Origin of the sequence: Burkholderia pyrrocinia, from assembly GCF_003330765.1 — a bacterium.
GTDB lineage: Bacteria > Pseudomonadota > Gammaproteobacteria > Burkholderiales > Burkholderiaceae > Burkholderia > Burkholderia pyrrocinia_B.
Genome location: NZ_CP024903.1, coordinates 746,434 through 860,941, shown reverse-complemented (window position 1 = coordinate 860,941; position 114,508 = coordinate 746,434). Strand labels below are relative to the sequence as shown.

102 protein-coding genes and 1 pseudogene (1 of these 103 cut by a window edge) are annotated in these 114,508 nt (G+C 68.1%); 44 read left to right on the top strand and 59 right to left on the bottom strand.

The features are described 5' to 3' along the window. The 4 genes from creD to CUJ89_RS21315 all read right to left on the bottom strand — a co-directional run. Window positions 1-1,151 carry the 5' portion of a cell envelope integrity protein CreD gene (gene creD, locus CUJ89_RS21330; RefSeq protein ID WP_114179439.1) on the bottom strand. Its footprint begins 244 nt before the window's first position, so only the first 1,151 of its 1,395 coding nucleotides appear in the window; its start codon is at window positions 1,149-1,151; its stop codon lies beyond the left edge, outside the window. Window positions 1,152-1,254: 103 nt separating this feature from the next. Continuing rightward, window positions 1,255-2,709, bottom strand: coding sequence for a two-component system sensor histidine kinase CreC (creC, locus tag CUJ89_RS21325; protein ID WP_114179438.1), 1,455 nt, complete (start codon window positions 2,707-2,709; stop codon window positions 1,255-1,257). A 15-nt stretch (window positions 2,710-2,724) separates the two neighbouring features. Beyond that, the gene (gene creB, locus CUJ89_RS21320; protein WP_114179437.1) at window positions 2,725-3,432 is read right to left on the bottom strand and encodes a two-component system response regulator CreB; all 708 of its coding nucleotides are present in this window, start codon (window positions 3,430-3,432) and stop codon (window positions 2,725-2,727) included. A gap of 93 nt (window positions 3,433-3,525) precedes the next feature. After that, complete coding sequence (locus tag CUJ89_RS21315; protein WP_114179436.1) at window positions 3,526-4,239, bottom strand: SDR family NAD(P)-dependent oxidoreductase; 714 nt, start codon at window positions 4,237-4,239, stop codon at window positions 3,526-3,528. Window positions 4,240-4,542: 303 nt separating this feature from the next. On the opposite strand from CUJ89_RS21315, the gene CUJ89_RS21310 reads away from it, so the two are divergent. Next, on the top strand, window positions 4,543-5,250 hold the full coding sequence (locus tag CUJ89_RS21310) for a dihydrodipicolinate reductase C-terminal domain-containing protein (protein WP_114179435.1): 708 nt from the start codon (window positions 4,543-4,545) through the stop codon (window positions 5,248-5,250). Window positions 5,251-5,344: 94 nt separating this feature from the next. On the opposite strand, the gene CUJ89_RS21305 is transcribed toward CUJ89_RS21310, so the two are convergent. Next, window positions 5,345-6,154 (bottom strand): SDR family oxidoreductase, encoded by an 810-nt coding sequence (locus CUJ89_RS21305; RefSeq protein ID WP_114179434.1) that lies wholly within the window; start codon window positions 6,152-6,154, stop codon window positions 5,345-5,347. Further along, complete coding sequence (locus CUJ89_RS21300; protein WP_114181484.1) at window positions 6,151-6,984, bottom strand: molybdenum cofactor biosynthesis F family protein; 834 nt, start codon at window positions 6,982-6,984, stop codon at window positions 6,151-6,153. The genes CUJ89_RS21305 and CUJ89_RS21300 overlap by 4 nt, the downstream gene beginning before the upstream one ends. Before the next feature lie 170 nt (window positions 6,985-7,154). On the opposite strand from CUJ89_RS21300, the gene CUJ89_RS21295 reads away from it, so the two are divergent. The 3 genes from CUJ89_RS21295 to CUJ89_RS21285 all read left to right on the top strand — a co-directional run bounded on the left by CUJ89_RS21295 (window position 7,155) and on the right by CUJ89_RS21285 (window position 9,873). Further along, on the top strand, window positions 7,155-7,949 hold the full coding sequence (locus tag CUJ89_RS21295; RefSeq protein WP_114179433.1) for an AraC family transcriptional regulator: 795 nt from the start codon (window positions 7,155-7,157) through the stop codon (window positions 7,947-7,949). 170 nt (window positions 7,950-8,119) lie between these two features. Then, window positions 8,120-9,088, top strand: coding sequence for a DMT family transporter (locus CUJ89_RS21290; protein ID WP_114181483.1), 969 nt, complete (start codon window positions 8,120-8,122; stop codon window positions 9,086-9,088). Window positions 9,089-9,300: 212 nt separating this feature from the next. Beyond that, the gene (locus CUJ89_RS21285) at window positions 9,301-9,873 is read left to right on the top strand and encodes a permease (protein ID WP_114179432.1); all 573 of its coding nucleotides are present in this window, start codon (window positions 9,301-9,303) and stop codon (window positions 9,871-9,873) included. Window positions 9,874-9,968: 95 nt separating this feature from the next. Here the strand turns inward: CUJ89_RS21285 and CUJ89_RS21280 are convergent, their stop codons facing one another. Next, window positions 9,969-10,103, bottom strand: coding sequence for an entericidin A/B family lipoprotein (locus CUJ89_RS21280; protein ID WP_027781077.1), 135 nt, complete (start codon window positions 10,101-10,103; stop codon window positions 9,969-9,971). Window positions 10,104-10,337: 234 nt separating this feature from the next. Between CUJ89_RS21280 and CUJ89_RS21275 the strand changes: the two genes are divergently transcribed. Then, a complete protein-coding gene (locus CUJ89_RS21275; protein WP_114179431.1) occupies window positions 10,338-11,633 on the top strand; it encodes an aspartate carbamoyltransferase in 1,296 nt (431 codons plus the stop codon). Window positions 11,634-11,725: 92 nt separating this feature from the next. Here CUJ89_RS21275 and CUJ89_RS21270 read toward each other — a convergent pair whose 3' ends face one another. Together CUJ89_RS21270 and CUJ89_RS21265 are read right to left on the bottom strand one after the other, a co-directional pair. Further along, window positions 11,726-12,145 carry a type II toxin-antitoxin system VapC family toxin gene (locus CUJ89_RS21270; protein WP_114179430.1) on the bottom strand — a complete coding sequence of 140 codons (420 nt, stop codon included), beginning with the start codon at window positions 12,143-12,145 and terminating at the stop codon, window positions 11,726-11,728. Then, window positions 12,142-12,381 (bottom strand): FitA-like ribbon-helix-helix domain-containing protein, encoded by a 240-nt coding sequence (locus tag CUJ89_RS21265; RefSeq protein ID WP_114181482.1) that lies wholly within the window; start codon window positions 12,379-12,381, stop codon window positions 12,142-12,144. The genes CUJ89_RS21270 and CUJ89_RS21265 overlap by 4 nt, the downstream gene beginning before the upstream one ends. Before the next feature lie 320 nt (window positions 12,382-12,701). On the opposite strand from CUJ89_RS21265, the gene CUJ89_RS21260 reads away from it, so the two are divergent. From CUJ89_RS21260 to CUJ89_RS21250, 3 genes are read left to right on the top strand one after another with little or no spacing between them, the layout of a single operon-like run. Further along, the gene (locus CUJ89_RS21260) at window positions 12,702-14,945 is read left to right on the top strand and encodes a TonB-dependent receptor (RefSeq protein ID WP_114179429.1); all 2,244 of its coding nucleotides are present in this window, start codon (window positions 12,702-12,704) and stop codon (window positions 14,943-14,945) included. Window positions 14,946-14,948: 3 nt separating this feature from the next. Beyond that, on the top strand, window positions 14,949-15,704 hold the full coding sequence (locus CUJ89_RS21255) for a tetratricopeptide repeat protein (RefSeq protein ID WP_114179428.1): 756 nt from the start codon (window positions 14,949-14,951) through the stop codon (window positions 15,702-15,704). Then, window positions 15,701-16,384 (top strand): Fe2+-dependent dioxygenase, encoded by a 684-nt coding sequence (locus tag CUJ89_RS21250; protein WP_114179427.1) that lies wholly within the window; start codon window positions 15,701-15,703, stop codon window positions 16,382-16,384. The genes CUJ89_RS21255 and CUJ89_RS21250 overlap by 4 nt, the downstream gene beginning before the upstream one ends. 80 nt (window positions 16,385-16,464) lie before the next feature. Here the strand turns inward: CUJ89_RS21250 and CUJ89_RS21245 are convergent, their stop codons facing one another. Then, window positions 16,465-16,887: an amino acid-binding protein gene (locus tag CUJ89_RS21245; RefSeq protein WP_114179426.1), complete on the bottom strand. Its 423-nt coding sequence runs from the start codon at window positions 16,885-16,887 to the stop codon at window positions 16,465-16,467. Between the two features lie 197 nt (window positions 16,888-17,084). On the opposite strand from CUJ89_RS21245, the gene CUJ89_RS21240 reads away from it, so the two are divergent. The 5 genes from CUJ89_RS21240 (at window position 17,085) to CUJ89_RS38330 (ending at window position 18,993) form a co-directional block, all read left to right on the top strand. Next, window positions 17,085-17,324: a type II toxin-antitoxin system Phd/YefM family antitoxin gene (locus tag CUJ89_RS21240; protein ID WP_011659184.1), complete on the top strand. Its 240-nt coding sequence runs from the start codon at window positions 17,085-17,087 to the stop codon at window positions 17,322-17,324. Beyond that, window positions 17,321-17,716 carry a type II toxin-antitoxin system VapC family toxin gene (locus CUJ89_RS21235; protein ID WP_114181481.1) on the top strand — a complete coding sequence of 132 codons (396 nt, stop codon included), beginning with the start codon at window positions 17,321-17,323 and terminating at the stop codon, window positions 17,714-17,716. The genes CUJ89_RS21240 and CUJ89_RS21235 overlap by 4 nt, the downstream gene beginning before the upstream one ends. Next, complete coding sequence (locus tag CUJ89_RS39090) at window positions 17,685-17,972, top strand: M15 family metallopeptidase (protein ID WP_114179425.1); 288 nt, start codon at window positions 17,685-17,687, stop codon at window positions 17,970-17,972. The genes CUJ89_RS21235 and CUJ89_RS39090 overlap by 32 nt, the downstream gene beginning before the upstream one ends. Window positions 17,973-18,073: 101 nt before the next feature. Further along, on the top strand, window positions 18,074-18,658 hold the full coding sequence (locus CUJ89_RS21225) for an NTP transferase domain-containing protein (protein ID WP_114179424.1): 585 nt from the start codon (window positions 18,074-18,076) through the stop codon (window positions 18,656-18,658). A gap of 194 nt (window positions 18,659-18,852) precedes the next feature. Further along, window positions 18,853-18,993, top strand: a complete 141-nt coding sequence (locus tag CUJ89_RS38330) for a hypothetical protein (protein ID WP_201752381.1) — start codon at window positions 18,853-18,855, stop codon at window positions 18,991-18,993. Window positions 18,994-19,060: 67 nt separating this feature from the next. Here the strand turns inward: CUJ89_RS38330 and CUJ89_RS21220 are convergent, their stop codons facing one another. From CUJ89_RS21220 to panE, 8 genes are all read right to left on the bottom strand, one after another. After that, window positions 19,061-19,819, bottom strand: coding sequence for an SDR family oxidoreductase (locus tag CUJ89_RS21220; RefSeq protein ID WP_114179423.1), 759 nt, complete (start codon window positions 19,817-19,819; stop codon window positions 19,061-19,063). Then, window positions 19,816-21,363, bottom strand: coding sequence for an FGGY-family carbohydrate kinase (locus CUJ89_RS21215; protein ID WP_114181480.1), 1,548 nt, complete (start codon window positions 21,361-21,363; stop codon window positions 19,816-19,818). The genes CUJ89_RS21220 and CUJ89_RS21215 overlap by 4 nt, the downstream gene beginning before the upstream one ends. A 29-nt stretch (window positions 21,364-21,392) precedes the next feature. Next, a complete protein-coding gene (locus CUJ89_RS21210; protein WP_114179422.1) occupies window positions 21,393-22,481 on the bottom strand; it encodes an alcohol dehydrogenase catalytic domain-containing protein in 1,089 nt (362 codons plus the stop codon). 46 nt (window positions 22,482-22,527) lie between these two features. Next, entirely contained in the window at window positions 22,528-23,535 is a 1,008-nt protein-coding gene (locus tag CUJ89_RS21205; RefSeq protein ID WP_114179421.1) for an ABC transporter permease, read from the bottom strand. Continuing rightward, window positions 23,522-25,042 (bottom strand): sugar ABC transporter ATP-binding protein, encoded by a 1,521-nt coding sequence (locus CUJ89_RS21200; protein WP_114181479.1) that lies wholly within the window; start codon window positions 25,040-25,042, stop codon window positions 23,522-23,524. Before CUJ89_RS21200 ends, CUJ89_RS21205 begins: the two co-directional genes overlap by 14 nt. A 62-nt stretch (window positions 25,043-25,104) precedes the next feature. Beyond that, window positions 25,105-26,040, bottom strand: a complete 936-nt coding sequence (locus CUJ89_RS21195) for a substrate-binding domain-containing protein (RefSeq protein ID WP_114179420.1) — start codon at window positions 26,038-26,040, stop codon at window positions 25,105-25,107. A gap of 120 nt (window positions 26,041-26,160) precedes the next feature. Further along, window positions 26,161-27,120 (bottom strand): AraC family transcriptional regulator, encoded by a 960-nt coding sequence (locus CUJ89_RS21190; RefSeq protein WP_114179419.1) that lies wholly within the window; start codon window positions 27,118-27,120, stop codon window positions 26,161-26,163. A gap of 261 nt (window positions 27,121-27,381) precedes the next feature. Beyond that, the gene (gene panE / locus CUJ89_RS21185; RefSeq protein ID WP_114179418.1) at window positions 27,382-28,329 is read right to left on the bottom strand and encodes a 2-dehydropantoate 2-reductase; all 948 of its coding nucleotides are present in this window, start codon (window positions 28,327-28,329) and stop codon (window positions 27,382-27,384) included. A 253-nt stretch (window positions 28,330-28,582) separates the two neighbouring features. On the opposite strand from panE, the gene CUJ89_RS21180 reads away from it, so the two are divergent. Beyond that, window positions 28,583-30,136 (top strand): methyl-accepting chemotaxis protein, encoded by a 1,554-nt coding sequence (locus tag CUJ89_RS21180; protein WP_114179417.1) that lies wholly within the window; start codon window positions 28,583-28,585, stop codon window positions 30,134-30,136. Window positions 30,137-30,161: 25 nt separating this feature from the next. Here CUJ89_RS21180 and CUJ89_RS21175 read toward each other — a convergent pair whose 3' ends face one another. Together CUJ89_RS21175 and CUJ89_RS21170 are read right to left on the bottom strand one after the other, a co-directional pair. After that, a complete protein-coding gene (locus CUJ89_RS21175) occupies window positions 30,162-30,815 on the bottom strand; it encodes a response regulator transcription factor (protein WP_114181478.1) in 654 nt (217 codons plus the stop codon). Then, window positions 30,812-31,228 carry a hypothetical protein gene (locus tag CUJ89_RS21170; RefSeq protein ID WP_236655051.1) on the bottom strand — a complete coding sequence of 139 codons (417 nt, stop codon included), beginning with the start codon at window positions 31,226-31,228 and terminating at the stop codon, window positions 30,812-30,814. The genes CUJ89_RS21175 and CUJ89_RS21170 overlap by 4 nt, the downstream gene beginning before the upstream one ends. Here CUJ89_RS21170 and CUJ89_RS21165 point away from each other — a divergent pair. Beyond that, window positions 31,208-31,699, top strand: a complete 492-nt coding sequence (locus tag CUJ89_RS21165; protein ID WP_114179416.1) for a hypothetical protein — start codon at window positions 31,208-31,210, stop codon at window positions 31,697-31,699. The genes CUJ89_RS21170 and CUJ89_RS21165 overlap by 21 nt on opposite strands. Before the next feature lie 27 nt (window positions 31,700-31,726). Here CUJ89_RS21165 and CUJ89_RS21160 read toward each other — a convergent pair whose 3' ends face one another. The 7 genes from CUJ89_RS21160 to CUJ89_RS21130 all read right to left on the bottom strand — a co-directional run bounded on the left by CUJ89_RS21160 (window position 31,727) and on the right by CUJ89_RS21130 (window position 37,728). After that, window positions 31,727-32,233, bottom strand: a complete 507-nt coding sequence (locus tag CUJ89_RS21160; RefSeq protein ID WP_114181477.1) for a hypothetical protein — start codon at window positions 32,231-32,233, stop codon at window positions 31,727-31,729. Window positions 32,234-32,365: 132 nt separating this feature from the next. Beyond that, a complete protein-coding gene (locus CUJ89_RS21155; RefSeq protein WP_114179415.1) occupies window positions 32,366-33,787 on the bottom strand; it encodes a sigma-54 dependent transcriptional regulator in 1,422 nt (473 codons plus the stop codon). 112 nt (window positions 33,788-33,899) lie between these two features. Further along, complete coding sequence (locus CUJ89_RS21150; protein WP_114179414.1) at window positions 33,900-34,484, bottom strand: hypothetical protein; 585 nt, start codon at window positions 34,482-34,484, stop codon at window positions 33,900-33,902. A 156-nt stretch (window positions 34,485-34,640) separates the two neighbouring features. Next, complete coding sequence (locus CUJ89_RS21145; RefSeq protein WP_114179413.1) at window positions 34,641-36,302, bottom strand: chemotaxis protein CheA; 1,662 nt, start codon at window positions 36,300-36,302, stop codon at window positions 34,641-34,643. Between the two features lie 44 nt (window positions 36,303-36,346). Then, entirely contained in the window at window positions 36,347-36,628 is a 282-nt protein-coding gene (locus tag CUJ89_RS21140) for a hypothetical protein (RefSeq protein WP_114179412.1), read from the bottom strand. A 74-nt stretch (window positions 36,629-36,702) separates the two neighbouring features. Then, the gene (locus tag CUJ89_RS21135) at window positions 36,703-37,293 is read right to left on the bottom strand and encodes a hypothetical protein (RefSeq protein WP_114179411.1); all 591 of its coding nucleotides are present in this window, start codon (window positions 37,291-37,293) and stop codon (window positions 36,703-36,705) included. A 111-nt stretch (window positions 37,294-37,404) separates the two neighbouring features. Further along, window positions 37,405-37,728 (bottom strand): hypothetical protein, encoded by a 324-nt coding sequence (locus CUJ89_RS21130; protein WP_114179410.1) that lies wholly within the window; start codon window positions 37,726-37,728, stop codon window positions 37,405-37,407. A 1,582-nt stretch (window positions 37,729-39,310) separates the two neighbouring features. Here CUJ89_RS21130 and CUJ89_RS38575 point away from each other — a divergent pair. Beyond that, window positions 39,311-39,949: a hypothetical protein gene (locus tag CUJ89_RS38575; protein WP_236655050.1), complete on the top strand. Its 639-nt coding sequence runs from the start codon at window positions 39,311-39,313 to the stop codon at window positions 39,947-39,949. Window positions 39,950-40,000: 51 nt separating this feature from the next. Here the strand turns inward: CUJ89_RS38575 and CUJ89_RS21110 are convergent, their stop codons facing one another. Further along, complete coding sequence (locus CUJ89_RS21110) at window positions 40,001-40,924, bottom strand: AraC family transcriptional regulator (protein ID WP_114179409.1); 924 nt, start codon at window positions 40,922-40,924, stop codon at window positions 40,001-40,003. 181 nt (window positions 40,925-41,105) lie between these two features. Between CUJ89_RS21110 and CUJ89_RS21105 the strand changes: the two genes are divergently transcribed. From CUJ89_RS21105 to CUJ89_RS21095, 3 genes are all read left to right on the top strand, one after another. Beyond that, the gene (locus CUJ89_RS21105; protein ID WP_011354470.1) at window positions 41,106-41,567 is read left to right on the top strand and encodes a (2Fe-2S)-binding protein; all 462 of its coding nucleotides are present in this window, start codon (window positions 41,106-41,108) and stop codon (window positions 41,565-41,567) included. Between the two features lie 2 nt (window positions 41,568-41,569). Beyond that, the gene (locus CUJ89_RS21100; protein ID WP_114179408.1) at window positions 41,570-43,780 is read left to right on the top strand and encodes a xanthine dehydrogenase family protein molybdopterin-binding subunit; all 2,211 of its coding nucleotides are present in this window, start codon (window positions 41,570-41,572) and stop codon (window positions 43,778-43,780) included. 588 nt (window positions 43,781-44,368) lie between these two features. Continuing rightward, complete coding sequence (locus CUJ89_RS21095) at window positions 44,369-44,767, top strand: winged helix-turn-helix domain-containing protein (protein ID WP_114179407.1); 399 nt, start codon at window positions 44,369-44,371, stop codon at window positions 44,765-44,767. Here the strand turns inward: CUJ89_RS21095 and CUJ89_RS21090 are convergent. After that, window positions 44,758-45,202: pseudogene (locus CUJ89_RS21090) on the bottom strand (methyl-accepting chemotaxis protein); the annotation flags it as partial. The gene CUJ89_RS21095 and the pseudogene CUJ89_RS21090 overlap by 10 nt on opposite strands. Window positions 45,203-45,537: 335 nt before the next feature. On the opposite strand from CUJ89_RS21090, the gene CUJ89_RS21085 reads away from it, so the two are divergent. From CUJ89_RS21085 to CUJ89_RS21060, 5 genes are all read left to right on the top strand, one after another. Continuing rightward, a complete protein-coding gene (locus CUJ89_RS21085; RefSeq protein ID WP_114179406.1) occupies window positions 45,538-46,950 on the top strand; it encodes a discoidin domain-containing protein in 1,413 nt (470 codons plus the stop codon). 270 nt (window positions 46,951-47,220) lie between these two features. Beyond that, complete coding sequence (gene sctQ, locus CUJ89_RS21080; protein ID WP_415859055.1) at window positions 47,221-48,381, top strand: type III secretion system cytoplasmic ring protein SctQ; 1,161 nt, start codon at window positions 47,221-47,223, stop codon at window positions 48,379-48,381. A 3-nt stretch (window positions 48,382-48,384) separates the two neighbouring features. Beyond that, the gene (gene sctR / locus CUJ89_RS21075) at window positions 48,385-49,059 is read left to right on the top strand and encodes a type III secretion system export apparatus subunit SctR (protein WP_039360892.1); all 675 of its coding nucleotides are present in this window, start codon (window positions 48,385-48,387) and stop codon (window positions 49,057-49,059) included. Next, the gene (locus CUJ89_RS21070; RefSeq protein WP_114179404.1) at window positions 49,056-49,844 is read left to right on the top strand and encodes a lytic transglycosylase domain-containing protein; all 789 of its coding nucleotides are present in this window, start codon (window positions 49,056-49,058) and stop codon (window positions 49,842-49,844) included. The genes sctR and CUJ89_RS21070 overlap by 4 nt, the downstream gene beginning before the upstream one ends. 242 nt (window positions 49,845-50,086) lie before the next feature. Beyond that, on the top strand, window positions 50,087-63,400 hold the full coding sequence (locus CUJ89_RS21060; RefSeq protein ID WP_114179402.1) for an LWXIA domain-containing protein: 13,314 nt from the start codon (window positions 50,087-50,089) through the stop codon (window positions 63,398-63,400). A 47-nt stretch (window positions 63,401-63,447) separates the two neighbouring features. Here CUJ89_RS21060 and asnB read toward each other — a convergent pair whose 3' ends face one another. From asnB to CUJ89_RS20985, 15 genes are all read right to left on the bottom strand, one after another. Next, a complete protein-coding gene (asnB, locus tag CUJ89_RS21055) occupies window positions 63,448-65,415 on the bottom strand; it encodes an asparagine synthase (glutamine-hydrolyzing) (protein ID WP_114179401.1) in 1,968 nt (655 codons plus the stop codon). Between the two features lie 269 nt (window positions 65,416-65,684). Then, window positions 65,685-66,716, bottom strand: coding sequence for an EscU/YscU/HrcU family type III secretion system export apparatus switch protein (locus CUJ89_RS21050; protein WP_114179400.1), 1,032 nt, complete (start codon window positions 66,714-66,716; stop codon window positions 65,685-65,687). An 18-nt stretch (window positions 66,717-66,734) separates the two neighbouring features. Then, complete coding sequence (gene sctT / locus CUJ89_RS21045) at window positions 66,735-67,544, bottom strand: type III secretion system export apparatus subunit SctT (protein WP_114179399.1); 810 nt, start codon at window positions 67,542-67,544, stop codon at window positions 66,735-66,737. Continuing rightward, window positions 67,538-68,230 carry a hypothetical protein gene (locus CUJ89_RS21040; RefSeq protein ID WP_114179398.1) on the bottom strand — a complete coding sequence of 231 codons (693 nt, stop codon included), beginning with the start codon at window positions 68,228-68,230 and terminating at the stop codon, window positions 67,538-67,540. The genes sctT and CUJ89_RS21040 overlap by 7 nt, the downstream gene beginning before the upstream one ends. After that, a complete protein-coding gene (gene sctN, locus CUJ89_RS21035) occupies window positions 68,223-69,599 on the bottom strand; it encodes a type III secretion system ATPase SctN (protein WP_114179397.1) in 1,377 nt (458 codons plus the stop codon). The genes CUJ89_RS21040 and sctN overlap by 8 nt, the downstream gene beginning before the upstream one ends. Further along, window positions 69,596-70,225: a type III secretion system stator protein SctL gene (gene sctL / locus CUJ89_RS21030; RefSeq protein WP_114179396.1), complete on the bottom strand. Its 630-nt coding sequence runs from the start codon at window positions 70,223-70,225 to the stop codon at window positions 69,596-69,598. Before sctL ends, sctN begins: the two co-directional genes overlap by 4 nt. Beyond that, window positions 70,207-70,956 (bottom strand): SctK family type III secretion system sorting platform protein, encoded by a 750-nt coding sequence (locus CUJ89_RS21025; RefSeq protein ID WP_114179395.1) that lies wholly within the window; start codon window positions 70,954-70,956, stop codon window positions 70,207-70,209. The genes sctL and CUJ89_RS21025 overlap by 19 nt, the downstream gene beginning before the upstream one ends. Next, on the bottom strand, window positions 70,953-71,840 hold the full coding sequence (gene sctJ / locus CUJ89_RS21020; protein WP_114179394.1) for a type III secretion system inner membrane ring lipoprotein SctJ: 888 nt from the start codon (window positions 71,838-71,840) through the stop codon (window positions 70,953-70,955). Before sctJ ends, CUJ89_RS21025 begins: the two co-directional genes overlap by 4 nt. Window positions 71,841-71,892: 52 nt before the next feature. Then, on the bottom strand, window positions 71,893-72,357 hold the full coding sequence (locus CUJ89_RS21015; RefSeq protein WP_114179393.1) for a hypothetical protein: 465 nt from the start codon (window positions 72,355-72,357) through the stop codon (window positions 71,893-71,895). Window positions 72,358-72,505: 148 nt separating this feature from the next. Beyond that, the gene (locus tag CUJ89_RS21010; protein ID WP_034180511.1) at window positions 72,506-72,718 is read right to left on the bottom strand and encodes a hypothetical protein; all 213 of its coding nucleotides are present in this window, start codon (window positions 72,716-72,718) and stop codon (window positions 72,506-72,508) included. A 141-nt stretch (window positions 72,719-72,859) separates the two neighbouring features. Beyond that, window positions 72,860-74,221: a type III secretion system inner membrane ring subunit SctD gene (gene sctD, locus CUJ89_RS21005; RefSeq protein WP_114179392.1), complete on the bottom strand. Its 1,362-nt coding sequence runs from the start codon at window positions 74,219-74,221 to the stop codon at window positions 72,860-72,862. After that, a complete protein-coding gene (sctC, locus tag CUJ89_RS21000; RefSeq protein ID WP_114179391.1) occupies window positions 74,202-76,241 on the bottom strand; it encodes a type III secretion system outer membrane ring subunit SctC in 2,040 nt (679 codons plus the stop codon). The genes sctD and sctC overlap by 20 nt, the downstream gene beginning before the upstream one ends. Then, a complete protein-coding gene (sctS, locus tag CUJ89_RS20995; RefSeq protein ID WP_034194311.1) occupies window positions 76,241-76,519 on the bottom strand; it encodes a type III secretion system export apparatus subunit SctS in 279 nt (92 codons plus the stop codon). Before sctS ends, sctC begins: the two co-directional genes overlap by 1 nt. Then, window positions 76,516-78,723, bottom strand: a complete 2,208-nt coding sequence (gene sctV, locus CUJ89_RS20990; protein WP_114179390.1) for a type III secretion system export apparatus subunit SctV — start codon at window positions 78,721-78,723, stop codon at window positions 76,516-76,518. The genes sctS and sctV overlap by 4 nt, the downstream gene beginning before the upstream one ends. Before the next feature lie 239 nt (window positions 78,724-78,962). Next, window positions 78,963-79,745: a helix-turn-helix transcriptional regulator gene (locus CUJ89_RS20985; protein WP_236655083.1), complete on the bottom strand. Its 783-nt coding sequence runs from the start codon at window positions 79,743-79,745 to the stop codon at window positions 78,963-78,965. Here CUJ89_RS20985 and CUJ89_RS38570 point away from each other — a divergent pair. Both CUJ89_RS38570 and CUJ89_RS20980 read left to right on the top strand, forming a co-directional pair. Continuing rightward, complete coding sequence (locus tag CUJ89_RS38570; protein WP_236655096.1) at window positions 79,626-79,895, top strand: hypothetical protein; 270 nt, start codon at window positions 79,626-79,628, stop codon at window positions 79,893-79,895. The genes CUJ89_RS20985 and CUJ89_RS38570 overlap by 120 nt on opposite strands. A 185-nt stretch (window positions 79,896-80,080) precedes the next feature. Then, window positions 80,081-80,986 (top strand): helix-turn-helix transcriptional regulator, encoded by a 906-nt coding sequence (locus tag CUJ89_RS20980; protein ID WP_114181474.1) that lies wholly within the window; start codon window positions 80,081-80,083, stop codon window positions 80,984-80,986. 120 nt (window positions 80,987-81,106) lie between these two features. Here CUJ89_RS20980 and CUJ89_RS20975 read toward each other — a convergent pair whose 3' ends face one another. Both CUJ89_RS20975 and CUJ89_RS38325 read right to left on the bottom strand, forming a co-directional pair. After that, a complete protein-coding gene (locus tag CUJ89_RS20975) occupies window positions 81,107-82,753 on the bottom strand; it encodes an Nramp family divalent metal transporter (RefSeq protein ID WP_114179388.1) in 1,647 nt (548 codons plus the stop codon). A 101-nt stretch (window positions 82,754-82,854) separates the two neighbouring features. Beyond that, entirely contained in the window at window positions 82,855-82,992 is a 138-nt protein-coding gene (locus tag CUJ89_RS38325) for a hypothetical protein (RefSeq protein WP_201752380.1), read from the bottom strand. 1,060 nt (window positions 82,993-84,052) lie between these two features. Between CUJ89_RS38325 and CUJ89_RS20965 the strand changes: the two genes are divergently transcribed. Together CUJ89_RS20965 and CUJ89_RS20960 are read left to right on the top strand one after the other, a co-directional pair. Then, entirely contained in the window at window positions 84,053-84,322 is a 270-nt protein-coding gene (locus CUJ89_RS20965) for a hypothetical protein (protein WP_114179386.1), read from the top strand. Between the two features lie 152 nt (window positions 84,323-84,474). After that, entirely contained in the window at window positions 84,475-85,962 is a 1,488-nt protein-coding gene (locus CUJ89_RS20960) for a carbohydrate porin (RefSeq protein ID WP_114179385.1), read from the top strand. Window positions 85,963-86,052: 90 nt separating this feature from the next. Here CUJ89_RS20960 and treA read toward each other — a convergent pair whose 3' ends face one another. Further along, window positions 86,053-87,792 carry an alpha,alpha-trehalase TreA gene (gene treA, locus CUJ89_RS20955; protein ID WP_114179384.1) on the bottom strand — a complete coding sequence of 580 codons (1,740 nt, stop codon included), beginning with the start codon at window positions 87,790-87,792 and terminating at the stop codon, window positions 86,053-86,055. A 344-nt stretch (window positions 87,793-88,136) separates the two neighbouring features. Between treA and CUJ89_RS20945 the strand changes: the two genes are divergently transcribed. After that, on the top strand, window positions 88,137-89,525 hold the full coding sequence (locus CUJ89_RS20945) for an MFS transporter (RefSeq protein ID WP_114179382.1): 1,389 nt from the start codon (window positions 88,137-88,139) through the stop codon (window positions 89,523-89,525). 374 nt (window positions 89,526-89,899) lie between these two features. Then, entirely contained in the window at window positions 89,900-91,117 is a 1,218-nt protein-coding gene (locus CUJ89_RS20940) for a winged helix-turn-helix domain-containing protein (protein WP_114181473.1), read from the top strand. 74 nt (window positions 91,118-91,191) lie between these two features. Here the strand turns inward: CUJ89_RS20940 and CUJ89_RS20935 are convergent, their stop codons facing one another. Then, on the bottom strand, window positions 91,192-91,410 hold the full coding sequence (locus tag CUJ89_RS20935; RefSeq protein ID WP_006480837.1) for a DUF1653 domain-containing protein: 219 nt from the start codon (window positions 91,408-91,410) through the stop codon (window positions 91,192-91,194). 57 nt (window positions 91,411-91,467) lie between these two features. After that, window positions 91,468-91,911 carry a GNAT family N-acetyltransferase gene (locus CUJ89_RS20930; protein WP_114179381.1) on the bottom strand — a complete coding sequence of 148 codons (444 nt, stop codon included), beginning with the start codon at window positions 91,909-91,911 and terminating at the stop codon, window positions 91,468-91,470. 224 nt (window positions 91,912-92,135) lie between these two features. Between CUJ89_RS20930 and CUJ89_RS20925 the strand changes: the two genes are divergently transcribed. The 4 genes from CUJ89_RS20925 (at window position 92,136) to CUJ89_RS20910 (ending at window position 94,284) form a co-directional block, all read left to right on the top strand. Continuing rightward, window positions 92,136-92,396, top strand: coding sequence for a type II toxin-antitoxin system Phd/YefM family antitoxin (locus CUJ89_RS20925; protein ID WP_114181472.1), 261 nt, complete (start codon window positions 92,136-92,138; stop codon window positions 92,394-92,396). Further along, window positions 92,393-92,659: a Txe/YoeB family addiction module toxin gene (locus CUJ89_RS20920; RefSeq protein ID WP_114179380.1), complete on the top strand. Its 267-nt coding sequence runs from the start codon at window positions 92,393-92,395 to the stop codon at window positions 92,657-92,659. The genes CUJ89_RS20925 and CUJ89_RS20920 overlap by 4 nt, the downstream gene beginning before the upstream one ends. Before the next feature lie 26 nt (window positions 92,660-92,685). After that, the gene (locus tag CUJ89_RS20915; protein WP_114179379.1) at window positions 92,686-93,309 is read left to right on the top strand and encodes an HAD hydrolase-like protein; all 624 of its coding nucleotides are present in this window, start codon (window positions 92,686-92,688) and stop codon (window positions 93,307-93,309) included. Window positions 93,310-93,696: 387 nt separating this feature from the next. Beyond that, on the top strand, window positions 93,697-94,284 hold the full coding sequence (locus tag CUJ89_RS20910; protein WP_114179378.1) for a DUF4142 domain-containing protein: 588 nt from the start codon (window positions 93,697-93,699) through the stop codon (window positions 94,282-94,284). Window positions 94,285-94,405: 121 nt separating this feature from the next. Here the strand turns inward: CUJ89_RS20910 and CUJ89_RS20905 are convergent, their stop codons facing one another. After that, the gene (locus CUJ89_RS20905; protein ID WP_114179377.1) at window positions 94,406-95,005 is read right to left on the bottom strand and encodes a GNAT family N-acetyltransferase; all 600 of its coding nucleotides are present in this window, start codon (window positions 95,003-95,005) and stop codon (window positions 94,406-94,408) included. Window positions 95,006-95,060: 55 nt separating this feature from the next. Then, window positions 95,061-95,975, bottom strand: coding sequence for a LysR family transcriptional regulator (locus CUJ89_RS20900; protein ID WP_114179376.1), 915 nt, complete (start codon window positions 95,973-95,975; stop codon window positions 95,061-95,063). Between the two features lie 109 nt (window positions 95,976-96,084). On the opposite strand from CUJ89_RS20900, the gene lysA reads away from it, so the two are divergent. The 6 genes from lysA to CUJ89_RS20870 all read left to right on the top strand — a co-directional run bounded on the left by lysA (window position 96,085) and on the right by CUJ89_RS20870 (window position 101,920). Continuing rightward, window positions 96,085-97,323, top strand: coding sequence for a diaminopimelate decarboxylase (gene lysA / locus CUJ89_RS20895; RefSeq protein WP_114179375.1), 1,239 nt, complete (start codon window positions 96,085-96,087; stop codon window positions 97,321-97,323). A 649-nt stretch (window positions 97,324-97,972) separates the two neighbouring features. After that, a complete protein-coding gene (locus tag CUJ89_RS20890; protein WP_114179374.1) occupies window positions 97,973-98,773 on the top strand; it encodes a transporter substrate-binding domain-containing protein in 801 nt (266 codons plus the stop codon). 67 nt (window positions 98,774-98,840) lie between these two features. Further along, window positions 98,841-99,500, top strand: coding sequence for an amino acid ABC transporter permease (locus tag CUJ89_RS20885; protein WP_114179373.1), 660 nt, complete (start codon window positions 98,841-98,843; stop codon window positions 99,498-99,500). A gap of 44 nt (window positions 99,501-99,544) precedes the next feature. Further along, window positions 99,545-100,270, top strand: a complete 726-nt coding sequence (locus tag CUJ89_RS20880) for an amino acid ABC transporter ATP-binding protein (protein WP_114181471.1) — start codon at window positions 99,545-99,547, stop codon at window positions 100,268-100,270. Window positions 100,271-100,318: 48 nt separating this feature from the next. Continuing rightward, the gene (gene metC, locus CUJ89_RS20875; RefSeq protein ID WP_114179372.1) at window positions 100,319-101,500 is read left to right on the top strand and encodes a cystathionine beta-lyase; all 1,182 of its coding nucleotides are present in this window, start codon (window positions 100,319-100,321) and stop codon (window positions 101,498-101,500) included. Window positions 101,501-101,575: 75 nt separating this feature from the next. After that, window positions 101,576-101,920: a DUF3088 domain-containing protein gene (locus CUJ89_RS20870; protein WP_114179371.1), complete on the top strand. Its 345-nt coding sequence runs from the start codon at window positions 101,576-101,578 to the stop codon at window positions 101,918-101,920. A gap of 63 nt (window positions 101,921-101,983) precedes the next feature. Here CUJ89_RS20870 and CUJ89_RS20865 read toward each other — a convergent pair whose 3' ends face one another. Further along, window positions 101,984-102,871, bottom strand: a complete 888-nt coding sequence (locus CUJ89_RS20865) for a DMT family transporter (RefSeq protein WP_114179370.1) — start codon at window positions 102,869-102,871, stop codon at window positions 101,984-101,986. A gap of 126 nt (window positions 102,872-102,997) precedes the next feature. Between CUJ89_RS20865 and CUJ89_RS20860 the strand changes: the two genes are divergently transcribed. Continuing rightward, a complete protein-coding gene (locus CUJ89_RS20860) occupies window positions 102,998-104,488 on the top strand; it encodes a PLP-dependent aminotransferase family protein (protein WP_114179369.1) in 1,491 nt (496 codons plus the stop codon). A 53-nt stretch (window positions 104,489-104,541) separates the two neighbouring features. On the opposite strand, the gene CUJ89_RS20855 is transcribed toward CUJ89_RS20860, so the two are convergent. Continuing rightward, the gene (locus CUJ89_RS20855; RefSeq protein WP_114179368.1) at window positions 104,542-105,975 is read right to left on the bottom strand and encodes a nicotinate phosphoribosyltransferase; all 1,434 of its coding nucleotides are present in this window, start codon (window positions 105,973-105,975) and stop codon (window positions 104,542-104,544) included. 73 nt (window positions 105,976-106,048) lie between these two features. Then, window positions 106,049-107,089, bottom strand: coding sequence for a bifunctional nicotinamide-nucleotide adenylyltransferase/Nudix hydroxylase (locus CUJ89_RS20850; protein WP_114179367.1), 1,041 nt, complete (start codon window positions 107,087-107,089; stop codon window positions 106,049-106,051). Window positions 107,090-107,270: 181 nt separating this feature from the next. Between CUJ89_RS20850 and CUJ89_RS20845 the strand changes: the two genes are divergently transcribed. Continuing rightward, the gene (locus CUJ89_RS20845; protein ID WP_114179366.1) at window positions 107,271-107,723 is read left to right on the top strand and encodes a type II toxin-antitoxin system RatA family toxin; all 453 of its coding nucleotides are present in this window, start codon (window positions 107,271-107,273) and stop codon (window positions 107,721-107,723) included. A gap of 7 nt (window positions 107,724-107,730) precedes the next feature. On the opposite strand, the gene speD is transcribed toward CUJ89_RS20845, so the two are convergent. From speD to CUJ89_RS20825, 5 genes are read right to left on the bottom strand one after another with little or no spacing between them, the layout of a single operon-like run. Beyond that, window positions 107,731-108,108, bottom strand: a complete 378-nt coding sequence (gene speD / locus CUJ89_RS20840) for an adenosylmethionine decarboxylase (protein ID WP_114179365.1) — start codon at window positions 108,106-108,108, stop codon at window positions 107,731-107,733. After that, window positions 108,105-108,254 carry a hypothetical protein gene (locus CUJ89_RS38035; RefSeq protein WP_161556550.1) on the bottom strand — a complete coding sequence of 50 codons (150 nt, stop codon included), beginning with the start codon at window positions 108,252-108,254 and terminating at the stop codon, window positions 108,105-108,107. Before CUJ89_RS38035 ends, speD begins: the two co-directional genes overlap by 4 nt. Beyond that, window positions 108,251-109,768: a DUF4178 domain-containing protein gene (locus tag CUJ89_RS20835; RefSeq protein ID WP_114179364.1), complete on the bottom strand. Its 1,518-nt coding sequence runs from the start codon at window positions 109,766-109,768 to the stop codon at window positions 108,251-108,253. The genes CUJ89_RS38035 and CUJ89_RS20835 overlap by 4 nt, the downstream gene beginning before the upstream one ends. 9 nt (window positions 109,769-109,777) lie before the next feature. Beyond that, window positions 109,778-110,839, bottom strand: coding sequence for an SPFH domain-containing protein (locus CUJ89_RS20830; protein ID WP_114179363.1), 1,062 nt, complete (start codon window positions 110,837-110,839; stop codon window positions 109,778-109,780). A 26-nt stretch (window positions 110,840-110,865) separates the two neighbouring features. Then, on the bottom strand, window positions 110,866-111,252 hold the full coding sequence (locus CUJ89_RS20825; RefSeq protein ID WP_114179362.1) for a DUF350 domain-containing protein: 387 nt from the start codon (window positions 111,250-111,252) through the stop codon (window positions 110,866-110,868). 121 nt (window positions 111,253-111,373) lie between these two features. Between CUJ89_RS20825 and CUJ89_RS20820 the strand changes: the two genes are divergently transcribed. Both CUJ89_RS20820 and CUJ89_RS20815 read left to right on the top strand, forming a co-directional pair. Next, window positions 111,374-112,888: a polyamine aminopropyltransferase gene (locus CUJ89_RS20820; RefSeq protein ID WP_114179361.1), complete on the top strand. Its 1,515-nt coding sequence runs from the start codon at window positions 111,374-111,376 to the stop codon at window positions 112,886-112,888. Further along, window positions 112,888-114,507 (top strand): NAD(P)/FAD-dependent oxidoreductase, encoded by a 1,620-nt coding sequence (locus CUJ89_RS20815; protein WP_114179360.1) that lies wholly within the window; start codon window positions 112,888-112,890, stop codon window positions 114,505-114,507. Before CUJ89_RS20820 ends, CUJ89_RS20815 begins: the two co-directional genes overlap by 1 nt. The last annotated feature ends 1 nt before the right edge of the window (window position 114,508 follow it).

Genomic DNA, 114,508 nt, shown 5'->3' with positions numbered 1-114,508 from the left:
TGCAGCACGAACGACAGATAGAAACCGAGCAGCCCGATGCATGCGCCGCTTGCCGCGAGATACGCATACGCGAACCGGATATGCTCGGACAAGCTGAGCAGCAACAGGAAGAACAGCGCGAGCGCCAGGCCGACCAGCAGATACTGGATCGGGTGAATGCGCAGCCGCTTCACGAGTTCGAACATGAAGAAGCTCGCGAACGTGAGGATCACGAACAACGCGCCGTACTTCGTCGCACGCTCGACCTGCAGATAGGTGTTCACGGGCTCGATTACCGACACCGCCGCCGTTTCGAACAGTTCCTCGCCGTTTCCGGACGCGATCTGCTCGCGCACCTTCGTGTTGAACGACGTAACGCTCCATGTGCTGCTGAAGCCATGCGCATCGATCTTGCGGCTATACGGCAGGAACGCCCCATAGAAACTCGGATGCGGCCACGTCGACTTCAGCGAGAAATCGTTCTGGTCGGCGACCGGTGCGAACGCGACCGATTGCGTGCCGAGCAATGCCAGGTCGATATTGAACGGCACGACCGCCCCGGCATTCGCGCCCGCGAACGCCGCGAGATCGAGGTTCGCATGCACGCCCTTGTGCAGGTTCTCCAACTGCGTGCCCTGCTCGAGTTCGAGTGGTTTGCCGCCGACCTTCAGCACGGGCTGTGACCGCAGCCCGCGAATATCGCCGATGCCGAGCGACACGTAGACGCTGTCGATATCGAAATTCACATGGCCGTCCGATTGCGGCAATTTCGTCAGGTCGGGTAGTGCCAGCGTGCCCGTCAGGCGGCCCGTCAGCTCGTAGACGAGCGCCTTGTAGATGCCGCGATAGCGGACATTGGTCTCCAGCGTCCCGTCAACCTTGAGCGTCTTCGGAAAAACCAGCAGGCGTTTCTTCTCGCGGTGCAGACTCGTCTTGGTCGCGCCGCCGGCGCGCGTATCGTCGCGTACGCGCGTAACTTCCGTGTACTGCACGACGAGGACCGGCCCCGTCACGACCTGCGGCCCCGCATAGCTGGACCAGACGTTCTGCAGCGCGCTGTCGCGATACGCGGAGCGATCCTGCACGATGCCGCCGACCATCTGCAGCGGAATCAGGATGAGCAACACGAGAAACGCCGTGATCACGGACTTGAACAACAGGACTCGATTCATGCTGACGGATACCGGAGTGGAAAGTACCGTCAGAATGAGCCGGCGCGGTGAAGCGCGATTGAAGCCGGCGTGACGCGAATGTGAGGCGAGCGTGAAGTCCGCTTCAACCCGCCGCCGGCAACGTCAGCGTCGCGCACGCGCCGCCTTCGTCGCGATTCGCGAGCGCGATCCGGCCGCGATGCAGCATCGCGACTTCGTGGACGAAGCACAGGCCGAGGCCGGTGCTGCGATCCTGCCCGTCCGGGCGCGGCAGCGAATAGAACCGGTCGAACACGCGCGACAGCGCGTAGTCGGGAATCCCCGGGCCGTCGTCGGCGACGCGCACGACCGCGACGTGCGCCCGGCCCGCCGGCTGCCGCTCGATCGCGATCCGGATCGTGCTGCCTTGCGGCGCGAAATCCAGCGCGTTGTCGAGCAGGTTGCCGAGCGCCTGGCGCAACAGGAACGGATCGCCTTCGACAACGGCCGGCTCCGCGTCCGGCGTCGGCGCATCGATCTGCAGGCGCACGCCGCGCTTGCGCGCGCGGGGCTCCAGATCGTCGACGAGCTGTTCGAGTTCCGGTAGCAGCGCGACCGGCTCATGCACCGACAGACGCTGCTTCTGCTCGACTTCGGCGAGCGCGAGCAGCTTGCGGATCATCTGTTCGAGGCGGCCGGCCTGGCGACGGATGTTCTCGGTGAAGCGCCGCCGGTTCGCGACGGGCATCTCTTCCTGCAGCAGTTCGGCCGCGCCGCTGATCGCGGCCAGCGGGCTCTTCATTTCGTGCGTGAGCGTGTGGATGTAGGTTTCGACGTACTGCCGGTCTTCCAGCCGCTGATGCATGCTTTCCACCGCGCGCCCGAGCTCGGCCAGCTCGTTCGCACCCTGCAGCGGCATCGCCGCGCGCTCGCCGGCCGCGATCGCACGCGCATAGCGCTGCAGGCGCCGCAGCCCGACCACCAGCCACCACGTGCACGCGACGCCGATCAGGATCGCGCCGCCCATCAGCAACGCGCCGTACAGCATGATCTTGCGCTGGCTGCGCGCGATGAACGGCGCGACCGTCTGGTTCGGCTTCGCGATCGTCAGCACGCCGATGATCGCGTTGCCGTTGCGGATCGGCGCCGCCACGTGCATCACGGTGCTGCTCTCGTCGTTCGGGTCCGAACGCGTGCTGCGTGCGCCGTACTCGCCGCGCAGCGTGCGGTACACGTCGTTCCAGCGCGAATAGTCATGGCCGACCGCGCCGCCGGCCGAGTCGTAGCGCACGATGCCGCGCGCGTCGGTGATGTAGATCCGGTAGCTGATCGTGTCCTTGCGCATCCCCCACACGTTCGCGCTGACCGGGCTCGCATGCAGTTTTTCGAGCTGACGCGCGAACGCGCCGTCGGCGATGTGCCCGCTCGCCATGTCGTCGGAAGCCAGCGTCGCGAGCACCTGTGCGGTGTCGACCAGCGTGTCCTCCATCGCTTCGCGCACGCCGGGCTTCACCTCCTGCACGAACACGCGCAGCGTGATCAGCGCGGCGAGACCGACGATCAGGAAAAAGCCGAAGAAGATGCGCAGGCCGATATGCATGGGCGATGCCGGTCGTTACGGTTGCAGCGAATAACCCATCCCGCGATGCGTGCGGATCGGGTCGCGCTCGGGATCGATCGCGCGCAGTTTCGCGCGCAACGTCTTGATATGCGTGTCGACCGTGCGGTCGGCCGAATCGAGCGCCTCGTGCCACACGAGGTCCATCAGCTGCTCGCGCGAATAGATGCGCCCCGGATGCCGGACGAGCAGCGCCAGCAGGCCGAATTCGTAGCGCGTGAGGTCCAGCGCGTGGCCGAGCCACGACACGCGCGCGCCGTCGGTGTCGAGCGCGAAGCCCGGTGCGACGGGCTCGGTTGCCGCGGCCGGCGCGGACACCGGTTCCGGCGCGGCCGTCCGGTAGAAGCGACGCAGGATCACGCGCACCCGCGCTGCCAGCTCGCGCGGCGAAAACGGCTTGACCACGTAATCGTCGGCGCCGATTTCGAGCCCGACGATCCGGTCGATTTCATCGTGCCGCGCGGTGAGAAAGATCACCGGAACATCGGTGAAGGTGCGCAGCCGCCGGCACACTTCGAAGCCGCTGAGATCCGGCAAGCCGACGTCGAGCACCACGAGATCGAAGCGCGTGTCGCGCAGGCGGTCGAGCGCCGCCTGCCCGAGCGTGCAGTGGACGGTCTGCATGCCGTCGGTGCCGAGGGCGTAGACGATCGTGTCCGCGATCGCCATTTCATCTTCGACGATCAGGATAGTGGGCTGATTCATGGTCTCAGGCTGGGCTCGCGCAATCCGGTGCGACATTGTACGCACGGCCGGACCCGGCGCGAGCCGCGACGCGGCAAGCCCCGCGCGGGCGCCCTACGCCACGCGGCCGTTCACCGGAATCGACGCGCCGGTGATCGCCTGTGCGTCGGCCGACAGCAGGAACCCGATCGTCGCCGCGATCTGTTCCGGCCGGACCCAGCGCGTGAAATCCGCGTCGGGCATGTCCGTGCGGTTCGGCGGCGTATCGATGATGCTCGGCAGGATCGCGTTCACCGTCACGCCGCGGTCGAGCAGTTCGGCCGCCAGCGCCTCGGTGAGCCGCGCGACGCCGGCCTTCGCGGCCGCGTACGGGCCCATGCCCGCGCCGGCCTTGAACGCCGCGCCCGCGCCGATGTTGACGACACGTCCGGCCGGGCTCGCCAGCAGGTACGGCAGCGCGGCCTTCGATGCGTTCAGCGCGGTCTTCACGTTCAGTTCGTACATGCGGTCCCACGTGGCGGCATCGCCGTCGGCGATCGTTTGCCACACGAATGCGCCCGCGATGTTCAGCAGCGCGTCGACCCGGCCGAATTCGCGCTGCACGGTTTCGAGCGCCCGCGCGGCGGCCTGCGGATCGACGAGATCGATGCCGCCGATGCGCAGCGCGTCGGCCGGCACGCCGGGCAGCGCCTGCGCCGCCGGGGCCGCGCCGCGGCCGATCAACGCGACGCGTGCGCCGCGCTCGCCCAGCCATGCGGCCGTCGCGACGCCCAGATGGCCGAATCCGCCGGTGATCGCGATTGCCTTGCCTTTCAGGTCGTGTTCCATCGATGTTCTCTCCTGGATCGAGGTTGCTTGTTGATGTGTGACGCATCGTTCATGCCGGCCGCGGCACGGGCGCGCACGGCCGGCGATTCGACAGCGTACGCCGTTCACGCGTCCGTGCGCATGGCGACGAGGCTGCGGCGGCGCATGCACGGCCCGGCAGGCGCGCATGCGGGCGGCCGGGCATAATGCGCGAGGCCGGTCCGGCGCGGCGCGCGGCGCACGGCACGCGCCGCGCCCGTGCCGTGCTACCGGACGGCCCGCGCCATTCCCGTCTCGAATCCTGAACCTCAACCCGTCTATCCCATGCAAGTACTCGTCGTTGGAACCGGCAAGCTGGCTAACGAGTTGCTCGGCTCGCACAAGCTCGATCCGGCAACCTGTCGCGTGATGCCGTGGTCGGACAGCGCGCGAACCGATGCGCAGCGTAGCGACGCCCGACGTAGCGACGCCCGGTCGATCGTCGTGCATGCCGGTTCCGGCCGCGAACTCGCCGCCGCGATCGCATTCTGCCAGGCCACCGCGTCGCCGCTCGTCGAACTGTCTACCGGCTCCGACCTCGAAACCGGATCGCACGACTTCCCGATCGTGCTCTGTCCAAACACGAACATCCTGATGCTCAAGTTCATGAGCATGCTGGAAACCAGCGGCCACCTGTTTCGCGACTGCGAGATCAGCCTGACGGAGTCGCATCAGGCAGGCAAGACATCCGTCCCCGGCACGGCCGTCGGCATCGGCCAGTCGCTCGGCGTGCGGCCGGAGGACATCCGCTCCGTGCGCGACCCGGACGTGCAGCGCAGCGAATTCACGATCCCCGACGATCAGCTCGGGCGCCATGCGGTTCACCGGATCCGCATCGACGACGGCGCGTGCACCCTGCAGCTCGAATCGCGTGTGTACGGCGCGACGCCCTACGCGGACGGCGTGTCGCGCATTGTCGAGGCCGTCCGGCAGCACGATCTCGAGAACCGCCGCTATTCGATCGTCGAGTTCATCCGCAACGGCTGGCTGTAGTCGCAGCGGTGTGCGGCGCGGCCGAAGATGGCGCCGCAGCAAGCACATTGCCGGCCGCGGCCTCGTCGCGGCCACCGCGCTTGCAGGTTCGCCGTTACCCGTCTCCCAGCACCGCCCCGCTCTCCGGCAATGTCGCGCCGCCGTCGACGACGATCGTCTGCCCCGTGATGTACGCCGCGTCGGCCGATGCGAGAAACAGCATCGCGTTCGCGATGTCCTCCGGCTCGCCCATCCGAGCGAGCGGAATATCGCGCGCGATCTGCGCCGCGACCGACGCGTCGCCGAGATTGCCGGCCGCCGGCGTGCGGATCATCCCCGGCTCGACGCCGTTGACCGTCACGTTGCGGCGCGCCAACTCCAGCGCCGCCGCGCGAATGAAGCCGTTCACGCCGGCCTTCGACGCCGCGTAATGCGCGAGCCCCGGATAGACGACGCGCGGCCCCGTCACCGACGACGTGACGAGCAGCCGCCCGGCCCCCGCGCGCTCGAATGCCGGCAACGCGGCCTGCGCGAGCCAGAACAGCGCCGACAAGTTGACCGACAGCGTCCGTTCGAGCGTCGGCTCGTCGATCTGCGCGAACGGTGTCAGCGGAAAATACGCGGCATTGTGGACGACGACATCGAGCCGGCCGCCGTCGCGCTCGACCGCCGCGACCAGCGCGCCCAGTTCGTCGCGGCTGGCGGCGTCCACCCGATAGGCGCGCGCATCGCCACCCGCGCTGGCGAGTGCATCGGCCTGCGCGGCGGCGGCCTCGCCGTTGAGATCGGCAAGCGCGACGAACGCATCGGATTCCGCGAAACGGCGCGCGATCGCCGCGCCGATCCCCTGTGCGGCGCCCGTGACGAGCACGACGCGGCCGCTGAAATCCGCACGCAGGCGGCCGCTGCCCGGCACGGCATTCATCGCTGCGCCTCGCCGCCGAGCGGATGCACGGTTTCGTTCAGCACCTGCGCATGGGCGCCGACCTGGAAGTTCGACAGCGTGCCGAAATCGCCGCCCTGGTAGCCGAAGATCTTGCCGTCGGTCTTGCGCTGCGCGAGGTCGATCAGCACGACGCCGAGCGTCGGCACCACCTTTTCGCGCCACACGAACAGGTACAGTTCGTCGGCGATCCTGAAGTAATGGCAGCGGTCGACATCGGCCAGCCCGCCTTCGACGCCCTGCAGGCACTGCCACGCGTAGAAGTTCTCGTTCAGGTAGATGTGCTCGTAGCATTCGGTCGGGCTGTAGCGGTACATCGTCCGCTTGCCGATCAGCTCGCGCGTGGGCCCGTGCAACGGCCCCGGCTGCGCGTGGCCGCCGAGCGTGCCGTGCCGGAACGCCGCGTCGACGCCCGTCAGCGGCAGCCCGCGCGCGACGCGCGTGAACGCGTCGATGCGTGTATCGGCTTCGGTCGGCAGCGTGCCGACGACGGACGTCCATACGCCGTTGTCGAGATCGATCACGAGACTGACCGATGTCGCGCGGGCGGCCGAATCGATGTAGTCGACGAAGTACAGCCCGTCGCGCAGCCGCGTCACGCGGCACGGCTCGCGGCCGCCCGTGTCGGTCGCCGCATCGCGCCACTGCAGCGCGCCCGGCTCGAACGTGTAGACGCGCCACACACCGGATGCGTCGCCGAGCGCCAGCGTGCGCCCGGCGAGCGCGTCGACGGACGCGAGGATGTTCGCTTCGGGCGCGAAGCCGTCCGCGAGCGCGCCAACCTGAATGAATACCGGATCCTGTCGTTCCACCTGCCGTCTCCCGCGCAGCTTCAGGCCCGGCGGGCCGTGTACGCTGCTCATGTGCACATGGTGCGGGCTGCGCGCGCCGCGCGGTATCGGCCAAAAGGATGAAGGGCGCGCGGCGCCGGAACGCGCTAGAGTGCACGTGATCCGCGCCGCAACCGGCGCGAGGAGCGCACATGCACCGTGTCACCCACTACCGACGGACGGGAGAAGGCATCGAGGCGATCAGCCTCGAATCCGACCGCGCGTTTCCGCGCCACGCGCACGACGAATTCGGGGTCGGCGTGATCGTCAGCGGCGCGCACCGGTCGTGGAGCGGCCGCGGGCAGGTCGACGCGCTGGCCGGCGACGCGATCATGGTCAACCCGGGCGAGATGCATGACGGCTCACCGATCGATGCCGGCACGGGCCGGCGCTGGCGGATGCTGTACCTCGCGCCCGCGCTGGTCGCGGGCGTCGCGGCGGAAGAAGGCCTCGGAGGCGTCGAGCTTGCGCATCCGGCGGTACGCGACGCGCGGCTCACGGCCGCCGTCGGCCACCTGCATGCGCGCATCGTCGCAGGGGAAACCCAGCCGCTCGCCCGCGACGAGGCGCTCGTGATGCTCGTCGCCGGGTTGCTGGCCCGGCACGCGAGCCGCACGCTGCCGGCGGCCGGCGTCGCGCCGGCGATCCGCGTCGCGCGGGAGCGGCTCGACGCGGCGCCAGCCGCCCCCGTTTCGCTCGCCGAGCTGGCCGACCTGAGCGGCGTGAGCCGCTTCCAGCTGCTGCGCGGGTTTGCGCGCGAGCTCGGCATCACGCCGCACGCCTATCTGATCCAGTCGCGCGCACGGCTGGCGCGCGCGCTGCTCGCCAGCGGCCTGCCGATCGCCGATGCCGCGGCCGAAGCCGGTTTTGCCGATCAGAGCCACTTGACGCGCGCATTCGCACGCCAGTTCGGGATCACGCCGGGGCGATTCACGCAGGCCGTTTGACGCTGCGGTCATCCCGGCGCAACGCCGCCGGACGCGCCGCTATCAAAGGCGGTTGCTTCGTCAACCGCAGCAGCGGCCACCCGTGCCACCGGTGCAGGCACCCAGCCCACCACCACTCGCTGCAATTTCGTTCAAGACGCGCATTGCCGCCGTACGCGACGATGCGGCGCATGAAGACACGACTGATTGGCTATCTCTATCTCGCCGCCGCGATGGCGGGCGTCGGCAGCACCGTCATCGCGAGCCGTCTCGCGGCCGGCGGCCTGCCGCCGTTCGCGGCCACCGCGCTGCGCTTCCTGATCGCGACACCGCTGCTGTTCGCACTGATGCGCGCGCAGCGGATGCGCTGGCCGCGCATTTCCGCGCGCGACGCCGTGCTGCTCGTCATCCAGGCCGCGGCGGGCGGCGTCGGCTATACGGTGCTGCTGATCAGCGGCACGAAGCTGTCGTCGCCGCTCGATGCGGGCGTGATGCTCGGCACGCTGCCGGCGATGTCGACGCTAATCGCGGCCGTCGTGCTGCGCGAGCGGCAGACGCCGCGCGACTGGGCGGCCGCCGCGCTCGCAACGGCCGGCGTGCTGCTCGTCACGTTCGCGCCCGGCCAGGCGATGCCGTCGCTCCAGACGCTTGCCGGCGATGCGCTGGTGCTGGCCGCCGTCGCGTGCGAAGCCGTATTCATCCTGCTCAACCGGAGGCTTGCCGCACCGTTGCCGCCGCTCGTGCTGTCCACCGCGATGTCGGGCCTCGGCTTTGTGCTCGCCCTCGTGCCGGCCGCGTTCGAATGGCGCGCGGCGGCGAGCGGCTGGACCGTCGGCGCCGTGTCGGCGATCGCCTACTACGCGCTGGTGCCGACCGTGCTCGGCTACCTGTGCTGGTATGCGGGTTCGGCGCGCACGACCGGCACCGAGGCCGCGCTGTTTACGGCGATCGCGCCGGTCTCGGCCGTGCTGTTCGCGGTCGCGCTGTTCGGCGAAACGCTGAACGGCACGCGTGTCGCCGGCATCGCGCTCGTCGTCGCGGGCATGCTCGTCGGCGCGACGCGGCGGCGCGAACCGCCCGCGCGCACACGCGACGCGCACCCGACGAAGCCGGTACAGCCGGCCAGTCCCGCGCCCTCCGCACAAACCGCCGCCGACTGATCCGCGTTCATCGCGCGTTCATCGCGTTATTGCGCGAACGACGGTCGCTCCGTCCCGTCGCATTGCCGGTCGATCTCCCGTCGTTCCCGCGACGCCGCCGGCAATTGTAGGAATGTGTCCGCGCGCCGCAAAACCGTTGCGCGCCACCCCGCAAGATGCAATATTCGCGTGGCCGGACCTTTGACAACCATCGAACAACAATCCGCCTCGCAATGAACAGGAAGGAAGCCAAAACAAGAATCGCGGCGCTGCTGTCCGCGGGAACGAGGAAGGCCGACGTGCTGGCCGATCTGTCCGGACAGGGGCTCAAGGATCGCGTGCTCGCACGCCTGATCGCGTCGCGCCCCGATCCCGAACGCTGCCGCAAGAACAAGGTGCACGTCTGGATCCTGATCGCGCTCGGCATCGCCCAGCTGGCGATCAGCCTCCTGCTCGCGTATTACTTCTCCGCAGCCGCCGGCGACCGCGGCGTATCGGGCGCGCTCGGCAATCGCCTCGTCGTGGTGTTCCTCGCGCTGACGGTGCCGCTATCGCTGCTGTTCATCTGGGGCTTCGCGACCCATCGCGCCGGCGCGTATCACGCGTTCATCCTGCTGTCGCTGCTGCAGTTGCCGAAAACCATCGCCGATCTCGGACGCGATCCGTCGAGCGCGCTGCCGAGCCTCGCTATCACGCTCGTGCTGGTGGGCTACGTCTGGTTCGTCCGCAACCGGATGTTCCCCGACTACGGCTGGTTCACGCCGCGCAAGGTCGAAGGCCGCTACGCATTCGTGGAACACGCCTGACGCCGCCGGCACCGACGCAGCCCGAAAAAAAGGCGCCGGGCCGCCCCGCAATCGCGGGACAGCCCGGCGCCTTCTGCATTCCGGAACCGGTCGGCTTACTTGGCCTTTTCAGCCGAATCGCTGATCGCCTGGCCACCCTTCGAAATGTCCTGGCCCATGCCGGCCATCGTATTGCAACCGGCAAGCGCGGCGGTCACCACCAGCAGCATTGCAGCAATCGTACGCGTCATTCTCACTCTCCTTCGAATCAACAAGCCCGACCGGGCGAATCGTTTGCGGCATGGCGCCCTGCAAGACGCAGGGCACGGGGCCTGACCTGATTATACGGAGACGGACGCCGCGCGCCAGTATGGGCCCGTCGCGTGTCACACGAGCGACACAGCCCGTTCACGCAGATTTTCCTTGACTTCATTGCGCCAGGAACTAATATACGCATCGCGTATATTTTCCGCCAGGAGCCGCCGATGACCGTTCCCCAGCAAGCCTTCCTCCGCGACGCGATGCGCCGCCTCAACATGACCCGCGAAACGTTCGCCAGTCGCATCGGCGTCAGCCGGCGCGCGCTGGACACGTGGCTGCTGCCCGACGACTCGCAGGAGTCGCGCGGGATGCCCGAGATCGTCGAGCGCTTCGTGTCGGAAATCGTCGAGCGTTCGGCACCGGAAGGCGGCGGCTATACGCAAAGCGTAGATAATCAAGGGCTCGCGAAGCAGTTTCTGTTCGAAGGCAAACCGCAGTTGCTGTCGGTCGACCAGTTCTCGCGGGAATCGGTCGAGGCGCTGTTCCGCGTGGCCGACGTGATGCAGCCGATCGCGCGGCGCCACAAGATTTCGCGCGTGCTGGAAGGCGCCGTGCTCGGCAACCTGTTCTTCGAGGCAAGCACGCGGACGCGCGTGTCGTTCGGCGCGGCTTTCTGCCGGCTCGGCGGCTCGGTGTGCGACACGACGGGCTTCACGTTCTCGTCGATGGCCAAGGGCGAATCGATCTACGACACGAGCCGCGTGATGGCCGGGTACGTCGACGCACTCGTGATCCGCCACCCGGAGAAAGGCTCGGTGGCCGAATTCGCGCGTGCGACCAACCTGCCCGTGATCAACGGCGGCGACGGCCCCGGCGAGCACCCGAGCCAGGCGCTGCTCGATCTCTATACGATCCAGCGCGAGTTCTCGCGGCTCGGCAAGATCGTCGACGGCGCGCACATCGCGCTGGTCGGCGATCTCAAGTACGGCCGCACCGTGCACTCCCTCGTCAAGCTGCTCGCGCTGTACCGCGGGCTCAAGTTCACGCTCGTGTCGCCGCCGACGCTCGAGATGCCGGCCTACATCATCGATCAGATCGAGACGAACGGCCATGTGATCGAGCAGACGACCGATCTCGCGGCCGGGCTGCGCGGCGCGGACGTGGTCTACGCGACGCGGATCCAGAAGGAGCGCTTCACCGACGAGTCGTTCGAAGGCTACACGCCGGATTTCCAGATCAACCAGGCGCTCGTCGACTCGGTCTGCAAGACTGACACACTGATCATGCACCCGCTGCCGCGCGACAGCCGGCCCGGCGCGAACGACCTGTCGGTCGACCTGAACCGCGACCCGCGTCTCGCGATCTTCCGGCAGACCGACAACGGCATTCCGGTGCGGATGGCGATCTTCGCGGTGCTGCTCGGCGTCGAGAACCTCGTGCAGCATTCGATGCGCGACGCGACGTGGCGCCCGCCGGCGTATCTCGGGCCGGAGGACGCGGTGTTTCACGGGGTCGATTGAGCCGCATCTCACTCGTTCAACGGAAAGCGCGGCGGGCTTGCCCGGCGCGCTTTTTTTTTGGCGCACGCGAAGAACCGGCGAACGGCCAGCGGCTACAACGCCCATGGATCGATCACCCGGAGGCCCGCCGCTTCGAACGGTGCGACGTCGCGCGTCGCGACGATCAGGCCGTTCGCCTCGGCCGTCGCGGCGATGTAGCCGTCGGAGAGCGCAATCGCGTTGCCCGCGGCGCGTGCCCGCGCGCGAATGCTTGCGTACGCCTTGCTTGCCGCATCGTCGAACGGCAGAATCCGGCCGCGAAACACCGGCATGACACGATGCTCGATGCTTTGATGCAGCCAGTCTCGCCTGCGCCCTTCCGGCAACGTCGCGACGCCGAACCGCATTTCGGCGAGACTGATCGCGGCCAGAAACAGTGTTTCAACGTTCTGGGCATCGAGCCATTCGATCACGGCCGCGCTCGGCTCGCGCCGCAGCGGCTCGGAAATGACGTTGGTATCAACAAGGATCATTCGAAGCTCATCGGATCGGTTGGCATCTTGTCGCGCTGAACGTCGAGATCGACGCCGCCTGCCTCCCGTCCGATTTCCGCCAGCAGCGTGCCCAACTTGAGACGCCCTCCCGGTAAAACGGCCTGCTCGAGGATGTCGCGCACCTCGGCTTCGGTGCTGCGCCCGTGCTGAGCTGCGCGGATCCGAAGGGCACGATGGACCTCGTCGGGCAAATTTCGAACGGTGATTACCGGCATGATGCACCCCATTAAAACGCTTCCAATGCAGTCATATTAGCACTTTGCTGTCACATGGATGGCACCACGACGCGATCACTGTAACCCGACCACCGAGCCCGTCACACTCGGCCATTCGGCCGGCTCCACGCTTCAACCGCCCCACAACCACCCCGTAACATTCGTCAACAATCCCCTTACAAACGCAAACAAGAACGCTTCTCATTTAACTAAAAATTACATAGAATGCCGACTGAAAACAAATCGTAATAATTCCCGGCGGCATGCACATTTCCGTAGCGCACCGCCCCCGGGACCACACCGCGAGGTCGAAGCGCATCATGAAGTCACGTCCTGACGAGCTGAAGCTCGGTAAATTCACCACCTTGTGCAGCGTGCTCGCCGCGAGCCCCGCATTCGCCGACGGCGCGCCGCCTGCGGCCCCGGCCAGCACCGAAGGCCATCTCGCGCCGATCGAGATCCAGGGCAAGACCGAGCACAGCTACAAGGCCGACTTTTCCGCTTCCGCGAAATTCACCGCGCCGCTCGTCGACACGCCGAAGTCCGTCACCGTGATCCCGCAGGAACTGATCCAGAGCAGCGGCGCGTCGACGCTGACCGAAGCGCTGCGCACCGTGCCCGGCATCACGTTCGGCGCCGGCGAAGGCGGCAACCCGCTCGGCGATCGTCCGTTCATCCGCGGCTACGACACGCAGGGCAGCATGTTCGTCGACGGCATGCGCGACACGGGCGCCACGACGCGCGAGATCTTCAACACCGAGCGCATCGAGATCACCAAGGGTTCCGACGGCGCATACGGCGGCCGCGGCGGCGCGGGCGGCAGCATCAACCTGATCACGAAGGCCCCGCACCTCGGCACGACGGCCAGCGCGAGCGCGGGCGTCGGCACCGACCGCTATCGCCGCTTCACGGCCGACGGCAACTGGCAGTTCGCCGATCACGCCGCGTTTCGCCTGAACCTGATGAGCCACAACAACGACGTCGCCGGCCGCGACGCCGTCAACAACGAGCGCTGGGGCGTCGCGCCGTCGATCGCGTTCGGCCTCGGCACGCCGACGCGCGTGACCGCGAGCTACTACCACCTGTCGACGGACGACATGCCGGACGGCGGCATCCCGTACTTCTATACGACGTCGAACAAGCCCGCGAACGTCGGCACGATCTATCCGGCGCCCGTCGATCGCCACAACTTCTACGGGCTGATCGACCGCGACTTCCGCAAGACCACGTCGGACATCAGCACGATCAAGATCGAACACGACATCACGTCGTCGCTGACGATCCGCAACACCACGCGTTACACGGAATCGACGCAGGACTACATCTGGACGCAGCCGGACGACAGCCAGGGCAACGTGGTGAACGGCAAGGTCTGGCGCCGCAACAACAACCGCGACAGCTCGATCAACAGCCTCGCGAACCTGACCGAGCTGTTCGGCGAATTCCGCACCGGCCCGTTCAAGCACAGCTTCACGACCGGCATCGAGTTGACGCGTGAATGGGGCAAACGCGATACGTACAACGTCGCAACGGATAACGGCAAGATCTGCCAGAAAGGCATCGGCGCTGCGTCGGGGTACAACTGCACGAGCCTCTGGTCGCCGAACCCGAACGATCCGTGGGCCGGCTCGATCACGCACAACAACGACTACGCGCATGCGCGCACCACGACGAAGTCGATCTACGGCTTCGACACGATCGAGATCACGCCGCGCTGGCAGGTCAACGCCGGCGTGCGCGTCGACGACTACTCGACCCGCTTCACCGACACCAAGGCCAACGGCGGCAAGACCACTACGCGCGACGACACGCTGGTGAACTGGCAGGCCGGCCTCGTGTTCAAGCCCGCGCAAAACGGCAGCATCTATGCGTCGTACGCGACGTCGTCGACGCCGGCCGGCATGCTGCTCGGCGAAGGCAGCGAAACGCAGTCGCTCACGCCGGGCCGCGGCGGCGTCGGCCCGAACGCCGACCAGATGGCGCCCGAAAAGAACCGCAGCATCGAGCTCGGCACGAAGTGGAACGTGCTGAACGACAAGCTGTCGCTGACCGCCGCGCTGTTCCAGATCGACACGACGAACGCACGCGTGACGCTGCCGAACAACCAGTATGCGATGGTCGGCAACAAGCGCGTGCAGGGTCTCGAGTTCGGCGTCGCGGGCCAGATCACGAAGCAGTGGCAGGTGTTCGGCGGCTACACGTACATGAAGAGCCAGCTGCGCGACAACGGCAAGGACGCCGCGAACAACGGCAACCGCTTCCCGAACACGCCGAAGCACAGCCTCACGATGTGGTCGAACTACGACGTGACGCCGAAGTTCACGGTCGGCGGCGGCGCGTTCTACATGTCGGACGTATTCGGCGATCCCGCGAACCTGCGCGCCGTGCCGTCGTACTGGCGCTTCGATGCGATGGCGCAGTACCGGATCAACAAGAAGCTCGACCTGCAACTGAACGTGAACAACCTGTTCAACCGCACGTACTTCGATCAGGCGTATCCGGCGCACTATGCGTCGATCGCACCGGGCCGCTCGGCGTTCGTCACGCTGAACGCGCGCTACTGATCGATGGAGTCCGTGTCGCTGAAGGCGCTCGCGTCGGTGTCGCCGCGCGAGTTCGCCGACATCCTGGCCGGGCCGCCCGAGCGCGCCGCCGCGTGGGTCGCGGCGGCGGCCGACAACGGTATCGTCGATGCACAGGCCGTCTACGGGCAGTACCTGCTCGACGGGCATGGCGTCGCGCGCGATCCAGCCGCCGCGTTCAACTGGTTCCGGCACGCCGCGCGGGCCGGTCATCCGATGGCGATGAACATGCTCGGCCGCTGCTACGAGTTCGGCTGGGGCACGGCCGCGTGCGCGCCGGTCGCCGTGTACTGGTACCGGCTCGCCGCGCAGGCGGGGCTCGATTGGGGCATGTACAACTACGCGACGGCGCTCGCGCTCGGCAACGGCGTCGACGAGAGCCGCACCGACGCGCTCGACTGGTTCCGCCGCGCGGCCGCACTCGGCCATGCGAAATCGATCAACCTGATCGGCGGCTTCTACGAGGACGGCTGGGTCGTGTCGGTCGACACCGACGCCGCGTTCGACCACTATCGCCGCGCAGCCGTTGCCGGCGACTTCCGCGGCCAGTTCAATTTTGCGCGGCTGCTCGCCGAGCGCGGGCACATCGACGAATCGCTCGCCTGGCTCGCGCGCGTGCCGGCCAGCGCGACGCCCGCGTTCATCGCGAAGATGCATGCGTATCTCGCGTCGTCGCCGGTCGACGCTTTTCGCTCGGCGGCAATGCAACTGCCACCGCCCGCAATGGAATCCGCATCATGATGCTTCATATCCCCGGCGTATTGACCAACGCGCAGGTCGCGCAATGCCGCGACGTGCTCGATGCGGCCGAATGGGTCGACGGCAACGCGACATCCGGCGCGCAGTCGGCACTCGCGAAACGCAACCGGCAGTTGCCGGAAGGCTCGCCGGCGGCGCGCGCGGTTGGCGACGCGATCCAGGATGCGCTGGCGCGCCATCCGCTGTTCTTCTCGGCGGCGCTGCCGCTCAAGGTGTTTCCACCGCTGTTCAACCGCTATGAAGGCGGCGAGACGTTCGGCACGCACGTCGACAACGCGATCCGGCTGCTGCGCGGCACGGATTTCCGCGTGCGCAGCGATCTGTCGGCAACGCTGTTTCTCGCGGAACCCGATGCGTACGACGGCGGCGAGCTGTGTGTCGAGGATACCTATGGCGTGCATCGCGCGAAGCTGCCGGCAGGCGATCTCGTGCTATATCCGGCGTCGAGCCTGCATCGCGTGACGCCGGTTACGCGTGGCGAGCGCGTTGCATCGTTCTTCTGGATCCAGAGCATGGTGCGCGACGACGCCGATCGCACGCTGCTGTTCCAGCTCGATACGCAGATTCAGCAGCTCTCTGCGGACAAAGGTGCGCACGACCCGGGCGTGATCGCACTCACCGGGATCTATCACAACCTGCTGAGACGGTGGGCGGATACCTGAGCCATGTGGCGGAGCCCCGCAACGTCCTGAAACGCATGCCCCCTTTCGGCCAAGCCAGTCCACCGTCCAACGCAGCCGCCTTATCCCCGCTGCAGGATATCGATCGCCTTGTCTGCATCGTCCGCCGAATCGACCGCGAAATAGGCAATGAACTGGGAACCCAGCACGGCGGCCGAGACGCCACGGAGATTGATCGCACCGTCCGCGAGCATCTGGGCGAGTTGCCCGATGATGCCCATTTGATCCAGACCCATTACGCGGACGGAGTGAACGCTCGGGGTGATGCTGAACCCCACCTGCGTGGCCGCGCGAATCACCGCGTCTCCCTGCAGTGGCGCGACAAACACGACGCCCTTGCCCGGCGCCTCCGATGTGCGGCGTGCGATGATGAACTGCAAGTCTGCGCCGGCCGTCCGCAGGGCACTTAATACTGTCGCGAGGCCGCCCGGCTTGTCCTCGATGGTCGCCGCCCAGACATCGACACGTTCTACGCTCAGTTCCATGGCAGTCCCTCCCGCCTGAGAACCCGGATACAAAAAATCTAGATCACAGCAAGCACGCGAGCAAGGCCGGCAGCGTCTTCCGGCCCCCGGCACCCTGTCGCGCTTTGCATACATCCGGTGACGCCTGACCTTCGCGACTTGCCTCCCTTCGCCGCATCGCCATAAAATGACTATCGTCACATGACCAGGTCCATATCATGATGCCGCACGCTCCCGTTTCGAAATCCGAATTCAAGGCTCGCGCACTCGAATACTTCCGGCTCGTCGAGGCGTCGGGCGAAAGCCTGATCGTCACCGATCACGGCAAGCCAACGCTCGAGATCCGGCCGTATCACGCACGCGAGGCTCAGCCGTTGGACATATTGCGCGGCTCGGTCATGCGCTACGACAATCCTCTCGATCCGATTGCAGAAGATGATTGGGAGGCGTCGCGGTGATCGTGCTGGATACGCATGCATTGGTGTGGTGGGTAGCGGGCGATCCTTCGCTCAGCAAGAAAGCGCGAAGCGCGATCGATCGCGCACGGAGCGAAGGCGCGCTCGCCGCATCCGCGATCTCCGCGTGGGAGATTGCTATGCTGGTGCGCAACGACCGCCTCGCACTGACGATGGATGTCGACGCGTGGCTCTCCACCGTCGCGCAGATCGACGGCATGCGCTTCGTGCCCGTCGATGCCGACATCGCCGCGAAATCCACCGCCCTGCCCGGCACGTTCCACAAGGATCCGGCCGACCGGATGATCGTCGCCACCGCGCGGCGGCTCGGCGCGTCGCTCGTCACCCGCGACGAAAAAATCCGTGCGTACGCGCACGTCAAGACGCTCTGGTGATCCGCGCACGGCCCGCAGGACAGACCGGGAAGCCCCTTCTCCGCTTCGACGTTTTTCGATTCGTCTGAACAACCGACCGGCCGCACAAAACCGCCACGTACTGATCGCCGCGCTGACCAGCGCCGGCTTCACGAATTACCCGTCGGAATGGTGGCATTGGTCATTCAGCGACCGTTATTGGGCCGTCATGCGGAGGGAATTGCACGCGATCTACGGCCCTGTCGAGGAAAGCCTGCTCGACGAAGGGTCGCGATGACAGTCTTTCCGATCAGACGGGCGCGACTCGGTAACATCCTCACTTGCCGATCCCCGCCCGCTCCCGCACAATCGCGGCACCTGTCTCACTCCCCCGCGCCGATGTCCTATGCGTCACTCGCCACCGGCGTCCTGCTCGCCGGCGGCCTTGGTCAACGCTTCGACCCGAGCGGCCTGCACAGCAAGCTGCTCGCGCTGCTTCCCGACGGCACGCCGGTTGCGGTCGCGGCCGCCCGCCATCTCGCGGCGGCCACGGCCGACGTGATCGCCGTCGTGCGTCCCGGCGCCGAAAAACTCGCGATTCTGCTGAACGAAGCCGGCTGTCAGGTCATCTACGCGCCCGACGCCGTGCGCGGCATGGGCGCGAGCCTCGCAGCCGGCGTACGCGTGAGCCCCGACGCGAACGGCTGGCTCGTCGCACTCGGCGACATGCCGTGGATCGCGGCTTCCACCTACGAAGCCGTCACGCGCACACTCGACGCCGACGATGCGTCGATCGTCGCGCCCGCGCATCGCGGCGTGCGCGGCCATCCGGTCGGTTTCGCCGCGCACCACTTCGATACGCTCGCCGCCCTCGACGGCGACACGGGCGCCCGCGCGCTGTTCGCCAGCGCGCCGGTCAAGCTGCTCGACGTCGACGATCCCGGCATCCTGCGCGATGTAGACACGCCGGCGGATTTGCGCTGACCACGATCGCGCAGGGCCCGCATCGCCCGCTCCGGCCCCGGCAGGATTCCGCGCGGCAGTCGCCAATGCACGGATTTCGCCGGCGATCGACAACCCGCCGCAACAATCCCGCTGCAAACGCGCGCCCGATTGGCTATAACGGAGACGAGGCGCACCCGCCGCGCCACCGCCGTCACGCATTGCGCGAGTTCCCCATGAGCGATCACACAACCCCGACGCCCGAGCCACCGGCCGACCCGAACCGCGATCCGGAAGACGACCCGCTGTCGCCGCCGCCGGGCCATCACGGCAACCCGCAGCAACCGGACGGACCGCCGAGCAAAGACCCGGTTTAGCCGCGCGTCGGCGGCCCCGCACATTCGCCCCTATTTCCCGTCATGCGCTGTCGCCGCATGACCTGGCCTATCGCGCGGTATACCCGCCGTCGATCGGCAGCGACACGCCACTGATCATCGACGCCGCATCGCTCAGCAGGAACAGGATCGGTTCGACGACCTCGTCCGGCTCCGCAAATCGCCCGAGCGGAATCGCCGCCAGCATCGGTGCACGCTTCTCCGGTTCGCTCCACGCGAACTGAGCCATCGGTGTGAGCGTGACGGTCGGGTTCACGCTGTTCACACGAATGCCATGCGGCCCGAGTTCGATGCACAGCACGCGCGTGATCGCATCCATCGCCGCCTTCGACGCGCAATAGCTCAGATGCGCGGGCAGGCCGACGAGCGCGGCCTGGCTCGATACGTTGACGATGCTGCCCCGCGCGTGCGCAGCGCCGCGTCCATCGCGTTCGATCATCTTTCGCGCGACGGCCCGCGCCACGAGCGCCGCGCCACGCGCATTGACGGCCATCACGCGATCGAAATTTCCGGCACCGACATCGAGCGCCGGTTCGAGCGACGCGATCCCCGCGCAATTGACGAGGCCGTCGAACGCATCGTGCGCGGCGAGCGCCGCCTCGATCGCATGTTCGTCGCCGCCGACATCGAGGCGCAACGTATCGCACGCGGTCTCCCCAGCCAGCGCATCGAGCGCGGCGCTGTCGCGCCCCGCCGCGACGACCCGCGCGCCCGCCTGCGCCAGCGCGACCGCGCACGCGCGCCCGATCCCGCTCGACGCGCCCGTGACGAGCACCCGCGAACCGCTGAAATCGAATCGTGTCTTCATGATGGCGTGTGCAACCCGTGCATGATCGGTTTGAGTGCCGGATACAGCGCCGTATAGAGCGCGAAGCGCGCCGCATACGCATTCGCGCGGTCGGCATCGGGCCGCGCACGCTCGACGAGCGTCACCCATCCGCCCTGTGCGTCGTCGTGCGACACGAGCCCTGCCCCGACACCCGCGAGCAATGCCGCCCCCATCGCGGCTTCGACGTCCTGCTCGATCGTCCACACCGGAAAACCCGTCACGTCCGCGATGATCTGCATCCACAGCGCCGAGTGCGCGGCACCGCCGACGACGATCAGCCGATCGTCCAGTGCCACCGCCCCGCGGCGGCCAGCCTCGATGTTGTGACGCAATGCGAACGCAACGCCTTCGAGCACCGCGCGATACAGGTGCGCACGCGTATGCGCAAGATTCAGCCCGACGAACGCGCCGCTCGCCTTCGCATCCCACACCGGGCTGCGCTCGCCCATCAGGTACGGCAGGAACAGCACGCCGTCGGCACCGGCCGGCACACTTTCGGCGGCTTCCTCGAGCAGCACGTGCGGATCGCCGTGCGGCAGCAAGCGTGCCGCATCGATTTCCGCATGACAGAACTGGTCGCGAAACCACGCGACCGACGCGCCGGCCGTGATCGCGCCGCCGAACACGTACAGGTCGCGCTGCCCGTCGAACACGTGCGGCATGCTGACGAGCCCGTGCCGCGCATCGACATGCCGGTTCACGTAGCCCCAGCACATGCTGGTGCCGATCATCGCGACGTGCTGCCCCGTGCGCGTCGCGCCGGCCGCAAAGGTCGCGACAGCGGCATCGACGCCGCCCGCGACGACGCGCGTGCCGGCCGGCAGGCCGAGCTGCCCAGTCCATTGCGACAGCAGCCCGCCGACGATGTCCGTCGATTCGACGAGCCGCTCGGGCATCATCGTCGCCGGAATGCCGAGCATGTCGAGCGCGTCGTCGGACCACTCGCGGCGCGCGACGTCGTACACGCCGCCGATATTGCCGGCCGAACTGTGGTCGACCGCGACTTCGCCGGTCAGCAGGTAGATCACGTATGCGTTCGGCGGCAGGAAATAACGCACGTTCGCCCACACGTCCGGCCGCTGGTCGCGCAGCCACAGCATCTTGGTGAAGCCGTAGTAGCTGTCGACGCCGTTGCCCGTGATCACGCGCAGCCGTTCGACGTTCACCTGCGTGTTGACCCAGTCGACTTCCGCGGTCGCGCGCCGGTCCATCCAGATCAGGCACGGATGGAGCGGCCGCATGTCGCTGTCGACCGGAATGCCCGAACCGCCGTACAAACTGCTCACGCACACCGCGCGGATCGCGTCGGCCGGCACGCCCTGCTCGCGCGCATCGCTCACGCAGCCCGCGATGCATTCGAGCACGGCGTCGAACCACACCTGCGGCCATTGCTCGGCCCACAGCGGGCGCGGCGTATCGGGCTGGTAGCCGGCCGAGCGCCGCGCGACGATCGTGCCGTGCCGGTCGACCAGCAGCGCCTTGGTGCTCTGCGTGCCGATGTCGACGCCTATGACGTATTCCATGATGTCTCCGGTGAGGCGCACGCCGGCCGTCAACGGGCCGGCTTCAGCAGCACCTTGATCGATTCGGGCGATTTTGCGACGCGGATCGCGTCGTCCCAATCCTCCAGCGCGAAGCCGTGCGTGACGATGCCTTTCGACGTGACGAGCCCGCGCGCGAGCAGGTCGATCGCGACCGGATAGCAGTATGGCCCGAGGTGCGCGCCGCGCACGTCGAGTTCCTTGCGATCGCCGATGATCGACCAGTCGACCGTCGCGTCCTCGCCGAACACGCTGAATTCCACGAAGCGGCCGAGCTTGCGGATCAGGTCGAGGCCCTGGTTCACGCCGACGGGTGCGCCGGTCGTCTCGATATAGACGTCGCAGCCGTAGCCGTCGGTCAGCGCGCGAACGATCTCGCCCGCATCGTCGCGCTTCGGGTTGATCGTCACGTCGGCGCCGTACTGTCGCGCGAGTTCGAGCCGTTCGTCGATCAGGTCGATCACCACGAGTTTCTTCGGCGTCTTCAGGTGCGCGACCTGCGTCATCATCAGCCCGAGCGGGCCCGCGCCCGCGATCACGACGACGTCGTCGAGCTGGACGTCGCCGCGGTTCACCGTATGGATCGCGCACGACAGCGGCTCGATGATCGCGGCGTCTTCGAGCGACACGCCGAGCGGAATCTTGTGGACGATCGCGGTCGGCGGAATGCGCATGTATTCGGCCATTCCGCCGTCGGCCACTTCGCGCTGGAAGCCGAAGATGTTGTGCACTTCGCACATCCAGTACTGACCCGACTTGCAATAGCGGCACTTGCCGCACGGCACGATCTGCTCGGCGATCACGCGGTCGCCCACCGCAACGCCGAAATGATCGGCCGCGCCGTCGCCGAGCGCTTCGACATGGCCGAAGAATTCATGGCCGGGAATCACGGGCGCCTTCACCCACGGGTTCGGGCCGCCCCAGAACATCTTCGCGCCCGTATAGCACTTGCAGTCGCTCGCGCAGATCCCGCACGCGACGATGCGGATCACGAGCTCGTTCGCGCCGGGGCGCGGCTTCGCGACCTGCTCGACGCGATAGTCCTCGGGGCCGTGGCAGACGACCGCGGTCATCCGCGGCTGGGCTTCGGGTGTCGTCATGAGTTGTCTCTTTCGTTGATGATTCGGATATCTGATCAATCACGCGTTACCGCGATCGTTCGCGGCTGATGTAGATCGCGAGCAGGATGATTCCGCCCTTGATCACGTTCTGCACATACGGATTCACGCCGATCATGTTCAGCCCGTTGTTGAGCACGCCGAGCAGCAGCGCGCCGACCAGCGTGCCGAGGATCGCGCCGCGCCCACCGGAAATCGACGTGCCGCCCATCACGACGGCCGCGATCGCGTCGAGTTCGAAGCCGACGCCGGCGTTCGGCTGGCCGCTCATCAGCCGGCCCGTGAGCACGATCGCGGCGAGCGCCGACGTCAACCCGGCCAGCGTATAGACGATCAGCTTCACGCGCGCGACGCGCACGCCGGTGAGCCGCGTCGCCTGCTCGTTGCCGCCGATCGCATACACGTAGCGGCCGAACGGCATCCGGTCGAGCAGCAGCCACGCGATCGCATAGACCACCAGCATGATCAGCACGGGCGCCTGGATGCCGAGCACCTTGCCGCTGCCGAAGAACGCGACCCAGTCGGGCAGGCCGTCGATCGGATAGCCGCCCGTATAGATCAGCGCGAGACCGCGCGCGATGCCCATCGTCGCGAGCGTGACGATGATCGGCGGCATCCCCGCGAACGCGACGAACACGCCGTTCAGGAAGCCGAAACCGAGGCCGACCGCGATGCCGATCGCGAGCGCGGCGACCGCGTTGACGCCCGCGACCATCAGCCCGGCCGCCAGCGTGCCCGACAGCGCCATCACCGAGCCGACCGACAGGTCGATCCCGCCGGTCAGGATCACGCAGGTCATGCCGACCGCGATGATCGCGTTGATCGACACCTGGCGCAGCACGTTTTCCAGGTTCGCGGCGGACAGGAAACTCGGGCTCGCGATCATCATCGCGATGCACACGACGACGAGGCCGACGAGCGGATAGAACAGCGTCGAGCGCCGCAGTTGCGTCCACATCGCGCGTGGCGGCGGCGCATCGCCGGCGGTGGCCGCGAGCGTCGCGGAAGGCGTGGAAGAAGAATCAGGCAGGTTCATGGGTCGCTCCTCGCGTGCCGGCCGTGGCATGGGTCATGACCGTGTCGGGATCGATCTCGTCGCCTTCGAGCGTCGCCTCGATGCGCCCTTGCCGGAACACGGCGACGCGATCGCACATGCCGACGATCTCCGGCAGTTCGGACGAGATCATGATGATGGCGTAGCCGCGCGCGGTGAGTTCGCGCATCAGCCCGTAGATTTCGGCTTTCGCGCCGACGTCGATGCCGCGCGTCGGCTCGTCGAAGATCAGCACGGACGTGTGATGGTTCAGCCAGCGCGCGATCACGACCTTCTGCTGGTTGCCGCCGGACAGCGTCGCGACCTCGGTGTGGATCGACGGCGCCTTCACGCCGACGCGCCGCATCACGTCGTGCGTCGCACGCGCCTCGCCGCGGCGGTCGATCAGCCAGCGCATCGACCGGTACTTGCCGAGGTTGTTCAGCGAGATGTTGTCGCGGATCGAGAACGACGTGACGAGCCCTTCCGTCTTGCGGCTTTCCGGCAGGATGCCGATGCCCGCGCGCAACGCGTCGGCCGGATCGGCCAGCTTCGCCGCCGTGCCGCGCACGCGCACGTCCTTGCGGTGCGCGCGCGTCGCGCCGATCACCGCGAGCGCGGTTTCCGTGCGGCCCGAACCGACGAGCCCGGCGAAGCCGAGGATCTCGCCCGCGCGCAGCGCGAAGCGGTTCACCGGGCCGCCGCGCTCGAGCTGCAGCGCGTCGACTTCGAGCACGGCCGGTGCGTCGGCCGGCAGCGCGGGCTTCGGCGGAAAGCTGTTTTCGATCCGGCGGCCGACCATCATCCGCACGAGCTGCTCGACATCCGTGCGCGCGACGTCGGTCGTCGCGACGTACTGGCCGTCGCGCAGCACGGTGATGCGGTCGCACACCGCGAAGATCTCGTCGAGGTGATGCGAGATGAAGATCATCGCGACGCCCTGCCGCTTCAGCTCGCGCATGATCGCGAACAGGTGTTCGGCCTCGGCCGGCGTGAGCGTGGCGGTCGGTTCGTCGAGGATCAGGATGCGCGCGTCGAGCGACAGCGCCTTGCCGATCTCGACGAACTGCTGCTGCGCGACCGACAGCGCGCGGATCGGCGCATCTAGATCGATCGACACGCCGAGCCGCGCGAAGATGCCGGCCGCCGCGCGGCGCATCCGCTTGCGGTCGCGCGCGCCCCAGCGGTTGCGCAGTTCGCGGCCGAGGAACAGGTTGTCGACCGCGTCCAGGTGCGGGATCAGGCTGAATTCCTGGAACACGATGCCGACGCCCGCCGCGACCGCCTCGTGATAGTCCGCGAAACGGCGCGCGGCGCCGTCGATCTCGATCGTGCCGGCATCCGGTTGATGGATGCCGCACAGGATCTTCATCAGCGTCGACTTGCCCGCGCCGTTCTCGCCGAGCAGCGCGTGGATCTCGCCGCGCGCGATTTCCAGGTGAATGTCGGACAGCGCCTTCACGCCTGGAAAATTTTTCGTGATGTGGCTGAGCCTGAGTATCGTGTCCATCGGCTTCTCCGTGCGCGGGGCGTCGGCCATGCCGCCGCCCTGCGCGTCGCGTCGCACGTCGTTCACCAGCTGAAGCCCTTCGCATTGCTGCGATCGACGACCTTCACGTCGACCGGGATCGCCTTCGGCACCGTCGCGCCCCACTTGCGCGCGATCGCGATGCCGAGCGCGATGCGCACCTGGTCGGCCGGGAACTGCGCGGTCGTCTCGATGAACTTCGAGTTCGGCTTCTGGATCGCGGCGATCGCCTCGGGCGCGCCGTCGACGCTGGTCAGCTTGATGTCCTTGCCGGACCCCTCGATCGCGGCGAGCGCGCCCATCGAGCCGCCGTCGTTCACGCTGAAGATGCCCTTCAGCTTCGGATGCGCGGAGATCAGGTTCTCCGTCACCGACAGCGCGGTCGCGCGCTCCTGCTTGCCGTTCTGCGTGTCGACGAGCTTCACGTTCGGGAATTTCGCGAGCCCGGCCTTGCAACCGCGCACGCGTTCCAGGATCGGCACGACCGGAATGCCGTCGAGGATCGCAACCTCGCCGCTGCCGCCGATCGCCTTCGCGAGGTATTCGCACGACATCACGCCCGCGTCGTAATTCTTCGAGCCGACGAACGAATCGACCGGGCCGTTCGCGTTCGCATCGACGGCCACGACCACCGCACCGGCCTTCTTCGCCTGCGTGATCGCCGACTGGATGCCGGTCGAATCGGTCGGGTTCACGAGCAGGATGTCGATCTTCTTCTGCAGCATGTCCTCGACGTCGCTCACCTGCTTGCTGACGTCGTGATGCGCGTCGGTGACGACGACCTGCGCGCCGATCGACGTGGCCGCATCGTTCAGCGCCTTCTGCATCGTCACGAAATACGGGTTGTTCAGTTCCTGGAACGTCATGCCGATCCGCAGCGGCGCGGCATGCGCGGCGGCGGGCAGCAAGGCCGCGAACGCGGCGAGGGTCGCCATCCGGGCGGCGCGGCGGAATGAGGAAGCGGGCGATGCGTGCGTCATGACGGTGTCTCCATTTATGTGTGCAGCTTTTTCGAGGTTGAGCAAGCCCCTCGCGACGTGAGCGGCGCGATCGGCTGGGTGAAACGGCGTGGAAAGCTCAGGCGGGCGGCGGCCCGGCGATCATCCGGGCTGCGGCGCGAGTTCGGGCGCGCCGGGCGTCAGCACGCGCGGCGGCATCGGGTTGCCGGTGGGCGCCGCATGCAGCGCGAGCTCGCGGCTGCGCGCGTTCAGGCGCTGCAGCGCGCGGAATTCGGACGGCGCCATCCCCTTCACCGCGCGAAACTGGCGGTTGAAGTTCGATACGTTGTTGAAGCCGGCCTGGAAGCAGATGTCGGTGATGTTCGCGTCGTCGGCGAGCAGCATCTGGCATGCGGATTCGATCCGCAGCCGGTTCACGTACTGGACGAACGGCATGCCCGTCTGGCGGTGGAACGCACGCGAGAATGCGCTGACGCTCTGCCCGGTCAGTTGCGCGAGATCGGATTCGCGCAGCTCGGACGCGAGGTTCTTGCCGATATACGACAGCGCATGGCTGAGCCGCGTGGGCGTGACATCCGCCTGGTCGTACGCGGGGCTCGCGAGCAGCGTGCGTTCGCCGGCATCGCAGAGCCGTTCGAGGATCGTCATGAACAGCGCGATGCGGCGCATGCCGCGTGCCGCCAGCAGTTCGTCGAACAGCGGCGCGATCGCCGCGCTCGTCGCCGCGTCGAAGCCGACGCCGCGCCGCGCGTCGTCGAGCAGCGCCTGCGCATCGCGGCATTCGGGAAACGCGTCCATGCAGCGGCGCACGAATGCGGGGTCGAACTGGATCACGAGGTTGCGGCGCTCGACGGTTTCGCCTTCGGCCATGTCGCTGACCCAGTTGTGCGGCAGGTTCGGGCCGAGCAGCACGAGATGGCCGGGGCCGAACGAGCCGATGTGATCGCCGACGAAATACTTGCCGCGCGTCGCGACGATCAGGTGCAGTTCGAATTCGGGATGGAAATGCCAGCGGATCGTGCGATACGGATAGCCGTGCGACCAGACCTTGAACGACTCGTCGCGTCGCACTTCGACCACTTCGAGATCGGGATGCATCATCTTAGCGTCTCCATTCCCATGTACCGCTGGCCGGCCTGTTCGGCTGATCGCTCGTGCGCCGCGTGTTTCTCGTGTCTCGCGCGGCGACACCGACCGGTCGCATGGGAAGCAATGTAGGTCGATCGAGCGCGCGGCTCCACCAACTTTACGCCTGATTTTCGATACTTTTTTGCGCATTCCGGCCGCAAACGGCGCCGGACGGCAAATTTGTGCAGCGCGGCACGGCCGGGCGGCCGCCCGGCCCGGGCGAAACGCCGGCGCTCATGCGGGGGCGTGCTCGCGCGCCGTGCGCACCTCGTACGCCTTCAGGTGGTTGTACGCGATCCGCAGCAGCGACAGCGCATCGGCCGCCTGCGGGTCGCGGCGTGCCAGCAGGTCGCCGATCACGTGATCGGCTTCGACACGCGCATGGTTCTCGACATCGCGCAGCATCGACGCGGTCAGCGGCGACGGCGTCAGCACCATCCGCTGCATCCGTTCGATGGCCGCCGGGTCGGGCCGGTGGCCGTTGTGTTCGGCGATCGCGCTGCATTCGCCGAGCATCGTCTCGAGCAGGCGACGGCCGTCCGGCGCGGCGAGAATGTCGCCGACCGAGCCGCGGAACAGCGACGTGCTCGCGGCGAGCGTCGCGAGGAATACCCACTTCTCCCACATCCGCGCGGCGATGTCGTCACTGAGCGTCGCGTCGAAGCCCGCGCTGCCGAGCACGTCGGCCACCGCGCGCACGCGCGGCGACTCGCCGCCGGCGAGTTCGCCGAACGACAGCCCGTGCGTGTCGTTCAGGTGCACGATGCGCTGCTCGCGATCGAGCGTCGCCGCGATCACGCACAGCCCGCCGAGCACCTGCGCGGCGCCGAACCGGTCGCGCAGCACGTCGAGATGACGCATCCCGTTGAGCATCGGCAGGATCAGCGTCCGAGGCCCGACGAACGGCGCGAACGACGCGATCGCGTCGTCCAGGCTGTATGCCTTGCAGCTCAGCAGCACGAGGTCGAACGGCGCGACCCCGGCTTCTGCATCGCCGGCGCGCACGGTCTGCACGTTCGCGAGCGTCAGGTCGCCGCGCGGGCTGCGGATCAGCAGCCCGTCGCGCGCCAGCGTGGCCGCGCGGCCGTCGCGTACCAGGAATGTCACGTCGCGCCCCGCCGCGGCCAGCCGGCCGCCGAAATATCCGCCGACCGCGCCGGCCCCTACCACCAGAATTCGCATCGCTGCCTCCTTTCGGCTTCGTTCAGCGCCGCGCCGCCGCCCGCCCGGGCGCCACGCGCACACGCAATCGCCCCGACAGTATAGCGACCCACGTTATGCATATGCACAGATACCCGCGCCGGCGTCGAAGGCATGGGCGGCCGCGCCGTTTCTAAGGGATTTCCCGTCTACGGCAACGCTCGCCGCGCGCCGTCAAGACACTTATCCCGTCGCGCCGTTCCGGCGAGCTTCCACGACTGACCGACCCCACACCATGCGCAACCTTTCCCTGAATCAGAAACTCGCCTCGATGATCGTCATCCTGTGGCTCGGCCTGCTCGTAATCGCCGGGCTCGGCGCGTGGCAGACGCGCGCATCGATGATCACGGACCGCCGCGACCAGCTCGCGTCGCTGGTCGCGCAGGCCACGAGCGTGGCCGACCATTACTACAAGCTGTCGCAGCAGAACGCGATGCCGGAAACCGACGCGAAGCAGAAGGCGCTCGAAGCGATCGCCGCGATGCGCTACGGCGCCGACGGCTACATCTCCGTCAACGATTCGAAGCCCGTGATCGTGATGCACCCGATCAAGACCGATCTCAACGGCAAGGACGTGTCGAATTTCACCGATCCGAACGGCAAGCACCTGTTCGTCGAGATCGTGAAGGCCGGCAACATGGAAGGCGGCAAGGGCTTCGTCGAGTATCTGTGGCCGAAGCCGGGCGCCGACAAGCCGCAGGAGAAAACCAGCGCCGTGCAGCGCTTCGCGCCGTGGGACTGGTATCTGGTGACGGGCATGTACATGAACGACGTACGCTCGGCCGTGCTCGCGAGCATCGGCCGCTGGTTCGCGATGACGGCCGTGCTCGGTGCGATCGCGACCGCCGTGATGGTGCTGGTGCTGAAAAGCGTGCGCGCGAGCCTCGGCGGCGAACTCGAAGTCGCGCTCGACACCGCGCAGCGCATCGCGCAGGGCGACCTGACCGCGCGTGTCGACGTGAAGCACGACGATCGCGGCAGCCTGCTGCATGCGCTGCACACGATGCAGGGTGGGCTGATCGACATGGTGTCGCGCGTGCGGATGGGCACCGAGAACATCAACGTCGGCGCGAGCGAGATCGCGTCCGGCAATACGGATCTGTCGCAGCGCACCGAGGAACAGGCGGCCGCGCTCGTGCAGACCGCGTCGAGCATGGACCAGATGACCGCGAACGTGAAGCAGAACGCGGACAGCGCCGCGCAGGCCGCATCGCTCGCCGGCCAGGCCGCGCAGGTCGCGACGCGCGGCAGTGAGGTGGTCGACAACGTCGTGCGCACGATGAACGAGATCACCGACCGTTCGCACAAGATCGGCGACATCATCGGCGTGATCGACGGGATCGCGTTCCAGACCAACATCCTCGCGCTGAACGCGGCCGTCGAGGCGGCGCGCGCGGGCGAACAGGGCCGCGGCTTCGCGGTGGTCGCGGCCGAAGTGCGCTCGCTCGCGCAACGCTCGGCGACGGCGGCAAAGGAGATCAAGTCGCTGATCGTGTCGTCGAACGAGACCGTCGAACACGGCGCGACGCTCGTCACGCACGCGGGCGAGACGATGGCCGAGATCGTGCAGTCGGTGCGGCGCGTGAACGAGATCCTCGACGAAATCAGCCATGCCTCGCGTGAGCAGAGCGCGGGGATCGAGCAGGTGAATCGCGCGGTGGGCGAGATGGATCAGGTCACGCAGCAGAACGCGGCGCTCGTCGAAGAGGCCGCGGCCGCCGCGCATTCGCTGCGCGATCAGGCCGAAGCGCTGCGCGACGCCGTCACACGGTTCGCATTGCCGGCCTGACGGCGCCGGCACGGCGCGCGCGTGCTCACGCCGCGCCGGTGCCGAGCCCCAGCCCGGCCGCCCGCTGGATCAGCTCGACGTCGTTGTTCGCGCCGAGCTTCTTCATCGCGCTGATCTTCTGTGCGCTGACCGTCTGCTTGCCCTTTCTCAGGCGCTGCGCGATCGTCTTGATCGGCACGCCCGACAGATACAGGCGAATCACCTCGATCTCGCGCGCCGTCAGCTTGACGGGCGCCTCGCCGCGCTCGCCGGACGCGTCGACCGCGCGCCTGACGCACGGCGACAGGTAGCACCCGCCGCTATAGCTCGAATGGATCGCCGTGACGATATGGCCGACTTCGTCGAACTTGCTGACGACGCTCACGCCGCCGATCGCGAGGATCGACCGGAAGATCAGCGGGTTCTCGTTCGCGACCAGCGCGACGATCCCGGCGTTCGGGCGCGTGCGCCGCAGCCAGTCGAACAGCGCGAGGCCGTCCATCTGCTCGTTGCCTCGGATCGAATAGTCGACCAGCACGATGTCGCAGTCGACGCCGCCGAGCGACGCGACCAGCTCGGCCGTACTCCGGTACACCGCGACCAGCTCGATCGCGCAGCCGCTGCCTGCGATCTGCTCGATGCCGGCCAGCGTCAATGGCCAGTCGTACGCGAAGACGATGCGAACATTGAATTTCCTCATGCGCAGTTCCAGATGGTTCGCCGGCCGCATGGCGCGGAACGCGCGCGGCCGGTTTGGCGTTGAAAGGATGTTCGGGCTATTTTTATCCCGAACATCGATTCTATGAAGCCGCGGGCGGGCGGGATATCGGACGGCATATGGATCGGCCGTCGGAGACGTAATACAAGTTTGATATTTGCGCCGGTTCGAGCGGCTGGCGACCGGCGGCCGGCATCGGCCGGACGGCCAGCGTTGCGCGCCGCGCGGGCCACGCGGCCGGCCAGCAGGTAAAATTGCGGCTTTGCATGCCACGCCGGTCCACCGGCGGCGAGCGATGCGCCGATGCCGGCCGCGCGCCACCGCCCTTTTGCCGGCTGCCCGTACTCCGGATGCCCGTACTCCCCGCTTTCCTCATGACCGAATCCGATCTGCAATCCGACGACACCTCCATCCACGAAAACGGCCTCTGGCGCGACAACGGCTGGACGGCCCGCATCATCAAGAACGAAGACGACGACGGCTGGGCCGTCGAGATGATCAAGGACGGCGAGTCCGAGCCCGCGCTCGTCGGGCCGTGGACCATGGGCCGCGACAAGAAGAACCCGAAGCCGATGGACGCGAACGCGTTCCGCACGCTCGTGAAGACCGCGACCGAGGTGCTGATGCGGCACGAGCAGCAGCGGCGCGCGATGCTGCACAAGGAGGTGACGATCCAGGGCGGGGACGAACAGGATGTGTCGGTGACGCTCGACATCGTGCCGGACGAATTCGAGCCGTACGCGCAGCTCAAGGCATTCGACCCGTACGGCGAGCTGCTGGCCGAAGCGAAGGTGTCGGCCGGGTTCAAGCTCAACAAGGCCAGCGCCGAGCGCTGGGTCGCGTCGGGCTTCGAGCGGCCGGCCTGACCGGGCGCGACGCGCCGGAGCGCGCGTTCAGGCGCCGGCGCCCTGCCGCGCGCGCTGCAGCCGGCGCGCCGCCAGCTTGCGCCGCACGAGCTGCTCGAACTGCTGCGTCGCGACCTCCGGATCGCGCGCGGCCAGCCCGAGCGCGTTGCGCGCGAGCTGGATCGGCGTCAGCACGACACCCCACGGCAGCCCCCACCAGCCGAGCGTGGCCGACGCGAGCAGTGCGACCGCCTGCTTCTTGCGGCCGCAGCGGCGGCAGCACACGTGGCGCCGCGTCGCCCAGCGCGTGACGAACACCAGCGACACGACGCGATGCGACGCGTGGACGTCGACCGGAGATCCTTCGCGCAGGCAGATCGGGCACGGCCCGTATCGCCAGTCGTCGACATACTGCCGGACCTTCGCGTCGGGCACCCGTTCAGCCTCGACGACGATCGGATGCGCGTGCGCGCACGCCGCACTGCAATAGCGGCGGCCGTCGATCGACCGCCCGCCGACCAGAAACGTCCTGCCGCAGTGACTGCACTCTGCCACGATAACCTCGGATAAGCGTGATGCGCCGCGTGCCGGCCGCGCGCGCATCGATGCGCCGGCGGTCCGGACGGGCCATTTCATGTTTTAACGGCCGCCGCCGCACGGTCTTGAGCGGATGCGCGCCGCGGCGCGTCAGCCGTGCAGCCCGTGCGCGGTCATCAGACGGTACAGCGTCGCGCGCGAAATACCCAGTTCCGCCGCGACGTCCGCATGCTGGTGGCGGTGGCGCAGCAGCGTTTCCTCGATCGCGTGCCGTTCGGCCTGCCGGCGCGCTTGCGCGAGCGTCGGCGGCTGTCGCGACGTGTACTGTTGCAACTCGAGATCGGCGGCCGAGATCATCGCCCCGTTCGTCATCACGATCGCGAACCGGATCCGGTTGATCAGCTCGCGCACGTTGCCGGGCCACGCATAGTTGTGGATCGCCTCGATCGCGCACGGCATGAAGCCGCGAATCCGGTGCGCACTGTCGCCGCGATAGCGCCGCAACACGTAGTCGGCGAGCAGCATGATGTCGCGGCCGCGCACGCGCAGCGGCGGCTCGTCGATGCGCAGCACGCACAGCCGGTAGTACAGGTCGGCGCGGAACCGCCCCGCCTGCATCGCGGCCTCGAGATCGACGTGGGTCGCCGACACGATCCGCACGTCCACCGGAGTCGACGCGTGCCCGCCGAGCCGCTCGATCTTGCCTTCCTGCAGGAACCGCAGCAGGCTCGCCTGGCTCTCGAACGGCATGTCGCCGATTTCGTCGAGAAACAGCGTGCCGCCGTGCGCGGCCTCGATGCGGCCGATCTTGCGCTGATGCGCGCCCGTAAACGCGCCGCGCTCGTGGCCGAACAGTTCGGCCTGCAGCAGCGTCGACGGAATGGCCGCGCAGTTCACGGCGACGAACGGCGCGTCGGCGCGCATCGACTGCTGGTGGATCGCCGCCGCCGTCAGCTCCTTGCCGGTGCCGGATTCACCGGCGATGAACACGGTGGCGTCGGTGTTCGCGACCTTGCTGATCGTCGCGAACAGCCGGCGCATCGCGTCGCACGAGCCGATCATCGTGCCACCGGGCGGCGCCGCATCCGCGGCCGGGTCGCCGTCCGCGAGCTTCAGCATCCCGTATGCATGACCGACCAGATAGCCGATCGTCGTGTAGGCCGTCGCATTGCGCACGTAGTCGAAACAGCAGTGGCGGATCAGGCGCGCGATGGTGATGTCGCGCAACCGCGTATCTTCGGCGAGCGCGACCCAGCCGACGCGCGGGTCGCGCAGCAGCGCCTCGAACGACGCGACCTCGGGCGACGCGAAGCTGCCGAAATCGACGATGCCCGCATGCGGGCGGTTCGCCCTGACGAGATTCAATGCGTCCGCAACGGTTTTCGCGCGCCACACGTCCCAGCCGCGCGACGCGAGACAGTCAACGAGCGCGGCATCGTGCTGCTGCGACAGGTAGACGAGCGGCCGCGACGGCATGAGATGGTTGCGCCGCACGGCGACGAACGGCGCCGTGCCCGCATCCCGTTCGAGATCCTGTGGGCCTGACACCCTGATCTGGCAGCAATAGTTCATGATGGCCTCGCCGCGTAGGGTTATATGTCGGGACGGCCGTTGCCGGATGGCGTGTGGCGGACCCTCGTGGTCCCGCAGCGCGGCACCGGCCCGTCCCCGGATTGACGATTCGTTATCGGCAGAAAACGACGCGCTGCGTGTAGATCTGCGGCTCGACGACCGGCTGCGCGGACCGGTTGAGGTCGTCGCGATAGGCCCGGTAGGTCTTGCCGTTCACCGTCACTTCCGTCGCGCGGGCCGTCTCGATCGAATTGAGCCCGTTGCGCTGCCACGCGTTCACCCGGTCCGCCGCCGACAGGCTCGACTCACCGGCGATCTTCTGCGTGATCGCGCTGCCGTCGCTCCACGGCTGCGTCTGCATGTCTTCGGCATGCTGCATCGCGCCGATCGTCTTGCCCGTCGACGTCGGCCCGTTCTGCGCTTCGAACGGCGCGCCGCGGCCGTACACCGGCGATTGCCACGACGGCGCGTGACCTTGCTCGGGCATCATGTAGATCATCTGCGGATCGCCGATCATCATCATCGGCGCGCATGCCGTGTTGTCGGGGCGCCCGAGCGTCGCCAGCGCCTGCTGGACGCTCGCGGCGTTCGCGAGGTTCTGTTCGCTCAGGATGACAAAGACCGCGGGATTCTGGAAAACCGACTGCGCGGCGGCTTGCACGCTGACCAGCAGCAAAGCGACCAAAAAGATCCTCATGATTGAGGCCTCCTTGCATCCTCGTCAGGCAAAAAGAAGTGTTGACCTCGGGGATGGGATCAACACCCGTCAAACAGGACACGACCGTCTGGCATCGGGTCCCACGCCCCCCCGTGCAACCGGCGTTCCGGTCGCACGGGAGACGGACCCGTGCGCTTACGACGACGTGCTCGTCGAGATGACAGCCGGAGCCGGCGCGATCGGTGCAGCCGGTGCGGCCTGCTGGTCGACCGTGGCCGGCGACAGTCCCTGCGCCGGATCGGACAACGTCGACATGTCGGCGGACGGCGCAGGCGCGGCCGCGGATTCGACCGCGTCCGGCACCTTCGCGTCGGCAGCCGGCATGTCGGCCGCGGCTGCGGCAGGCTGCGCGGCTTCCGGCGCGGGCGCTTCGGCGGCTGCCTGCGGAGCCGGCTCGGCGGCCTTTGCATCGGCTGCCGGTGCGGGCATCGCAGCGTCCGCTGCCTGCGGCGCGGCGTCGGTTGCGGCCGGCGCGGCTTGCGCGCTGTCCGCCGCCTTCGCATCGGCTGCGGGCGCCGCGACGACGGCGGCGGCCGGCGTCGTGTCGGCAGCCGGCGCGGCAGCGGCCTGCGCTGCGTTGTCGGTCGCGGCCGGCATCGGCTCCGGCGCCTTGTCGGCGACGGCCTGCACGGGCTCGGGCGCCTTGTCGGCGACCGCCGGTGCGGGCTCCGGTGCCTTGTCGGCGACGGCCGGCGCGGGCTCCGGCGCCTTGTCGGCGACGGCCGGTGCGGGCTCCGGCGCCTTGTCGGCGACGGCCGGCACGGCGACGATGGCCGCGGCGGGCACCGCGCTCATCGCGGCCGGTACGGCAGCGGGTGCGGCGGCAACCGCCGGCGCAGTCGCGGCAACCGGTGCGGCGGCAGCGGCGGGCACGACGGCAGCCGCTTGCGAGGCCTTCGCGGCAGCCGCCTGCGCTGCGCCCGGCGCCTTGCTGACGACGGTCGGTGCGGCGATCGCCGGCACGGGCACCGGCACCGGGATGGGCGCCGCCTGCACCGCGGTCGTCGCCACCGGGCGGGTTTGCGCGGGTGCCGGTGCGGCTGCGTCCATCGGCGGCAGGCCCATACGGTTGCGTACGATCGGATCGCGATACTTCACGTCGTCCGCGACGGTCGCTTCGACGCTCGGCGCCACGTTCGAACGCGCGAGCGGCGCGGTCGTACCCGGGCACAGGTGCCCGGTCGCTTCCACCGCGCGCCGATTCGCGTCGCTCTGGCAGAGCAGCGCGAGCGCCACGTCCGTCAGGCCCATCGCACGGAATTCACGCGCATCGAGACGACGCACGCACGCCTGGTCGACCAGCGTCGTGCCGCCCGTCGCGCCGAACCCCGGGAACGACACGCCGACGCTCACCGACCCCATGCAGGTGTCGGACAGCGTGGTCGTGAGGCCGGGCGCCTGGATCGCCGGGTTGGTCTTGATCGTCTGGGTACCCGAGTAGTTGACGTTTTCCGACGCCTGGGTGTTGTACGGGTTGGTACCGGGCGAGCCGGGCGACTGGAGCGCGCTCACACTCTGCGGCGTCACGTTCGATCCGCCGCTGGTGCTGGACGGCATCGTCAGGTTCACATTCACGCTCGAATTGCCGCTGCCGCGAACCCCGCTGCTGCTGGCGGCGTTGCCGCCGCGCGAGCTCGTGGTGTTCGTGTTCATGCTCGAGCCGCCGCCCTGGCTGATGGCCGTCGACGACGTCGAGGACTGCGCGCTCGAAGTCGAATCGGCGGTTTGCGCGTGGGCACCGATCGCGGTCATCGCGAACATCGCCGCACATGCCACCTTGATCTTGTTGCTGTTCATTTCACTCTCCGGACGAGGTTTGACCTCCCACCCAGGCAACCGTACTAATTCCCCTGAATTCCTTCAGCTTTGCCTGCTTCCCCGAACTGCTTCCAGCCGCTGCCCAGCTGGGACCACGAGCCGGCCGACATGCCCTGCCACTGCTGGGCGTCTGGTCCGCCGATGGCACTGCCCGACGAAAGCGTTTGTTGTTCTGACGGTTTGGTCGTCTGGTCAGGGTTGTTTGACGTCTGCAAATTCGATTGCACATCCTCGGCAGCACGGTCAGCGCCATACGCCGTCAGAGACGCGAGCATCAGAGCGGCGGCAATCAGTTTCTGCTTCATGCCAACTCCTTACGTGACAACAGCGCGGGAAAAGAGACCAGCATCGCTGAGAAACTGGCCCCCCCCACACCAGACTAATGACTGCTCCCGGTCGCGCTCGAACTGCCCTGGCTTCCGCCCGCTGCGGACGGCGAGCCGGCCGGACCGGTACTCCACACGGTCGACGAGTTGTAGTGATTCGAACCCGCGATCGCGCCTGAACCGCCACTGCCAGTCAGCCCGGCAGCACCCGCGTTGGCAACGCCCTGGTCGTTCCCGCCCGAGGCCGTGTAGTGGTTCGCGCCGAGTACGATCGTGGCGGTCACCCCTCCCGAAAGCGCATTCGCGTTCTCGTTCGTGCTGCTGTTTCCACCGTACGAGCCTGCGGCACCGATACCGCCGCCTGCCGCAAACGCGCCCCCGTTCAAGCCCGAACCGCTGGCCGTCGAAGTCGAGTTGTGAAAGGCGGATGCCGTGCCGGAGGAACCAGCAGGTGTCACGGTACTTCCCGCGTTCGCGCCCGCCGTCGAAGTCGAATTGCTCGTATAGCTGCCGGAGCCGACCAGCGCCGAACCGGATACACCCGCTGCCACGGATTGCGTCTGGTTGGTGGTGAACGAACCGGCGGCCAGTACGGCCGACGATAGGACGGTGAGCGCTGTCGCTAAAATTACTTTGGCTTTCATAGCAATTCCTTGCTGTGAGGAAGTTCGGCAGTCCAGGAACCGGGCCCGTTCTTGCGGAGCGAGACCCGGCCCCCGTACCGCCAGCCAATGACGAACGCTACGCGCCGCGGCTTAGTGGTGAATCGTCCAGCCGATCGAGCCGGCGTTCGCACCGCTGTTACCGCCAGCCTGTGCGCCGCCGAAGCCGAAGCCGCCGACCGACGACGATTGCGTGTGGTTCGTGTACGAGATCGAACCGCTGCTGCCGCCGCCGGCCATTGCGCCGGCTGCGCCGAGCGCTGCGCCGGAATCGGTCGCGGAGAAATGGCCGAACCCGGCAACCCCCGCCATCGTCGAACCGCCACTCGTCGAGGTGCTGCTCGACACCGTGCCGCTGGCTGCGAACGCTGCACCCGAAACGGCCAGAACTGCTGCTGCAATCAGAAGCTTCTTCATGGTCGACTCCAAAACGGCGTGGACGGAATGAGCCAGGAAGATCGCACGCCATCGACCTTCCTGACTTGAGCAATCCTTATAAAATAAGGACCACCATTAAATTAATAGGTACGCCATTATTTTTAAATTACGTTTTTTGAAATTTTTGCCAGACGAAGTTTAGTTTTATGTTTTTAAGTTGTCCAAAATTTATTAGTAGGTGTTTTCGATTAATTTTATGAACATTAAATCAAGATCGGAAACACCACGATTCAAGCAACCAGAGAGGCGCATATACCTTTCCGGCCTGCGATATTCGATACCTCGCCGGACGGAATGCCGGAGCGCGGCATCCATTTCCGGAATCGAAAAAATTCTCTAATACATTTACCACCGAAAAATGCATCCCATTAAAAATGCTCTTTTTAACCGAGCGAAAACGGGCCTGCATTGCAGCCAGGTGGCATATCTTCTCCCTGAGCTATCGGCGAAAGGTCTTCCGGATAATCCGGCCGACGGGCGTTCGATCTAATCCGGCCGGCGCCGGAATTGGTCCGGCGCGATCGAAACGGCCCTGCACGGTCGAAGACGAATCGGCGTCACGCTGTCCGGCACGAACAGCCTGATCCATCCGGGTGAACTGAATGAAGGCGAGCACCGCTGTCGCCCGGTTGCCGCGCGGCGCGACAACCGCTCCAGCACGCGAGGCGCGCGGAGGCCAAGCAATCGGCGTGGAGAAACCCGCGAAGCTGGCACCGCGCCGCGAGCAACACCCCGATCTTTCCGACTTCCCCACAGGTGCGTTAAGTACGCGCCGATCAAGCTACTGCTTATGGTCTTCATCGCCGTTTCCCCGACTGGCTTATTGACGAGGTGGTCGCCCCACATCTTTGTTACGTCATGTCGACCGCTCGCCGATGCGTCCATTGTCGCAAGCAGCGTGCCACGCGTTATTCCGCCGACCGTTACGCGACGCTTGCCGCAGCCACGTCGGACTGAATTGCCGGGAACGGCATTTTATGTTTCAGGAATGTATCGCGATAACGGTGCAACACGCGCGACGATCGTTGCGCGCCACGAAGCAATACCCGGATTAGACGGACGAATCCGGCGCGCGGACCCTCGTCGGACAGCCCGGTAAACGGGTGTTTCAAACTTGAGAAGCGCGCCGCCGCGCAGGCCGGGCTGCGCCCGTCTTGCCGCTTGCGAACCGCGCGTCGCGGCCCGTGCGGCCGGCCTCCCATGCCCGGGCAAGCGGAAATCGAAGCGCGCGGCACCCAGTTCCACAAGCCGGGCGCGCCGCCGCCGATAAGTCCGCGACTCGCATTCGTCCCGACTGCCGAAACGAATTTGATTCATCCGTGAAAATACCGACACGATCACGTGTCGATCGACCGGAGAAACGAGCGGTAAAAAATCCGCGTACCGGCCCATGAGGCTGTCATCTCGCCCGTTTACCGGCGCAATAAGTAAAGCAAATGAAAACGCGCAATCACGACCGGAGTCAGCGCATCAATTTTTCAATTTCATTCAATCCATCTTTCAGATCCCGGATCGCCCGATCGACGACGCATTCAAGAAACGTTTTTAATCCGCTATCGGCGTGATTCTCATCGTTGAAACATGCCAGCCCAACACATTTTTGACGCCGCCAATCCCGCAAAAGCCTGATTTATCGTGCATTTATTCGTATCGAATTGCATCGACCCGGCCATCATCCGGGACGCTTTCCTGTCCCCACGATTCACGCGTGAAACAAAAGTTCGCGGGCCGTGCGGCAATTGCACGAGCGCACCTGCACACACCGGGACTGCGTCGTCCCTGGCATGTCGATTGCCTGATATCCGGCTCCAACCGAGCGGCACGCCACGGCACAACGATCACGGACGGCGGCCCGCTCTTCAATCAGTTCGAGTGCAAGCTTGTGCTGGAAATCGGCGCGGGCATTCGCCACCTTGGCGTGCGGCTTCGCGACTCCACCGCGAGCATCCTGCGGACCAAATACGCGCGCGTGGCCGACTACGGGCTGCCGGTGATGGTCACGGAACTCGGCGTCGACGGATCGGATGCGCGCAAGCGCGAGGCACTCGACGAATTCCAGCGCTCGCTCCGGCAGTATCCGCTGCTGAAGGCCATCTTCTATTTCAACGCGGCAGACACGCCCGGCGCGTGGCCGTCGCACTATGTGCCGGACTGGCGGATCGCGCGCGCGTTCCTGCAGGCGCAGGTGGTCGCGAAATAGCCGACGGCGCGGCCCGGCACACGCCCGCGCCGCGAGCCGGGTTCCGCCACGTCAGCCGAGCAGTTCCTTCTTCCGCAGGTGCACGACGTCGCGCATCGGCGGCGCGCCGAACAGCCGGCTGTATTCGCGGCTGAACTGCGACGCGCTTTCGTAGCCGACGACGGCGGCCACCGACCCGACGTCGCCACCTTGCCGCAGCAACAGCCGCCGCGCCTCGTGCAACCGCAACTGCTTCTGGTACTGCAGCGGGCTCAGCGTCGTCACATGCTTGAAATGATGGTGCAGCGACGACACGCTCATGTTGACCGCCTGCGCGAGCGACTCGACGCGCATCGGCTCCGCGTAGTGATCGCGGATCCACTCGATCGCGCGCGCGATCCGGTGCGTCTGGCTGCCCGCGATGGCCATGTGCCTCAGCCGCGTGCCCTGCCCGCTCGTCATCAGCCGGTACAGCAGTTCCTTTTCGATCAGCGGCGCGACGACCGGAATGTCGGCCGGCGCATCGAGCAGCCGCAACAGCCGCAGCGCGGCGTCGAGCAGCGGCGGCGTCAGCTCGGCGAGCGCGATCCCCTCGCCTTCGGGGCCCGCGTCGGGCTCCGGCAACCGCATCTCGGCCGCGAGCTCGACGATCCGCTGCGGATCGAGCGTCAGCGACAGGCACAGGTACGGCGCCTCCGGCGACGCGAGCGTCACGCGCGAGAGGATCGGCAAGTCGATTGAGGTAATCAGGCAATTCTGCGTGTCGTATTCATAGGCCTGCCCGGCCACGATCACGCGCTTCGCGCCCTGCGCGGCGATCACCAGCGCGGCCCGCGACACGCCGCAGCCGAGATCGACCGGACGCGTGTGCTTGTGCAGCATCAGGCCTGGCACAGCGGTCGAGTGCGAGCCGTCCGCCGGCGCGAAGCGGCCGATCAGCGACGCCAGCTCGCGCCGCCCGGATTCGCGCGACGCGACGATATCGGTCATGTCCATGACGCATCCTCGATTGATTTCCCGGTATCGCGGGAGCATAGCGAAACGGCCCGCGCCGCGCCGGGGAATTGCAGGATTGTTCAAGAAATTTGCAGGATTGGGTAGACAAAAATTCGGTCGACTCGCGCACACTGCCCGCTAACCGGGCGTATGCCGGGTTTTCCCCACGGAGACATAAAAAATGCCTACCTCGTTTGTCCTGAACGGCAAGAACGTCACGCTCGACGCCGATCCGTCGATGCCCGTCCTCTGGGCGATTCGCGAACACGCGGGACTGACCGGCACCAAGTTCGGCTGCGGCATGGCGCAGTGCGGCGCGTGCACGGTGCATCTCGAAGGCCAGGCCGTCCGTTCGTGCGTGCTGCCGCTCGCCGGCATCGCGGGCAAGCACATCACTACGATCGAAGGCCTGCAGAGCAAGCCCGCGCATGCCGTGCAGGCCGCGTGGGTCAAGCTGCAGGTTCCGCAATGCGGCTATTGCCAGTCCGGCCAGATCATGTCGGCCACCGCACTGCTCGAACAGAACCCGAAGCCGACCGACGCGGACATCGACGCCGCGATGAACGGCAACCTGTGCCGCTGTGCGACCTACGCCCGCATCCGGGCCGCGATCCACGACGCGGCCGCGACGCTGGGAGCCTGACCATGACGATCGAACTCGACAACACCGGTTCGGTGCGACCGTCGCGCCGCACGTTTCTGAAGGCCGCGGGCGCCGCAGCCGCCGTCAGCCTGACCATCGGCTTCGAATGGGCCGGCCTTGGCCGCCGCGCGCTCGCCGCGACCACGCCCGCGGCCGACTTCGCACCGAACGCGTTCCTGCGCATCACCCCCGACGGCACCGTCACGGTCATCGCGAAGCACGTCGAACTGGGCCAGGGCGCGTATACGGGCATCGCGACGATCGTCGCCGAGGAGCTCGACGCCGACTGGTCGAACGTGCGCGTCGAAAGCGCACCGGCCGATGCGAAGCGCTACGCGAACCTCGCGTTCGGCACGATGCAGGGTACGGGCGGCAGCTCGGCCATGTCGAACTCGTGGCAGCAGCTGCGCGAAGCAGGCGGCAAGGCCCGCGCGATGCTCGTGTCGGCCGCCGCGGCCCGCTGGAAGGTGCCGGCCGGCGAGCTGACGACGGCGGGCGGCGTCGTCACGCACGCGAAGAGCGGCAAGAAGGCCGCGTACGGCACGCTCGTCGCCGATGCGTCGAAGCTGCCCGTGCCGGACAAGGTCGCGCTGAAGCAGCCGGCCGATTTCAAGCTGATCGGGCACCGGATTCCGCGCGTCGACGCCTCGGCGAAATCGAACGGCACCGCGCATTTCACGCTCGACACGACGTTCCCCGGCATGCGCGTCGCGCTGCTGCAGCGCCCGCCGCGCTTCGGCGCGACGGTGAAGTCGTTCGACGCGACGGCTGCGAAGGCCGTGCCGGGCGTCGTATCGGTCGTGCAGGTGCCGCAGGGCGTCGCGGTCGTCGCGACGGGCTTCTGGGCCGCGAAACAGGGCCGCGACGCGCTGAAGGTCGAATGGGACGAAGCGAACGCCGAAAAGCGCAGCTCGGACGAGATCATGCGCGAATACCGGCAGCTCGCCGACAAGCCGGGCGCATCGGCGCGCAAGGACGGCGATGCCGATACGGCGATCGCGGGCGCGGCGCGCAAGGTCAGCGCGACGTACGAATTCCCCTATCTGGCGCACGCGCCGATGGAGCCGCTCGACGCGGTCGTCAAGCTGACGGCCGACCGTTGCGAGATCTGGGCCGGCGACCAGTTCCAGACGGTCGACCAGGGCAACGCGGCCAAGGTCGCGGGCCTAAAACCCGAGCAGGTGCAGATCCACACGCTGTATGCGGGCGGCAGCTTCGGCCGGCGCGCGAACGCATGGTCGGACTACGTGGTCGAGGCCGTGTCGATCGCGAAGGCGCTCGGTGCGGACGGCAAGCCCGTCAAGCTGCAGTGGACGCGCGAGGACGACATCCAGGGCGGCTTCTACCGGCCGATGTACTTCCACAAGCTCGACGCGGGCCTGACCGCGGACGGCCGGCTGGTCGGCTGGCGCCACCGGATCGTCGGCCAGTCGATCCTCGCCGGCACGCCGTTCGAAGCGTTCATGGTCAAGAACGGCATCGACGCGACTTCGGTCGAGGGCGCGGCGAACCTGCCGTACGCGGTGCCGAACGTATCGGTCGAACTCACCACCACCAAGGTGGGCCTGCCCGTGCTGTGGTGGCGCGTGGTCGGCAGCTCGCACACGGCCTACGCGGTCGAGGCGTTCATCGACGAAGCCGCGCACGCGGCAGGCAAGGATCCGTACGCATTCCGCCGCGACCTGCTCGCAAAGGAGCCGCGCATGCGCGCGGTGCTGGAACTGGCCGCGCAGAAGGCCGGCTGGGATCCGGCCAAGCCGCTGCCGAAGGGCCGCGGGCGCGGGATCGCGGTGGCCGAAGCGTTCAAGAGCTATGTCGCGCAGGTGGCCGAGGTGTCGGTCGACGCGGACGGCAAGGTGAAGGTCGAGCGCGTGGTGTGCGCGGTCGACTGCGGGATCGCGATCAATCCCGACATCGTCGCCGCGCAGATGGAGGGCGGCATCGGCTTCGGGCTCGGCGCGGTGATGCACAGCGCGATCACGCTGAAGGACGGCCACGTCGAGCAGCGCAACTTCGACGGCTACCACGTGCTGCGCATGGCGGGGATGCCGAAGGTCGAGGTGCATATCGTGCCGTCGGCCGAGGCGCCGACCGGGGTCGGCGAGCCGGGCGTCGCGCCGGTCGGGCCGGCGGTTGCGAACGCGATCTTCGCGGCGACGGGCAAGCGGCATTACGTGCTGCCGTTCGATTCGGCGGATAGCGCGAAGGCTTGACGGAGGAAAGCGCCGGCCGCGGGCGATGGGGCCCGCGGCCGGAGGATTTCCGGTCGCCAGCCGCACCGTGCCGAAACGACGCGAACGTTCCCGCCGGCACTACGGCACGATCCCTTTGGAGCCGGGGTACTCGCGACACGCGCCGGTAGCGACGGTCTTCATGCTTCGTTGTCGGGTTTGATGTAGGGTTCGATGTCGGCAATTATAAGCAACTACATCACTGATTTATATATGCTTTTCCAAACTCAGAGTCGGGTTCAATGTAGGGTTTGAAGTCGGGTTTCCATGCCCCATCCTGCCGGTTGCAGCGAGCACGTTTCCTGCATCATCGTTCGCTCCTTCCCCACACGTTACGTCGGCCGTAACGCCCGTAACGTCGCCCGCCGATGCTACGTAACAATCCTTCAATATTGCTCCGACCCCTTCGCCCCTCGCTCCGCACCTCGCGTTAAAAATTCTTTTAAATTCAAGGCTGCCACGCGGCCTGCCCCGCGCCCCGCCCCGTTGACGCGTGATAATCCACCATCTGGCCCGGAAGTTGCAGTACATACCCCGCAAACACTCCTTTATGGACATGCGAGGGCCACCATGGATTGCAAATACCTGTACATCGACAACATAAAAATCAACTTCGTGCGCCGCACGATCGAAATCGACAACAAGGTCGTTGACGTGACGCCGCGCGAATTCGACGTCGTCGAATTCCTGCTCGACAACATGAACAAGATCGTGCCGCGGCAGGCAATCCAGGAAGCCGTGTGGGGCCGCGAGCTCGGCGTCTCGTCGCGCACGCTCGACACCCATATCTCGCGTATCCGTTCGAAGCTGCAGCTCGATTTCGACAAGAACCTGCGGATCATCCCGATCTACGCGGTCGGCTATCGCCTGGTGCTGTTCGGTGCGGCGATGACGCACGTCGAGCGCCACGACGCGGCGCCGATCCTGCGCGCCGCGCCGCAGCACGCGATTGCGGCCGATTACGCGTAAGCATCGGGCGGCGGAAACGCCCGGGTTCCGCGCGACGGCAACGATACGATGTTCGCGCCGCCGCGCTGCAGCCCGAATAGGCCAACGACGCGCGACAGGCTGTGCGCCTGACCATTCAGCGTCGCCGAAGCGGCGGTCGATTGCTCCACGAGCGCGGCGTTTTGCTGCGTCGCGTTGTCCATCTCGGCCGCTGCGGTCGATCTGGCGAATGCCGGCGCTCTGCTCGTTCATCGCGCCGTCGATTTCGCCGATGACGCGATTCACGCGCTCGATCACGTTGACGATTTCCTGCATCGCCGCCCCCGCGGCCTGCACCCGCTGCGCGCCCGTGCCAACGTCGGCTTTCGAGGCCTGAATCAAATCCTGATCTCGCGTGCGGCGGTCGCGCAGCGCTGGGCCAGCGTGCGCACCGCCCGCCACCACGGCGAATCCGCGCCGCCTTTACGGACTCCGGCGGAAAAAAGAACTTGAGGGCGCGTGGTGGGAGGCCGGGTTTGGCCCAGCCACGAATCGTCCGGCAAGATTGACTGGCAACATTTACCGCCTGCCGGTCAATAAGGCGAGGAGTCGTCACGATTTACCTCTAATCGCCAGATCGATGCGCGCACGGATTCTTAAACTTGTACCCAATGCAGGTTCATTGCGGGGTTACCGCAAATCGCGGCAAGGATGACCGCGTTCGGTCACAAGACGTCAATCGGCGCAACGCGTGCAGAAACATTCGGACGTCCCGTCCACTCACGAATATGAATTATTACGGATGACTAATCGTGAAATCGAAGACCCTCGTCGCGGGCCTGGTGGTCGGTATCGCCCTCAACCTGTTCGACGGTACCGCCAACGCAGCCTGCATCAGCAATCCTCCGGCCCAGTCCAACGCGTCGTTTCCCGCTGCGCTGACCGGCAAGCTCGTCTATCACAGCTACGTCAAGTACGGTGACGGCACCAGCCAGATCTTCCTCTACGACTTTTCGGCACGCACGCTGACCCAGTTGAGCAAGAGTTCGTGGGGCATCACCGACCCGATGAACGGCGTGTTCAGCCCCGACGGCAAGTGGCTCGCGTTCATGGGCATCAGCAACGGCGCGTGGAACGTGTTCATGTATCAGCTCGGCACCAGCAACCCGCCGGTCAACATGACCAACAGCACCGGCGCCACCCGCAACGAGGATCCGAAGTTCAGCACGGACGGCACGACGCTCGTATTCAAGCAGAACGGCGACATCAAGCGGGCGACCTTGTCGTACACGAGCACGGGCCCGGTGTTCACGTCGGTCGTGAGCCTGACGAACGCGCCGGCCGGCGCCGAGTACTCGATGCCCTTTCTCTCGCCGGACGCGAGCGCCGTCTACTACGCAACCGGCACGGGTGCGAACATGGGCCTGATGAAGCTGACGATCGCGACCGGCGCGACGGCCGCGTTCGATAATCCGTCCGGTCTTCAAACCTATTATCCGATCGTGCGTGCGGACGGCATGGCGTTCTACGCGCGCTGGAAGGACGTCAGTCAGCTCGACCAGATCTATGCAAAGACCGCGGACCCGGCGTCGACGCCGAACCAGTTGTCGATCAACGATTGCATCAGCAACAACTCCGACCCGGCGCCGGTGAGCGGCACGAACTACCTGTTCTTCTCGTCGACGACGGCGGGCGGCTATCAGCTCTACGTGGGCGACGTCACGACCGGCCAGCGCTGGAGCCTGTCGCAGTTCGGCGTGAATGCCGACACGACGAAGGCCAAGCTCGGAGCGAGCTACTATGGCGGCCCGGCCGCCAAGCAGTCCACGCTGCTTTCGCAGGGGCATCCCGCGGCCGCGTCGGCCAGCTATAACGCGTCGCTGACACCCGACAAGGCGTTCGACGGCAACACGACCAGCACGCGCTGGGATTCGCCGGAAGGCAGCGGCGTCGACCCGCAATGGCTCTCCGTGGATCTCGGGGCCGTGAAGAACATCGATCACGTCGATCTCTACTGGGACGCAGGCGCGCTCGTCTATCAGATCCAGACATCGAGCGACAACGTGAACTGGACGACGCTTTACGCGACGAGCAACGGCGTCGCGTACGGCCATGTCATGCTCCCGAATCTCAATGGCCAGGGCCGTTACGTCCGGATGATCGGCACGAAGCGCGCTACGCCATGGGGTTACTCGCTCGACGAAATGCAGGTATGGGGGTCGTAAGCGCCTGCCGCAGAGCGTCACGACACGACACCCATCCCGTGCGCCGCTACGCATCGGGAAATTGCCGCCACGTTTCGTAATTCCCGGCGCGTCCAGCTGACGCCCCCCGCCCGCGACTACGGATTCCCGCGCCGCACGCCACGCCGCCCGTCCCTACAATCGACGCAGCGGCTGCGCGCCAGACCGAACGACAGCACGCGCCGCCATTCCTCGAACAACCCGTCGACCCAACGCCGAATTCGCCCTGATCCCGCCGTGCATGCGATGTCCATGACGAATGCCGACGCCGACGCCGTCGATCGGGCCTCGCCTCGCGCCCCCGCGCTTTCCGCCGCCGGGCCGGCCGCGGTCCCGCTCGACGCGTCGCCGTATCTGCCGCGCCTGTCCGCCGCCGCCGCGCGCGGGCTGTCGCACGCTTACGGCGCGACGGCCGCCGTGCCGCTCACGCTCGGCGAACACGCGTACGAAGTGCGCTGGCGCGTCGACGCCGAACCGGCCGCCGACGCGCGCGCGTACCGTTTCGTTGTCGGCCCCGCGACGGGCACGCTGTGGATCGATTCCGCCGCGGAAGCCGCGTGGCTCGACGACGCGGCCGATCCCGCAGTCCCGGCCGTGATCCGCGCGGCGCTGCTCGCCGACCTGTGTGCGCCGCTCGCGGCCACGTTGCAGGCTGCGACGCGGCAACGCGTCGAGCTGCTGCCGCCGCCCGCATTGCAGCCGGCCTCGCCACCCCTCGCGCCGCCCGGCTGGCGCGCGTCCCCAGCCGCGCTGCGCTTCGAGCTGCGGCGCGCCGACGGCGCATGGCGCTGCCACGGCGCGCTGCTGTTCGACGCGCCGGATGCGCTGGCCGTGTTCTTCGCGGCTGCGCCGGCCGCGCTCGCCGACGCGCGCGCGGCCTACGCGAACCTGCCCGTGCCGCTCGTGTTCGAGATCGGCCGCACCGAGCTGACGACGGCCGAACTGGCCGACGTCGTCGGCGGCGACATCATCGCGATCGAGCGCTGGCAGGCGCACGAGCAGAACCTGCTGTGCGTCGCGCGGCTGCCGGCCGCGCCCGCATGGGAGATCACCGGACGGCCGTCGGGCAACCGACTGACCGTCGAACGAATCAGGGAGATGCCTTTGGAACCGACCCGCACCGACACCGCGCCCGTGACGACGCACGACGCGCCGCCCGCCGATGCGCCGCGCACGCTCGACGGCCTCGCGGTCGACCTGCGCTTCGAGCTACCGCCCACGTCGATGCCGCTCGGCGAACTGAGCGCGCTGCAGCCGGGCGCCGTGATCGAACTGCAGCAAGGGATCAACCAGAGCGTGATCCATCTCGTCGCGAACGGGATGCTGATCGGCACCGGTCACCTGATCGCGGTCGGCCAGAAGCTCGGCGTGCGTGTCGTCACGCTGACGCAACCCGCGCCGCGCGAGCGCTGAGCGATGGGCAACCTGCCGAATCCGGTCGCGCTGATCGCGGTGATCGCCGCGCTCGGCATCGCGCCGTTCGCGGCGCTGATGGTGACGAGCTACACGAAGCTGGTGGTCGTGCTCGGCCTGTTGCGCTCCGCGCTCGGGATCCAGCAGGTGCCGCCGAACCTCGTGCTGAACGGCATCGCGCTGATCCTGTCGCTGTTCATCATGGCGCCGGTCGGGATGTCGATCCGCGACGCGCTGCAGGCACGCCACTTCGATGCGTCGGGGCAGTTGTCGACCGCCGACGTCGGCGCGCTCGCCGATGCCGCGCTGCCGCCGATCAAGGATTTCCTCGTGTCGCACACGCGGCAGCGCGACCGCGAATTCTTCGTGCGCACCGCGACGTCGGTCTGGCCGAAGAACCGCGCGGACGGCATCAAGGACGACGACCTGCTGGTGCTGGTGCCGAGCTTCACGCTCGCCGAGCTGACGAAGGCGTTCCAGATCGGCTTCGTGATCTACATCGTGTTCATCGTCGTCGACCTGCTGGTCGCGAACATCCTGCTCGCGCTCGGGATGCAGATGATCTCGCCGACAACGATCTCGGTGCCGTTCAAGCTGCTGCTGTTCGTCGCGCTCGACGGCTGGTCGCTGCTCGTGCACGGGCTCGTGATGTCGTACCGCGTGGCGGGCGCGGGATGAACGCGCGCGGCCTGCGAAGCGCCGCCGCATGCCTGTGCGCGCTGGCCGCGCTCGCGTTCGCGTGCATGCAGCCGCGCATCGCGCTGGCGGCAGGCGCAGGCACGGGCTTCGCGCAACTCGCGCGCGCCTGCGCGCCGAACGTCGATCCCGACACGCTCGCCGCGCTCGTGCGCACCGAGTCGGGCTTCAATCCGTATGCGATCGGCGTGGTCGGCGGACACCTGACTCGCCAGCCCGCGTCGCTCGACGAGGCCCGCGCGACCGCGCGCGAACTCGCGTCGCGCGGCTTCAGCTACAGCGTCGGCCTCGCGCAGGTGAACGAACGCAATTTCACGAAATACGGGCTCGACGAAGCGACGATGTTCGAGCCGTGCCGCAACCTGCAGGCCGGCGGCGCGATCCTGACCGAATGCTTCGCGCGCTCGTCGGGCACCGGCCGCGCCGCGCAGGCCGCGTTGCGCGCGGCGCTGTCGTGCTATTACAGCGGCAACTTCACGACCGGCTTCTCGAGCGGCTACGTGAGCCGCGTCGTCGCGAGCGCGCAGCGCAACGCGCGCGAAGGCGGCGTCGAACCGATTCCCGTCGTGAGCGACGCGCCGCCGCCCGAGCGCCAGCGGCGCATGGACGCGGCCGCCACCACGCCGCCCGAACGCGCGCGCAGGCTGGCGTCGCCCGCCGCGTCCGCCGATGCGCCATCGTGCCATGCGCGCCCGGTGGTGATGATGTGCCGCGGGCTGCCGGCGAGCCAGGCGAAGCGGCTGTGCGTGCGATGTCTCGATCAGTGACGGCGCGCGGCCCGTTTTCAGGGGCGCGAACGTCGCTGGTGCGCTACGCGGCGCCCGGCCGCCACGTGGCCGCGCGCATCTCGTAGCGTGTGGCGCGCTCGCGCGCCGGCCGCGCCGCCGCGCTACGAAACAGCGGCGATCCGGCCGCAACCCGTGTCCCTACACTCGTCGGATCGCGTCGCGGCGCGCACGGCGCCGTGCGTTGCGTGTTGCGCGCATCGCGCGATTCAAGGGAGACGAGCATGCTGTCGATCGACGGATTGGGACTGGGCGTCAACTGGCAGCGCTTCCTGTCGGAAACGCTGAACCCGGTCGTCGCGCCACCGCCGCCGCCCCCGCCGAAGCAGAACGATCCGTCGGCCGGCCCCGCGAACCCGACCGTGTCGCCGCCGATTCCCGTGACGGCCACGCCGTCCACCGATCCGTCGAAGCCGACCAACGCCGAGATCGCGTCTGCAACGTCGCTGGTCCAGAGCATGGCCGCGCAGTACACGGCGCCGCCGCCCGACATCACGGTCGAGAACGACAAGACGCGCGCCGTGCAGAAGGCGATCCAGGACGCGCAGACGCAATACGACAACGCGTCGCAATCGCTGCAGGGTGCGCAGAGCGTGCTGCGGCTCGTGAACCGCGATCCCGAATCGACGCCCGACGACCGCAAGACTGCGCAGGATGCCTATGCGAAGGCGCGCACCGCCGCCGATAGCGCGCAGCGCGACCTGAACGTCACGACCGACGCGGGCTACATGATCCTGTACGGCGAACAGGCCAACGCCGACATGCCGGCCGGGATGCAGGTCGACGACTCCGGCAAGGTGACCGACCCGGGCAATGCGCAGCACGCCGCCGACCAGCAGTTCAAGACGCTGCTGGCCGCGTTTCCCGATCATGCAAACGATCCGAACTGGGTGCCGCAGGCGAGCGACTGCAAGAACCCGCTGCAGATCCGGCTCTACGACGACTGGCAGACCGCCAGTGCGACGGCCGCCGTCGGCGCGTCGAAGTACTACGCGGACGTCGCGAATTCGAACCTCGCGTACACGCAGTTCCAGTCGTATCTCGCCGATCCGGACTACAAGGGCGCGCTCGACGCGGGCGTCGGCCGGCTGAACGACGCGCTCCAGCCGCTGGAGCTGCAGGTCACGATGCCCGACGCGCCCGCTTCGCAGGACGCCGCGCAGCAGGCCGTCACGTCGGCCGCGAAGGACGCGAACTACGCGAATGCCGCGGTCGGCGCCGCGAACGACAGCCTGACGCTCACGAATGCGCAGCAGCAATACGATTCGACCAGCGGCAAGGAGGGGCCGACGGTGGTCGTCCCGAATGCGGTGTCGGACGCGAAGACCGCGCTCGCCCGCGCGCAGACGGCCGCGAACACGAGCGGCAGCTATCTGCAGATGCTGTCCGCGCAGCAGCAGGTCGACACGCTGCAGGCCGACTACACGAAGAAGAAGCAGGCGTCCGACGACTGGCACAAGGCCAACCCGACTTCGACGCTGAAGGATCCGCAGGTCGACCTCGATCTCGGCGACGCGTACGCGAAACTGTCGCAGGCGCAGCAGCAGGCAGGCATCGCGCACGACGGCTTCGTCGCCACCTACGGCGCAACGCTCGCGCAGCAGTACGACGACCAGGCGTCGCAAGTCCAGGCGCAGGTGAACGCGCGATCGGTGTTCACGAAGCCGACGGTCCAGCCGCCGCTCCTGTCGCCATCGCTGTCGACCGCGAACGGCTTGCCGCCCCTGCCCGCGTCGTCGCTGTCGACCGCCGCGACCGCCGCGCCCACCGGTGCACCGACGCTGCCGACGTCGTCGCCGTCGCCGTTTCCCGCGCTTTCGCTGTCGACCGCGAATGGCGGATTGCCGCCGTCGCTCACCGATCAGTTCGTGCTGCCGCAATCGTCGGGCACGCCGGCCGCGCCGACGGGCCCGACGATGCTTGACGCGAAGCGCCTGCAGATCGTCGCCGGCGCGATCCGCGCGGCCGACAGCCGGCTGTCGGATTCGGTCAACGAGCGCGCGACCAACGCGGCACTCTCGCAGGCGCGCTCGCAGCAGACGCAGGCGAAGAGCACGCTCGCGTCGGTACAGAAGCAGTACGACGACTGGGCTGCCGCGAATCCGCCTCCCGTGCGCTTCCGCTTTGTGGCGGGCGACGACATGATCCCGGCGCCGTCGATGCCGCGGCCGAACCTGTACCAGGATCAGCTCGACAAGGCGAAGGCAGCCGTCACGCAGGCGGACAACGCGGTGCAGCGCCTGCAGTTGCTGAGCGAGACGTCGCACCAGCAGGTGCTGATGGACCAGTTCGACGCGGGGCTCGACGAACGGCTGCGCTACGCGGCGCCCGATTCGGACGCCGGGAACGACTACAAGAAGGCGCTGCACGACTTCTACGAGGCACATCGCGGCGAGCTGTCGAATTCGCTGCTCGACGCGGCGAGCGCGAGCACGCAGAACGGCGGCACGATCGCATTCGGCAAACTGACCGACAACGAGCAGCGCAACCTGATCGGCGTCGCGCTCGGCATGCAGCCCGACGTGCAGAACGATGCATCGGCGAGCGACGGGTCGGGCCCCGTATCGCCCACCAGCGACGACGTCGCGCGCTTCACCGACAAGGACAAGCTGTCGACGATCAACAGCGTGCGCGACAAACTGCTGTCGGTCGGCGGCGGCGCGAACACGCAGGTCAGCGTGCTGCCGATGGTGTATGCGGCGAAGGACGCCGGCATGACGACGAGCGCGATCTTCAAGGTCACCGGCAAGGACGGCATGCAATACGTCGACGAGACCGGCAGCACGTACGACGACATCAACGATTACATCGACAACAACGAGCTGTCGTCGGACGGCACCGTCGACATCGCGACCGGTCACAACGCGGACGGCACGCTGCAGCTCGTGTCGAAGGCCGCGCACCACGAAAGCGGCTTCGACAGCTTCCTCGGCACGCTGACGAGCACCGGCCTGAACATCGGCATGATGGTCGGCGGGATGGCGATCGAAGGCATCGGCGGACTGCTCGACGGCACCGGCATCGGCGCGATCATCGGCGTACCGCTGAACGTGCTCGGCGCGGGGATGATGTACACCGCGATCGGCGCGTCGATGACGAGCGCGGGGCTCGACATCGCGACGCGCGTCGAACACGGCCGCAGCATCAACCCGTTCACCGACGCGGGCGCGCGCGCCGACTTCATCAATCTCGTGCCGATGGGCGCGGCGGGCGCCGCGAAGCTCGCCGGCAGCAAGCTGTTCACGCGCGCCGTGACGGCGCTCACGCGCACGCCGAAAGTCGCGTCGCTGCTCACCACGGGCGCGAAGGCGACCGCGATCGTCACCGGCGTCGGCGGCGCGGTCGAGGCGTTCGGCGAAGCCGGCGTCGACTATTTCACGGGCAACACGAAAGCGGCCGGCGAGGCACTCAAGTCCGGGCTCACCAATGTCGCCCTGATGGCCGCGGGCGGCCTCAAGGAGCGCGCGGTCACGTCGCAGCGCATCCGCTCGGGCCGGCCGGTGCCGATCCGGACGACCGGCGGCGACACCGTCACCGTCGACAGCAAGATGCTCGGCCAGATCCTGAACAAGGGTGACACGTCGTCGCTTGCGTACGGCCGCACCCGCGCGACGCTCGACGGCGAAGCCGTGAAGGTCTCGCCCGACGGCATGCTGATGGCCGGCGACAAGATCCTGACTTACGACAACAAGCCGATCCGCGTGCTCGACAAGGCATCGAGCAAGCGGATGCCGCCCGGAGAATCGGTGGTGCTCGGCGAGGACGGCACGCTGTCCGTCGTGTCGGCATCGCCGAAGGAATGGACCAATGGCACGCGCGTCGACGACGTGACGGGTACCGGCGAGCGCCTGTCGTTCGGCCCGGACGGCGCAATGAGCACGACGTCGAACATCGTCGCGAAGACACGGCTCGACCTCCTGGATCACGCGATCGCACAAACGGGCGAAGCGATCCGGCAGGCCAACGCCGGCGAAGCGCAGGCGCCGCGCAGCCTCGCGCAAACGGCCGCCGAGGGTGAAACGGCAAGCACCGCGACCAACGCCCGCAGCACGCAGCGCACCAGCCAGGAGCGCGCACGCGTCGATCAGCAGCGCGACGAAACCGACGCGGACCGCACGGCGACCGCGCACAGCGACCGGCGCAGCGCGGATGCGCAGGCACTGCGCGCGCGGCCCGTCGACATCGAGGAGCCGGCCGGCGCCGCCGCGCGCACGAAGACGGACGGCACGCCGCCGCGCGTCAGTGCGAAGGTCGTCGACCTGACGGATGAAGCGCCCGCCACGCGGCCGGCCACGCGCGATCCGGCCGGCATCGCGGTGCCGCGCGGGCCGAGCGCCGAACCGCTGGAGGTCGGCGACCGCACGGTCTATGTCGTACGCAACGGCGCGACGCCGGACGCCCCCGGCGCACGGCCGTCCGCGCTGCGCCCGCAGGATCTCGACGAGCCCGTGATCGTCGTCGCGGGCGAGCATGACGCGGCGCTTGCACCCGAACTCGCGAACCGCTGGCAGAAACCCGTCTACGCGGCGGCCCCCGACGCGTTCGGCGCCGACGGTCAACTGCGCGCGGACGCACGCGTGCTCCGCTTCGATCCCGCGCCGGAAGCCGCGGCGGCCGAAGCCGGCTTGCCGGGCGCTGCCGCAGCCGAGGAAGCGTCGCCGGCGCGCCCCCGCCCGGCTGCCGCCGACGACACGGTGATCGTGCTCGCCGGCAAGCGCGGCGCGAACGAACCGGCCATGCCGCGCCCCGCCGCGACGGCCGAACCCGTCAGCGCGCTCGACGGCGTATTCAGCGCACCGAATCGCGTGCTCGTGCTCGTCAAGCCGGAGCGCCCGGCCGCCGCCGAACGCGCGGCGCAGCGCGACACGGGCACCGACAAAACCACCGGCAAGGCGGCCGACGAAACCGCCGACGGCACGACCGCACGCAAGAGCGCGGCCGGCGAACGGCCGGCCGCCGCGAACGACGACACCGGGCTCGCCGCCGCGCATCCGGAAACGACGGAAACCCCGCCGCCCGACCATGCCGCGTCGAACCCGGGCTGGATCACGCGGATGCAGATGCGCTTCGGCGGCGCGGCGCTGCCGGAAGCCGCGCAGGCGCTGGCGATGCAGTCGGGTACGCTCGCGACGCAGTTGCGCATGCTGCAGGATGCCGGCTGGCGCGTGACGCTTGGCAAGCGCGGCGGCGGCAGCCGCATCGATCCGCGCAAGCGCCGCGTGACGATCGACGGCGGCCTCCAGCATCCGGGCAGCATCGCGTACACGCTCGCGCACGAAGCACGGCATGCGGTCGAGGCGATGGCCGGCGTGCTCAATCTCGACTACGGCAACCGCAGCCGCTTCACGCGCAAGGCGCTCGAGGCCGAGGCGCGCGCGCAGATCAACGCGTTCGAGGCACGCTACGAGATCCAGCTCGCGGGCGGCGGCGACATCGCCGCGCACGTGCGGCTGCCCGATGCGATCGAGCACGAAGGCAACGCGTGGCGCGCGCCGTCGCACGACTATGCGGGCACGGTCGGCCGGCTCGTCGACGCATTCGCCGACGCGCCCGTATCGGGCCGCGACGGCGAGACTTACCGCGACTTCTATCACGACGTGTGGGCGAACCAGAAGCGCCGCGGCGGTATTCCGCGCCGGATGCCCGCGCCGCAGACGCACGAGGCCGGCGACGCGCCGCGCGGCGTGCGCAGTTTCGACGAGCGCGTCGCGTGGAGCCGCGCGCATGCCGAATTCGCGTCGCCGTTCGGCGAAGGGCCGGTACCCACCGTGTCCGAGTTGCAGGCGGCCCGCAGCCGCCATTTCACGGTGATGCAGGACGCAGGCGTGATGATGCTGCACGCGGACACGCTGCCGGACGGCACGCTGCTCGCCGGCGGCCAGCCGGCCGGCGTGCACGAATATGCGCTCGACCAGGCGCCCGCGTTCCTGATCCACGACGGTTATTCGATCGTGCTGTCCGCTAAACATGGCGGCGAAGCCGCCGCCGCGCAGCTCGCGAACCTGTGGCAGCGGCCGGTGTATGCGCCGCCCGCCCGCGCGGTCGGCGAACGTGCAGCGCTGCTCGACACCGGCGTGTTCCGCCGCTTCGACCCGGCGCCCGCGGCGCCGCACGATCTCGGCCCGCTGACGGCCGACGCCGAAGGCGTGCACGTCGAAGGCCGTCCGTCCGAGCGCATCGACGTCGACCGTCATGTCGGCGAGCTGCTCGGCTCGGGCGGTGAGAAAACCGTGTTCGCGCTCGGTCACGACGCGGCGCTCGCGGTCTACGACACCGGCCCGCATACGTCGGAATCCCGCCAGATCGATGCGGCGATCGACGAAAGCATCGCGCTCGACGATCTCGCCGCGTACGGCCTGAAAACCCTGACGATGAGCGGCCCGTTCTCCGCGCTCAACCGCGTCGCGGTGCTGTACCGGCCGCTCGCCGTGTTCCACAGCTTCAGCTTCGAGACGGGGGCGCTGCCGCGCGTGGTATCGCGGGCGGCGCTCGAGCACATCCGGCAGATTCGCGCCGTCGTCGAAAGCACGGGCATCGGCTTCGACCTGCAGGGGATGTTCACGCGCGACGGCGATTTCCTGCTGAGCGACCCCGGCCCGATCGGCATGGGTGCGGGCGAGCACTTCACCGCGCTGCAGCGGCTCGCGCTGATCGAGCGCGCGCTGACGAGCGGCCTCGAGCGCGGCAAGATCGAACTCGCGCATCCGCAGCTCGCGGAGACGCCCGCACCCGACGCGTTCGTGCAGAAGCCGTCGGTCATCACGCGCGTGCGGATGCGCTTCGGCGGCGCACCGTTGCCAAAGGATGCCTATCGCCTGATCGACGCATCGAGCATGCTGTCGCAGCAGCTGCGGCTCGCTCGCGACGGAGGCTGGAAAGTCGTGCGCGGCAAGCCCGGCGACGGCAGCAAGATCGACACGCAGCGGCGCCGCATCACGATCGACGGCGGCCTGCGCTCGACCGGATCGATGGTCTATGTGCTCGCGCACGAAGCGCGTCATGCGGTCGAGGCTGCGACCGGCACGCTCGGGCTCGACTACGGGTCAACGCAACGCTATGTCCGCTCCGCGCTGCTGGCCGAAGCCCGCGCGCAGGCAAACGCGTTCGCGATCCGCGACGAGATCCGCGCGAACGCCGGCGTCGATATCGGCCGCTACGTCGCGCTGCCCGATGCGATCGCAAACGAATACGGCCGCGCACGACCCGGCGATGCCGCGTCGATCGCGCGCCTCGCCGACGCGTTCGAACACGCGCCAACCTCGCTCGGCGGCGGCATCAGCTACGGCGAGCTGTACCGCCGGCAGGCGCTGGCCGCGCAACCCGGGCGCACGACGATGCCCGCCCCCGAACACGATGCGGCCGCTTCGCTCGCCGCCGAGACGGCCTGGTCGCGCACGCGGCCCGTCAAGGCCTCGCCGTTCGACGGGCGCGGCGTTGCCGGCGTGGACGACCTGCGCCTGCTGCATTCGGACGGGCTGTCGTACGATCGCGAAGCCGGCATCGTGATCGTGCGCGGAACGACCGACGTGCAGGGCCGCCTCGTCGATGCCGACGGCCGCCCGTGGTCGCCGGTCGAGTTCACGCTCGCGCACCGCTCCGTGCTCGGCTTCCCGGGCGCCGCGATCATCCTCGCCGCACGCAATGGCCGCGACGCGGGCGCGTGGCTCTCGAACGTGTGGCAACGGCCCGTGCACGTGCCGCCGACGATCGCCGTCGGCTTCGGCCCCGAAGCCGCGCTGAGCCCCACCCGCGCCTGGCTGCGCTACGATCCGGCGCCGCACGAGCGGCCCGATCTCGGCCCGCTCGCCGTGGACGGCAACGGCATCCATGCGGGCGGCGACCCGGCCGCACGCCTGCCCGTCGAGCGTGTCACCGGCGCGGCGACCGGCGCAGGCATCGAAAAGACCGTGTTCGAACTCGGCCGCCGCAACGCGATCGGGATCTATCTCGGCACCGACAACCGCGCGATCGTCGGTCACATCGATTCGATCCGGCAGGAGCAGGAAGGCCTCGCCACGCTGCGCGCGCACGGGCTGAAGACGCTCACGATCGGCGGCCCGTTCGCGGCGTTCGACCGCGTGGCCGTGATGTACGAGCCGTTCGCGTCGCTCAGCAGCCACGACGTGACCGCCGGCGTGCTGCCGGAGCGGGTCACGCGCGACGCGTTTGCACAACTCGATCGCGCGAGCGAGATCACCGAACGGCACGGCCTCTACTACGATTTCGAAGGCGTGTTCGACGCGCGTGGCAACTTCTACCTGAGCGACCCGTCGTCCATCATGGCCGATGCGCCGCGGCTGAACGTCGACGGCATCGTGCGCGACATCCGCGCGCTGCGCGTCGTGCTCGAGGACGGCATCGCGCGCGGCGCGATCGAGCTCGCGCACCCGGAAGTGACCGAGCACCTGCCGCCCGACGCCTTCGTGCAGAAGCCGTCCGTGATCACGCGGATCCGGATGCTGTTCGGCGGCGCGCCGCTGCCAAAGGAAGCCTATGCGCTCGTCGACCGCTCGAACCGCCTCAGCGGGCAGGTCGCGCTTGCGCAGGCGGCCGGCTGGAAAATCGTGCTCGGCAAACCCGGACGCGGCAGCCGGATCGACACGGCGAAACAGCGGATCGTGCTCGACGGGCAATTGCGCGGCACGGGCACGCTCGTCTATACGCTCGCGCACGAAGCGCAGCACGCGGTCGAAACGATCACGCGGCAACTCGCGCTCGACCCCGCATCGCCGGACGCGCTGGCCGACAGCGCGCTGATGGCCGAGGCGCGCGCGCAGGCGAACGCGTTCGCGGTACGCCACGAGATTCTCGACGGCACGGGCGTCGACATTGCGAAGGACGCGCACCTGCCCGACGCGATCGCGCGCGAGGCCGACCACGTGATGCCCGGCGACGAAGCGGGCCTGCGCCGGCTCGCGGCCGCGTTCGGCGACGCCACGCCGTCGGTGCCGGGCCATGCAACCTATCGCGACTACTACGCCGGCCAGGCCGCAGCCGTACAAGCGAACGGCATGCCGCGCGAGATGCCGGCGCCCGCGTCGCAACCGCCGTCGAACGCGCCGGTGCCCGCGCATCCCGCGACGCCGGCCGTCTCGCGCGAGCAGCGCGAGCACGCGCTCGATCATCTCGCCGCGCACGGCAAGCGCGATCTGGTCCGCGTCGACGGCGCGCAACTGCGCGATCACGAACAGATGAGGGCCGCGCTCGGCACCAATGCGCACGTGCTGATCGCGACGCACGTGCCTCGCCCGGCCGCCGCGTTCGACGCATCGCATCCGCAGCCGACGTTCGTCGCGAGCATGCGGACCGACGACAGTGGCGCATTCGTCGACAGAACCTCGGCCGATCCGCATGCGCCGATGCCGCAGAAGGTCAATCGCGCGCTGAAGAACGACGCCATCGACGTACGCGCGGAGTTCGATTTCTACGTGTCGCCGGTGCCGCTCGCCGAACTGCGCGAATTCGGCGGCGCGGCGCGCATCCAGGCGCACAGCGACGGCCGCGTCTGGGAAGCCGAACCGTCCGCGACAGGCCCCGGCGCGGACGTCGTCGCCAAGGTGCAGTCGCTCGCCGACGCGCCGCGCTTCCGTCGGCCGAAGCAGGCCGAAAAGGCGGCGCGCACGCACGCCGGCGGCACCACGACGCTCTATGCGATCGAGCACAAGACCGGCAAGGTGCTCGGCTACGCGACCCGCGACGCCGCGCACCAGTGGACCTACCATGAATCGACGTCGCTCGGCGACGCGACGATCGAACCGCGCGAACTCGGCGCCGCGTTCCGTCGCCGCGCGCACTCGCTCTCAAGCGGACGGCGCGGCGTCCGGTTCGTCGTATCCGACATCCCGCACGACGTGGTCGAAGGCTACGGCGGCTTCGCCCCGGCCGAATTGCGCCGCGCGCTCGGCGACGAGAAAAAGCCGCTGCCGAAACCGGGCCCCTACGTGCAGCGCGGGCTCGCGAAGTTCAGCCCCGCGGTGCGGCGCAAGACCCGCGAAATCGCGCAGGCCCCCTCCCCGTCGCGCGTGCCGAACCTGCTGCCGGAGAACGGCGACGCAGTCGTCGGCTTCAACGGCACGCACGCGCCGCGCCTGATGCGCGCGCTCGAGATGGGCGACGTTCCTGACGGGCACTACGTGTACGCGTACCGGCACGAGGGCCCGGTCACCGACGCACTGCAAGGCTCGCCCGTCGGCATCATCAAAGTGGCCAAGGGCAAGACCATGTGGTACGACGAAGCGGATCAGCTCGGCAATACCGACAACGGCCGGCCGCTCGACCAGACGACGATCGGCCGCGGCCCGTACGGCGCGGACCAGCACTTCCTGTTGTCCACGCTCGCGCCCGACGCCTTCGCGCCGCGCGCGGCCGCCACGCGGGAGGCGGCGCAACCGGCTTCGGCCGCCGTGCCGCAACGCGCGAAGCCCGCGAAGGCGGCGCGAGGCAAGGGCAAGAAGGGCCGGCAGAAGGCCGTGCAGGCGGCGAACCGACCGGCCGTGCCGGCGGCGAAGCCGCTCGCGCTCGCGCCGTTCCAGCCGGGCCTGTCGTCGAGCACGATCATCGAAACGGTCACGCGCTACGGGAAGGCGAAGGCTGCCGATTTCGCGTCGACCGTCGAGCACCTCAAGGCCCACGCGGCGCGCAAGGGGCAAGCCGACGCGGGCGGCCTGAAGCTGGGCGACGAGCCGCAGACGATCATGGCCGATGCGCCGATGTGGAAGTCGATCTTCAAGACACTGGGCATGTGGCGCGAGCCGTCGAGCCTCCATCCGCGCGGCGTGCTCGCGCATCCGGAAGGCAGCCGCTACCGGCCGGTGCGCGTGGCGCAACGTCTCGCGAAGCGCACCAACGCCGCACGCGTCGCCGACCGGAAGATGATCAAGGCGTTCCTCGACCTGCCGGCCGAAATCCGGGACCGCCTCGCGCCGATGTCGCGCTCGTTCTCGCTGCGCGACGATCCGGCGCGGATGGCACGCTACGTCAAGCGGTTCGGCGGCGCGATGCCGGCCGTCACGATCGCGGTCGATCCGTATACGCTCGCGGCGGCTGGCGGCGGCAAGCAGGACCCGGGGTTCATTCAGCGCGCGAACGATTTCGGTTCGCCGAAAGACGCCCGCTTCGACGAGAACACCGCGGCGATCACGCGCACGAATCCGGACGGCACGCAGCACACGCTCGAGCTCGACGATCTCGCGCACCTGCACAAGTGGCTCACCGCGGCATCGCAATACGGTTTCCTGCTGCGGCTCGAAACCGCGCCGTCGCGGCCGCTCGTATCGCTCGAGGACGGTCATGCGATGGCCGGCACCAACAACAGCTACGCGGAAATCCGGCGTGTGGGCGAATCCATCGAGTCGTGGATGCGCGACCATGCCGGCGAGCCGACGCCGCTCGTGATGCTCACCTTCCACGGCTGGGACGCCGCGCTCGAACCGGTCCCGGGCGACGGGCACGTGAAGCTGCTGGAAGCCATCCTCGATCGCGAACCGCTCGACGGGCTCCATGTCGGCCTGTCGTGGGGCACGCACGGCGCCGATTTCGTCGCGAATCCGGACCTCACGCGCGCGCTGGCAGCGAAGATCGTCGACTACGCGCTCGAGGCGCTCGCCACGCCCGATGCCCCCAGCAAGCTCGCCCGGCTGCACGGCGGCGATGCGCTCACGCGCGTCTACGATCCGCTGAGCACCGACACGTTCGCGAACCAGCAGCAGATCCTGTTCGCCGAAATCGCGCGCATCGGCAAAGCGAAAGGCCTGTCGGACGCGCAGCTCGCGAAGCTGCGCGGCGACCTGTACGAAGGCAACACGTCGGCGCTGCTGAATCAGGCACGCCGCGCGACGATCGACGCCGTGAAGACGGCGTGGGACCACCCGGACAATCCGCCGTCCGGCAAGACCGAGAAACAGGCACGCACCGTCAGCCTGGAATGGCTCGACCGCGTCGGCAGCGGCGTGCCCGAGCGCCAGCTCGTCGCCCCGTGGAATGCCTCCGACAGCCGCACGTACTGGCAGTCGGTCACCCGCCAGAAAGCGCTGCAGAACGACGGATCGCATCCGATCGGCGCAAATCGCAAGGCTGTCGCGCAACCGGACGAGACCGGCGCCCCCACGATGGACCCGGCGTCCGCGCAACTGAAGGCATTGCGCGTGCACCGGCCGTCGTCCCGGCCGCTCGACTTCGCGAAATCGATCACGTCCACCGCGATCGTCGCGGGCGCGAGCTCGCTCGTGTTCGTCGACACGTTCTGGACCCACTGGCTCGACAAGAGCGCGATGAGCAACGCGACCTCGTCGTTCCTCCTCGCGTCGCGTCTCGGGCGCGTGTTCCAGGTCATGCACCAGGGCGCGATCCGCAGCCTGCAATCCGGCAACCCGGATGCCGCGCAGGCTGTGCTCACGCGCCTCGAGGTGACGCTCGCGAAACAGCTCCGGGCCGGCGCGCACGAGTACGGCGCGCACCGGCTGACCCAGCTCGGGGCGGCGTCGAACGAGGCCCGCGCGATGGCCGCGCAGTACGTCGCGCTGCACCAGCTCGGGCTGATGAGCTTCGAGGACGCCACGGCCAACATCAAGACGCTCGGCGCCGACGTGCTCTCGCAGATGCAGGGCGTGGTCGGCGGGACATCGCTGCAGCAGCTTCATTCGGGCAATCCGCGCCGGATGTTCGGGATCGCGGGACGGGCCGGCGTCACGGTCGCGTCGGCCGCGACGTTCGCAAGCGGCCTCGGCAAGGTGCTCGACGCGCATGGCCTGTTCGACATCGCTGCCGGGTCGGCCGGCATTGCCAGCGGCGTACTGGGCACCGCCTACGCCGGGCTCTCCTATGCGATCAGCGCGCATCGCGTGAACCCGGACAAGCGCAGCCGCACCGTGCGCCTGCTCGATTCGACCGGCGACTTCGCGTCGGTCGCGCTCGGCGGCTTCTCCACCGCGGCGCAACTGGGCCAGGGCCAATACGATCTCGCGATCGCGACCGGCACGTCGGCCGCGCTGCTGCTCGCCGGGCGTGTCAATACGCACTTCCCGAACGCGATGCCGTTCGTCAAGAAGATCCCGACCGCGCTGGTCATCGTTCCGGTCGCCGCGTTCGGCTACAAGTTCATCATCGGCCTCGGTCTCGCACCGGTGATCGGCGGGGTGTTCAACTGGGTGTTCGGGTCGTCGGGCAATACGCCACCGCAGTCGAATCTCGCGCCGGGCGCGTCGCCGACGGTGTTGCCAGGCGCGACGCCGAGCGCCGCGCCGACGACCACCGCGTCGCCACAGCCCACGCAGTCGCAACCTGCACCGGGCACGCCGTCAAGCTCGCCGTCGAATTCGCCGCAGCCGTACATCGTGGTCGCCGGCGATTCGCTCTGGGTAATCGCGGACCAGCATCGCCGTTCGCTGCTCGACGCCGCGCACGTGTCGCGCGCCGACCAGCAGGCGATGACGCGCGGCGAGCAGGATGCGCGCGCGCTGAACGAAATCCTGCAGCTCAACCCGTCGGCCGCCGGCGATCCGGACCGCCTCGCGATCGGCACGCCGCTGAACGTCGGCTGACGTTCGACCCGACGGCCGGAAACCCCGGCCGCGCGCGGCGCGCCGCGTCACCCCGCGCGCTGCGCCTCCAGCCACGCCTGGAACATCAGCACCGTCCATAACGGGTGCTGCCAGTTCATCCGGCCGGTCTGGTGCTGCCGCCACAGGCGCTCGACCGCGGCCGCGTCGAAAAAGCCTTCTTCGCGCAGCCGCGACGGCCGCAGCAGCGCCTCGGCCCAGTCGCGCAGCGCGCCGCGCAGCCAGTGGTCGACGGGCGCGCAGAAGCCCTGCTTCGGCCGGTCGATCAGCGCGGACGGCACGTACTGGTCGAGCAGCCGGCGCAGCAGCGCCTTCGACTGCCCCTCCGGCAAGCGCACCGACGCCGGCACGCGCCACGCGAATTCGACGACGTGATGGTCGAGGAACGGCATGCGCGTCTCGAGGCTCACGGCCATCGCCGCGCGATCGACCTTCGCGAGGATGTCGGTCGGCAGGTACGTGAGCGTATCGATCGCCATCGCCTGCTCGGCGAAGCTCAGGTGCGCGGGCCACGCGGACACCGTGTCGAGCGGCGTCGGCGGCTCCTGCCCGGACAGCGCGATGCGCTCCGGATGATGCACCGACGACATCAGCAACCGGTATAGCCCGATACGGCTCTCGGCCGTCATCACGTGGCCGAGCTTGTGCAGGCGGTCGCCGATGCGCGACGCCGATTCGCGCGCCTCCACGCCGCCCCACGCGCCCTGCGCGACGGCCGCGAGCTGGTCCGCGTGATCGGGCCGCAGCGCATGCAAGGCGGCTGCGATCCGCGCACGCACGGCCGCCGGCACGCGATGCAGCTTGCGCCACAGGCGCGGCGTCAGGAAGTAGCGCGTATAGCCGCCGAACAGCTCGTCGCCACCGTCGCCGGACAGGCTCACCTTCACGTGGCGGCGCGTCATTTCCGACACGAGAAAGGTCGGGATCTGCGAGGCATCGGCGAACGGCTCGTCGTAGATCGACGGCAGCTTCGGCACGACGCCGAGCGCATGGTCGGCCGTCACGTAGAGCTCGGTATGGCGCGTGCCGAGATGGCGCGCGACGGCCTTCGCATAACCGGCCTCGTCGTAGCCGGCCTCATGGAAGCCGATCGTGAAGGTGTCGACCGGCGCCGCCGATTGCGCCTGCATCAATGCGACGATCGTCGACGAATCGACGCCGCCCGACAGGAACGCGCCGAGCGGCACGTCGGCTTCCATCTGCCGTGCGACGGCCTGGCGCAGGATCGCGTCGAGCTGGCCGACGGCCTCGTCGGCGCTGCCCTCGAACGGCTGCGCGCGGCCGTCCTCGATCGCCTGTTCGAGCGTCCAGTACGCGCGCACGCGCGGCGTGTCGCGCGCATGTTCGAACTGGATATAGGTGCCGGGCGGCAGCTTGTGGATACCGCGATAGATCGTGTAAGGCGCGGGCACGCTCGACTGGCGCAGGTACAGGCACAGCGCGTCGCGGTCGATCGTGCCGTCGAAGCCCGGGTAGCCGCGCAGCGCCTTCAGCTCCGACGCGAACACGAGCGCGTCGCCGATCCGGCCGTAATAGAGCGGCTTCTCGCCGATCCGGTCGCGCGCGAGCGTCAGCACCCGCGATGCGCGATTCCACAGCGCGAACGCGAACATGCCGGTCGCGCGCCGCAAGGTCGCCTCGACGCCCCACGCGACGATCGCCGCGATCAGCACCTCGCTGTCGGAGTGGCCGCGCCACGCCGGTGCGCGACCCGCGCGCTCCAGCTCCGCGCGCAGTTCGCGATGGTTGTAGATTTCGCCGTTGAAGACCATGACGTAGCGGCCGCACGCGGATGCCATCGGCTGTCGGCCGTGCACCGACAGGTCGACGATCGCAAGCCGCCGGTGGCCGAGCGCAATGCCGGCTTCCGGGTCGACCCAGATCCCCTGCCCGTCCGGCCCGCGATGCGCGAGGCTCGCCGTCATTCGCGCGAGCGTGCCGCGCGCTGTCTCCTCATCGATGGCGACGGTATTCAAAAAGCCGTCGATTCCACACATTTGATTTGTTCGCCCCTGTTGACCTGTTCCGTCACGCATGGCGCAACCTCGCGGCCCGCCGTCCGGCATGACGGTCAAGCCATATTACGAAGAAATAAATCAGCAATAATTCACCGGTGGATTCCGGCAAGGTCCGGAAAATAAATCGCGTCAAGCGCCATGCGCGCATGGCCACGCAAAGGGCCATATCGGATCGGAACGAAACGGCTGGCCGCGAAGGCCTGCGGACCGGAAAAAACGGCACGCCGGCGGGCGCGCCGCGGCCTGCGTCAACCCGCGCCGGTCGCCCATTTCAGCAACTGCGCGACCTCGCGGAAATGCTGTTGCTGGATCGTGCCGTTCTCCGGCGTCGTCTCGTACAGCGCCTGCGCCAGCCCGACGTTCGCGAGCGTCGGGCGCAGCGCGTCGCGCGCGAGCCGCACGATCCGCTCGGCCGCCTCGCCCTCGCCGCGCGCCAGCACCCACGGCAGCGAGCCGATCCCGCCGTAATAGAGCGCGACCGCGACGCGCGGCGAATAGACGACCACCGATGCGAAACCGATCCGGTCGGGCAGCGACGCGAACTGCACTTCGCGCGCGAGCTGCCGGCGCTTCGCCTCGATGTGCGGGTCGCCCTCGTCCTCCTTGTGCTCGCGCCGCACTTCGTCGATCGACATCTTCATCTTCTGGTTGAACTCGTGCCGCTGGTGCACGATGTCGATCAGCGCCATCACGATGTAGATCAGCGCGGCCCAGCCGAACAGCAGCATCAGCAGCTTCACGATCAGCGCGAGGATCGCGATCGGCCGCGTGAAGCCCGACTGCACGGACGGGTCGAGCGACTGGACGATCAGCCAGCCGAGCGTCGCGACGAGCAGCGCCGTCTTCAGCAGCATCTTCGCGAGATTGACGAGGTTGCGCACCGACCACAGGTTCTTCATCCCCTCGGCGGGATTGAGCCGCGACAGCTGCGGCACGAGGCGGCTCCATGCCATCACGCCGCCGACCTGCACGAAGCCCGCCAGCAGGCCCGCCAGCAGCCCGGCCGCGACGATCTGCGCAGACAGCGTCGCCCAGTCGCGCGCGGCGCCGTCGATCAGCACCGCGATCCGCGCGGACGGGTCGGCCGCACCGACGGCGTCGAACACGAGCCGGAACAGCGCCTGCAGCCGCCCGAACAGCGCGCCGATTCCCACCGCGAGCGCGACGCATACGCCGACGAAGAACGCCGACGAAATCGTTTCCGCGCTCTTCGGCACATCGCCTTTCTCGCGCGCCTCGCGCAGGCGCTTCGCGGTCGGCTTCTGGTCCTTTTCGGCCATGTCGGCTCCGTCGCGCGCTCAGGCGCCGCCATGCGCGGCGAACAGCGCGCGCAGCAGCGCCATCAGCCCGCTGTCGGGGCTCAGCAGCGAATGCAGCGCCGCGTACACCACCGGCAGGAACAGCACCATCATCAGCAGCGCGAGCGCGCTCTTCAGCGGCTGCGAGAACACGAAGATGTTGAGCTGCGGCACCGCGCGCCCGACGAGGCCGATGCCAAGCTCGACGAGCACCAGCACGATCGTCACCGGCGCGGCGAGCTTCACCATCCATTCGAAGATCGTGTCGGTCTGCCGCACGATGAAAGTCTGCAGCATCGACGAGAAATCGGGGCCGAGCGAGCCGATCGGCCACCACGCGTACGACTGCGCGAACAGTTGCACCAGCACCTGCAGCCCGCCCGCCGTGACGAACAGCGTGATCGCGACGAAATTGAGGAAGCCCGACGTCGGGCCGCCCTCGTGTCCGCCCATCGGATCGAAAAACGCGGCGCTGCCGCTGCCCGTCTGGAAGTCGATCAGGTAGCCGACGCCCTGGATCGCGAACAGCACTGCGCTGAACGCGCCCGCGAGCAGCAGGCCGACCACCGCCTCCTTCGCGACGAGCAGGCACCACATCAGGAACGGCAGCGCGGCCACCTGCGCGGAATCGATCGCCGGCGCGACGAACGCGGCGATCACGACGGCGATCCCGTTGCGCACGAGGCCCGTGATGATCTGCTCGTTGAACACCGGCACGACGAACATGATCGGCAACAGCCGCGGCATCACATAGAGCAGCGGCCGCAGCATGCCCGCGACGTCGTTGAAACCCGCGGCCTGGTCTAGCATCGGCGCTCCGCGGCGGCAGGCGGCGCGACATCGTCGGCCGGGGCGGCCGCGTCGGTCACGTCGATCACATCCGCCGCGCCGGCTTGCGCATCGGCCGGCTGCGCGGCCATCTCCGCATCGAACGCGGCGGCCGCTTCCGGCTGCGCGGCCGCGTGGCCGCCCGCATCGACTGCCGCGCCCGCCGCGCCCGCCCATACCCCGGCCGTCGAGAAGCGCCGCACCGCGTATCCGTCCGCGACTTCGTCGGCGTCGCGCTCGACCCGCGCTGCACGCGCGTGCAGCGCCTTCTCGCCGGCCTTGTCGAGCTTGTCCTCGGCGGCTTTCGCCTTGCGCGCGGCGCGCTGCAGGTCGGCGAGCGTCGCCTCGTGGCCGCGATGCACGTTCGCGGCTTCGCTCACCGACGCGTTCGCGGTGCCGATGTGCCGGTCGAACGTGCGCGTGTCGGCCGCCGCGTTCTGCAGTGCACGCGCCTCGCGCACGTCGTCGGCGAGCCGCGTCTGGATCGCGGCCTTCGCGGCGACCTGCTGCGCGAGCTGCGCGTGCGCGGCATCGAGCACGTAACGGCTCTGCGCGGCGATGCCCTGCTGGCGCGCGGCCGCGACGCGCGCGATCTGGCTGCGCATCTCGCGCACGCGCTTCAGGCGCGCGAGCGTCGCGAGCACGAGGCGATCGTCGGCTTCAGACATGATCGTTTGCCAGTTTCGTCAGCTTCGCGAGCAGCGCATCGAAGCGCACGTCCTCGTGCGACGCCTGCGCGCAGAACGCGCCGATCGCGTCGCGCGCGCGCAGCGCGAGATCGCCGAGCCGGTCGCTGCCTTCGCGATACTCGCCGATCTGCACGAGCAGTTCGATCTCCTGGTACTTCGCGATCAGCTCGCGCACGCGCGCGGCCGCATGCTGATGCGCGCGGCTCGACACGAGCGGCATCACGCGCGACAGGCTCGCGAGCACGTCGATCGCCGGATAGCGGTTCGCGAGCGCGATCTTGCGCGACAGCACGATATGGCCGTCGAGGATCGAGCGCACTTCCTCGGCGATCGGGTCCGACTCCTCGTCGCCTTCGACCAGCACCGTGTAGAGCGCGGTAATCGACCCGTTCGCGCCCTGCCCCGCGCGTTCGAGCAGCCGCGGCAGCACCGCGAACGTCGACGGCGGAAAGCTGCGCCGCGTCGGCGGCTCGCCGCTCGCGAGGCCGACCTCGCGCTGCGCGCGCGCGAAGCGCGTCAGCGAATCGACGAGCAGCAGCACGCGCTTGCCCGCATCGCGGAAATGTTCGGCAATCGCGGTCGCGACGAGCGCGGATTTCACGCGCTCCATCGCGGGGCGATCGGACGTCGACACGACCACGATCGAGCGCGCGCGCACCTCGGGCGACAGGCTGTGCTCGATGAATTCGCGCACCTCGCGGCCGCGTTCGCCGACCAGCGCGATCACGTTCACGTCGGCCTGCGCGCCGCGCGCGATCATCCCGAGCAGCGTGCTCTTGCCGACGCCGGACGGCGCGAAGATGCCGACGCGCTGCCCGATGCCGAGCGTCATCAGCCCGTCGATCACGCGCACGCCGGTCGGAAACGGTGTGTCGATCATCTTGCGTGCGAGCGGGTTCGGCGGGTCCTGCTGCGTCGACACCCACGCGGCGCCCGTCACCGGCCCGCGATCGTCGAGCGGCCGGCCGAGCCCGTCGAGCACGCGGCCGAACAGCCCTTCGCCCACCGGGAACACATGCTCGCGCCCGGACGGCACGACGGTCGTCTCCGGCGACAGCCCGGCCACGTCGCCGAGCGGCGTGAGCAGCGTCGTCTGCCGCGAAAAGCCGACCACCTCGGCGAGCAGCGTCGGCTGGTTCGGCGTGCGCAGCTCGCAGATCTCGCCGAGCCGCGCGCGGATGCCGGTCGCGTTGAGGATCTGCCCGACCGCGTGATTGACGCGGCCCTGCACCGACACCGGCGAGAAGAACGCGAGCCCCGCGTCGAGTTCGCCGACGAGGCGGCCGCGATCGAACGGCGCGCCGTCGTCGTCGCCGAACGGCTGCGGATCGTCGAGCGGCGCGTTCATCGCGCGGCGCCCTTCAGCGCGTCGCGGCGGATCGCCTGGCGCAGCGCGTCGATCTGCAGGTCGAGACTCGCGTCGATGCGCCCGGACGGCGTCTCGACCGTGCACGCGTGGCGTTCGAGCTGCGCGTCCTCGACGATGCGGATCTTCTGCCGGTTCGACTGCCCCGCGAACGCGCCGTCGAGCGCCTCGCGCATCTCGTCCTGCCGGCCGGGCGCGATGCGCACGATCAGGAACGCCTCGTCGCGCACGAGCGGCGCGATCCGCGCCAGCGCGGCCTCGTACAGCTTCTGCGTGCTCATCTCGCCGACGATCGCGCGCACGGCCTTCACGACGATATCGGCCATCGCATCCTTCATCGTCTCCATCGTGCGCGTGGCCGCGAGCGCCTGCGTGTACGCCTGCGCCGCCTGCTCGCGCTGCGCGCGACGCATCCCTTCGTCGTAGCCGGCCGCCTGCCGCTTGTCGAATTCGCGCTGTGCGTCGGCGACGATGCGCGCGGCCTCGTCGTGCGCGGTCGCGATCACCGCGGACGCGTCGAGCAGCGCCGCGTATTCGCGCTCCTTTAGCACCTTGCGCTCCGACAGCAGCTGCAGGTTGTCGCTCGTGATCAGAAAAGCCAATCCCATGACGCAAGCCTCTCGGGAATCAGAAACAGGAACAGCAGTTCGCCGAACTGGTCGCGCTGCGCGCGGTTCAGCCAGTAAGGCGCTTCGTCGTCGATCGCGCGGTTGAATTTCAGGCGCGCGCGCCGCGCGACCGCGTCGCCCGCCACGCCGATGAAATCCGCGAGCAGCCGCCCGCCGCGCGCGCGGATCACGACCGGCAGCGCCACGGGATCGGCGCGCCACGGCTCGAGCGTGTCGGCGAGCGCGCCGAATTCCGGCGCGCGTTCGAGCGCGAGCTCCAGCGCGTCGCCGCCGAGCCTCGCCGCGACTTCCGCGCGGATGCGCCGCACGGCCAGCGCGTCGCGCAGCCACGCGCGATGCAGCAGCAGCCCCGCATACGACGCCAGTTGCTCGAGCGCCGCGCCCGGCAGCAGCGCGAGCCGCGCGCACGGGTTCGCGACGTCGAAGTCGTGCCGGCCGGCCACGCCGTGCGCATCGAGCAGGTACCGCGCAAGCAGCTTGCGGCCGGCCGCGCCGAACGCGTCCGGCGAGCGGTAGCGCGCGGGCCAGTCGGCCGGCACGCGCGTCACGTGCAGATAGCGGTCGGGCCGCAGGTTGAAGTCGCAGACGAGCGCATGAAACGCCGCGCGCCGCGCGACGGGCGGCGGCGCGAGCGGCTGCAGCCACAGCAGCGGCGCCGTATCGGGTGGGGTGGGCCCATCGCCCGGCGGCAGCGCGTGCGGATCGCTCATGCGCCGTCGCGCGCGCCGTCCGGCGTGCGCAGCCCGCCGCCGGCCTGCTGCGCGGACGAACCGCCAACGCCGTTCGCGCCGCGCGGTGCGCCGAGCAGGCCCGCGAGCCGCGCGCCGAACATGCCGCGCCGCGCGGCCGACAGCGCGATCACCGCGCAGGTCAGCAGGATCAGCGCGAACACGAGCCAGCCGAGCGGCGAGCGCAGCCGCACGATATCGGTCACCGCGCTGCCGATCCCGTCCACGCGCGTCGCGCGCGCGGCGGCCGGCTGCAGGAACAGCGACACGTTGTCGTACTGCAGCCCTTCGATGCTGTGCGCGACGAGATCCTTGACCATCGGCGCCATCGCGCGCAGGTCGACGCCGGGCCGGTAGCGGATATACACGGCCGCCGACGACGGCTTGATCTTGTCCGCGAGCGGATCGTTCTCCGGAATCACGACCTGCACGCGCGCGACGACCACGCCCTCGATGTCCTGCAGCGTGCGCGACAGGTCCTGCGACACGCCGTACAGGTAGCGCACGCGCTCCTCGGCCGGCGTCGACACGAGGCCCTGCTTCTGGAACAGCTCGCCGAGGCTCGCGTAGCTCGGCTTCGGCAGCCCGTTCGCCTGCAGCACCGTGAGCGCCGGCTGCATGTCGCCGTCCGCGACGCTCACCAGCCACGCGTTGCGGTCCGACGTGTCGCGCGCGTCGTTGTCCTTCGATGCGCTGATGCCCGCGTCGCCGAGCACCGCGACCATCTGGTTCGCGTCGCGCTCCGACAGGCCCGAGTACAACTCCTTCTGGCACCCGGCCAACAGCACGAGCAGCCCCGCGAGCAGCGTGCGCGCCGCCCGGCTGCGCCACGCATGCGCGCGCGGCGTCGAATCGATCGTCGTCATCGTTTGTCCGGTTCAGGGTGCGCGAGGCCTGATCAGGCCCACGCGCACACTTTCACTCCTGCGTCTTCAGCACCGTATGCGTGAAGCCGTTCGCCGCCTGCGCGACCGACAGGCTCAACTGGTATTCCGAAATCGTGGTGGTCGCCGTCCACTGGAAATCCATCGCCTTCACCATCGTCATCAGCGGATCGCTGCGGTTGTCCGCCATCGACGTCAGCATCTCGCCGCGATGCTTGTCGATGTTCGCGTACCGCGCGTCGAGATCGTTGCCGTAGGTGCGCAACCGCTCGACGAGCGACGACTGGTTCGCCTGCGCGGGCGTCATCTGCACGGCCGGCGCCGCGTCCGTCGGCGCGCGCGACATCGCGACGCCCGACGAAGACGGCGGCGCGCCCGGCTGCATCAGCGCATCGAACTGGCGCACCTGCGCCGGATCGGACGCCGCGCCCGTCTGCTGCGCGGCGCCCGCGAGCGCGGCCGCGCCCGGCGCCGCCGCGCCTACGCCTGTCACTGACATGATCCATGCCCTCCTTGGCTGGCAGGCGCCGGACCGGATCGGTCGGGCCGCCCGTAACAGGCCGGCCGGCACGCGCGCACCCGCCACCGGGCACCCTTGGCGGGCAGACCCGGCGCACGGTGGCACGCGGCGCGGCCGGCGACCGGCGTCATGCGCGGCCGGCTGAGCTCAGGTGTTGCGCCACCTGGGCGTTCGCCGTCCCCTCCTGCGCGGTCACTGCGTTGCTGGTTTCGAACGTCGCGGTCGACTGCTGGACCTGGAAGTTGATCTTCGTCAGTTCGAGCTGCGTCTTGGTCAGGTCGTCGGCCTGCTGCTGGACCTGGTTCGTGTTGGTTGCACCACCTGCGGCCTGGGTACCCATGTTTTGCTCCTTAACGTGAACTTCATCCACCTTCCGGCGACGGCCCCATGCCCCGCCGGCGACGTGAGCCGCCGCACCGATGCGACGCCCCGCGTAATGCGCGCACCGCGCGCCGCGCGATGCGCATGAACTGTCGCGGCGCTAGTGCGCCGCCTCCTTCGATACGCCCGCCGTCGCGGCACCGGCCGCCGGCGCATCCGGCAACAGCGTCGGCCCCGGCACCGGCTGCGCGACCCCGGCCGCCGCGCCGCTCGCGAGCGGCGCTACGGGCGGCACTGGCGCCTGTTCGGGCGCGGTCGCGTTCGCCGACGAGCCGCCGAGCGGCATCGTGATGCGCTGGCCGTTGCGCTCGAACACGACTTCGTCCGGGCCGATCGACACGACCGTCGGCCCGTCCTTCAACCGCGCGCCCTCGAAATAGCGGCTGCCGTCGGCCGTCTCGATGTAGCGCTGGTCGCCGTCGCCGGCGAACACGGTCGTGATCTCCGGAATGCCGGCCATCCCGCCGAGCGTCGTCGTCGTGCGCGGCGCGGCCGGATCGGCATCGCGCACGTGATCGACCACTTCGAGCGCCGGGCGCGCGTCCTTCATGTAGTTGCGGATGCGCGGCTCGATCTGCGCGCGCGCGGCCGCGCCCGTCAGTTCGATCCGGCCGCGGCCGAGATAGGCGACCGTCAGCGCCGTATCGCTGAAATAGGTCTGCGCGGTCGCGACCAGATCGCTGACCACGTAGATGTTGCCGAGCGCCGCGTTGTCGACGCCTGCGACGATCTGCGCGACGCGTTCGCGCGCGGCCGGATCGCTCACGTAGCCCGACACGATCACGCCGTCGTCGCGCGGCGCGACGGCCAGCTCCGGATACGCGTGCAGCAGTTGCTGCAGCCGGTGCGTGCGCGCGAGCACCGATTCGTGCTGCCACGGCAGGCGCCCCGACCACGTGACGAAGCCGTAGCCGAGCGCGCCGAGCAGCACGCCGATCCACAGCGCGACCAGCGCGATCACCAGCCGCCGGCTGCCGAGGCGGCGCAGCCCGCCCGTGAGCCAGCCGAGCCACGCGGCCTCGCGCGCGGCGTCCGGCGCATCGGCTTCGTCGGGCAGCGCGACGCTCGCCTGCGCGTGCCGCGCGATGCCGAGCCGGATCGAGCCGACCGTCACGACGTCGTGCGGCGTCATCGAACGGCGGCCCGTGCCGAGCGGCTCGTCGTTGAACAGCACCGGCGCGCCGGCCTCGCCGCCGTGGTTCTGCACGGTCACCGCGAGCGCGCCGACCTGCAGGCACACCTGTTTCGCGCCGATCTCGCGATCGGGCAGGATCACTTCGCAATCGGCCGCGGTGCCGACCCAGTTCGCGCCGCGCGCGAGCGACATCGTGCGGCCATACATCGGCCCGCTCAGGAAGCACAGGTTCCACGGCGACGCGAGCGCGGCCGGACCGGCCCCCGCGCCTCCCGCGCCGCCGGGCAATGCGCCGTCGCCGTGCGGGTCAATGATGGTCGTCGACATGGGTGGACGCTCCTGCGGTCGTCGCTGCCGGCTGCGATGCCGCATCCTTCGGCGGCGGCAGCGCGGGCGGCCCGAACTTCGTGCCGGGCAGCGGCTTCGGTGTCAGCGGCACCGCGATGTCGTTGTCCGGCGGGCGGTACATCGACATCCCTTCCGGATTGGCCGGGCCGTCGGCGCCCGGGTTCACCGGCGAGCCGTCCGGCGCATACATCGACGCGGTCGTCACCACGCGCGGCGTCAGCAGGTAGAACCGCTCCATGTGGTTGCCCGACTTGTCGGTGTACTTGAACAGGTTGCCGATCAGCGGGATGTCGGACAGCCAGGGCACGCCGCTCTTGTTCAGTTTCACCTCGTCGTCGTTGAAGCCCGCGATCAGCAGGCTCTTGCCTTCGTCGATCATCGTCTTGGTGACGATGTTGCGCTGCTGGATCACCGGCACGTTCGACACGGCCTGCCCCGGCACGACGTTGCCGTCCTGGATGTCGATCGACATCATCACGCTCTGCGGATTGCCGGACACGGCGGCCGCGTTGCGGATCGCCTCGTCGACGATCATCGGCGTCACCTTGATGCTGGTGCCGGTCGTCACGCTGTACAGCGACGAATCCTGGTAGCCCTGCACCTGCACGTAGAACTGCGTGAGGTTCTCGAGGATCGCCTCGGTGTTGTCGAGCGCGAGCACCTTCGGCTTCGAACGCAGTTGCGCCTGCCCCTTCTGCGCGAGCGCGTTCACGCGCGTGAGCAGGTAGTTGCGCAGCGACCCGCCGATCGACGCGGTCAGCGCGATGCCGGTCGGCAGGAAGGTGCCCGTCTGCCCGGTTTCGGACGTGCCGACGCCGAACGTCAGCGGCGGATTGCCCGCGCCGTTGTACTGCGTGTTGCCGTTCAGCGGGTTCTGGCCGTTGCCGATCTGCACGTCGCCGTGCGTCGTGTGCAGGCGCCAGTCGATCCCGAGGCTGTCGAGCGAATCCTCGTTGATGTCGATGATCGTCACGTTGATCTCGACGATGCGCGGCCGCTCGTCGAGCTGGTTGATCAGCGACTGGTAGCGGTACATGTTCTCCGGCAGGTCGCGCACGATCACCGCGTTGATCGCCGGGTCGGCGACGATCTGCGGCAGCGTGTCGCCGCCGCCGGCGCTCGCGAACGGCGAGAACCCGCCGCCCGCGCTGGTGTCGCCGGAATAACCGCCCGTGCGCGGGCCGCCGGAGATATCGGGGAAGTCGAGGCGCGGCACCGCGATCGTCATCCCCGAACCGAGCTTCACCTGGCGCGCGGCCTGCCCGAGCGGCGTGCTCGACGGCGGCGCGTTCGTGCCGCCGCCCTTGCCGAACAGCCGGCGCAGGATCGTCGAGACGCCCGGCACCGTCACTTCCTTGCCCGAGCGATTGATCGTGAAGTCCGACGCCCAGCCGTACTTCAGCCGGAACGCGCGGATATCCGCGTGCGCGCCGTTCGCCGACGGATCGCCGACCGAGCCGACCGCCTGCCGCACGAGCTCGACGTAGCGGCGCGGGCCGGCCACGTACACGCTGTTCGCGCGGTCGTTGATCACGAGCGTGTAGCGCTTGTCGGGAATCTGCATTGCCTGCAGCGCGCGGCCGATTTCGCCGGCCGCATTCGGCGGGATCGGGATCATCTGCGTCTGCGACTGGTCGGCCGGATCGACGTACAGGAACGAGCCGTCGTAGTACCACGTGAGCCCGTAGGTCGAGCAGATCGTGTCGAGCGTCTGCTGCGGCGTGCCCGAGAAGCGGCCGCTGATCACGCCGTCGACCTTCGGGTCGACCACCGCCGTCACGCCCTGCGACGACGCGAGCTCGCGGATGAAGTCGCCGATCTTCTTGCCGTTCGCGACGATCGTGAACGGCTTGTTGCGCCAGCGCAGGTCCGCGGCACGCGCCGGCTGCGCGGGCGCCATGCACAGCGACGCCGTGAGCAGCGCGGTCGCGCACACGGCAAGCGCGGCCCGTTGCAGGCTGCGCGGTTGAAACCGGATCGAGGCGACGCGTCGACGCATCAAAGAACTCCTGTGGAAGAAACGAACATGCGTTCCAGCGCCTGCTGCGCGAAGCGCAGCACTTCGCCGCCGAGCCAGCCCGACAGCAGCACGAGCGCGACCATCACGGCGATCAGCCGCACCGCGATGCCGATATTGGCGTCCTGCACCTGCGTGACGGCCTGCAGGATCGCGACGACGAGGCCCGTGACGGTGGCGATCGCCACGATCGGCAGCGACAGCAGCAGCACGAGCATCAGCGCCTGCCGCGTCAGGTCGAGGATCGTCGAGCTCGTCATTGCACGGCGCCCGGCACGCGCACGTCGGCGCCCGCGCCGATCGTGCCGTCGTCCGGCGGGTTCTTCACCCAGCCGACCGTGTGCAGCTGCACGTCCTCCTCGACTTCCTGATACGACAGCACCGCCAGTTCGGGCAGCACGGGCTGCAGGATCGTCTTCACGTAACGGCGCGCGCCGAGCGCGACCATCACCGCGAGCCGTGCCACGCCTTGCGTATTGCCGTGGCCGCCGGGGCCGGCCGCCTGCGCGGCCTGCACGATCGCGCGCACCTGCTCGCCGATGTCCTGCTTGACCCCGCTCGACAGCGCGAGAAAATTGCCCTGCTTGGTGCGCATCACCGCGCTCTCGATCCGCTCCTGCAGGTTCTGCTCGAACAGCACGACCCGCAGCTGGCGCGTCGTGCCCGCATGGCGGTCGGTGATCATCCGGCGCAGGTCGACGCGTACGAGTTCGACCAGCGCGATCACGTCGTCGGGCTCGTTCGGCGCCCACGTGATCAGGCTCTCGAAGATCACGCGCAAATTGCGGATCGGCACCTGTTCGGCGAGCAGCCGGCGCAGCACCTCGGTGATGCGCTGCAGCGGCACGAGCCGCGTCAGCTCGCCCACGAGTTCGGGGTGATCGCGGCGCACGAGATGCACGAGCGCCTGCGTCTCCTGGATCCCGAGCAGTTCGTCCGCATGCTGGCGCACGATCTGCTCGACGTGCGCGGCGAGCGCGCTTTCGCTCGACAGCCACTTGCCGTCCGGCGCGGCGCCGTCGGGCTTGATCCACAACGCGGTCGCGAACGGGCCGAACGCCTCGGCCGGCTGGCGCTCCGCCCGCTCGGGCAGCGGCGCGACGCCGTCCCACAGCAGCCAGCCCGGCTTCAGCGCGCCGTGCGCGGCGAGCACGTCCTGCAGGTAGATCCGGTACGTGCCGGCCGCCGCGGCCTCGTCGTCGTTCAGCGTGATGCGCGGGAACACCGTGCCGATGTCCGCGTCGACGCGCGCCTTCGCGCTCGACAGCGCGGCCTGCAGTTGCGCGAGGTTCAGGCTCGTGCGCAGTTCGTCGGACAGCGACACCGCGATCAGCGATGTGACGCCCGCCGCGAGCGACACCTTCGCAGGCTGGCCGTCGTCGGCCGTGCCGACGCGCCCCGCGACCTGGATCAGGTTGAAGCTCGGCGCGGTCGTCTTGCGCTTGAGCTGCGAGAGCGCGAACGCGCCGAGGCCGAGCGCGATCAGCGCGAACGACCATTTCGGAAAACCGGGCACGACGAGGAAACCGGCCAGCACGAGCGCCGCGATCAGCAGCGCGCGCGGATGCGCGCCCAGTTGCTCGCCGAGCTGTTCGCCGAGCTGGCGCTGCCGCGCATCGCGCGTCGCGACCCGCGTCGTCACGATGCCGGCCGCGATCGACACGAGCAGCGACGGGATCTGCGACGCCATCCCGTCGCCGACCGTCAGGATCGCGTAGCGCTGCAGCGCCTCGCCGATATCCATCCCGTGCATCAGCGTGCCGACCGCGATCCCCGCGACGATGTTGATGAACGCGATCACGAGGCCCGCGATCGCGTCGCCCTTCACGAACTTCATCGCGCCGTCCATCGCGCCGTGCATCTGCGATTCCTGCTCGAGCTGCTCGCGGCGCTCGCGCGCTTCATCGGCGCTGATGATGCCCGCGCGCAGGTCCGCGTCGATGCTCATCTGCTTGCCCGGCATCGCGTCGAGCGAGAAGCGCGCGCCGACCTCGGCCACCCGCTCCGACCCCTTCGCGATCACGATGAACTGCACGACGGCGATCACGAGGAACACCACGCCGCCCACCACCACGTTGTTGCCGACGACGAGCCGCCCGAACGCGTCGATCACGTGGCCGGCGTTCGCGTGCAACAGGATCAGCTTGCACGACGCGATGTTCAGCGCGAGCCGGAACAGCGTCGTGAACAGCAGCAGTGCCGGGAACGCCGAGAAGCTGACCGCCGACGGCACGTAGGTCGACACCGTCAGCAGCACGACGCTCGCGGCGAGATTCAGCGAGATCATCCCGTCGAGCGCGGCCTGCGGCAACGGCAAGATGAACAGCGCGACGACCGCGACGATGAACGACGCGAGGAACAGGTCGGCGCGCGGCGACGCGCCCCCGAGACGCCGTCCGGACACGCCGCGGCCGGCGGAAAACAACCGCTGCCAGTCGCGGAGGAGCGCCTTCGGTTCTGCCATCGTGCCGTTGTCCTGTCGTTATCGCCGGCTGGCACGGGCAACCCTGCCCCATGCCGCGCGGACCGTTGAATGGGACGAGTGTAGCGACGGGAATCGATGGAAAAAGGGAAGCACCTCGTAGCGCGAAAGCGCGTTTCCCGGCGCCGATCGGATCGGACTACGAAACCCGGCGACGCGTCCGGGCACGCACCGCCGGAACCGCTTCCATCGCGCGCCAGGCCGCCGGCGCGCGCGTCCGGTCAGGACTGCAGCCGGCGCGCGGCGAGGTATGCGAGCTGCGCGCGGTTCTGCACGTTGAAGAGTTTTTCGAGCGAGCGGATGTGGTGGCCGACCTTGTGCAGCGACGTGCGCAGCGCGCTCGCGATCTCCTGGTCGGACAGCCCGTGCACGAGGCGGTCGAGCACCTGCTGCTGCTCGTCGCCGAGCGCGAAGCCGCGCATGCGCGCGATGCGCGCCTCGAGGAACGGCAGCGCGACGCGATGCACGGCAAGGCTGACCGACAGCGCGCCGCCGATCACGCGATCGTCGATCCATTCGGTGCCGTGCGTTTCCGACGTCACGTTCACCGCGACGCGCAGGTCAAGACGCGGCGCCGACAGGCTGAAGAGCACGCCGCTGTTCATCGCGTGCGCGCGCAGATGGCCGGCGAGCGCCAGCACCTTGCGATCGCCGCTGCCCTGCGCGGCCGACTCGATCTCGTCGAGCCGCCACGCGACCGGGAAGCCGCTCTGTCGTACCTGCGCGAACCGCGGGTCGCTCTCGTACAGCATGCCTTCGACAAACGGCTGCATGAACGTCGCCGGCGCGAGATCGCGCAGCAGATGCGCGCACAGGATGCGCCGCCCGATCATTTCGTAGGCGCCGTAACCGAGCGTACTGAAACCGATTTGCCTTAATCGCGCATGGCATTGCGCGAAATCGACCGGAGCGAGGTCGGTTTTACCGGGTGCGATTTGAATGCCGGTAAAAACGTCGCGCTCGATTGCCTGATATTCGTTCGAATAAGCGACAGCGGCCGCTATATCGGCTTGCGAAAACCACTCGACGCGTGGTGCGCCGTCAGCATATGTCATGAGGAGCCCGCCCTTTCCCAATATGTGAAACTGCGCCCCGTCACGATCTGGTCTTTTCTTTATGATTTTCTGGTCGTCGTTATATGCGCGCGAATATGAACCTTTCGCCGCAATTAGTATTACGGCATATTACGCGTACACAGGCATTTTTGTACAATGCCCCCGCGTTTCGTCAGGGATGACGATCGGCGCATATCAAAAACGATGCTCGATCGCACCGCCGCGATTGCCGTACACGATACGGCCGCCGCCAGGCGATGCGCGTCGATTCCGAGGGATGGCTCATGTCCGATATTACATTGCATGAAGAAGCGGTCGCCCCGACCTTGTCCCGCCCGCCGCGCGGGCTGAACGCATGCGCGGACGCGCTGCGGGAGCGTACCGTGCAGGTCGTCTGGTGCGACGACGTGAAGCGCGGCGACGTCGCGCAGCCGCACGCGCCGAAGCTCGGCGTCGCCGATACGCTCGCGCTCGCGCAGAGCACGGCCGAGCGCAACCGGATCGTCACGAGCCTGCTGCATCTCACGGGCTTCTCGACGTTCGCGTACTTCGCGCTCGAATTCGCGCGCGAGCGTGTCGAAAGTCTCTATCTGCACGAAGCGTTCACGCCGGCGACCTATCGCGGCGACTACGTGCGTCACAACCATCACGACGTCGATCCGCGCACGCTCGGCGCGCGCGTGTGCAACATGCCGATCGTGTGGGACCTGCAGCAGTTGCGTCGCGAGCACCGCGAACGCGACGACGGCCCGTGCGTGACCCCGGCCGCACTCGACGGTTTCCTGCAGACGATGCAGGACGACGGGATGTGCAGCGGCATCATGTATTCGATGGCCGTGCCCGGCACGCGGCTGCACGCGTTCATGAGCTTCACCGCGCCGCGCCGCACGCGCGAATGGATCACGCCGGCGACGATCGAGCAGGCGCTGTCGATCGGGCTGTCGGTACACAAGTTCGCGTCCCCGCAGTTGATCTCGACGTCGCGCGAGCGTGCGGTGAACGGGCTCACGCCGTTCGAGCAGGAACTGCTGCTCGGCATCGCCGAAGGCGCATCCGACAAGGAGATCGGCCGGCGCCTCGACACCAGCGCGCACAACGTCGACTATCACCTGCGCAAACTGCGCAAGCGCTTCGGCGTCGCGAACCGGATCCAGCTCACGTACCTGACGTCGAAGCTCGAGCTGATCTGACGGCGACGCGACGCTTCCGGCAAGCGAGCGCGTAAACGCCCATGCCGGCCTCACGGGCCGGCATGGGCGGGTTGCGACGCGGTGCCGGGTCCGGCGCCGCTTCCTGGAAAACGTCCTGCGTTACTTCAGCAGCGTCATCTGCACGACCTTCACGATCACGAGACCGACCGCGATCACGAGATAACCGCGCAGCACGGCCATCCAGATCCGCGTCGCGAGCGTCATGTTCTGCGGCTCGAGCGCGTCGAGCGGCGGCATGCGCCACGTGTCGCGCAGCGCGCGATCGACGGCCGGTTCGACGACGCGCTTGTTGCGGCGAACCAATACCGTCGCAAGATAGCCCGCAATCGCGAGCACGGTGCCGCCCACCAGCACGTCGACAATCGCTTCGCCGCTGATATCCGGATACATCACCGACGCGGTCAGGATGATCGACAGCAGCACGAGCACCCAGATCACCGCGCCCGTGAACACGTTGAGCTTCGTCGAGTTGACCCACGGGCCGAGCACCTGGCGGTCGTTGCACAGCACGAGCAGGAACACGGTCGCGCTCGGCAGCAGCACGCCCGCGAGCGTCTGCACGGCTTCGGTCAGCAGGCCGAGCGGGCTGCCCGGGATCAGCACGAGCGTGGCCGCGGCCGCGACGATGCCGAAGTACACGAGGTAGAAGCCCTTCGCATCGGACACGCCGCGGTGCAGCGAGTGGCGGATCTTGAACACGTCGCCGATCGCATACGCGGTCGACAGCGACACGGCCGCCGCGCCGATGATGCACGCGTCGAGCAGCGCGACCGCGAACAGCGTCGCGCTCGTGCGGCCCGCATACTTCTCGAGGCCCGCGATGATGCCGCCCGCGTCGGTGAAGTTGCCCGCTTCCGGATGCCCGCCGAACAACGCGGTGCTGAAGCCGATCATCGCGACCGCGCCGACCAGCACGAACGCGATGCCGATCCACAGGTCGGCCTTTTCATACTTCATGAAGCGCGGCGTGATGCGCTTGTCGATCACGTAGCTCTGCTGGAAGAACAACTGCCATGGCGCGACGGTCGTGCCGACGATGCCGATCACGAGCAGCATCACGTCCGACAGCTTCGCGTGCGCGGGCCAGTTCGGCACGAAGAAATCGCGCGTCATCTGCGCGACCGGCGGATGGATCGACACGAGCACGGGCACCAGCAGCAGGCTCAGCACGCACAACCCGATCGCGAATCGCTCGAAGCGCCTGAAATCGCCGGTACTCACCGCGGCCATCGTCAGCGCGGCGGCCACGCACACGCCGGCCACCTTCGGCAGCCCGAAGAATTCCAGCACGAACGTGATGCCGATGAACTCGGTGACGATCGTCAGCGCGTTGAGCAGGAACAGGTCGATCACGCTGAACGCGCCCCAGAACTTGCCGAAGCGCTCGAAGATCAGGCGTGCATGGCCGACGCCCGTGACCGCGCCGAGGCGCAGCACCATTTCCTGGTTCACGTACAGCACGGGCACGAGCAGCAGCAGCGTCCACAGCAGCGTCGTGCCGTAGTTCTGGCCGGCCTGCGTATAGGTGCCGAACGCACCTGCGTCGTTGTCGCCGACCATCACGATGAGGCCGGGGCCGATGATCGCGAGCAGCGTGCGCAGCCGCGCCCACCACGTGCCGCGCGCGGCGGTGTCGTGATGCGCGATCGTGCCGAGTGCGCCGCGGATATCGCCGAGGTGGGCTTCGTCGAGCACGGCGCTGCGTTCTGCGGCGATCGGTGGAGAGACGTTGGATGGCGTGGACATGATTTATTCCGTACGGCTAATAGTTATCTGATGAGCGTGTGACCTTGGCATGCGCGCGGGGCGGCCGCCCGTGCCCATGCCGAGGCACGCTCGGCGCTTCTTCAGCGGATCAACGATTTCAGCCGGTTCAGCAGGCGGGAGAACACCCGCGGACGGGCGTCGAGCGTCAGCATCGTGTCGTAGTGGTGACGCGATTCCGTGACGTGCGGAAGATTTGACAGCAGAAGGCCGAAGGTCATGGTCTGGCTCCGTGCGGCGACGGCAGGCGTGCCGGCCGCGTGGTGGGTGCGGGGCCAGTCCGGGGCCTGAACGACGTGTCAGGCTAGTCGGCCGGATTGTCCCTGCGACCCGGGTTCAAAAGGGTCGGTGCGTGCAACGGGCATAAGGGACAACTGTCACTGTCGTTCATGGCGGCTCCTGTGCGGTGTTCCGGAGAACACGGTTGACCGCCGTCCGGCGTGCGGGCCGGCATTCGCGAGCCTGAACAAGGCGTGCGCGAACGCGGCCGCCTGCCAGGCGGCAGTGAAACCGGACGGCGCATGCGAAAACGCATCACGCTAACCGGCGCGAATCAGGGTGCACGTAGGGAGTTGCTGCGGAATACTGCTGCGCGCACCGTTTGCCTGGGTGACAAACGGCGGCTTCGAAGAGGCGCGGACGTCGGTCGCTCAGGCGGAAATTTCGTACGAAGATCGACTACTGCAGGCGTCCAAGGCGACGGCCCCCAAAGTGAAGATGCCGGATTCTATGGACCGCCCGAAACGGAAGTCAACCCGTTGAAACGCGATCGGCGGAAAATATTTTCCGCCGCCGATGCACTGAAAGATTCGGGCCCGAATTGTCGCGGCGAAACCTTTCAACGCGACAGATCGAGTGCGACGGCGATGTGCACGAACAACACTCAGGCGCACCGCCACGCCCGGCACCGTGCCGCCACGATGCCCGTGCCGCAGGCAGCCGCGATGCACGCAACGTCGACGCTTTTTTTACTTGCACCGCAGCAAAAGTCGCGACTACAATCCGCCCCAATTCATCAAGGGAGTCCCTCCGTGGACACATGCTCTAGTTGCAGTTCGATGCCGGTCCAGGCCGGCCAAGCCATCGCGAGATAGCAGCCAGACGCATGTCTTTCGCCGCTAGCTCGCATTCGTCGGGTTAGCGCGCTTCCTCCCGGGCCGGCCATCGCCGGTTCGTCAGTCGCACGCTCCGTTACGTTCCAACCGCCGATCGCAGGCCGCGCCATGCGCCCGCGCTCGGTCACGTCGTCCGGCATCCGCCGGGCCAGACGGAGGCAGCGTCATGTTCTTTCAATCGTTCGCGGTCAGACTCAAGCGCATCGTGCACGTCGCGTGCGACCGCTCGTTCGTTTCCGGCCTCTCGTCGCTCGCCCACGCGCTCAGCAGCTGGCGCGGCGCGGCACTCGCCTACGTGCCGGCGGCGCCCCGCCCGCTCGACTGCGTGCTCGCCGCCGCGATGGCGGCCGCGGTCGCGCTCGCCGCGCTGCTGTGCGCGGCCGCGTCGCGCCTCGGCTTCGCGCAGGTGTGGCGCGTCGGCGGCTGGCTGTCGTAAGCACCGCGTCGTACGGCGGCGCCCGGTGCTGCGTACCACCGCGCGACCACCTCGCGACCGCTTCGCGACCGCTTCGCGACCGCTTCGCAACGCTGCCAGCACCACGCTTTCATTTCATCAGCGTAACTAATCAAATAGTCGACGGAACCTACATGAAGAAATACTCCGAACCCGTTCCGCGCAAGCTCCGCGTCAATGCGCTCACCACGCTGCTGCTGTCGCTCGCCGCCGCGCCCGCGTTCGCGCAATCGTCGCCGCCAGTTGCGGCCGAACCGGCGGCCGGCGCCAGCGACGCCACCGCCCCCGCACCACAGGCCGCCGATGCTGCCGCACCCGCCCCCACCGGCTTCCGGGAGCGCGCGAACCTGCTCGGCAACATGGGCGGCCTGCGCGATGTGCTCGGCGATCACGGCGTCACGCTGAGCCTGCAGGAAACCAGCGAATACCTGTACAACACGTCCGGCGGCACGCATCGCGGCGGCGCCTACCAGGGGCTCACGCAATTCGGTTTCAACGTCGACACCGGCAAGGCGATCGGCCTGCCGGGCGGCACGTTCAACGTGTCGGGGCTGCAGATCCACGGCACCAATCTCACGCAGCGCTACCTGCAGACGCTGCAGACCGCGACCGGCATCGAAGCGAACTCGACCACGCGCCTGTGGGAGCTCTGGTACCAGCAGGCCTTCCTCGACGGCAAGGCCGACCTGAAGATCGGCCAGCAGAGCGTCGACCAGGAATTCATGGTGAGCCAGAACGCGGCGGCGTTCATGAACGCCACGTTCGGCTGGCCCGTGCTGCCGGCGGCCGACCTGCCGGCCGGCGGCCCCGCGTATCCACTGTCGTCGCTCGGCGTGCGGCTGCGCGTGAAGCCGGCCGACGCGTGGACCGCGATGGTCGGCGTATTCGACGGCAACCCGGCCGGCCGCACCGACGGCGACGCGCAGGTACTGAACGCGCACGGCACCAACTTCAACCTGCGCAGCGGCGCGTTCGTGATCGGCGAAGTGCAGTACGCGCTGAACGCGCCGCCCGCAGATCCGAAGGCGCCGCAACCGGCCGGCCTGCCGGGCACGTACAAGCTCGGCTTCTGGTATCAGTCGCAGCATGCGAACGACCCGCGCGTCGGCACCGACGGCCTGTCGCTCGCGAATCCGGCGAGCAACGGCATGCCGGCCACCCATCGCGGCAACTACGGGTTCTATGCGGTCGCGGACCAGATGGTATGGCGGCCGTCGGCCGACAGCCCGCGCTCGGTCGGCGTGTTCGCGCGCGTGATGGGCGCGCCGGGCGATCGCAATATCGTCGATTTCGCCGCCAATGCAGGCGTGACGTTGAAAGCGCCATTCGCCGGACGCGACAACGACGTCGCAGGCCTCGCGGTCGGCTACGCGAAGATCGGCTCGCATGCGCGCGGCTTCGACGGCGACACCGGCGCCTACACGACGCCCGGCTATCCGGTGCGCCGCGCGGAGACGGTCGTCGAGGCGACCTACCAGTACCAGGTCACGCCGTGGTGGCAACTGCAGGCCGACCTGCAGCACTTCTTCCGTCCGGGCGGCGGCATCCCGAACCCGAACGCGCCGGGCGCGCGCATCGGCGACGAAACGGTGGTCGGCGTGCGCACGACGATCACGTTCTGACGCGGGCCGCATGCAGACACGGGCCGGACCGCCGCTTGCGCGACAATCCGGCCCGTGCGTTCGCTTGCAGCGCGCGGCACGCGCCGCGCGTCACTCGCCGTACAGCCCGAGCAGTTTCAGCGTGACGCCGTTGGTCCAGCCGAAGCCGTCCTGCAGCGGATATTCGCCGCCACCGCCGCCGCCCGTACCGGCGCCTTCGACCACGTACTTCTCGACGAGCTTGCCTTCGGTCGCATACACATGCTTCACGTCGGACAGGAAACGCGTGCCGATGTCCTTCGCGAGCGCCGGTTCGCCATAGCGGCGCAGCCCGTCGATCGCGATCCACTGCAGCGGTGCCCAGCCGTTCGGCGCATCCCACTGCTGGCCCGTGTTCTCGGTTGTCGTCGCGAGGCCGCCCGGCTGCAGCAGCGTCTTGCGCACCTCGCGCGCGGTCGCCTTTGCGCGCTCGGGCCATGCGACGCCCGCGAACAGCGGATACAGCGCGGCCGCCGTCACGCCGTCGCGCGGCTTGCGCCACTGCCAGTCGTAGTCGCCGTAATAGCCGTGGCGGTTCCACAGATAATGGTTGATCGCGGCCGCGCGCCGCGCCGCGCGCGCCGAGAAGTCGGTCACGCAAGCGACGTCGCGCGTGACCGTGCAGCCCTTCACGATCGTCGCCTCGAGATGGAACATCAGGCTGTTCAGGTCGACCGGCACGATCGACGTCGTGCGGATCGTCGCGAGCGTCTTGCCGTCGCCGAACCAGCGCGAGCTGTAGTCCCAGCCGCTTTCGGCGCCCGCGCGCAGGTCGCGGTACACGTCGTTCGCCGGACGGCCCGGCGCCGACTTCGCGGTCGTCACGTCCTCGAGATACGACTCGTCGCGCGGCGTGTCGCTCGCATCCCAGTAACGGTTCAGCACCGCGCCGTCGGGCATCGCGACCACGTTGCGCGCGGCCTGCCCGCGCGGCGTCGTGGTTTCGCCCTGCATCCAGTACGCATGCTCCTTGCGCAGTGCCGGCAGGTACTTCTGGTAGATCTTGTCGCCTTCGGCCTGCGCGGCGAGCGTGACCATGTACGCGAAGAACGGCGGCTGCGAGCGGCTCGCGTAGTACGTGCGGTTGCCGTTCGGGATGTGTCCGATCGTGTCGATCAGGTGGGCGAAGTTGTCGAGCATGTCGTCGACGAGATCCTCGCGCCCCGACACCTGCAGCCCGAGCATCGTGAAATAGGTATCCCAGTAGTAGCCTTCGCGGAAGCGGCCGCCGGGCACGACGTACGGCTTCGGCATCGGAATCAGCGAACCGTATGGCGGCGCCGTCGCGCTCGTGCGCGTGAGCTGCGGCCACAGCCAGTCGATGTGCTGGCGCAGCGTCTGGTTCGGCGGCGGCGTCACGCCACCTTCCGCGGGCGGCGTGAAGTGCTGGCCGACAAACGTCTTCAGCGAGAAGCCCGGCTGCGATTTCTGTTGCTGATACAACTGCACGATCGTCGCGGGATCGGTATCGGGCGTCGCGTCGACGAAGGTCTTCTGGTCGGGATAGATCTGCGCGGTCTGCACCGCGACGAACAGGTCGCCGTAGAGCTGGCTCGGCGGCGGCAGCAGCGTGCCCGACGCGGGGGCGGCAATCGCGGCCGCGGTCGGCACCGCTGACTGGCTGGCCGCTTGAGCGGCGGCCTGGTTCGCATTGTCGGCCTGCGCGGCGCAGCCGGCGACGGCCAGATACGCGACGGCCAGTGCGGCGGCCCAGCGAAGACGCGGCGCGGGCGGTGCGAGACGAGGTGAGAGACGAACCGGGAAACGAGCTGTGAAGCGAGATGCAATCGATGCGGCACGACGTGACGTCATGACGTGTCCCCTCCTTTCGATGGTGAGTGGGTCGGCACGAGGTCTCGTTCGCGCGCGCGCTCGTCTCGATGGCCCTCGATCGAGGCGCGTCGTTGTATTCCGCAAGTGAGGCCCGACTGTCGCATGAAACGCGCGCCGCGCGCAAGTTTCGCGGCCGCGACGACGGACCGACACCAGGCGTCATGTCACATGCGGGTCCGGTGCGGCAGTCGTCTCCGACAGTCGTCTCTGCTTCCGCGCCCCGCAACAGGAACGACTGTTGCAACATGCGGAACAACTGTTGTCGTACGTGACTCAACGGTCACATTGTGGGCATAATGGCGTCTTTACCGCGCGCCCAGCCCATGTCGCCCGTCTTTCTAGCACCGCTCATCGTTGCCTGTGCGTTGTTCATGGAAAGCGTCGACGCGAACATCATCGTCACCGCGCTGCCCGCGATGGCAAGGGACTTCGGGCACAACCCCGTCACGCTGAACATTGCGATCACGGCCTACGTGGTCGGGCTCGGCGTGTTCATCCCGATCTGCGGCTGGCTCGCCGACCGCTTCGGCGCACGCTCCGTCTTCCGCACCGCGATCGGCATCTTCGTCGTCGGCTCGCTGATGTGCGCGGCCTCCAATTCCCTCGGCGTGCTCACGTTCGCGCGTTTCGTGCAAGGCGTCGGCGGCGCGATGATGGTGCCCGTCGGCCGCATCATCATCTTCCGCGCGGTGCCGCGCGCCGATCTCGTACGCGCGATGAACTACCTCGCGATTCCCGCGCTGTTCGGGCCCACGCTCGGGCCGCTCGTCGGCGGCTTCATCACGACCTACCTGCACTGGCGGATGATCTTCTTCATCAACGTGCCGATCGGCATCTACGGGATCTATCTCGCGAGCAAGCACATCGCGAACACGCACGAGCCCGATCCGGGCCCGCTCGACTGGTTCGGCTTCCTGCTGTCGGCAAGCGGCGCCGCCTTGCTGCTGATGGGCCTCACGCTGCTCGACGGCTCGCTCACCTCGCGCACGAACGCGGTGACGATGTGCGTGACCGGCACCGTGCTGCTCGCGCTCTACGTGCCGTACGCGCGTCGCAAGGAGCGCCCGGTGCTCGACCTCAGTTTCCTGAAGATCCCGACCTACCACGCGAGCGTCGTCGGCGGGTCGCTGTTCCGGGTCGGCCTCGGCGCGGTGCCGTTCCTGCTGCCGCTGGCGCTGCAGGAAGGGCTCGGCATGAGCGCGTTCCATTCGGGGCTCATCACGTGCGCGTCCGCGCTCGGCGGCGCGGTGAGCCGCTCGACGGCCACGCATACGCTGCGCCGCTTCGGCTTTCGCACGGTGCTGATCTACAACGCGGCATTCGCGGGCCTCGCGATCGCGGCCTACGGCGTGTTCCATCCCGGCATGCCGACCTGGGCGATCTGGCTGATCGTGCTCGTCGGCGGCATCTTCCCCGCGCTGCAATTCACGAGCCTGAACTCGATGATCTACGCGGACATCTCGCCGCGCGACGCGGGGCGCGCGACGAGCCTCGGCAGCGTCGTGCAGCAGATGTCGCTCGGGCTCGGCGTCACGGTCGCCGGCCTCGTGCTGCACGTGTCGCACTGGCTGCAGGGCCATCAGACGATGGTGTGGTCGGATTTCTGGCCCGCGTTCGTCGTGGTCGGGCTGTGCTCGTTCGCATCGATTCCGATCACGCGGCGGCTGCCGCCCGGCGCCGGCGACGAAGTCGCGCGCGGCAGGCGGCAATAAGCGGCTGGCATGTCGGGGAAACGCGTGCCGCGGCATGACACGCCGCACGGTGGCCGGTGAAAAACCGGAAAAACAAAAAAATCAGCGGACATCCACACGGGGCCGGTGCACAGCCGCATGGATGTCCGCTCAGGGCTCCGGGTCTCCCGATGGGGGTTGAGAATCCCGGATTCGCTTCCTGCGTGCCATGGACATATGTGCGTCGGAAGCGGAATCGTTGCGCGCACTTATCGTCGCGCCATGCAGTGCACTATAAGGAAACTTGCGAAACGCATCTGTCAAGCATTGTCAGACGCGACTCATCGGCGCGTCGCACGCGCGTGCTGCATTCGCGCTAAAGTGGTGCCCGACTGCCACCCACAGCCGCCATGCCGATGCTTACGCTCTCGCCCGCCGCCGCCCGCGCGCTGCATCTCGCCGCGCAGGGCCTGCTGACGCCACCCCGCCGCAAGGCGACCAAGTCCGACGTGCTCGACACGATCCGCCGGATGGCGCAGTTGCAGATCGATACCATTCACGTCGTTGCGCGCAGCCCGTATCTCGTACTGTTCAGCCGTCTCGGCGATTTCTCGCCGCAGTGGCTCGACGAACATCTCGCCGAGGCGCGCCTGTTCGAATACTGGTCGCACGAAGCGTGTTTCCTGCCCGTCGAGCAGTTCGGCCTGATGCGCTACAAGATGCTCGATCCGTCGGGGATGGGCTGGAAATATGCGGCCGAGTGGCATGAGCAGAATCGTCCCGACATCGAGCGGCTGCTCGCGCGGATTCGCGCCGAAGGGCCCGTGCGGTCGGCCGATTTCGTCCGCGAGGATGGCGTGAAGGGCAACGGATGGTGGGATCGCAAGCCCGAGAAGCGTCACCTGGAAGTGCTGTTCACGACGGGCGACCTGATGGTGTCGGAGCGCCGCAATTTCCAGCGCGTCTACGACGTGCGCGAGCGCGTGCTGCCCGGCTGGGACGACACGCGCGACCTGCCGCCGCGCGACGCCGTGCTGCCCGCGCTGCTCGACTACACGTGCCGCGCGCTCGGCGTCGTGCGCGCGGACTGGGTGGCCGACTACTACCGGCTGCCGCGCCGTTCGTACCGCACGGAGCTGGAGCGGCTCGCGGACGCGGGCGACCTTATTCCGGTGGAGATCGCCGACTGGAAGGAGCCCGCCTACGTGCATCGTTCGCTCGACGCGTTGCTGCCGGCCGCCGAGGCCGACACACTGCGCTCGACGGTCACGACACTGCTGTCGCCGTTCGACCCCGTCGTATGGGACCGGCGGCGCGCGGCGACGCTGTTTGGTTTCGATTACACGATCGAGTGCTATACGCCCGGGCACAAGCGGCGCTACGGCTATTTCTGCCTGCCCGTGCTGCATCGCGGCCGGCTGGTCGGCCGCGTCGATGCGAAAGCGCATCGCGCGCTCGGCACGTTCGAACTGAAGGCCGTCCATGTGGAGCCGGGCGTGCGGTTCGGCACGGGGCTCGCGGCCGACGTCGCGAAGGCCGTGAAAAAGCTGGCGGCGTGGCACGGCACGCCAGCTGTGACGGTGACGGTCGCGCACGCGCCGCCCGAACTGGTGAAGGCGCTGGCCGGCGCGTAACGGTCACGAAGCTGGCTCACGAAGCCGGCTCACGACGCCGGCTCGCGCAGCGGCGCGCCCGCGCCGGCTGCGGATCAGTCGCGCAGCTTGCGAAAACGCGGCGTGCCGTCTTCGAGGTTCCCGTTGAACATCGCTTCCGGCCGCACCCACAGCCCGCGCGCATGCGGCCACAGATGCTCGTACACGACCACCGATTCCTCGGTTTCGGAATGGCGGGCGACGCCAATGTAGCGATACAGCCCGCCCTTGTAATGACGGTGCGTCGCGAGCTGTTCGGCTTCCTGTTCGGTCATGATGGGCTTCTCTTCGGCAAAAACGGAAAGCGCGTATTGTATGCGCTGCGCCGCGCGTCAGCGTTTCGCGTAGAGGTCCGGGCGACGGATCTCCATCAGCCGCTCGGGATTCGCGGACGGCCCGAAGCCGACCGGCCGGTACAGGTCGTGCGCGTCGGTCGTCACGAGCATGATGCGGCGCAGGCGCTGCACCATCTCCTGCGCGAACACGTGGTCGATCAGCGCGCGGCCGTAGCCGTTGCCGCGTTCGGCGGGAAGCACGAACACGTCGCACAGGTACGCGAACGTCGCGTGATCGGTAACGAGCCGCGCGAACCCGACCAGCCGGTCGCCGACATACGCGCCGAAGCACAGCGAACCCTCGATCGCACGCTCGACCACCTCGCGCGGAATGCCCTGCGACCAGTATGCGTCGCGGTGCAGGAAGTCGAAGATCGCATCGATGTCGAGTTCGCGCTTGTCGGTGGAAAATCTCAGCGTGGCGGGGGCGGCAGCGGGCACGTCTGTTCTCCGGTTGGAGGGGCGGAAGGCGGAGCATCGACGATACCGCGCTGGGCGGCGTGCTACAAGCGGCTCCTGGCGGCTGCGGCCCAATAGATGCGTACGCTCTTCGCCGGACGATGACGCCAACCGCTACCGGCCATCGACCAACCTGCACAACAACCCGTACATACTCTATCGACCGTGCCATACTTGTACAGTTACGTGTACAAGTGAGGCAAATGATGCGCACGATTCATTTTTCGGATGCCCGCGGCAATCTGAAGACCGTCATCGACCAGGTCGTCGACGATGCGGACGTGACGCTCATCACACGTCGCGATGCGCCGAACGCCGTCATCATGTCGCAGGACTACTACGACAGCCTGATGGAGACGGTTCACTTGCTGCGCTCGCCGGCCAACGTCGCCCATCTCGAACGCTCGATTGCGCAACTACGCAAGGGCAAGGCGAAAGAACACAAGCTCCCCGAGGATGATGAATGAGCGTACGCCGCGCGCTTTTTACTTCCGACGCGTGGGACGACTATGTCTATTGGCAGGGGCAAGATCGCAAGACGCTCAAGCGCATCAACCAGCTCATTCGCGAAGCCCAGCGAACGCCGTTCGAAGGCATCGGCAAACCCGAACCCTTGAAAGCCAATCTCTCCGGCTTCTGGTCGCGCCGTATCGACGACACGAACCGTCTGGTCTATGAGGCTGACGCCCCTCAGATCAGCATCGTGTCCTGCCGCTACCACTACGCGTAGCGCGAGTTCGTCGCACTCGCCGCTTCATGCCCTACCGCCTCATCGCATTCGACTTCGACGGCACGCTCGCCGATTCGCTCGACAGTTTTCTCGCGGCGCTGTCGGAAGCGTCGCGCCTGCACGGCTTTCGCGACGCCACTCCCGAGTTGCGCCCGGCGCTGCGCGGCATGTCGGCGCGTGACATCATCCGCGCGCTCGACGTGCCGATGTGGAAAGTGCCGCGCGTGACGATCGACATGCGTCGCCTGATGCAGCCGCGCGTCGCGCAAGTGATGCTGTTCCCCGGCGTCGACGAAACGTTCGACGCGCTCGCCGCGCGCGGCATCCGCATCGCGATCGCCACCTCGAATACCGAGGCAATCGTGCGCGACCGGCTCGGCCCGCGCGCCGGCCGCCGTGTCGATTATTTCGCGTGCGGCATTCCGCTGTTCGGCAAGGCACGTCGACTGCGCGCGCTCGTTCGCGATGCCGGTGTGCGCGCCGACGAAGTGCTGTATGTCGGCGACGAAATCCGCGACGCTGATGCAGCACGGCGCGCACACATCGCATTCCAGGGCGTCGCGTGGGGCTACACGGCACCCGACGCTTTGCAGGCACATTGCGCGACGCCGTTGCTGCCCCGCCTCGACGCACTGCTCGATCGCGTGTGACGCGTTCAAGCGCATCGCGCGCCCGACTCGACACGTCGCTCGATGTGCATGAGCCGGCAACAAGACGATGAAATGCAGATGACACGCACGTGTGTCTCGCACGCTGCATGCGCGCAAGAATTGCCGCCGCCGCACGCGCATCAGGTACGCAATACCGGCTCTCGCGCTTGGCCATCGATACGTCTTACCAACCGTTACACAAGCCACAGCACGGTTGCACCTGCTACCCGACCGCTCTCCTAGAATCAGTCGGGCCGGGAAACACTTCGACCGGCGCCGCGGCAGAGCGGCGGTCGAATCCGGCCCGGGCGCGCCCGGTCTCTCGCACAGCTACGGATCACGTCATCCGTCTTTTAACCAGAGCCCCGATCGAAAGGAGGTCCTCCCATGAACCGCTTTCCCCACATCTCGCGCCTTGCTTTGTCTGCCGCTGGCCTGCTTCTCGTCGCCGTGACGGCGACCGCACAAACCGCACAACCGGCGCAAACGGCGCAATCGGCATCGTCCGCGCCGGCCGCTGCGGCGACGCGCATCCACGAAGCCGACCAGGCCTTCATCACGGACGGCACGAAAACCGTGTCGACGCAGCACGACGCGGCACGCATCGCCGACTCGCGCACGTCGGACAGCCAGGTCAAGGCCTTCGCGCAGCGCGTGTCGACCGACGATGAAAAGATCATCCAGGCGATGCGCGCGGCAAGCCCGCGCGGCGTCGACGTGCCGGCCAACGACCCCGACACGACCGTGCTGAGCAGCATCAAGAACCTGCGCGGCGCCGAGTTCGACAAGGCGTATATCGAGCAGGTTGCGCTCGCCGGCCAGCAGAAGGCGATCTCGGCATTCCAGGCCGAAATCGCAGCGGGCCGCGACACGAAGCTGAAGGAAGTCGCCCGCCAGTCGCTGCCGATCCTGCAGGCGCACTACGCGGATGCGCAGAAGCTCGCGCAGCGTCACCACCTCGCATCGGCGCAGTAACGCGATGCAGCGCCGCGCCTCGTGCGCGGCGCACCGCTTCCCCCGTCGCGCCGCCCCTTTCCGGCGGCGCGATGCACGTCTGGCCGCCCGACCCGCGCACGCTCGCGCCGCAGGTTACGCGTTACGTCGCGAGCTTTGCCGTCAGCCGCGCACGCACCTCCGGCCATTCTTCGTCGATGATGCTGAAGCGCACCGAATTGCGCTTGCGGCCGTCCGGCATGATCCGTTCGTGACGGACGATCCCTTCCTGCTTCGCGCCGAGCCGCAGAATCGCCGCGCGCGATTTCTCGTTCAGCTCGTCAGTCGTGAACTGCACGCGCACGCAGTGCAGCGTGTCGAACGCATAGGCCAGCAGCAGCCACTTCGCTTCGGTATTCGCGCGCGTGCGCTGCGCCGATTCGCTCAGCCACGTATGGCCGATCTCGAGCTTGCGATTCTTGCGATCGATCTTCCAGAAGCGCGTGCTGCCGATCACGCGGCCCGATGCGCGATCGACGATCGCAAACGGCAGCACCGTGCCGGCCGCGTGCCCCTGCAATGCCGTATCGATGTAAGCGTCGATCGTCTCTGCGCCCGGCACGACCGTGACCTTCAGGTTCCACAACTGGCCGTCCGCCGCGGCATCCAGCAGCGCCTGCCGATCGGATGCTTCGAGCGGCCGCAGTTCGACGCGTTCGCCGGTGAGGGTCGGTGGCTCGATGGAAGATGAAGCGTCGGTCATGACGGGTTCCGGAAAAATGGGGCGATGGCGGCGAAACGCCCATCATACGGCCGCGTTAGCCGAGGTGCGTGGCCAGCCGGCGACGGATCGCTTTCGCCTCGCTGCGCAGCGCGTCGGCGAACGCATCGACGAGCAGGCTCTTCGGCCGGTGCTCGGGCACGATCATGCTGACCCGGTACGGAAACGACCGCGTGAGCGGCCGCACGTGCAGGTCGCGCCCGACGAAATCGAGCGCAGTCAGCGGATTGACGATCGCGGCGCCGAGCCCCTGCCGCACGAACGCGCACACCGACACGGCCGACGGCGTGTCGACGACCGAGCGCGGCGCAACGCCGAGCTGCGCGAACGCCTCGTCGATCAGGATGCGGTACGGATCGTTCAGCGACAGGCTCACGAACGGGCGATCGGCGAGATCCAGCAGATCGATCGCGTCCTGCGCGAGCAGCGGATGGCCGTCGGGCAGCACGCACACTTCATCGACTTCGAGCAGCGGCGTGAGCACGGTGCCGGCCGGCGCGACGTCGTGCTCGGTCAACCCGAGGTCGTAACGCTGCGCGGTCAGCCACTCTTCGAGCACCGGCGACTCCTGCGTCGCGACCGACACGCTGACACCCGCGTGCGCATCGCGAAAGCGCCGGCACGCGCCGGGCAGGATCGCGTGCGAAAACGCCGGCAGTGAGATCACCGACAGCTGGCCGTCGCGAAACTCGCGCAGGCGCGCGGCCGTCGCCGCAACGCGCTCGAGCCCCACATACGCGAGCCGTACGTCGTCGAACAGCGTGAGCGCGGCCATCGTCGGCCGCAGCCGGCCATGGGCGCGCTCGAACAGCGCGAAGCCGACGACCTGCTCCATCCGCGCGAGCTCGCGGCTGATCGTCGGTTGCGACGTGTAGAGCATCTCGGCCGCGCGCGTCGTGCTGCCGGTGACCATCAGCGCGCGAAAAACCTCGATATGACGGTGCGTGAGCATGATCTTCTATATCAAATATGAATCGAATGCCGATAAACAGGCATTTTACTGTATAGCCGATCGGGTGCATCATCCACACTATCCGTTCATTCGATCCGATTTATCCGCCATGTCCCTCGATTCCCGCCAGCTCGCGACGCTCGCGCAGCAATACGGCACCCCGCTGTGGGTGTACGACGCCGACGTCATCCGCGACCGCATCGCCCAACTGCGTCAGTTCGACGTGATCCGCTATGCGCAGAAGGCCAACTCGAACGTCCATATCCTGAAGCTGATGCGCGAAGAAGGCGCGTGCGTCGACGCCGTATCGCTCGGCGAGATCGAGCGCAGCCTCGCGGCCGGGTTCAGTCCGGCCGGCGAGCCGGAAGGCGTCGTGTTCACGGCCGACCTGATCGACCGCCCGACGCTCGCGGCCGTGCTGAAGCATGGCGTGACCGTGAACGCGGGTTCGCTCGACATGCTCGCACGCATCGGCGAGCATGCCCCGGGCCACCGCGTATGGCTGCGCGTCAACCCCGGCTTCGGCCACGGCCACAGCAACAAGACCAACACCGGCGGCCCGCAGAGCAAGCATGGCATCTGGATCGACGACGTGCCGCGCGCGATCGAGATCGTGCGCCAGTACGGGCTGAAGCTCGTCGGCATCCACATGCACATCGGCTCGGGCGTCGACTACGGCCACCTGTCGCAGGTGTGCGATGCGATGGTCGATCTCGTCACGTCGCTCGGTCAGGACATCGACGCGATCTCGGCCGGCGGCGGCCTGTCGATTCCGTATCGCGACGGCGAGCCGCGCGTCGACGTCGGTCACTACTTCAGCCAGTGGGACGCCGCGCGCAAGCGGATCGAACGGCATCTCGGCCACCCGGTGCGCATCGAGATCGAACCGGGTCGCTTCCTCGTCGCCGAAGCCGGCACGCTCGTCACCGAAGTGCAGGCCGTCAACCGCCGGCCGAAGCACGATTTCGTGCTGATCGACGCGGGCTTCAACGACCTGATGCGCCCGTCGATGTACGGCAGCTACCACGCGGTGTCTGTGCATGCGCACGACGGCGCGCTGCCCGCAGGCAGGCCGCTCGTCGATCTCGCGATCGCGGGGCCGCTGTGCGAATCGGGCGACGTGTTCACGCAGGATGCGGGCGGCGTGGTCACGCACCGCAAGCTGGCACAGCCGCAGATCGGCGACCTGCTGTTCCTGCACGACGCGGGCGCGTACGGCGCATCGATGTCCTCGAACTACAACAGCCGGCCGCTCGCGCCGGAAGTGCTCGTCGATCGCGGCACGCCGCGGCTGATCCGCCGCCGGCAGACGATCGCCGAATTGCTGGCGCTCGAAACGTTCGAGTAACGCGCGTCCGGCGTGACGAAGGCCAACGGCCAGGCTTGCCGCTACCGGCAGCCTGGCCGTTTTGCTTTTCGGCGTGCCGCAGGGGCACCGGGTCACGGTCCGGAGCAACCGTCCGGCTGCACCGTAGCACCTGATGCTTCGCATCGTGCGCAACCGCAGCAGATCGCTTGCGCCACCTTTCGCACACGGAGAAAAACATTCCACAGCGCGCAGAAAGTGCGCGCATCTTTGGAAACACATTCCTTTTTGATAAACCTAAGATTGCCCTCAGTCGCTCAGCATTCTTGTCGCCGAATACGCATCGACGATGCGCCCGGCCCACAACACTCGCAAAGCAGCACGGGCAATCATGAACAACATGCTTGAACTCTTCGCCGCGCACCGGAACACGTTCAACACGTATGCCGCGCGGTCCGCTCACGCATCACGCTGCGACCACTCGCACTTCTCGCCCCGCCATCCGCACGCGCGCCGCTCCTCCACCGCGCACGAACGCATGCCGTAACGCACGGCATCGCGCACGGCATCACGCACGGCGGCGATCGACTCGCGCCGCCACGCACCGCACCGATTTCCCGCTCACGGCGACGCCGCCCGTCGCCGCGGCTTCGCACACCCTGAATTTTCGACAACAACCACGGAGACAACCATGAAGCACTTCACCCCGACGTTCAAGCAAGGCATCGCGGCCGCCCTCCTCTGCATGGCCGCCGTGACGTCGCACGCGGCGGACCTGCTCGACACCGTCAAGCAGGCCGGCGTGCTGAAGATCGCGCTGGAAGGCACCTACCCGCCGTTCGACTACCGCAATGCCGACGGCCAGCTCGAAGGCTTCGACGTCGACGTCGCGAAAGCGGTCGCCGCCCGCCTCGGCGTGAAGCCGCAGTTCGTCACGACCGAATGGAGCGGGATCCTCGCCGGCCTGCAGGCCGGCAAGTTCGACGTGATCGTCAACCAGGTCGCGATCACCCCGTCGCGCAAACAGGCGCTCGATTTCAGCGAGCCGTACGTGTATTCGTCCGCGCAACTGCTGCAACGGCAGAACGACACGCGCGCATTCAAGTCGCTCGACGAACTGAAGGGCAAGAAGGTCGGCGTGACGATGGGCAGCAACTACGTCGATCTCGTCAAGACCGTGCCCGCGATCGACCTGCAGGTCTATCCGGGCACGCCGGAGAACCTGCGCGACCTCGCGGCGGGCCGTATCGACGCAGCGGTCAACGACCGCCTGATGCTCAGCTACCTGATCAAGAACTCGCACCTGCCGCTGCGGCCCGGCTCGGTGCTCCCGGGCGGCGAGGACCGGATGGGCATTCCGTTCCGCAAGGGCAATCCGAAATTCGCTAAGGCGATCGACGATGCGGTCGCGTCGCTGCAGCAGGACGGCACGCTGAAGAAGATCTCGATGCAGTGGTTCGGTACGGATACGACCAAGCCGGTAACGCAATAACGCAGCCCGCCCCGCGCCCGCGCGCACGCACGCGCGGGCCGTCCGGCACACAATCAGGAGACACGTGATGGAAGCACTCGAACTGGTCGTTCATACCCTGCCCGTGATGGTCAAGGGCGCGGTGCTCACGCTGAAGTTTGCCGTGGCGTCGATGGCGCTCGGCCTCGTCGTCGGGCTCGTGATCGCGATCATGCGCATCGGCAGCAACCGGCTTGCCGCGGGGCTCGCGCAGGGCTACGTCAGCCTGATGCGCGGCACGCCGCTGCTCGTGCAGATGTTCGTCGTCTACTACGGGCTGCCCGATCTCGGCATCACGCTCGATCCGACCACGGCCGGCATCTTCACGCTGACGCTCAACGCCGGCGCCTATCTGTCGGAGAGCATGCGCGGCGCGATTCTCGGCATCGGACGCGGGCAATGGGCGGCCGCTCACAGCCTCGGCCTCACGCACGTGCAGACGCTGCGCCACATCGTCTGCCCGCAAGCGCTGCGCCTCGCGGTGCCGAGCCTCGGCAATACGCTGATCAGCCTGATCAAGGACACGTCGCTGGTCTCCGTGATCACCGTCACCGAATTGCTGCGCTCGACGCAGGAAGTGATCGCCGCGACGTTCCAGCCGCTGCCGCTCTATCTCGCCGCCGCCGCAATCTACTGGGTACTCAGCACGCTGCTCACGCGGCTTCAGGGCCGCGTCGAGACGCGCCTCGCGCTGCCGTCCACGCATTGAACGCGCGCCAGCCATTCAACCCGAACCTCAACGACGGACCGAACATGATTACGCTCGACAACGTATCGAAATGGTATGGCAAGCACCAGGTGCTCTCGGCATGCAGCGCGGCGGTCTCGAAAGGCGAAGTGGTCGTCGTGTGCGGGCCGTCGGGCTCCGGCAAGTCGACTCTGATCAAGACGATCAATGGTCTCGAGCCGTTCCAGAAAGGCAGCATCACCGTCGACGGCACGCGGCTCGGCGATCCCGCCGCGAAGCTTGCGCAATTGCGCGCCCGCGTCGGCATGGTGTTCCAGCACTTCGAGCTGTTTCCGCACCTGTCGATCACCGAGAACCTGACGCTCGCGCAGATCAAGGTGCTCGGCCGCCGCAAGGACGAAGCCGTCGAGAACGGCATGAAGCTGCTCGATCGCGTCGGCCTGAAGGCGCACGCGCACAAGTATCCGGGGCAGTTGTCCGGCGGACAGCAGCAGCGCGTCGCGATCGCGCGCGCACTGTCGATGAACCCGGTCGCGATGCTGTTCGACGAACCGACCTCCGCGCTCGATCCCGAGATGATCAACGAAGTGCTCGACGTGATGGTCGAACTCGCGCGCGAAGGGATGACGATGGTCTGCGTCACGCATGAAATGGGTTTCGCGCGAAAGGTCGCGCATCGCGTGATTTTCATGGACCAGGGCGCGGTGATCGAGGACGCGGCCAGCGACAGGTTCTTCGCCGCGCCGCGTTCCGAGCGCGCCCGCGATTTCCTCGACAAGATCCTGCATTGACCGCGCGGCTGCCTTGCTTCGATTGATTGACCCTCAAAGGACGACATCTTGAACCACCTGCATTCGACCGACACCGTTCTCGCCCACGAAGGCCGCTCGCACGGCCAGCCCGGTTCGCCCGTGAACCCGCCCGTGTACCGCCAGTCGACGCTGCTCTTTCACGGCACCGACGCACTCGACGCCGTGCGCGGCACGCCGCTCGCGTACGGGCGTCACGGCAGCCCGACCACGCGCGCGCTCGAGAAGGCGCTCGCGCGCCTAGAAGGCGCGCACGCCGCGCTGCTGACGCCGAGCGGCCTCAGCGCGATCACGACCGCGCTGCTCGCGGTGCTGAATCCCGGCGACCATCTGCTGATGACCGATTCCGTGTACGACCCGACCCGCTCGTTCTGCGACGAAACGCTCGCGCGCCTCGGCATCGAAACGACCTTCTACGATCCGTCGATCGGTGCGGACATCGCGTCGCTGATGCGGCCGAACACGCGTGCGGTGTTTGCCGAATCGCCGGGCTCGCTGACCTTCGAAGTGCAGGATATTCCGGCCATCAGCCGCGTCGCGCACCGGCACGGCGCCGTCGTGCTGCTCGACAACACGTGGGGCACGCCGCTGAATTTCCGCTCGTTTTCGCATGGCGTCGACGTGTCGATTCATGCCGCGACCAAATACATCGCCGGACACTCCGACGTGCTGATGGGCGCGATCCTGACGACCGAGGCGCTCGCGCCGACAGTCACGCGCTTCTACCGGCAACTCGGGATGACCGTCAGCGGCGACGACGCCTATCTCGCACTGCGCGGCCTGCGCACGCTGTCGGTCCGGCTCGAGCGGCACCAGCGCAACGCGCACGCGCTGACCGAATGGCTCGCGACGCAGCCGGAAGTCGCGCGGATCCTGTGTCCGGCGCGGCCCGGCGACCCTGGCCATGCGCTGTGGCAGCGCGATTTCACCGGCGCGTGCGGGCTGTTCGGCGTGGTGCTGCACCCGCAGCCCGACGATGCGGTGCGCGCGCTGCTCGACGGCATGACGTGCTTCGGCATGGGGTATAGCTGGGGCGGCTTCGAAAGCCTGATCATCCCGTCCAATCCGTCGCGCTCCCGAACCGCCACGCAATGGGCGGCGGCAGGCCCGCTGCTGCGGATCCATGCGGGGCTCGAGCATCCCGACGACATGATCGCCGACCTCGCCGCCGGTTTCGCGAGAATGCGCGCCGCCGCGCTCGCACCAGCCTGAAATCGGGCGACGTAGTGCACGCCGCCCCGCATCACGTTTTCTTCGACGTTCACTCTCCTTCATAGCGAGACAATCATGAAAGATACGCTGTTCATTCTCCGCCCCGGCTTCTTCAAGGACTCCGAAGGTCCTTTCTACTGTGGCGATTCGGTTTCCGTCGAAGGGCTGCTGAGCTTCTACCCGCAGCTGCGCGACGCTGTCGACGTCGAATACATCGACGCGCCGCGGCCGCGCCAGCCGATCGTCGCGCTGATCGGCGCGGACCACCAGTCGGCGCCCGTGCTCGTGCTCGGCGACGGACAGGCGCCGAACGACGACACACTCGCGATTCGCGAGCACAACGGCCGACGCTTCATCGATTCGCCTGCCGATATCCGGCGGTACCTGTCTTCACGGTATGGCGTGGCGCACGTCGCGTAAGCACGCCGGACGATTGAGCGCAGACGGGTCGATCTTCGACGCGCCGCGCCCGTGCAGCGCACGTCACCCCGCGCGCTGCACGGGCGCCATTTTCGAGAAGTACTTCGCGCCTGCCACGCAGCCCACCACGACCGCCGTCACGACGACCATCGACGGCGGCACCGTCTCATGCAGCAGCCCGGCTGCCAGCAGGAAGCCGAAGAACGGCTGCAGCAGCTGCAACTGGCCGACGCCGGCGATCCCGCCGAGCGCGAGCCCGCGATACCAGAACACGAAACCGATCAGCATGCTGAACAGCGACACGTAAGCGAGCCCCCACAGCGCGGCGGCGTCGACGCCGTCGAACGACGCGGGCCACGTGATCCACGTGAGCGGCAGCATCAGCGGCAGCGACAGCACGAGCGCCCACGAGATCACCTGCCAGCCGCCGAGCTGCCGCGACAGGCGCGCGCCTTCCGCGTAGCCGAGCCCGCACGCGACGATCGCGGCCAGCATCAGCGCATCGCCGACCACCGACGCCTGGCCGCCGTTGCGCAGCGCAAACGCGGCCACCGCGCCGCTGCCGACGATCGAGAAGATCCAGAACGGCAGCCGCGGCCGCTCGCCGCCGCGCCATACGCCGAACAGCGCGGTCGCGAGCGGCAGCAACCCGACGAACACGATCGCATGCGCGGACGTTACGTGCTTCAGCGCCAGCGCCGTCAGCAACGGGAAGCCGACCACGACCCCGAGCGCGACAATGGCCAGCGACACGGCCTCGGCACGCGTCGGCCGCCTTTGCTTCAGCACGACGAGCAGCAGCAGGCCAAGCGCGCCGGCGATCGTCGCGCGCGCGAACGTGAGGAACAACGGGTCGAGCCCCTGCACCGCGACACGCGTCGCAGGCAGCGAGCCACTGAAGATGATCACGCCCAGCAAGCCGCTGAGCCATCCGTCGGTCGTCTTTTGCACGGTAAATCCTGAACGGGGAAAGTGGATGACCGATGATCCGCCGCCCGCGAAAAACGCGTAAGCTACAACCCAATACAATTCGGACAAACTGTACTGGACAACCAGCCGTACAGTTCATTCTTCGCCATGAACCATGCCGCCCCGATTCCCGTTCCGCCCGCCCCGTCGCGCACGCGCGTGGAAACCGTGATGGATACCTTACGCGCGCGGATCGCGAGCCGTGCGCTGATGCCCGGCGCGCGCGTGCCGTCGATCCGGATGATGGCCGACGGGCTGGGCGTGTCGAAATCGACGGTCGTCGATGCGTACGAGCGGCTCGCCAGCGAAGGCGTGCTCGTTGCGCGGCGCGGCTCGGGCTTTTATGTGTCGGGCCACGCGCCGCCGCTCGCGCTCGCCGATCTCGGCCCGCGCCTCGATCGCGAACTCGATCCGCTGTGGCTGTCGCGCCAGTCGCTCGAAGCGGCACCGACGGCCGTGAAGCCCGGCTGCGGATGGCTGCCGTCGTCGTGGCTGCCGGACGAGAGCCTGCGCCGCGCGCTGCGTGCCGTGTCGCGCGACGAATCCGACGCGTTGACCGACTACGCGACGCCGCTCGGCCTGCCCGCACTGCGCCAGCAGCTCGCATGGCGGCTCGCACAGCACGGCATCCACGCGGAACCCGCGCAGATCATGCTGACCGACGGCGGCACGCACGCGCTCGATCTCGTGTGCCGCCTGCTGCTGGAGCCGGGCGACACGGTCGTGCTCGACGATCCGTGCTACTTCAACTTCCAGGCGCTGCTGCGCGCGCACCGCGCGCGGATCGTCAGCGTCCCGTACACGCCGAACGGGCCCGATCTCGCCCGCTTCGAGCAGGTGCTCGCCGAGCACCGGCCGCGCCTGTACATCACCAACGCGGCGCTGCACAACCCGACCGGCGCGACGCTCGCGCCGCCCGTCGCGCACCGGCTGCTGACGCTCGCGGCGGAACACGGCCTGCTGATCGTCGAGGACGACATCTTCGCGGATTTCGAGAGCACGCCCGCGCCGCGCCTCGCGGCATTCGACGGGCTGTCGCGCGTCGTGTCGATCGGCAGCTTCTCGAAGACGCTGTCGGCCTCGATTCGCTGCGGCTACGTCGCCGCACGCCCGGAGTGGATCGAGGCGCTCGTCGACCTGAAGCTCGCGACATCGTTCGGCAACGCGCAGATCGGCGCGAACGTCGTGCACCGGCTGCTCGTCGACGGCACCTACCGGCGTCACCTCGACAGCCTGCGCGCGCGTCTCGCGGAGGCGATGGGCGAAACGATCCGGCGCCTCGCGCGCGCCGGGTTCGGGATCTGGACGGAGCCGCGCGGCGGCCTGTTCGTGTGGGCGCAACTGCCCGACGGGCTCGACGCCGCGCGCGTCGCACGCCACGCGCTGGAACACGACGTCGTGCTGGCGCCCGGCAACGTGTTCAGCGCATCACGCAGCGCGACGTCGTACCTGCGCTTCAACGTGTCGCGCTGCAAGGGGCCGGTGGTGTTCGATGCGCTGGCGCGGGCGATGGATGCGGCACGCACCGCGGAACGCACAGGCACGCAGCCGGACGCGCAGGGGCGCGCGCTCGTCACCCGTGCCGCCCGCGTCACCTGAGCGCGAACGGGGCGGCGACGCACATCGACGCCCCGTTCGCGCCTGTCACCGCGTCACGCTTCCCCCGCGTGCGCCCTCGCCCGCACCTCGGCGAACGACGTATCGACGAGCAACCGCCCGGTATCGAACACCGTCTCGAGCGCGTCGCCCCATTCGCCTTCCAGCGCACGATCGTCCCACGCAACCGGCAGCGTCGTCGTCCGATACTCGCCCGTTCGGCGATTGCGCAGCAGCGTGAGCCGCCCCTTCTTCGAGCGCTTGCCCTGATCGGTGACCGGATCCTTGCAGACGTCGTGCCACACGCCGCCGCGCCGGATCGCCGAGCACTTCATCGCGAAGCGCTGCGTATCGCGGTTCACCTGCTGCAGCAGCGCGCCGCCCATGCCGAACACGAGGTTGCCGGCCGCATAGCCCGCTTCGTCGAGTGCGGAAAGAATCGCGTCGATCGACTGCTCGTCGACGCCATCGCCCTGGATCACGCGCACGCGGTTCAGCACGCGCCGCCCCTTGCCGTTCACGGTCGAGCCGAACGACGCGTCGAGCGCGCGCACGGTCTGCAGCACGATCGTCATCGGGTCGCCCGAATCGGGACGCACAACGAGCGTTGCCCCCGAATCGATCACGGCCTGCCGAAGTTCGCCGCCCCACAGATCGAGCGCGGCGAACAGATCATAGGAGTCCGATACGACCGATACGATCGCGCCGGGCAGGCCGAAGCGGCTGATCATGTTCCGGTACGCATCGGCTTCGCCTTCGCGCCCCCACGACGTGATCGTGCTGTGCTCGGCCGCCGGCACCGAGTACGCGGCCATCGGCTCGCGATAGAAGCGGTTCGCGGCCAGCACGCCGAGCACCGTGTCCGAGCCCATGAAGTTCACGAGGTGCGCGGCGCCGCCGATCGCGGCCGACTCCGCGCTCGACACGCCGCGTGCGCCGAAGTCGTGCAGCTTGAAGGGCAGTTGCGCGAGATCGTCGTCGGTCTTCTCGAGGAAACGGCGGATCGTTTGCCGCAGGTGCCAGCTTCGCGTCGCGACCGTCACCGGATACCAGACGCGCAGCAGCATCGTCTCGAGATACGACGCAAGCCAGAACACCTTCGGATCGTCGCATTCGACCGTCATCAGCACGTTGTGCACCGGCACGACCGAACCTTCAGGCACCGCGCGGATCTTCACCGGCAGGTAGCCGTCGTAGCGTTCGACGATATAGCGCCATCCTGCCTCATTGAACGGCTCGCCGTGCACCGTGAAGAAATCGCGCGCGTCGTCGATCATCGCGTGCGTAACCGGCTTGCACAAATATTCCTTCAGCAGCATCTGCAGGCCGAAGAACACCGTGCGGTCGTAGCAGCCGCCGCGCGATTCGACGTACGAGAACATCGCCGACGCGTCGGGCGGATATTGCAGGAAGTGGGAAGCCTTGTACGAATCCGTATTGAGGATCGGATTGGCGAGAACCGCGGCAAAGCCGCCGGGATCGTTTTGCATGGCTAGAGCTCCTCTAGGCCGTTGGAGTGCCGCCGCGTCTGTCGCAGCGGACCGAATGCGGGGAATCAGCGGATCACAGCTTCCCCAGGAAGTGATACGCGATGTCGAAGTGATCCTCGAACATCACGTTGCGCATCTGCGCGAATTCGTTGAGCGGCACCCAGCGCGCCTTGTCGGCGTCGTCGCTGCCCTTCACGCGCGGCAACTCGCCGGTCGGGAAATTGAACAGGCACGCGTGCGTGATCGTGCGGCCGCGCAGCGAACGGGTCGGGTGATCGAACACCTGGCGATCCTTGATCGAGCCGCGCAGCACGGGCTCCGGCAACTTCAGGCCGGTCTCCTCGCGCAACTCGCGGATGCAGGCCGCGTCGAGCCGCTCGTCCTGGTTCACGAATCCGCCCGGCAGCGCCCACAGGCCGCGGCCCGGTTCGCTGCGGCGACGCACCAGCAGGATATGGCCCGAGTGCACGACCACCGCGTCGACCGTCACGAACGTGACGGGATACGGCGCGGCTGCCCACGCCTTGCGATACGCGGCGATGAATTCCGCTTCCGACTTCAGCTGCGCGAATTCCGGCTGCGTGCGGAAACGCTCGAGCCAGCCGAACACAGGTTCCGGCACGGCCCACTGCACGAAGCTGTTGGTGCGTTCGGCGAAGTACTGGTCGCGGATCTCGGTGGCGGAAATGTCTTCCGTCGCATCGACGTCGACGAGTTCCCATTGCGGGAACATCCGCAGGTAATACGATGTGGCGTCCTTCTCGTGGCCGATCAGCCCGACTTTCCGCTGCGCGACGTCGCCGAGCGCGGACGCGACGGCGTCCTGCACCCAGCGCACCCAGTCGCCGTCGTTGTACGTCGAATCCTGCAACGGCGCGATCGTCACGCGGTCGCGCTCGGACGCGTCGAACAGCGAAGCCAGCATCTGGCAGCGCTCGTCGAACGAGAACGGATCCTTGATGGTGCGGGGCTTGTCGGTCGACCCGATCAGCACGCACACGCGCTCGGCCCGGCTCAGTGCCGACTTCAGCACATTCAGGTGACCACGATGCGGAGGCTGGAAACGACCAATGAAAACGAGCGCGTCGAAGCGCCGGTTCTGTTGCGTACTCATGAGGCTCCCTCAAGAGATTGAAACGCTTCGGGTCTTTCCCGAATGGTTGAAGTGAATCCTAGGGGAAATCCCGGGGTGCGTCAATCGAGCATGGGCTCGACTTGACGAAGTCTGAAGAAATGCACGGCGCCGGCGGGTTACACTCGATTCCATCCCAATCCGCGTCATTGCGCCCGCCATCATGAGGATCTCAGTCAGCCGGACCGTCGGCGTCGATCGCAGGCGCCTCTTCACGTGGTCGCAGGATTACGCGCGGCGGCTCGTGTGGGACAGCTTCCTCACCGACGCCTATCTGCTCGACGGCATGACGGCCGACGTCGGCGTCGACGCGTTCTGCCGCAGCCAGTCGGGCGCGACGATGGTGTCGCGCTACATCTCGTACCGTCCGCCGCAAGTCGCCGCCGTCGAAATGGTCGACGGGCCGAAAGTGCTCGAACGCTTCAGCGGCAGCTGGAACTTCACCGAGCACACGCCGGGCACGACCGAGGTGAAGTTCACGTACAACTTTCGCGCTCAGCCGGCCTGGCTGCGCTGGCTGCTCGAACCGCTGATCGGCGCGTTCTATCTCGTGCAGACGCGCAGGCGTCTCGATTCGTTCAAGCGCTGGGCGGAAGCGGAAGCGCTGCCGCATTAAGCGTCGCTCACGCCGCGCCGCGCGCCACCTGCTGCCGGACCTGCGCCTGCGTGCCGAGCGCGGCGGCAATCGCATCGACCGCCTCGGCCGCGCGCGCCGCGCCGCACATGAACGCATCGACGGCCGCAAAGCGATGCTCGGGCCACGTATGGATCGTGATGTGCGATTCGGCGAGCAGCACGACACCCGTCACGCCATGCTCGCCGCCGAAATGATGGAAATGCGCGCCGATCACGTGCGCGCCCGCCTGTCGCGCCGCTTCGGTAAGGATCGTCTCGAGCCGCGCGGCGTCGCGCAGCAGCGCCGCGTCGATGCCGGCCAGGTCGGCCAGCACGTGCGAGCCGAGCGTCGCGCGCGGTGGCGCGATCCCGTCGCGCGCGGTCATTTGTGCGACCCGTACGACGAGTAGCCGCTGCGGGCCGACGAACTGCCCCAGCCGCTGCCGCCGGTGCCGCTGCCGCCGATCGACGTGCAACTGAACAGCGTGACGACGATCAACCCGTAGATGCCGTAGAGGATGTGCCTGATCACGATCCGCCCCCGTCCGACGCAAACCCCTTCCAAAGCCACTCGGGCAACCACAGCACAAGCAGGCCGATCAGCACGAACACGGAGCGGCCGCTGAACGAAAACACCGACCCCATGTTGAAGATCACGAGCAGCGCGCTGAACACGAGCGGCAGCGGCGCGAAACTGTGCGGGTGTTTCCCGCCGAACAGGCCCGTCGACGCGGTGGCGCCCGTTGCGGCCGCAACCGCCCCCGCCGCGAGCGCCGGCGTGCCGAAGCGTTCGCGGAACGCGCTGGCCGACAGCGGCCGCGCGCGCGACCAGACGATCTCCGCGTCGCTGCGCTCGCGCGTCAGCTTGTCCTTCTGCCAGCCGTAATCGATGATCGACGTGCGATCGCCCACCTGCACGCGCCAGTTGAACGCACCGACCACGTAGACAACCTCGGAATCGTATTCCTCGCGCAGGCGGTAGGTCTTGCCGCCGTCGGTCACGTCGGACTCGCTGCCGATCGTCGGCCATTGGTCGAGCACCTGCACGCGTTCCCAACTGCCCTCGCTCTGCACGAGCCACAGGAAGCCGCGCTTCGGGTTCAGCAGCAGGTATTCGTCCCACGTCTCGTCGTCGCCCGGCACGCGGCAACGCATCATGCCGATCACCGTGTACTTCACGCCGTCGAACGTGCCGATGGCACCGAGTTCCAGCGCCCCCTTCACCGCTTCGAGCTTGCGCTGCGCCGCAAACACGGTCTGCTGCTCGGCCGTGCACTGCACGCCCGCGTGACAACTGCCGCACACGACGTAGTCGGCCACGCTCGGCGCATACGACAGCGGCGCGCCGCAGCTCGGGCACGCGAACGGCACCATCTCCGCACCGCGCTTCTCGCGCGTATCGGCCTCGGTATCGCGCAGCCCCGTGAACGCGAGCGCATCGAACTCGAACGCCTCGCCCGAATAAACGGCCGGACTCCCGCCGTTCGAATCGGCGTCGGAATAGTCGTACGTCGCAAACGCGTTGCCGGTCCGCAGGTCGACGACGCGCGCCTCCCAGCCGGCATCGACGCGAAACGGCAGCTCGCCGTCGCCGCCCGTGCAGCGCGCGGTGCGCACGTCGGACACGAGATACGCGCGGCCGCCGTGGTCGATCCGCATACCGGGTTCGAGCGTGCCGAACGCGGGCCACGCGCCGCCGGACGCATCGTCGGGCTCGCGCACCGTGACCGCGTACTGGCCCGACGCATCCGACAGCCAGCCGAACGCGCCGTCGTCGAACACGACATACCACTCGCTCCACGCACCGGCGTCGTAGGTCATCTGGATGCGCCCGAGCACCGTGAACACGCGCTTGCCATAACGCCCGGCCGTGCCGATCTGGATCGGCGAAGCATCGTCGAGCACCGTGGCCAGCTCGCCAATGCGCTCGACGTCGGTGCCGCGCTTGAGCAGCGTGCTGCGGCAGGACGCGCAGACGGCCATCACCGCCGCCGCCGAGCGAAACTCGACTGGCGCGCCGCACTGGGGGCACGAAGTGCTGAACATGCGCGACGTTTACCGGGTGAGCTTCGCGAGGATCTCGGCCTTCGCGCGCGAATATTCGTCTTCGGTCACGAGGCCCTTGTCGAACAGCGCCTTCAACTGTTCGAGCCGCTGCACGTAATCGTTGCCGTCGGCCGGCGCGGCCGGTTGCGCGGCGGCCACCGGCGCCGCGACGGGCGCGGGCGGCGCGGGCGGTGCCGCCGACGTCGGCTGGGCGGCGCCCGCGATCTGGCCGGCCATCGCCTGCCCGATCGCCGCGCCCGCGGCGAGCCCCGCGCCGATACCGGCAATGCCACCCTGGTTCTGCGCGGCAAGCGGAATCGCCTGCGCGGTCAGGTATTGCGTGGCCCGCGCGAGATCGCCGGCCATCCCCGCGCCGATCCGCAGGTCGAGCGCCTTTTGCAGCTCGGCCGGCAGCGACACGCTCTCGACCGCGAACGCGTCGAGCGCGAGGCCGTAGCGCGTGAACACCGGCACCAGCGCCTCGGCGACACGCTGCGACAGCAGCGACAGGTTCGCGGCCATGTCGACGAACGGCACGTCGGCCGAGCCGAACGTCGTGCTCATCGCGGTGACCACCAGGTTGCGCAGTTGCTGTTCGAGATCGTCGACCGTGTACTGCGCGCGCGTGCCGCTGACCTCGCGATGGAACGCGGCCGCGTCGACGATCCGGTACGAGTAGATGCCGAACGCGCGCAACTGCACGAAGCCGAATTCGCGATCGCGGATCGTCACCGGCTGCGCGGTGCCCCAGCGCCGGCCGAGCTGCAGCCGCGTGCTGAAGAAATAGACGTCCGACTTGAAAGGCGACTGAAAGAGTTTGTCCCAGTTCTGCAGGTACGTGAGCACGGGCAGCGTGTGCGTTTCCAGCGTATACAGCCCCGGCTGGAAGACGTCGGCCACCTTGCCTTCGTTGACGAAGATCGCGACCTGCGTTTCGCGCACGGTCAGCTTGCCGCCGTACTGGATTTCCTGGTCTTCCATCGGATAGCGCCAGGCCAGCACGCCATCGGTGTCTTCCGTCCATTGCAGGACGTCGATGAACTGCTTGCGGATAAACGATCCCAGACTCATGTCGGTCTCCTCGAGCGCGTGGCGCGTCAGGTCAGGCAGGCGGCATTGATGATGCCGACGACGAGCGACGCGGTGCCCATCAGGCCGCCCATCGCGATGTTGCGATCCTCGATCGCATGATTCATGCCGGGCATCAGGCGCGTCAGCGCCGCATAGGCGATCAGTTGCACGGCCATCGCGCCGACGGCCCAGATCACGACTTCGCCGAGCGTCGAGTTGTGCGCGATACTGGATGCGAGCGTCAGGCAGAAACCGATCAGCGCGCCGCCGAATGACAGCGTCGCGGCGGCGTTGCCGTCGCGGATCAGCGCCAGTTCGTCGAACGGGGTGACCTTCAGGTACACTGCCGCGAACACAAGAAGCAGCACGAACGCCGACAATAAATGAACCGCATAGAGATAGGCACTATTCATTCTTTCCCTCGGATTTTGTGCTCGGTTCGCCGCCCCGTCGCCGGCCGGTCCCTCTCTCGCCGACCCACGAAAATCCGCGCCAGTATATCCACATTGCCGACCGCTGCACAACGGACGCCCCATGCTGCATAAGCGTGCGCTCGTCCTGTCGATTCTCGTGCTCGCGTCGTGCGGGCTCGGCTACGAGTTGATCAGCAGCGCGCTGTCGAGCTACCTGCTCGGCGATTCGATCCTGCAGTTCTCGTCGGTGATCGGCTGCTACCTGTTCGCGATGGGGATCGGCTCGTGGCTCGCGAAGTTCGTCGAGGACGACGACGTGCTCGACCGCTTCGTCGATATCGAGCTGCTGGTCGGCCTGCTCGGCGGCGTATCGGCCGCGCTGCTGTTCGCGGTGTTCGCGTGGCTGGCCGCGCCGTTCCGCGCGGCGCTCTATGCGCTCGTGCTCGCGCTCGGCATGTTGATCGGGATGGAGATCCCGCTCGTGATGCGCGCGTTCCAGCAGCGGCGCCAGGCGTTCCGCCATACCGTCAGCGAGGTGCTGACCTTCGACTATCTCGGCTCGCTCGCCGTATCGCTGATCTTCCCGCTCGTGCTCGCGCCGCGTCTCGGCCTGCTGCGCACGAGCTTCCTGTTCGGCATCCTGAACGCCTTCGTCGCACTGTGGACAACCCACCTGTTCCGCGACGAGATCCGCAACGTGCGCGGCAAGCTGATGCGCGCGTCGCTCGTGATCGGGCTGCTCGTCGCCGGGTTCGCGCTGTCGGACCGCATCACGCACTGGGCCGAGCACGGCGTCTACGGCGACGAGACGATCTATTCGGAAACCACGCCGTACCAGCGCATCGTGCTCACGCAGTGGCACGACGACATGCGGCTGTACCTGAACGGCAACCTGCAGTTCTCGTCGCGCGACGAGCACCGCTATCACGAGGCACTGATCCATCCGACAATCGACGCGCTGCCGTGGGCGAAGCGCGTGCTCGTGCTCGGCGGCGGCGACGGCCTCGCGGTGCGCGAACTGCTGAAGCACCGCAACCTCGAACAGATCACGCTCGTCGATCTCGATCCCGCGATGACGAAGCTGTTCTCGACGTCCGCGCCGCTCGTCAAGCTGAACCAGGGGTCGCTGAAGGATCCGCGCGTGCACGTGATCAACGACGACGCGGTGCGCTGGCTCGAATCGAACGCCGACGTGTACGACGCGATCGTCGTCGACTTCCCCGATCCGACCAACTTCGGGCTCGGCCGCCTGTATTCGGTGCCCGTGTTCCGGCTGCTGGCGCGCCACCTGTCGGAGAACGGCTACGCGGTGATCCAGTCGACGTCGCCGTATTTCGCGCCGCACGCGTACTGGACCATCATCGCGACGCTGCACGAGGCCGGGCTCAACACCTGGCCGTACCACTGCTACGTGCCGTCGTTCGGCGACTGGGGCTTCGTGATCGCCGGCAAGCGCCGCGACTTCACGGTGCCGACGCACTACTCGGTGCCGACGCGCTGGCTCGACGCGCAGACGGCCGCCGAAATGTTCCACTTCCCGGCCGACATGCCGGCGCTGCCGATGTCGCCGAACGAACTCAACGACCAGCCGCTCGTGCGCCGCTTCGACGACGACTGGAAGCACGTGCTGCGCTGATGGACCGTCGCACGTTCCTGGTCGCATCGGCGGCCGCGTCGCTCGCCACATGCGGCCGCACCGGCTGGATCGAGACGACGCCGCGCGTTGGCTACCCCGGCATGCGCGAAGGCCATGCGCTGCGCGATCATGCGACGCTGCCGCCGCCTTCCGGCACGATCGAGACGGACGTCGCGATCCTCGGCGCGGGCGCGGCCGGTCTGTCGTGCGCGTGGCAACTCGCCCGCGCAGGGCACAAGCGCTTCGTCGTGCTCGCGGGCCCCGAATTCGGCGGCAACGCGGCCGGCGGCCGCTTCGGCGATCTCGGCTATCCGAAAGGCGCGCACTACCTGCCGCTGCCGTCGCTCGAATCCGCGCATCTGCGCGACATGCTCGCCGATCTCGGCGTGATCGAATCCGCACCGTTCTCCGCGCGCCCCGTGTACGACGAGCGCGTACTCGTCCACGCGCCCGACGAACGGCTCTTCATCGCCGGGCAGTGGCAGGACGGCATCGTGCCGGCGGCCGGCCTCGACGCCGACGCGCTCGCGCAGCAGGCGCGCTTCTTCGCGTACACGGACGGGCTGCGCACCGCACGCGGCGCCGACGGCCGCAAGGTGTTCTGCATCCCGATCGCAGAATCGTCGCGCGACCCGCGCTGGCACGCGCTCGACCGGCGCTCGTTCCGCCAGTGGCTGGTCGACGAGGGCTACACCGCGAAGGCGCTGCACTGGTACCTGAACTACTGCTGCCGCGACGACTACGGCGCGGGATACGAGCACGTGTCCGCCTGGGCCGGACTGCACTATTTCTCGTCACGTGGCGGCCATGCAGGCGATGCGAGCGACGGCGCGGTGCTGACCTGGCCCGACGGGCTGCACACGATGGTGACGAAGCTGAGCGATTCGATCACCGCGCGCACCGGCTCGAACGCGTGGTCGCGGGACGGCTTCGCCGTGCAGGCGACCGAACGCGCGGGCGGCGTCGACGTGCTCTGCGCGCGCCTCGGCGACGACGGCGCACTGTCGACGTTCATGCTGAAGGCGCGGCGCGTCGTCTGCGCGATGCCGCTGTTCGTCGCGGCGCGCGTGTTTCCGCAGCTTTCCGCATACGGCTTCGAACCCGCGCGCGACCTGCCGCCAAGCGCGCCGTGGCTCGTGTCCAACTTCCTGCTCGATGGCATGCCGGCCGAAGCAGCCGGCGTGCCGCTCGCATGGGACAACGTCGTCTACGACGGCGCGGGGCTCGGCTATGTCGTGTCCACGCATCAGTTGATCCGGATGTCGCCGCCGACGCGCTCGGTGTTCTCCGCGTATCAGGCGTTGAGCACGCGCGCGCCGGATGACACGCGCCGCTGGCTCGCCGACGCGAAGCCCGATGCGTTGCGCGAACAGGCGGCGATCGATCTTCAGGCTGTCTACGGGCGCGCGCTGTGGAAACACGCGACGGCGCTCGAGATCACCGTGCGCGGCCACGCGATGGCGACCCCCGACGTCGGCTTCCTGAGCCGGCCGGGGCTGCTCGCGCTGCGCGATGCCGACGGCCCCGTCGTGTTCGCGCATGCGGACCTGTCCGGACTGTCGCTGTTCGAGGAGGCGTCGTACTGGGGCATGCTCGCGGCCCGGCGCGTGCTCGCCTGAG

Bases quoted from the DNA above. Each gene is read 5' to 3' on its own strand.
- creC (WP_114179438.1), bottom strand. From the start codon at position 2,709: ATGCATATCGGCCTGCGCATCTTCTTCGGCTTTTTCCTGATCGTCGGT.
- creB (WP_114179437.1), bottom strand. From the start codon at position 3,432: ATGAATCAGCCCACTATCCTGATCGTCGAAGATGAAATGGCGATCGCG.
- CUJ89_RS21315 (WP_114179436.1), bottom strand. From the start codon at position 4,239: ATGGAACACGACCTGAAAGGCAAGGCAATCGCGATCACCGGCGGATTC.
- CUJ89_RS21310 (WP_114179435.1), top strand. From the start codon at position 4,543: ATGCAAGTACTCGTCGTTGGAACCGGCAAGCTGGCTAACGAGTTGCTC.
- CUJ89_RS21305 (WP_114179434.1), bottom strand. From the start codon at position 6,154: ATGAATGCCGTGCCGGGCAGCGGCCGCCTGCGTGCGGATTTCAGCGGC.
- CUJ89_RS21295 (WP_114179433.1), top strand. From the start codon at position 7,155: ATGCACCGTGTCACCCACTACCGACGGACGGGAGAAGGCATCGAGGCG.
- CUJ89_RS21290 (WP_114181483.1), top strand. From the start codon at position 8,120: ATGAAGACACGACTGATTGGCTATCTCTATCTCGCCGCCGCGATGGCG.
- CUJ89_RS21285 (WP_114179432.1), top strand. From the start codon at position 9,301: ATGAACAGGAAGGAAGCCAAAACAAGAATCGCGGCGCTGCTGTCCGCG.
- CUJ89_RS21280 (WP_027781077.1), bottom strand. From the start codon at position 10,103: ATGACGCGTACGATTGCTGCAATGCTGCTGGTGGTGACCGCCGCGCTT.
- CUJ89_RS21275 (WP_114179431.1), top strand. From the start codon at position 10,338: ATGACCGTTCCCCAGCAAGCCTTCCTCCGCGACGCGATGCGCCGCCTC.
- CUJ89_RS21270 (WP_114179430.1), bottom strand. From the start codon at position 12,145: ATGATCCTTGTTGATACCAACGTCATTTCCGAGCCGCTGCGGCGCGAG.
- CUJ89_RS21265 (WP_114181482.1), bottom strand. From the start codon at position 12,381: ATGCCGGTAATCACCGTTCGAAATTTGCCCGACGAGGTCCATCGTGCC.
- CUJ89_RS21260 (WP_114179429.1), top strand. From the start codon at position 12,702: ATGAAGTCACGTCCTGACGAGCTGAAGCTCGGTAAATTCACCACCTTG.
- CUJ89_RS21255 (WP_114179428.1), top strand. From the start codon at position 14,949: ATGGAGTCCGTGTCGCTGAAGGCGCTCGCGTCGGTGTCGCCGCGCGAG.
- CUJ89_RS21250 (WP_114179427.1), top strand. From the start codon at position 15,701: ATGATGCTTCATATCCCCGGCGTATTGACCAACGCGCAGGTCGCGCAA.
- CUJ89_RS21245 (WP_114179426.1), bottom strand. From the start codon at position 16,887: ATGGAACTGAGCGTAGAACGTGTCGATGTCTGGGCGGCGACCATCGAG.
- CUJ89_RS21240 (WP_011659184.1), top strand. From the start codon at position 17,085: ATGATGCCGCACGCTCCCGTTTCGAAATCCGAATTCAAGGCTCGCGCA.
- CUJ89_RS21225 (WP_114179424.1), top strand. From the start codon at position 18,074: ATGTCCTATGCGTCACTCGCCACCGGCGTCCTGCTCGCCGGCGGCCTT.
- CUJ89_RS38330 (WP_201752381.1), top strand. From the start codon at position 18,853: ATGAGCGATCACACAACCCCGACGCCCGAGCCACCGGCCGACCCGAAC.
- CUJ89_RS21220 (WP_114179423.1), bottom strand. From the start codon at position 19,819: ATGAAGACACGATTCGATTTCAGCGGTTCGCGGGTGCTCGTCACGGGC.
- CUJ89_RS21215 (WP_114181480.1), bottom strand. From the start codon at position 21,363: ATGGAATACGTCATAGGCGTCGACATCGGCACGCAGAGCACCAAGGCG.
- CUJ89_RS21210 (WP_114179422.1), bottom strand. From the start codon at position 22,481: ATGACGACACCCGAAGCCCAGCCGCGGATGACCGCGGTCGTCTGCCAC.
- CUJ89_RS21205 (WP_114179421.1), bottom strand. From the start codon at position 23,535: ATGAACCTGCCTGATTCTTCTTCCACGCCTTCCGCGACGCTCGCGGCC.
- CUJ89_RS21200 (WP_114181479.1), bottom strand. From the start codon at position 25,042: ATGGACACGATACTCAGGCTCAGCCACATCACGAAAAATTTTCCAGGC.
- CUJ89_RS21195 (WP_114179420.1), bottom strand. From the start codon at position 26,040: ATGACGCACGCATCGCCCGCTTCCTCATTCCGCCGCGCCGCCCGGATG.
- CUJ89_RS21190 (WP_114179419.1), bottom strand. From the start codon at position 27,120: ATGATGCATCCCGATCTCGAAGTGGTCGAAGTGCGACGCGACGAGTCG.
- panE (WP_114179418.1), bottom strand. From the start codon at position 28,329: ATGCGAATTCTGGTGGTAGGGGCCGGCGCGGTCGGCGGATATTTCGGC.
- CUJ89_RS21180 (WP_114179417.1), top strand. From the start codon at position 28,583: ATGCGCAACCTTTCCCTGAATCAGAAACTCGCCTCGATGATCGTCATC.
- CUJ89_RS21175 (WP_114181478.1), bottom strand. From the start codon at position 30,815: ATGAGGAAATTCAATGTTCGCATCGTCTTCGCGTACGACTGGCCATTG.
- CUJ89_RS21165 (WP_114179416.1), top strand. From the start codon at position 31,208: ATGACCGAATCCGATCTGCAATCCGACGACACCTCCATCCACGAAAAC.
- CUJ89_RS21155 (WP_114179415.1), bottom strand. From the start codon at position 33,787: ATGAACTATTGCTGCCAGATCAGGGTGTCAGGCCCACAGGATCTCGAA.
- CUJ89_RS21150 (WP_114179414.1), bottom strand. From the start codon at position 34,484: ATGAGGATCTTTTTGGTCGCTTTGCTGCTGGTCAGCGTGCAAGCCGCC.
- CUJ89_RS21145 (WP_114179413.1), bottom strand. From the start codon at position 36,302: ATGAACAGCAACAAGATCAAGGTGGCATGTGCGGCGATGTTCGCGATG.
- CUJ89_RS21140 (WP_114179412.1), bottom strand. From the start codon at position 36,628: ATGAAGCAGAAACTGATTGCCGCCGCTCTGATGCTCGCGTCTCTGACG.
- CUJ89_RS21135 (WP_114179411.1), bottom strand. From the start codon at position 37,293: ATGAAAGCCAAAGTAATTTTAGCGACAGCGCTCACCGTCCTATCGTCG.
- CUJ89_RS21130 (WP_114179410.1), bottom strand. From the start codon at position 37,728: ATGAAGAAGCTTCTGATTGCAGCAGCAGTTCTGGCCGTTTCGGGTGCA.
- CUJ89_RS21110 (WP_114179409.1), bottom strand. From the start codon at position 40,924: ATGGACATGACCGATATCGTCGCGTCGCGCGAATCCGGGCGGCGCGAG.
- CUJ89_RS21105 (WP_011354470.1), top strand. From the start codon at position 41,106: ATGCCTACCTCGTTTGTCCTGAACGGCAAGAACGTCACGCTCGACGCC.
- CUJ89_RS21100 (WP_114179408.1), top strand. From the start codon at position 41,570: ATGACGATCGAACTCGACAACACCGGTTCGGTGCGACCGTCGCGCCGC.
- CUJ89_RS21095 (WP_114179407.1), top strand. From the start codon at position 44,369: ATGGATTGCAAATACCTGTACATCGACAACATAAAAATCAACTTCGTG.
- sctQ (WP_415859055.1), top strand. From the start codon at position 47,221: ATGACGAATGCCGACGCCGACGCCGTCGATCGGGCCTCGCCTCGCGCC.
- sctR (WP_039360892.1), top strand. From the start codon at position 48,385: ATGGGCAACCTGCCGAATCCGGTCGCGCTGATCGCGGTGATCGCCGCG.
- CUJ89_RS21070 (WP_114179404.1), top strand. From the start codon at position 49,056: ATGAACGCGCGCGGCCTGCGAAGCGCCGCCGCATGCCTGTGCGCGCTG.
- CUJ89_RS21060 (WP_114179402.1), top strand. From the start codon at position 50,087: ATGCTGTCGATCGACGGATTGGGACTGGGCGTCAACTGGCAGCGCTTC.
- asnB (WP_114179401.1), bottom strand. From the start codon at position 65,415: ATGTGTGGAATCGACGGCTTTTTGAATACCGTCGCCATCGATGAGGAG.
- CUJ89_RS21050 (WP_114179400.1), bottom strand. From the start codon at position 66,716: ATGGCCGAAAAGGACCAGAAGCCGACCGCGAAGCGCCTGCGCGAGGCG.
- sctT (WP_114179399.1), bottom strand. From the start codon at position 67,544: ATGCTAGACCAGGCCGCGGGTTTCAACGACGTCGCGGGCATGCTGCGG.
- CUJ89_RS21040 (WP_114179398.1), bottom strand. From the start codon at position 68,230: ATGTCTGAAGCCGACGATCGCCTCGTGCTCGCGACGCTCGCGCGCCTG.
- sctN (WP_114179397.1), bottom strand. From the start codon at position 69,599: ATGAACGCGCCGCTCGACGATCCGCAGCCGTTCGGCGACGACGACGGC.
- sctL (WP_114179396.1), bottom strand. From the start codon at position 70,225: ATGGGATTGGCTTTTCTGATCACGAGCGACAACCTGCAGCTGCTGTCG.
- CUJ89_RS21025 (WP_114179395.1), bottom strand. From the start codon at position 70,956: ATGAGCGATCCGCACGCGCTGCCGCCGGGCGATGGGCCCACCCCACCC.
- sctJ (WP_114179394.1), bottom strand. From the start codon at position 71,840: ATGACGACGATCGATTCGACGCCGCGCGCGCATGCGTGGCGCAGCCGG.
- CUJ89_RS21015 (WP_114179393.1), bottom strand. From the start codon at position 72,357: ATGTCAGTGACAGGCGTAGGCGCGGCGGCGCCGGGCGCGGCCGCGCTC.
- CUJ89_RS21010 (WP_034180511.1), bottom strand. From the start codon at position 72,718: ATGGGTACCCAGGCCGCAGGTGGTGCAACCAACACGAACCAGGTCCAG.
- sctD (WP_114179392.1), bottom strand. From the start codon at position 74,221: ATGTCGACGACCATCATTGACCCGCACGGCGACGGCGCATTGCCCGGC.
- sctC (WP_114179391.1), bottom strand. From the start codon at position 76,241: ATGCGTCGACGCGTCGCCTCGATCCGGTTTCAACCGCGCAGCCTGCAA.
- sctS (WP_034194311.1), bottom strand. From the start codon at position 76,519: ATGACGAGCTCGACGATCCTCGACCTGACGCGGCAGGCGCTGATGCTC.
- sctV (WP_114179390.1), bottom strand. From the start codon at position 78,723: ATGGCAGAACCGAAGGCGCTCCTCCGCGACTGGCAGCGGTTGTTTTCC.
- CUJ89_RS38570 (WP_236655096.1), top strand. From the start codon at position 79,626: ATGGCATTGCGCGAAATCGACCGGAGCGAGGTCGGTTTTACCGGGTGC.
- CUJ89_RS20980 (WP_114181474.1), top strand. From the start codon at position 80,081: ATGTCCGATATTACATTGCATGAAGAAGCGGTCGCCCCGACCTTGTCC.
- CUJ89_RS20975 (WP_114179388.1), bottom strand. From the start codon at position 82,753: ATGTCCACGCCATCCAACGTCTCTCCACCGATCGCCGCAGAACGCAGC.
- CUJ89_RS38325 (WP_201752380.1), bottom strand. From the start codon at position 82,992: ATGACCTTCGGCCTTCTGCTGTCAAATCTTCCGCACGTCACGGAATCG.
- CUJ89_RS20965 (WP_114179386.1), top strand. From the start codon at position 84,053: ATGTTCTTTCAATCGTTCGCGGTCAGACTCAAGCGCATCGTGCACGTC.
- CUJ89_RS20960 (WP_114179385.1), top strand. From the start codon at position 84,475: ATGAAGAAATACTCCGAACCCGTTCCGCGCAAGCTCCGCGTCAATGCG.
- treA (WP_114179384.1), bottom strand. From the start codon at position 87,792: ATGACGTCACGTCGTGCCGCATCGATTGCATCTCGCTTCACAGCTCGT.
- CUJ89_RS20945 (WP_114179382.1), top strand. From the start codon at position 88,137: ATGTCGCCCGTCTTTCTAGCACCGCTCATCGTTGCCTGTGCGTTGTTC.
- CUJ89_RS20940 (WP_114181473.1), top strand. From the start codon at position 89,900: ATGCTTACGCTCTCGCCCGCCGCCGCCCGCGCGCTGCATCTCGCCGCG.
- CUJ89_RS20935 (WP_006480837.1), bottom strand. From the start codon at position 91,410: ATGACCGAACAGGAAGCCGAACAGCTCGCGACGCACCGTCATTACAAG.
- CUJ89_RS20925 (WP_114181472.1), top strand. From the start codon at position 92,136: ATGCGCACGATTCATTTTTCGGATGCCCGCGGCAATCTGAAGACCGTC.
- CUJ89_RS20920 (WP_114179380.1), top strand. From the start codon at position 92,393: ATGAGCGTACGCCGCGCGCTTTTTACTTCCGACGCGTGGGACGACTAT.
- CUJ89_RS20915 (WP_114179379.1), top strand. From the start codon at position 92,686: ATGCCCTACCGCCTCATCGCATTCGACTTCGACGGCACGCTCGCCGAT.
- CUJ89_RS20910 (WP_114179378.1), top strand. From the start codon at position 93,697: ATGAACCGCTTTCCCCACATCTCGCGCCTTGCTTTGTCTGCCGCTGGC.
- CUJ89_RS20905 (WP_114179377.1), bottom strand. From the start codon at position 95,005: ATGACCGACGCTTCATCTTCCATCGAGCCACCGACCCTCACCGGCGAA.
- CUJ89_RS20900 (WP_114179376.1), bottom strand. From the start codon at position 95,975: ATGCTCACGCACCGTCATATCGAGGTTTTTCGCGCGCTGATGGTCACC.
- lysA (WP_114179375.1), top strand. From the start codon at position 96,085: ATGTCCCTCGATTCCCGCCAGCTCGCGACGCTCGCGCAGCAATACGGC.
- CUJ89_RS20890 (WP_114179374.1), top strand. From the start codon at position 97,973: ATGAAGCACTTCACCCCGACGTTCAAGCAAGGCATCGCGGCCGCCCTC.
- CUJ89_RS20885 (WP_114179373.1), top strand. From the start codon at position 98,841: ATGGAAGCACTCGAACTGGTCGTTCATACCCTGCCCGTGATGGTCAAG.
- CUJ89_RS20880 (WP_114181471.1), top strand. From the start codon at position 99,545: ATGATTACGCTCGACAACGTATCGAAATGGTATGGCAAGCACCAGGTG.
- CUJ89_RS20870 (WP_114179371.1), top strand. From the start codon at position 101,576: ATGAAAGATACGCTGTTCATTCTCCGCCCCGGCTTCTTCAAGGACTCC.
- CUJ89_RS20860 (WP_114179369.1), top strand. From the start codon at position 102,998: ATGAACCATGCCGCCCCGATTCCCGTTCCGCCCGCCCCGTCGCGCACG.
- CUJ89_RS20855 (WP_114179368.1), bottom strand. From the start codon at position 105,975: ATGCAAAACGATCCCGGCGGCTTTGCCGCGGTTCTCGCCAATCCGATC.
- CUJ89_RS20850 (WP_114179367.1), bottom strand. From the start codon at position 107,089: ATGAGTACGCAACAGAACCGGCGCTTCGACGCGCTCGTTTTCATTGGT.
- CUJ89_RS20845 (WP_114179366.1), top strand. From the start codon at position 107,271: ATGAGGATCTCAGTCAGCCGGACCGTCGGCGTCGATCGCAGGCGCCTC.
- speD (WP_114179365.1), bottom strand. From the start codon at position 108,108: ATGACCGCGCGCGACGGGATCGCGCCACCGCGCGCGACGCTCGGCTCG.
- CUJ89_RS20835 (WP_114179364.1), bottom strand. From the start codon at position 109,768: ATGTTCAGCACTTCGTGCCCCCAGTGCGGCGCGCCAGTCGAGTTTCGC.
- CUJ89_RS20830 (WP_114179363.1), bottom strand. From the start codon at position 110,839: ATGAGTCTGGGATCGTTTATCCGCAAGCAGTTCATCGACGTCCTGCAA.
- CUJ89_RS20825 (WP_114179362.1), bottom strand. From the start codon at position 111,252: ATGAATAGTGCCTATCTCTATGCGGTTCATTTATTGTCGGCGTTCGTG.
- CUJ89_RS20820 (WP_114179361.1), top strand. From the start codon at position 111,374: ATGCTGCATAAGCGTGCGCTCGTCCTGTCGATTCTCGTGCTCGCGTCG.
- CUJ89_RS20815 (WP_114179360.1), top strand. From the start codon at position 112,888: ATGGACCGTCGCACGTTCCTGGTCGCATCGGCGGCCGCGTCGCTCGCC.